Annotated in this window: 113 protein-coding genes and 1 riboswitch (2 of these 114 cut by a window edge); of the genes, 102 read left to right on the plus strand and 11 right to left on the minus strand. The window is 39.3% G+C overall.

Going from position 1 to position 115343, the window contains the following annotated elements:
• The 3 genes in view from FF105_RS03500 to dapB are tightly spaced (at most 2 nt apart) and all read left to right on the plus strand, a layout consistent with a single transcriptional unit that may run on beyond the window.
• Positions 1 to 606 carry the 3' portion of an N-acetyldiaminopimelate deacetylase gene (locus FF105_RS03500; RefSeq protein WP_010279197.1) on the plus strand. The gene continues 549 nt to the left of window position 1, outside the view, so the window shows 606 of its 1155 coding nt (coding positions 550-1155); its start codon lies beyond the left edge, outside the window; it ends in the stop codon at positions 604 to 606.
• A 2-nt stretch (positions 607 to 608) separates the two neighbouring features.
• Positions 609 to 1478 carry a 4-hydroxy-tetrahydrodipicolinate synthase gene (gene dapA / locus FF105_RS03505; RefSeq protein WP_010279201.1) on the plus strand — a complete coding sequence of 290 codons (870 nt, stop codon included), beginning with the start codon at positions 609 to 611 and terminating at the stop codon, positions 1476 to 1478.
• The gene (gene dapB / locus FF105_RS03510) at positions 1475 to 2200 is read left to right on the plus strand and encodes a 4-hydroxy-tetrahydrodipicolinate reductase (RefSeq protein ID WP_010279204.1); all 726 of its coding nucleotides are present in this window, start codon (positions 1475 to 1477) and stop codon (positions 2198 to 2200) included. Before dapA ends, dapB begins: the two co-directional genes overlap by 4 nt.
• Positions 2201 to 2236: 36 nt before the next feature.
• Here dapB and FF105_RS03515 read toward each other — a convergent pair whose 3' ends face one another.
• Entirely contained in the window at positions 2237 to 3196 is a 960-nt protein-coding gene (locus tag FF105_RS03515) for a Dyp-type peroxidase (RefSeq protein WP_010279207.1), read from the minus strand.
• A 228-nt stretch (positions 3197 to 3424) separates the two neighbouring features.
• Here FF105_RS03515 and FF105_RS03520 point away from each other — a divergent pair, with 228 nt between their 5' ends.
• From FF105_RS03520 to ntdP, 6 genes are all read left to right on the plus strand, one after another.
• Positions 3425 to 4786: an FAD-dependent oxidoreductase gene (locus tag FF105_RS03520; RefSeq protein WP_010279210.1), complete on the plus strand. Its 1362-nt coding sequence runs from the start codon at positions 3425 to 3427 to the stop codon at positions 4784 to 4786.
• A gap of 27 nt (positions 4787 to 4813) precedes the next feature.
• Entirely contained in the window at positions 4814 to 5512 is a 699-nt protein-coding gene (locus tag FF105_RS03525) for a hypothetical protein (RefSeq protein ID WP_010279212.1), read from the plus strand.
• Positions 5505 to 6080 carry a hypothetical protein gene (locus FF105_RS03530; RefSeq protein WP_139967490.1) on the plus strand — a complete coding sequence of 192 codons (576 nt, stop codon included), beginning with the start codon at positions 5505 to 5507 and terminating at the stop codon, positions 6078 to 6080. The genes FF105_RS03525 and FF105_RS03530 overlap by 8 nt, the downstream gene beginning before the upstream one ends.
• Positions 6077 to 7363: a glycosyltransferase family 2 protein gene (locus FF105_RS03535; RefSeq protein WP_010279217.1), complete on the plus strand. Its 1287-nt coding sequence runs from the start codon at positions 6077 to 6079 to the stop codon at positions 7361 to 7363. The genes FF105_RS03530 and FF105_RS03535 overlap by 4 nt, the downstream gene beginning before the upstream one ends.
• Before the next feature lie 349 nt (positions 7364 to 7712).
• Positions 7713 to 8513: a recombination regulator RecX gene (gene recX / locus FF105_RS03540; RefSeq protein WP_010279225.1), complete on the plus strand. Its 801-nt coding sequence runs from the start codon at positions 7713 to 7715 to the stop codon at positions 8511 to 8513.
• A gap of 53 nt (positions 8514 to 8566) precedes the next feature.
• Entirely contained in the window at positions 8567 to 9136 is a 570-nt protein-coding gene (gene ntdP / locus FF105_RS03545) for a nucleoside tri-diphosphate phosphatase (protein ID WP_004912026.1), read from the plus strand.
• A gap of 90 nt (positions 9137 to 9226) precedes the next feature.
• On the opposite strand, the gene FF105_RS03550 is transcribed toward ntdP, so the two are convergent.
• Positions 9227 to 9520, minus strand: coding sequence for an AFWIR motif membrane protein (locus FF105_RS03550; RefSeq protein WP_010279232.1), 294 nt, complete (start codon positions 9518 to 9520; stop codon positions 9227 to 9229).
• Positions 9521 to 9638: 118 nt separating this feature from the next.
• Between FF105_RS03550 and FF105_RS03555 the strand changes: the two genes are divergently transcribed.
• The 5 genes from FF105_RS03555 (at position 9639) to nrdG (ending at position 14607) form a co-directional block, all read left to right on the plus strand.
• Positions 9639 to 10322 (plus strand): rhomboid family intramembrane serine protease, encoded by a 684-nt coding sequence (locus FF105_RS03555; protein ID WP_031941019.1) that lies wholly within the window; start codon positions 9639 to 9641, stop codon positions 10320 to 10322.
• A complete protein-coding gene (locus tag FF105_RS03560; RefSeq protein ID WP_004912041.1) occupies positions 10319 to 10525 on the plus strand; it encodes a YqgQ family protein in 207 nt (68 codons plus the stop codon). The genes FF105_RS03555 and FF105_RS03560 overlap by 4 nt, the downstream gene beginning before the upstream one ends.
• A 161-nt stretch (positions 10526 to 10686) precedes the next feature.
• On the plus strand, positions 10687 to 11646 hold the full coding sequence (locus FF105_RS03565) for an ROK family glucokinase (RefSeq protein WP_031941020.1): 960 nt from the start codon (positions 10687 to 10689) through the stop codon (positions 11644 to 11646).
• Positions 11647 to 11879: 233 nt separating this feature from the next.
• Complete coding sequence (gene nrdD, locus FF105_RS03570; RefSeq protein WP_168441466.1) at positions 11880 to 14090, plus strand: anaerobic ribonucleoside-triphosphate reductase; 2211 nt, start codon at positions 11880 to 11882, stop codon at positions 14088 to 14090.
• Positions 14026 to 14607 (plus strand): anaerobic ribonucleoside-triphosphate reductase activating protein, encoded by a 582-nt coding sequence (gene nrdG, locus FF105_RS03575; protein ID WP_031941021.1) that lies wholly within the window; start codon positions 14026 to 14028, stop codon positions 14605 to 14607. Before nrdD ends, nrdG begins: the two co-directional genes overlap by 65 nt.
• 156 nt (positions 14608 to 14763) lie before the next feature.
• Here the strand turns inward: nrdG and FF105_RS03580 are convergent, their stop codons facing one another.
• Complete coding sequence (locus FF105_RS03580; protein ID WP_010279247.1) at positions 14764 to 15378, minus strand: DsbA family protein; 615 nt, start codon at positions 15376 to 15378, stop codon at positions 14764 to 14766.
• 138 nt (positions 15379 to 15516) lie between these two features.
• Here FF105_RS03580 and FF105_RS03585 point away from each other — a divergent pair, with 138 nt between their 5' ends.
• Genes FF105_RS03585 through mgtE form a run of 4 tightly spaced genes read left to right on the plus strand, consistent with a single transcriptional unit; the run spans position 15517 to position 19212 of the window.
• Positions 15517 to 16092, plus strand: coding sequence for a GTP pyrophosphokinase (locus FF105_RS03585; protein WP_010279250.1), 576 nt, complete (start codon positions 15517 to 15519; stop codon positions 16090 to 16092).
• Complete coding sequence (locus FF105_RS03590) at positions 16089 to 16883, plus strand: NAD kinase (protein ID WP_010279253.1); 795 nt, start codon at positions 16089 to 16091, stop codon at positions 16881 to 16883. Before FF105_RS03585 ends, FF105_RS03590 begins: the two co-directional genes overlap by 4 nt.
• Before the next feature lie 59 nt (positions 16884 to 16942).
• Complete coding sequence (locus FF105_RS03595; RefSeq protein ID WP_031941022.1) at positions 16943 to 17845, plus strand: RluA family pseudouridine synthase; 903 nt, start codon at positions 16943 to 16945, stop codon at positions 17843 to 17845.
• A 2-nt stretch (positions 17846 to 17847) separates the two neighbouring features.
• A complete protein-coding gene (gene mgtE / locus FF105_RS03600; RefSeq protein WP_010279260.1) occupies positions 17848 to 19212 on the plus strand; it encodes a magnesium transporter in 1365 nt (454 codons plus the stop codon).
• A 43-nt stretch (positions 19213 to 19255) separates the two neighbouring features.
• On the opposite strand, the gene FF105_RS03605 is transcribed toward mgtE, so the two are convergent.
• Both FF105_RS03605 and ade read right to left on the minus strand, forming a co-directional pair.
• Complete coding sequence (locus tag FF105_RS03605; protein ID WP_147651318.1) at positions 19256 to 19744, minus strand: hypothetical protein; 489 nt, start codon at positions 19742 to 19744, stop codon at positions 19256 to 19258.
• A complete protein-coding gene (gene ade, locus FF105_RS03610; RefSeq protein ID WP_290046347.1) occupies positions 19741 to 21414 on the minus strand; it encodes an adenine deaminase in 1674 nt (557 codons plus the stop codon). Before ade ends, FF105_RS03605 begins: the two co-directional genes overlap by 4 nt.
• Positions 21415 to 21620: 206 nt before the next feature.
• On the opposite strand from ade, the gene glmS reads away from it, so the two are divergent.
• From glmS to FF105_RS03750, 28 genes are all read left to right on the plus strand, one after another.
• Complete coding sequence (gene glmS / locus FF105_RS03615) at positions 21621 to 23426, plus strand: glutamine--fructose-6-phosphate transaminase (isomerizing) (RefSeq protein WP_010279264.1); 1806 nt, start codon at positions 21621 to 21623, stop codon at positions 23424 to 23426.
• 118 nt (positions 23427 to 23544) lie between these two features.
• A complete protein-coding gene (locus FF105_RS03620; protein ID WP_010279270.1) occupies positions 23545 to 24321 on the plus strand; it encodes an isoprenyl transferase in 777 nt (258 codons plus the stop codon).
• A gap of 3 nt (positions 24322 to 24324) precedes the next feature.
• Positions 24325 to 25119, plus strand: a complete 795-nt coding sequence (locus tag FF105_RS03625) for a phosphatidate cytidylyltransferase (RefSeq protein WP_010279274.1) — start codon at positions 24325 to 24327, stop codon at positions 25117 to 25119.
• A 13-nt stretch (positions 25120 to 25132) separates the two neighbouring features.
• The gene (gene rseP, locus FF105_RS03630; RefSeq protein WP_290046348.1) at positions 25133 to 26386 is read left to right on the plus strand and encodes an RIP metalloprotease RseP; all 1254 of its coding nucleotides are present in this window, start codon (positions 25133 to 25135) and stop codon (positions 26384 to 26386) included.
• A gap of 37 nt (positions 26387 to 26423) precedes the next feature.
• Positions 26424 to 28142, plus strand: a complete 1719-nt coding sequence (locus tag FF105_RS03635) for a proline--tRNA ligase (protein WP_010279278.1) — start codon at positions 26424 to 26426, stop codon at positions 28140 to 28142.
• A gap of 61 nt (positions 28143 to 28203) precedes the next feature.
• Positions 28204 to 32517 carry a PolC-type DNA polymerase III gene (locus tag FF105_RS03640; protein ID WP_010279280.1) on the plus strand — a complete coding sequence of 1438 codons (4314 nt, stop codon included), beginning with the start codon at positions 28204 to 28206 and terminating at the stop codon, positions 32515 to 32517.
• 29 nt (positions 32518 to 32546) lie between these two features.
• Positions 32547 to 32954: a phosphate-starvation-inducible protein PsiE gene (locus FF105_RS03645; protein WP_010279282.1), complete on the plus strand. Its 408-nt coding sequence runs from the start codon at positions 32547 to 32549 to the stop codon at positions 32952 to 32954.
• Positions 32955 to 33061: 107 nt separating this feature from the next.
• The gene (locus tag FF105_RS03650; protein ID WP_010279284.1) at positions 33062 to 34063 is read left to right on the plus strand and encodes a VOC family protein; all 1002 of its coding nucleotides are present in this window, start codon (positions 33062 to 33064) and stop codon (positions 34061 to 34063) included.
• A gap of 116 nt (positions 34064 to 34179) precedes the next feature.
• Positions 34180 to 34539 carry a hypothetical protein gene (locus tag FF105_RS03655; protein ID WP_004916044.1) on the plus strand — a complete coding sequence of 120 codons (360 nt, stop codon included), beginning with the start codon at positions 34180 to 34182 and terminating at the stop codon, positions 34537 to 34539.
• A 133-nt stretch (positions 34540 to 34672) separates the two neighbouring features.
• Positions 34673 to 35587, plus strand: coding sequence for a ribokinase (gene rbsK, locus FF105_RS03660; protein ID WP_031941023.1), 915 nt, complete (start codon positions 34673 to 34675; stop codon positions 35585 to 35587).
• Positions 35584 to 37002, plus strand: a complete 1419-nt coding sequence (locus FF105_RS03665; protein ID WP_010279299.1) for an RsmB/NOP family class I SAM-dependent RNA methyltransferase — start codon at positions 35584 to 35586, stop codon at positions 37000 to 37002. The genes rbsK and FF105_RS03665 overlap by 4 nt, the downstream gene beginning before the upstream one ends.
• Positions 37003 to 37207: 205 nt before the next feature.
• Positions 37208 to 38323, plus strand: a complete 1116-nt coding sequence (locus tag FF105_RS03670) for a BMP family lipoprotein (RefSeq protein ID WP_010279303.1) — start codon at positions 37208 to 37210, stop codon at positions 38321 to 38323.
• 72 nt (positions 38324 to 38395) lie between these two features.
• Positions 38396 to 38737: a DUF1831 domain-containing protein gene (locus FF105_RS03675; RefSeq protein WP_010279306.1), complete on the plus strand. Its 342-nt coding sequence runs from the start codon at positions 38396 to 38398 to the stop codon at positions 38735 to 38737.
• 45 nt (positions 38738 to 38782) lie between these two features.
• Positions 38783 to 39436, plus strand: a complete 654-nt coding sequence (locus tag FF105_RS03680; RefSeq protein WP_290046349.1) for a histidine phosphatase family protein — start codon at positions 38783 to 38785, stop codon at positions 39434 to 39436.
• Complete coding sequence (gene recD2, locus FF105_RS03685) at positions 39436 to 41841, plus strand: SF1B family DNA helicase RecD2 (RefSeq protein WP_290046350.1); 2406 nt, start codon at positions 39436 to 39438, stop codon at positions 41839 to 41841. Before FF105_RS03680 ends, recD2 begins: the two co-directional genes overlap by 1 nt.
• Before the next feature lie 51 nt (positions 41842 to 41892).
• On the plus strand, positions 41893 to 42864 hold the full coding sequence (locus FF105_RS03690; RefSeq protein ID WP_010279315.1) for a ribose-phosphate diphosphokinase: 972 nt from the start codon (positions 41893 to 41895) through the stop codon (positions 42862 to 42864).
• Positions 42861 to 43751 carry an SGNH/GDSL hydrolase family protein gene (locus tag FF105_RS03695; protein WP_010279318.1) on the plus strand — a complete coding sequence of 297 codons (891 nt, stop codon included), beginning with the start codon at positions 42861 to 42863 and terminating at the stop codon, positions 43749 to 43751. Before FF105_RS03690 ends, FF105_RS03695 begins: the two co-directional genes overlap by 4 nt.
• Positions 43751 to 44743 (plus strand): aldo/keto reductase, encoded by a 993-nt coding sequence (locus tag FF105_RS03700; protein WP_010279321.1) that lies wholly within the window; start codon positions 43751 to 43753, stop codon positions 44741 to 44743. Before FF105_RS03695 ends, FF105_RS03700 begins: the two co-directional genes overlap by 1 nt.
• A gap of 127 nt (positions 44744 to 44870) precedes the next feature.
• Positions 44871 to 45629: a glucose 1-dehydrogenase gene (locus tag FF105_RS03705; RefSeq protein ID WP_004916020.1), complete on the plus strand. Its 759-nt coding sequence runs from the start codon at positions 44871 to 44873 to the stop codon at positions 45627 to 45629.
• 168 nt (positions 45630 to 45797) lie between these two features.
• Positions 45798 to 47036: a phosphoribosylamine--glycine ligase gene (gene purD / locus FF105_RS03710; protein ID WP_010277678.1), complete on the plus strand. Its 1239-nt coding sequence runs from the start codon at positions 45798 to 45800 to the stop codon at positions 47034 to 47036.
• A gap of 326 nt (positions 47037 to 47362) precedes the next feature.
• Positions 47363 to 47503, plus strand: coding sequence for a hypothetical protein (locus FF105_RS03715; protein WP_010277676.1), 141 nt, complete (start codon positions 47363 to 47365; stop codon positions 47501 to 47503).
• A 231-nt stretch (positions 47504 to 47734) separates the two neighbouring features.
• The gene (locus FF105_RS03720; RefSeq protein ID WP_010277674.1) at positions 47735 to 49399 is read left to right on the plus strand and encodes a formate--tetrahydrofolate ligase; all 1665 of its coding nucleotides are present in this window, start codon (positions 47735 to 47737) and stop codon (positions 49397 to 49399) included.
• A 189-nt stretch (positions 49400 to 49588) separates the two neighbouring features.
• Positions 49589 to 50953: an ATP-binding cassette domain-containing protein gene (locus FF105_RS03725; protein WP_168441467.1), complete on the plus strand. Its 1365-nt coding sequence runs from the start codon at positions 49589 to 49591 to the stop codon at positions 50951 to 50953.
• 36 nt (positions 50954 to 50989) lie between these two features.
• A riboswitch (purine riboswitch) is annotated at positions 50990 to 51086 on the plus strand.
• A 57-nt stretch (positions 51087 to 51143) separates the two neighbouring features.
• Entirely contained in the window at positions 51144 to 52592 is a 1449-nt protein-coding gene (locus FF105_RS03730; RefSeq protein WP_290046351.1) for an NCS2 family permease, read from the plus strand.
• Positions 52593 to 52652: 60 nt separating this feature from the next.
• Positions 52653 to 52877, plus strand: a complete 225-nt coding sequence (locus tag FF105_RS03735; RefSeq protein ID WP_010277663.1) for a cold-shock protein — start codon at positions 52653 to 52655, stop codon at positions 52875 to 52877.
• A complete protein-coding gene (locus FF105_RS03740; RefSeq protein ID WP_010277659.1) occupies positions 52877 to 53428 on the plus strand; it encodes an NUDIX hydrolase in 552 nt (183 codons plus the stop codon). The genes FF105_RS03735 and FF105_RS03740 overlap by 1 nt, the downstream gene beginning before the upstream one ends.
• Before the next feature lie 3 nt (positions 53429 to 53431).
• On the plus strand, positions 53432 to 53725 hold the full coding sequence (locus FF105_RS03745; RefSeq protein WP_010277655.1) for a membrane protein: 294 nt from the start codon (positions 53432 to 53434) through the stop codon (positions 53723 to 53725).
• Between the two features lie 19 nt (positions 53726 to 53744).
• Positions 53745 to 54419, plus strand: coding sequence for a 5'-methylthioadenosine/adenosylhomocysteine nucleosidase (locus FF105_RS03750; RefSeq protein ID WP_010277652.1), 675 nt, complete (start codon positions 53745 to 53747; stop codon positions 54417 to 54419).
• Between the two features lie 4 nt (positions 54420 to 54423).
• Here the strand turns inward: FF105_RS03750 and FF105_RS03755 are convergent, their stop codons facing one another.
• On the minus strand, positions 54424 to 55407 hold the full coding sequence (locus FF105_RS03755) for a DMT family transporter (RefSeq protein ID WP_010277649.1): 984 nt from the start codon (positions 55405 to 55407) through the stop codon (positions 54424 to 54426).
• 136 nt (positions 55408 to 55543) lie between these two features.
• Between FF105_RS03755 and ytpR the strand changes: the two genes are divergently transcribed.
• The 21 genes from ytpR (at position 55544) to FF105_RS03860 (ending at position 79257) form a co-directional block, all read left to right on the plus strand.
• Entirely contained in the window at positions 55544 to 56200 is a 657-nt protein-coding gene (ytpR, locus tag FF105_RS03760; protein ID WP_031940980.1) for a YtpR family tRNA-binding protein, read from the plus strand.
• Positions 56200 to 56343 carry a hypothetical protein gene (locus FF105_RS03765; RefSeq protein WP_010277643.1) on the plus strand — a complete coding sequence of 48 codons (144 nt, stop codon included), beginning with the start codon at positions 56200 to 56202 and terminating at the stop codon, positions 56341 to 56343. Before ytpR ends, FF105_RS03765 begins: the two co-directional genes overlap by 1 nt.
• A complete protein-coding gene (murC, locus tag FF105_RS03770) occupies positions 56336 to 57670 on the plus strand; it encodes a UDP-N-acetylmuramate--L-alanine ligase (RefSeq protein ID WP_010277639.1) in 1335 nt (444 codons plus the stop codon). Before FF105_RS03765 ends, murC begins: the two co-directional genes overlap by 8 nt.
• Positions 57671 to 57755: 85 nt before the next feature.
• Positions 57756 to 58478, plus strand: coding sequence for a Bax inhibitor-1/YccA family protein (locus FF105_RS03775; protein WP_010277636.1), 723 nt, complete (start codon positions 57756 to 57758; stop codon positions 58476 to 58478).
• Between the two features lie 139 nt (positions 58479 to 58617).
• Entirely contained in the window at positions 58618 to 61302 is a 2685-nt protein-coding gene (gene polA, locus FF105_RS03780) for a DNA polymerase I (protein WP_168441468.1), read from the plus strand.
• 20 nt (positions 61303 to 61322) lie between these two features.
• Positions 61323 to 62315, plus strand: coding sequence for a class A sortase (locus FF105_RS03785; RefSeq protein WP_010277630.1), 993 nt, complete (start codon positions 61323 to 61325; stop codon positions 62313 to 62315).
• A 154-nt stretch (positions 62316 to 62469) separates the two neighbouring features.
• The gene (locus FF105_RS03790) at positions 62470 to 62808 is read left to right on the plus strand and encodes a MerR family transcriptional regulator (protein WP_010277626.1); all 339 of its coding nucleotides are present in this window, start codon (positions 62470 to 62472) and stop codon (positions 62806 to 62808) included.
• A 12-nt stretch (positions 62809 to 62820) separates the two neighbouring features.
• Positions 62821 to 64167: a type I glutamate--ammonia ligase gene (gene glnA, locus FF105_RS03795; protein ID WP_010277622.1), complete on the plus strand. Its 1347-nt coding sequence runs from the start codon at positions 62821 to 62823 to the stop codon at positions 64165 to 64167.
• A gap of 243 nt (positions 64168 to 64410) precedes the next feature.
• Entirely contained in the window at positions 64411 to 64896 is a 486-nt protein-coding gene (purE, locus tag FF105_RS03800; protein WP_290046352.1) for a 5-(carboxyamino)imidazole ribonucleotide mutase, read from the plus strand.
• Positions 64893 to 66008: a 5-(carboxyamino)imidazole ribonucleotide synthase gene (purK, locus tag FF105_RS03805; RefSeq protein WP_010277615.1), complete on the plus strand. Its 1116-nt coding sequence runs from the start codon at positions 64893 to 64895 to the stop codon at positions 66006 to 66008. Before purE ends, purK begins: the two co-directional genes overlap by 4 nt.
• A complete protein-coding gene (locus tag FF105_RS03810; protein WP_147651337.1) occupies positions 65986 to 66735 on the plus strand; it encodes a phosphoribosylaminoimidazolesuccinocarboxamide synthase in 750 nt (249 codons plus the stop codon). The genes purK and FF105_RS03810 overlap by 23 nt, the downstream gene beginning before the upstream one ends.
• A gap of 2 nt (positions 66736 to 66737) precedes the next feature.
• Positions 66738 to 67007 carry a phosphoribosylformylglycinamidine synthase subunit PurS gene (purS, locus tag FF105_RS03815; RefSeq protein ID WP_010277607.1) on the plus strand — a complete coding sequence of 90 codons (270 nt, stop codon included), beginning with the start codon at positions 66738 to 66740 and terminating at the stop codon, positions 67005 to 67007.
• Positions 67004 to 67669, plus strand: coding sequence for a phosphoribosylformylglycinamidine synthase subunit PurQ (gene purQ / locus FF105_RS03820; RefSeq protein ID WP_010277604.1), 666 nt, complete (start codon positions 67004 to 67006; stop codon positions 67667 to 67669). Before purS ends, purQ begins: the two co-directional genes overlap by 4 nt.
• Positions 67670 to 67672: 3 nt before the next feature.
• A complete protein-coding gene (purL, locus tag FF105_RS03825; RefSeq protein ID WP_010277601.1) occupies positions 67673 to 69889 on the plus strand; it encodes a phosphoribosylformylglycinamidine synthase subunit PurL in 2217 nt (738 codons plus the stop codon).
• Complete coding sequence (purF, locus tag FF105_RS03830) at positions 69871 to 71496, plus strand: amidophosphoribosyltransferase (protein ID WP_290046353.1); 1626 nt, start codon at positions 69871 to 69873, stop codon at positions 71494 to 71496. Before purL ends, purF begins: the two co-directional genes overlap by 19 nt.
• The gene (purM, locus tag FF105_RS03835; RefSeq protein WP_290046354.1) at positions 71493 to 72530 is read left to right on the plus strand and encodes a phosphoribosylformylglycinamidine cyclo-ligase; all 1038 of its coding nucleotides are present in this window, start codon (positions 71493 to 71495) and stop codon (positions 72528 to 72530) included. The genes purF and purM overlap by 4 nt, the downstream gene beginning before the upstream one ends.
• Entirely contained in the window at positions 72524 to 73114 is a 591-nt protein-coding gene (purN, locus tag FF105_RS03840; protein ID WP_010277594.1) for a phosphoribosylglycinamide formyltransferase, read from the plus strand. Before purM ends, purN begins: the two co-directional genes overlap by 7 nt.
• Positions 73111 to 74637 (plus strand): bifunctional phosphoribosylaminoimidazolecarboxamide formyltransferase/IMP cyclohydrolase, encoded by a 1527-nt coding sequence (gene purH / locus FF105_RS03845; protein ID WP_010277590.1) that lies wholly within the window; start codon positions 73111 to 73113, stop codon positions 74635 to 74637. Before purN ends, purH begins: the two co-directional genes overlap by 4 nt.
• 95 nt (positions 74638 to 74732) lie before the next feature.
• Positions 74733 to 75908 (plus strand): metallophosphoesterase family protein, encoded by a 1176-nt coding sequence (locus tag FF105_RS03850; RefSeq protein ID WP_010277588.1) that lies wholly within the window; start codon positions 74733 to 74735, stop codon positions 75906 to 75908.
• A complete protein-coding gene (locus FF105_RS03855) occupies positions 75898 to 78273 on the plus strand; it encodes an ATP-binding protein (protein ID WP_010277584.1) in 2376 nt (791 codons plus the stop codon). Before FF105_RS03850 ends, FF105_RS03855 begins: the two co-directional genes overlap by 11 nt.
• 21 nt (positions 78274 to 78294) lie before the next feature.
• Positions 78295 to 79257, plus strand: a complete 963-nt coding sequence (locus FF105_RS03860) for a 3'-5' exoribonuclease YhaM family protein (RefSeq protein WP_010277581.1) — start codon at positions 78295 to 78297, stop codon at positions 79255 to 79257.
• A gap of 47 nt (positions 79258 to 79304) precedes the next feature.
• On the opposite strand, the gene FF105_RS03865 is transcribed toward FF105_RS03860, so the two are convergent.
• From FF105_RS03865 to FF105_RS03875, 3 genes are read right to left on the minus strand one after another with little or no spacing between them, the layout of a single operon-like run.
• On the minus strand, positions 79305 to 80255 hold the full coding sequence (locus tag FF105_RS03865; RefSeq protein ID WP_147651341.1) for a peptidyl-prolyl cis-trans isomerase: 951 nt from the start codon (positions 80253 to 80255) through the stop codon (positions 79305 to 79307).
• A 55-nt stretch (positions 80256 to 80310) separates the two neighbouring features.
• Positions 80311 to 80553, minus strand: coding sequence for a hypothetical protein (locus FF105_RS03870; protein WP_010277574.1), 243 nt, complete (start codon positions 80551 to 80553; stop codon positions 80311 to 80313).
• Positions 80554 to 80582: 29 nt separating this feature from the next.
• Entirely contained in the window at positions 80583 to 81005 is a 423-nt protein-coding gene (locus tag FF105_RS03875) for an HIT family protein (RefSeq protein WP_010277570.1), read from the minus strand.
• A 72-nt stretch (positions 81006 to 81077) separates the two neighbouring features.
• Here FF105_RS03875 and FF105_RS03880 point away from each other — a divergent pair, with 72 nt between their 5' ends.
• The 24 genes from FF105_RS03880 to pyrE all read left to right on the plus strand — a co-directional run bounded on the left by FF105_RS03880 (position 81078) and on the right by pyrE (position 103976).
• Positions 81078 to 81818: an ABC transporter ATP-binding protein gene (locus tag FF105_RS03880; protein WP_010277565.1), complete on the plus strand. Its 741-nt coding sequence runs from the start codon at positions 81078 to 81080 to the stop codon at positions 81816 to 81818.
• Positions 81808 to 83091 (plus strand): ABC transporter permease, encoded by a 1284-nt coding sequence (locus tag FF105_RS03885; protein WP_010277562.1) that lies wholly within the window; start codon positions 81808 to 81810, stop codon positions 83089 to 83091. Before FF105_RS03880 ends, FF105_RS03885 begins: the two co-directional genes overlap by 11 nt.
• Before the next feature lie 12 nt (positions 83092 to 83103).
• Positions 83104 to 83763, plus strand: coding sequence for a tRNA (guanosine(46)-N7)-methyltransferase TrmB (gene trmB / locus FF105_RS03890; RefSeq protein WP_010277557.1), 660 nt, complete (start codon positions 83104 to 83106; stop codon positions 83761 to 83763).
• Positions 83764 to 83965: 202 nt separating this feature from the next.
• Positions 83966 to 84124 carry a hypothetical protein gene (locus FF105_RS03895; protein WP_010277555.1) on the plus strand — a complete coding sequence of 53 codons (159 nt, stop codon included), beginning with the start codon at positions 83966 to 83968 and terminating at the stop codon, positions 84122 to 84124.
• A gap of 551 nt (positions 84125 to 84675) precedes the next feature.
• Positions 84676 to 84903: a CsbD family protein gene (locus FF105_RS03900; RefSeq protein ID WP_010277553.1), complete on the plus strand. Its 228-nt coding sequence runs from the start codon at positions 84676 to 84678 to the stop codon at positions 84901 to 84903.
• A 225-nt stretch (positions 84904 to 85128) separates the two neighbouring features.
• Positions 85129 to 85482, plus strand: a complete 354-nt coding sequence (locus tag FF105_RS03905; RefSeq protein WP_010277551.1) for a toxin-antitoxin system HicB family antitoxin — start codon at positions 85129 to 85131, stop codon at positions 85480 to 85482.
• A gap of 105 nt (positions 85483 to 85587) precedes the next feature.
• A complete protein-coding gene (locus tag FF105_RS03910) occupies positions 85588 to 86403 on the plus strand; it encodes an SPFH domain-containing protein (RefSeq protein ID WP_010277549.1) in 816 nt (271 codons plus the stop codon).
• 11 nt (positions 86404 to 86414) lie between these two features.
• The gene (locus FF105_RS03915; RefSeq protein ID WP_228933922.1) at positions 86415 to 86900 is read left to right on the plus strand and encodes an LURP-one-related/scramblase family protein; all 486 of its coding nucleotides are present in this window, start codon (positions 86415 to 86417) and stop codon (positions 86898 to 86900) included.
• A 96-nt stretch (positions 86901 to 86996) separates the two neighbouring features.
• On the plus strand, positions 86997 to 87263 hold the full coding sequence (locus FF105_RS03920) for an autorepressor SdpR family transcription factor (protein ID WP_010277544.1): 267 nt from the start codon (positions 86997 to 86999) through the stop codon (positions 87261 to 87263).
• The gene (locus tag FF105_RS03925) at positions 87253 to 87873 is read left to right on the plus strand and encodes an SdpI family protein (RefSeq protein WP_010277542.1); all 621 of its coding nucleotides are present in this window, start codon (positions 87253 to 87255) and stop codon (positions 87871 to 87873) included. The genes FF105_RS03920 and FF105_RS03925 overlap by 11 nt, the downstream gene beginning before the upstream one ends.
• Positions 87874 to 87920: 47 nt before the next feature.
• Positions 87921 to 89123 (plus strand): bifunctional phosphopantothenoylcysteine decarboxylase/phosphopantothenate--cysteine ligase CoaBC, encoded by a 1203-nt coding sequence (gene coaBC / locus FF105_RS03930; RefSeq protein ID WP_010277538.1) that lies wholly within the window; start codon positions 87921 to 87923, stop codon positions 89121 to 89123.
• Between the two features lie 53 nt (positions 89124 to 89176).
• The gene (locus FF105_RS03935) at positions 89177 to 89443 is read left to right on the plus strand and encodes a hypothetical protein (RefSeq protein WP_004915218.1); all 267 of its coding nucleotides are present in this window, start codon (positions 89177 to 89179) and stop codon (positions 89441 to 89443) included.
• 272 nt (positions 89444 to 89715) lie between these two features.
• Positions 89716 to 91407 carry an arginine--tRNA ligase gene (argS, locus tag FF105_RS03940; RefSeq protein ID WP_147652030.1) on the plus strand — a complete coding sequence of 564 codons (1692 nt, stop codon included), beginning with the start codon at positions 89716 to 89718 and terminating at the stop codon, positions 91405 to 91407.
• 36 nt (positions 91408 to 91443) lie between these two features.
• The gene (locus FF105_RS03945) at positions 91444 to 91914 is read left to right on the plus strand and encodes an arginine repressor (protein ID WP_010277521.1); all 471 of its coding nucleotides are present in this window, start codon (positions 91444 to 91446) and stop codon (positions 91912 to 91914) included.
• Between the two features lie 3 nt (positions 91915 to 91917).
• Positions 91918 to 93993 (plus strand): PBP1A family penicillin-binding protein, encoded by a 2076-nt coding sequence (locus FF105_RS03950; RefSeq protein ID WP_010277518.1) that lies wholly within the window; start codon positions 91918 to 91920, stop codon positions 93991 to 93993.
• A 24-nt stretch (positions 93994 to 94017) separates the two neighbouring features.
• Entirely contained in the window at positions 94018 to 94368 is a 351-nt protein-coding gene (locus FF105_RS03955) for a YlbF family regulator (protein WP_010277515.1), read from the plus strand.
• Positions 94369 to 94428: 60 nt separating this feature from the next.
• A complete protein-coding gene (gene lepB, locus FF105_RS03960; RefSeq protein ID WP_139967549.1) occupies positions 94429 to 95049 on the plus strand; it encodes a signal peptidase I in 621 nt (206 codons plus the stop codon).
• Between the two features lie 176 nt (positions 95050 to 95225).
• Entirely contained in the window at positions 95226 to 96125 is a 900-nt protein-coding gene (locus FF105_RS03965; RefSeq protein ID WP_290046355.1) for an aspartate carbamoyltransferase catalytic subunit, read from the plus strand.
• The gene (locus tag FF105_RS03970) at positions 96125 to 97402 is read left to right on the plus strand and encodes a dihydroorotase (protein WP_010277505.1); all 1278 of its coding nucleotides are present in this window, start codon (positions 96125 to 96127) and stop codon (positions 97400 to 97402) included. Before FF105_RS03965 ends, FF105_RS03970 begins: the two co-directional genes overlap by 1 nt.
• Entirely contained in the window at positions 97399 to 98487 is a 1089-nt protein-coding gene (locus tag FF105_RS03975; protein WP_290046356.1) for a carbamoyl phosphate synthase small subunit, read from the plus strand. Before FF105_RS03970 ends, FF105_RS03975 begins: the two co-directional genes overlap by 4 nt.
• Complete coding sequence (gene carB / locus FF105_RS03980; RefSeq protein ID WP_010277500.1) at positions 98480 to 101659, plus strand: carbamoyl-phosphate synthase large subunit; 3180 nt, start codon at positions 98480 to 98482, stop codon at positions 101657 to 101659. Before FF105_RS03975 ends, carB begins: the two co-directional genes overlap by 8 nt.
• A gap of 49 nt (positions 101660 to 101708) precedes the next feature.
• Complete coding sequence (locus FF105_RS03985) at positions 101709 to 102626, plus strand: dihydroorotate dehydrogenase (protein WP_010277496.1); 918 nt, start codon at positions 101709 to 101711, stop codon at positions 102624 to 102626.
• An 18-nt stretch (positions 102627 to 102644) separates the two neighbouring features.
• Positions 102645 to 103340, plus strand: coding sequence for an orotidine-5'-phosphate decarboxylase (gene pyrF, locus FF105_RS03990; RefSeq protein ID WP_147651344.1), 696 nt, complete (start codon positions 102645 to 102647; stop codon positions 103338 to 103340).
• Positions 103341 to 103976, plus strand: coding sequence for an orotate phosphoribosyltransferase (gene pyrE / locus FF105_RS03995; protein WP_010277490.1), 636 nt, complete (start codon positions 103341 to 103343; stop codon positions 103974 to 103976).
• A 28-nt stretch (positions 103977 to 104004) separates the two neighbouring features.
• On the opposite strand, the gene lexA is transcribed toward pyrE, so the two are convergent.
• Entirely contained in the window at positions 104005 to 104643 is a 639-nt protein-coding gene (lexA, locus tag FF105_RS04000; protein WP_010280560.1) for a transcriptional repressor LexA, read from the minus strand.
• 258 nt (positions 104644 to 104901) lie between these two features.
• Here lexA and FF105_RS04005 point away from each other — a divergent pair, with 258 nt between their 5' ends.
• Entirely contained in the window at positions 104902 to 105135 is a 234-nt protein-coding gene (locus FF105_RS04005) for a YneF family protein (RefSeq protein WP_036067662.1), read from the plus strand.
• A 9-nt stretch (positions 105136 to 105144) separates the two neighbouring features.
• Here FF105_RS04005 and FF105_RS04010 read toward each other — a convergent pair whose 3' ends face one another.
• Complete coding sequence (locus tag FF105_RS04010; RefSeq protein WP_010291259.1) at positions 105145 to 105783, minus strand: lysophospholipid acyltransferase family protein; 639 nt, start codon at positions 105781 to 105783, stop codon at positions 105145 to 105147.
• 61 nt (positions 105784 to 105844) lie between these two features.
• Between FF105_RS04010 and FF105_RS04015 the strand changes: the two genes are divergently transcribed.
• The 10 genes from FF105_RS04015 to FF105_RS04060 form a co-directional block, all read left to right on the plus strand.
• Positions 105845 to 106606: a tRNA1(Val) (adenine(37)-N6)-methyltransferase gene (locus FF105_RS04015; protein WP_010291257.1), complete on the plus strand. Its 762-nt coding sequence runs from the start codon at positions 105845 to 105847 to the stop codon at positions 106604 to 106606.
• Positions 106606 to 106881 carry a GIY-YIG nuclease family protein gene (locus FF105_RS04020; RefSeq protein ID WP_010291256.1) on the plus strand — a complete coding sequence of 92 codons (276 nt, stop codon included), beginning with the start codon at positions 106606 to 106608 and terminating at the stop codon, positions 106879 to 106881. Before FF105_RS04015 ends, FF105_RS04020 begins: the two co-directional genes overlap by 1 nt.
• A gap of 145 nt (positions 106882 to 107026) precedes the next feature.
• A complete protein-coding gene (gene rpsB / locus FF105_RS04025; RefSeq protein WP_004912281.1) occupies positions 107027 to 107803 on the plus strand; it encodes a 30S ribosomal protein S2 in 777 nt (258 codons plus the stop codon).
• Between the two features lie 107 nt (positions 107804 to 107910).
• Positions 107911 to 108786: a translation elongation factor Ts gene (gene tsf / locus FF105_RS04030; protein ID WP_010278352.1), complete on the plus strand. Its 876-nt coding sequence runs from the start codon at positions 107911 to 107913 to the stop codon at positions 108784 to 108786.
• Positions 108787 to 108940: 154 nt separating this feature from the next.
• Positions 108941 to 109666 carry a UMP kinase gene (pyrH, locus tag FF105_RS04035; protein ID WP_004912275.1) on the plus strand — a complete coding sequence of 242 codons (726 nt, stop codon included), beginning with the start codon at positions 108941 to 108943 and terminating at the stop codon, positions 109664 to 109666.
• On the plus strand, positions 109666 to 110211 hold the full coding sequence (gene frr, locus FF105_RS04040; RefSeq protein ID WP_004912273.1) for a ribosome recycling factor: 546 nt from the start codon (positions 109666 to 109668) through the stop codon (positions 110209 to 110211). The genes pyrH and frr overlap by 1 nt, the downstream gene beginning before the upstream one ends.
• A 67-nt stretch (positions 110212 to 110278) precedes the next feature.
• A complete protein-coding gene (locus FF105_RS04045) occupies positions 110279 to 111397 on the plus strand; it encodes a DUF805 domain-containing protein (protein ID WP_168441469.1) in 1119 nt (372 codons plus the stop codon).
• A gap of 326 nt (positions 111398 to 111723) precedes the next feature.
• Positions 111724 to 112665: a glycine--tRNA ligase subunit alpha gene (gene glyQ / locus FF105_RS04050; protein WP_010278345.1), complete on the plus strand. Its 942-nt coding sequence runs from the start codon at positions 111724 to 111726 to the stop codon at positions 112663 to 112665.
• A gap of 87 nt (positions 112666 to 112752) precedes the next feature.
• A complete protein-coding gene (gene glyS / locus FF105_RS04055) occupies positions 112753 to 114810 on the plus strand; it encodes a glycine--tRNA ligase subunit beta (RefSeq protein ID WP_010278342.1) in 2058 nt (685 codons plus the stop codon).
• A gap of 51 nt (positions 114811 to 114861) precedes the next feature.
• A protein-coding gene (locus FF105_RS04060) for a Gfo/Idh/MocA family oxidoreductase (protein ID WP_010278339.1) crosses the window boundary here: on the plus strand, positions 114862 to 115343 show its start. Its footprint extends 568 nt past the window's final position; the window shows 482 of its 1050 coding nt (coding positions 1-482); the start codon lies at positions 114862 to 114864; its stop codon lies beyond the right edge, outside the window.

The raw sequence follows: 115343 nt of genomic DNA on the forward strand, positions 1-115343 counted from the left end.
TTAAAGGTGGATGTCATTGGTCAAGGCGGTCATGCAGCCTATCCTCACTTGGTTCATGATCCAATTGTAGGCGCCGCGGAGTTGATCACAACGTTACAAACAGTTGTTTCGCGTGGTGTTGATCCAATTGAAGGCGGGGTTGTCAGTATTGGCACAATCCAAGGTGGCTTCGCAAATAACGTTATTCCAGATCGTGTTCATTTGGAAGGTACAGTACGTAGCATGACATTAGCTGGATTGAAAACGATGATGGCACGCATTCAAAAAATAGCTGATGGTATTGCGTTAGCCAATGATTTGACTATCGAAGTGTCTTTGGAAAGTGGCAGTTATTTGCCAGTGGAAAATGATCCGAAATTGGCTGAAAACTTGATCAATTACATGACGGAAGATGACAATATCAACTTTGAATTAGCCAAACCGGCTATGACGGGCGAGGATTTTGGGTATTTATTACAGCATATTCCTGGCGTGATGTTGTGGTTAGGCGTAAATGATTCCCATCCACTTCATAGTGCCAAGCTTAACATTGATGAAGCAGCACTGATGTCCGGATTTTTGGCCCTTAAATCCTTTTTAGTTTATCGCATGACGCAAGGAGATTGAAAATGTACGAAAATATTCGTTTAATCACCGCAATTGTAACACCGTTTACAGCCAATGACAGTATTGATTATAACGCGTTGGATGGTTTGATAGAACATCTGCTGCAACATGGTACGCAAGGTTTTGTTGTTGCAGGTACAACAGGCGAATCTCCCACATTAACTCACGAAGAAAAGCTGGCTTTAACCACGCATATTGTCCAACAAGTCAGCGGGAGTGCGTTAGTAATTGCGAATGCTGGCTCTAATAATACTAAAGAGTCTGTTATGGCAGCGCGCGAATTAAGTGCTATTGCAGGCGTTGATGGTATTTTAGCGGTTACACCTTACTATAATAAGCCAAGTCAGGCAGGCATGATTGCTCACTTTGAAGCCATTGCAGACGCTTCGAGCAAGCCAGTCATGCTTTACAATATTCCGGGCCGCACCGTGGTTGGTTTGACAATAGACAGTGTTTTAAAGCTTGCAAAGCATCCAAACATTAACGCTATTAAAGAAACAACTTCGGTTGATTTAATTGCAGCTGAAGTTGCTGGTACGACTGATTTCTCAGTTTATACTGGTGAAGATGCGATGACCTTATCTGCTTACGTTGTGGGTGGGGCGGGAACTATTTCAGTCGCTTCACACATATATGGTGATGAGATGACGGCACTATTTAAAGCGATGGCGACAAATAATTGGCAAGAAGCTGGTCGATTGCAACGCTACCTGACGCCAAGAATGAATGCGCTATTTGCTTATCCATCTCCAGCACCAGTAAAAACAAAACTGGCAGATCTTGGTCTGATAAGAGAAGATGTTCGATTGCCAATTTTAGCCTTGGCTGAAGCTGAAAAAGCACATCTGAATGATTTATTGGAGAACTCATGACAAAAATTATTTTAGCAGGTGGCTTCGGCAAATTAGGTGAGGCGATTCAAAATGGTCTCAAGGCCGATTATGAAATTGTTGGCATTTTAAGTGGGCATCAGCATGATAGTGACATACCAGTTTGGACATCTCTTGAAGATATTGATGTATCAGCAGATATCTGGCTTGATGTGAGCACACCAGCGACCGTATATGAGAACGCCCAGTATGCAATTGCTCATCATATGGCATTAGTCATTGGTGCGACAGGATTAAGCGATGCGCAAGTTGCTCACCTTAAAGCTTCAGCGACAAATGGTATTTTAATTGTCCCAAACTTTAGTTTGTCAGCTGTATTGTTAATGCAATTTTCAAAAACGGCTGCGCAATATTTTCCAGATGTAGAAATTGTTGAAGCGCATAATCCCAAAAAAGTGGACTCACCCTCTGGCACGGCTAAACAAACTGCACGGATGATTGCGAGTTCACGACGTGAGGCACCAACGCAGACAACGCTGGGTGAAGCACGTGGCGAAAGAGTTGATGATGTGCCTGTGCATGCGATGCGTTTACCAGGTTACATTGCGCAACAAACAGTGTACTTTGGCGGTATTGATGAGCAACTTACATTGTCACAAAGCACAACAAGTCGTGCTGCGTTTGTGCCAGGTGTCATTATGGCATTAAATGCTGTTACAAAATTAGATCATCTCGTAATTGGACTTGACCAGTTATTAGACTAAAAAAGTTACTTCAGTGATGAACCGAAGTAACTTTTTTTATTGATTATAAACACCATCGGCGATATCAGCCAAAGTATCACGAGAAGGGATAAAGAAAAGTTGACCTGATAAAATATCTGAAAATGTGAGTAAATAATCAGACTGTTCTACCATATTTGTTAGCATGCCTTTGGTAACTGACCAATAGCGTGAATACCCAATGAAGTAAGTACCGGTGTTGCCTAAAGCTGGATCTGAAAATGGTACATTCATGCGAACAATTTTTTGTTCTTCGCCATTTTTTTCAAATTTAGAAGCAACGTTGTGAGCGTTCTTGAATTTGTCATCATCTTCTAATTCTAGATCGGTAAATTTTTCACGTCCTATTGCTTTTTCTTGGGTTTCATTATTGAGATGTCCCCAAAAATCCATATTGTGATGCCACTTTTGGGCAAAAGCATAAGAACCGTTGATGAATTTAGGATCTTCCTCACCAATGAGGGCATAACCAGCAGCATCTTCAACGGCCGGCGCTTCCGTACCATCAATAAAACCAATGATTGCACGTCCCTCAAAATATCGGAATCCCTTAGTTTCATCAACAACATCAGTGATATTTTTTAGAAAACGCATAAATTGTGTTTGCGCTTCATAGACAACAGCTTCATTACTAGCGCGTATGTGGAAAAAAAGATCGCCAGTTGAAGCAGGCATTTCGTATTCTGGACCCTTAACACCGCTGAATGTTTCTAATTCAGCAGGCTTAGGTTGATTTGGGAAAAGATATTCCCAAGCTGTTTCACTAAATCCAATGGCAACTTTCAAGCTTGATTCTGTTGCTAAATGAGAATCACGAATGCGTAACGAACGAATAATTGCCTGTGAACGGTCAGCAAATTCCTGAATCGCAGCTTGGGTCTTTGAGCGATCTATTCTCTTTAACTTGAGCACAGTGAATTGAACGTGCTCGCCAACATCTTTCCAAACATCTTGTGCTTTTAATGGATTAATTGTCATTTTTTCCCTCCAATTATTAATCTAGTGCTATCATACGCTAAATAATCATTTTAATCAATAATCATTCTAAATAACATTAGTTCTAATGTACCTATAAATCACATAAAATTCACATTTATCATGTAAAATAAACGTAAATAGGTAATAATATTAGTTTTATGATGATTAAGTAAGACTATTTTGCATTATTAACATTATAATAGCCAATATTGAGCAAGGAGAAGCGATATGGAAATTAGAATCATCGGCGCTAGTCATGCCGGCATAGCGTGTGCGTTACGCGCGAGGGAAGAAAATCCAGACAGTAACATTATCATTTATGAAAAGCAAAAAAGTATCGGTTTTGTAGCGCAAAGTATACCGCTCTATTTAGCTGGCGATAGTAATTTTTTGAAGTTATCAAGTTATACCACAATTGCTGAACTAGAAGAAAAGCATATTACGGTTAAAACACAAACTGTGATTGATGCTGTTGATCTCAATCATAAGTCAATTCACTATGTTGACACGGTTTATGATGTAACCAAGGAGGATCATTTTGATAAATTAGTCATTGCGACTGGCTCATATCCCAGTCTGTCCTTAGTCCAAGATGGTTTTTTGGATAAACTATATGTTATCAAAAAATTTGAAGATGCGGTCAAAATTAAACAATTAATGGCTGAAAGTCGGAGTTGTATTGTGATTGGTGGTGGCGCTATTGGCATTGAAATGGCTAAAATTTTGAGTGAATTGAAAATTGATACCACAATCATTCATTCTTCAGATTTCATCTTAAACCGATATTTGGATAAAGAAATTGCGCTTGATATGCAAAATGCATTGGTAGAAAATGGCGTTAAAATTATCACAAATACTTTGATTACGAGCATTGACGAGGAAATTCTACAAGATAACAATCGGAAAATTAGTCGTGTCAGGACGGCTGATGGTCAACATTTTGAGGCTGACGGTATTATTTATGCAACTGGGTTTAGACCCAATTCGTTTTTAGTTGCTGATCAAGTTGCACTGGGTGATCGCGGCGCGATTATTGTAGACGATTACATGCAAACGAGTCATCCGGATGTCTATGCCGTTGGTGATTGTGCGACAACCAAGCTAACCAACGTGAAGGAACCAACTTATGTGCCACACGCGAGTGATGCTATTCGCCAAGGAGACGTTGCAGGCGTTAATTTGGCCGGCAATAGTGTGAAATTGAAAAATTCACAAGGTACGTACAAACTTAATTTTGATCGTGATATTTCGTTGTGTATGTCTGGTTTGACAAACGAAAAGGCGAAGCGAGAAGGTTTTGATAGCGATGTTGTCTCTATCAGAGATCAGTATGTTAGTGGCAATGGTTTCTTTGAAGCTTACTTGGTTTATGAAAAAGAGACGCACAAAATATTAGGTATCCAGTGTAAAGGATCAGCCTTTGAGGTTGGCGCGCAAGCAGAGATTATTTCGCTAGCCATCCAAAATAATTTAACGGTTGAAGACCTTCAATACAGTGATTTTTATTTCAAACATGGCTTCAATAATCCTAGAAGTTTCACGCAAATTCTTGCTGATACGATTCGCCAAAAAGAAAGAGCCGTCAAGTAAAGTTGGCGTTGGAAAGGAGTGCTGACAATGGTAACAAACCAGAAGATTAGCGAGTTAGACTATTGCTATGTGTCATGGGAACTTTTGCAAGAATTAGAAAAAAACGCCTTTTCCAGAAATGAGTGTATCAGAGCATTTAAAAAAGAGTCAAACGACAGACAATCGCTGATTACAAGTGTTGTGGCATTAATTTTACCAATGATTTTATTGGGAAGCATTGTGTTTTCTAATCGCGCAGCAAGTTTAATGTATGGCAGCACTGGCACGACTGAAAATATTTGGACGCGGGTTGTTGGATTATTAATGTTGTCGGCCTTTTTATTCTTAATCGTCTATATGTTGTCAAAAGAATTGTCAAAATATAAGGCTTTTAGGCCAATTAAAAAATTAATTAATCAAGATTTAGAGGCAAACTTACGATTAGAAGTTGATGCAATTGATCAGAAAGCTTCAAAAATTGTCAACGATTCGATACTTAAGGACTCAAAGATTCCAGAAAAATTTCTGTCATCTGAGTTTTTACTGGTCATTATCAAATATATGGAAAGTGGGCAAGCATCATTTATTAAAGAAGCGGTATATGCTTTACAACTCGACCTTAAAAATACAGGCTATTATGCCAATATTTTCCCAAAAGAGACGCTTTTACAATTGGAAAAGAAGTATCTGTTGAACCGTAATGATAACTTGGCACAAAAAATTGAATTGGCTGAAAAAAATGACTGACAAAAATATACAATCCAATACTAAGCAATTTAGTCAAGAAAGTGTTTTTATTGCGGTTGATGATAAGGTCTCAAATACGCAAGATGTGAAAAATTTTGTGCAAGATGATTTTTTTGACAAAGGACACTGGGAACTTAAATTACGACAATTCGGCATCAATTTTGCTTTCTTAATCGTACTCGTGTTGCCAGTCTTGATATTGTTTGATTCACTACAAAATGGTCGCTTTTGGCAATCATTGTATCATTGGCATTATCAAGATGGGTTTGATCTTACTAAATTCTTACAAGCTTCAATCTTAATTGCGATAGTCGTTGTGTTGGTATGCAGTTTGGCATTTTTGGTACGAAATAATTATCGTGAACAGAAAATATATCCGAATCAAATGACGTATAATGACGATAAACTTCAGGCGCGAAAGTCAGTCATGAATGAGCTTTACACGAGTAGATATGGCGATAAAAGCTTTCGTGAATCAACGAAATATTATGCTGTTAATGAAGAACAAAATATTGATGATCACCTAATTAGTGACTTATTTAAGGAAAGTGGGGTAGAAATTAAATGAAGCAAATTCTGACAGTTTTTGTGCAAATTTTGACCCTATATCCGATTATCGGCGCTATTGCTTGGACTATTGGTGGTATTTTTTATCGCACAGTGTACGTTGGTAAAATTTTGGATCGTGATTTTAAAAAAATTCGAGTTGAAAAAGAGCCAATGATTACAATCATGATTCCTTGCCATAATGAAGAAATGGTTATTGAAGATACGATTGATTATTTAATGAACGATTTGGAATATCATAATTATGAAGTGCTGGTTTGTGATGATGGCTCAACTGATACAACCCCTGAAATTTTGTCTAGACTAAGTGTTAAATATGAGAAGTTACGTGTTTTACGTGTCAATAAGAATAAGGGTAAAGCACATGCTTTTAATATCGGGTTATCTTTTTGTCGTGGGGACTATATTTTGAGTAACGATGCGGATACGGTGTGTGCGCCAGATGGGCTTTGGAAGTACATGAATTATTTTTTGCGCCCTGGTGGTCAAAATGTTGCTGCCGTCACAGCAAACATAGATGTCCAAAATCGGTCTTTACTATTGGAAAAATCACAAACCGTTGAGTTTTCCAGCATTGTGGGTATTATTAAAAGATCACAGCTTGGTGTTCTTGGCAGTATGTATGCTTATTCAGGTGCAAATACAATGTATCGCAAGGACGCTGTGCTTGATTGTGGCGGATTACGTCAGGATCGTGCAACCGAAGACATATCGATAGCTTGGGATCAACAATTTAACGGATGGCAAGGCATTTTTGCGCCAGATATACTATGTTACATCAACGTGCCTAGCACGCTGAGCATGTTATATAGTCAAAGGAAAAGATGGGCCAAAGGTGGCACAGAAGCTTGGATTACCAATTTTACTCGTATTTTTAAGCATCCAATTCGACATGTTTCAAAAATTGTTTTGTTAATAGATCAGACAGGCAGTATCATTTGGAGCTTTTATTATTTAATCTTTACCACTTGGTTAGCGTTAAGATTACTGTATTTTCTTTTTACCAACGATACTGAGCAATTAGTTCATACGTTGGATATTGCGTTTGTCTTCTCGGCATTCATCTCGATGGTTGGCATCTGGCAATTAGTGGCATCATTAGCGCTTGATAATCACGGTGCAAAATTAAAATATCTCCTATTTGCACCCATGTATATGGCATGGTATTGGCAAATGAACGCCATTACAATAGTTGTTACTTTTATTCCAGCCCTGAAAAGCGTCTTGGGATTATCTGGGCAAGGGACATGGGTTAGCCCAACTAGAACAAAAATGAAAAAATAAATTTGGAGGTAGTCATGATTTTGCTAGGAGCAGTGCCACAATTGACCCAAAATACACAGATTAATTTTTGGGTGAGCGTTGCTGTACTTGTATTGTGCTTTTTTGGTATGATATTAACCAGTATAGTATGCAATCAAAATCGTCGAGAGTGGTATCAAAAAAGAAATGAAATCACGCAGAAACATTATTATCTGGTAAATAAAGATTTTATTGTTAGCGTCTTTGTAATGGTGCTATCTTTTCTTTTTTTTATTTTGATGTTTGTGACTTTTGCTGCTCACTTGATGAATTGAACTTATATTGTTTTTTAGGCTGATTTTGGTTGACAGAGGAGAAATATCACATCGTTATGAAAATAATAACCAAAATTTCAGTTCAAAAACAAGCTGGTCGATACAACATTGATTTAGATAATCAATTTGCGTTTGGTGTATCTGAGAGTGTTCTGATTAAATACGGATTAGCGAAAGGGCGTGAGCTGGATGATGACTTGATTGCTGATATTAAATTGAGCGACGAAGTTGCGAAAGCAATGCGCGTTGCCCTGAACTATCTTGGTCATTCGCTTCGGACAATAAAACAAGTTCAGCTAAAAATGAACGATAAAGACATACCTGAACAAGTGCAATCACAAGTGATCAGTCAATTAGAGGCGCAACATTACCTTGATGACCTTAATTACGCCATGCATTATGTTGCCACTAAAAAAACAATTAGTCCAAAGGGTCCAATTGTTATTAAAATGGCGCTTAAACAAGCAGGTGTCTCTGATAGCGACATTGAAGAAGCATTGGCAACCTACACCGTTGAGGAACAAATCATCATTGCAACACAAATCGCCCAAAAAGCAGCTGTTACGTATAAACGAGAATCAATGCGCAGTAAGCAACAAAAAATCATTACGGCACTCGCTACAAAAGGTTTTTCTTTTGATATGGCACAAAATGCGGTTAGTCATTTAGAGGAAGAAAATGATGATCAGTCAGAGCTAGAAAATATTCAACGAGAAGCTGATAAATTATGGCGACGCTATCATCGTGACGATAATTCAAAACGCCAATTTAAAACGAAAAAAGGTCTCTACGCAAAAGGATACACTTCTGATTTAATTGATAGCGTATTGGCTAATTTAATGCTGGAAGACGACTAGTAAATTGTGGTATACTGAAATAGAAATTCGGTGTTAGAAGAGTAGGTAGCGTTATGAGCGTTGATAAACCAGGTCGCGGGCCACGCGAAGGTGATTTCATCACGATCAAAAGCTATAAGCACGACGGCTCGTTGCATCGAACTTGGCGCGATACCATGGTTTTAAAGACCAGTGAGAACGCGATTATTGGCCTAAATGATCATACTTTAGTGACTGAAGACGATGGTCGGCGTTGGGTGACACGTGAACCAGCCATTGTTTATTTCCACAAAAAGTATTGGTTTAACATCATTGCGATGATTCGTGATAATGGCGTATCGTATTATTGTAATTTAGCATCTCCTTATGTATTGGATAAAGAGGCGCTTAAATATATTGACTACGATCTTGATGTTAAAGTGTTTCCAGATGGCGAAAAACATTTACTAGACGCTGACGAATACGCAGCTCACAGTAAGAAATGGCATTATCCACCAGAAATCGATAAGATTTTAAAAGCACATGTCAAAATTTTGGTTGATTGGATTAACGCTGGCACGGGTCCGTTTTCGCAGGGTTATGTAGATGTTTGGTACGCAAGGTATCAGTATTTGATGCAACAGCGGTTGAAAGATCGTCGTTGAAATAAAGCATTTGATTATTTGAATGCTTTTTTGTTTGGTCATTTATATGCAAACAAAAAGGCTCAATTTGATTAAATAGAGCCTAAACGATTACTTATCTTTATCCATTTCCTCAAATTCGCCATCAAATGTCGATGGGTCTTGTTGCGTTTGATGATTCATGTGCGGTTGAATAAACCTCTGGCGAATCCAGAAAGCAAATGCAATCAATAAAATAAAACCGACGACCGCCCAGAAGTTTTTCACGATAAAAGCTAGTAATAAGATAATCACGATGGCGAAAATGAGTCGCGAAACAACACCGAATGTATTAACGAACATAAAAGTGATTAAATAAATAAAAGCTATCAAAATAAAGAATGGGACTAATAGAATACCAAGCATTGGTTGTTCTCCTTACATAACTAATTGTTGTCATTTTAACATAGGACTATTAAAAATGATATGTATATAGAACAGTTCATATGAGCAACGAAGGTTATAATCTGTTAAAATGGGTACTATGAAAACGTTAAAAACACATTATTTAATTGCACCAGTAACCACGATATTATTGACAGTAACAATTGTTGTTTTTGTGATTGAGCTGGTCGTCAGTGGTGGGACAACCGACAATAGCTATTTTTTGGTCCAAGTAGGTGCTAAATGGGGACCTTATATCAAGGACGATTCGCAATATTGGCGTTTAATCACGCCTATATTTTTGCACGCTGGTTTTATGCATATTGTCACTAACATGCTGACTTTGTGGTTTATTGGTCCAATAGCAGAAGACGCTTTTGGTAGCCGTAAGTTTTTGGGATTATACTTTTTTTCCGGTATTTCAGGTAATATTTTTTCGTATTTATTTTCGCCAAATACGATTTCAGTTGGTGCCTCGACAGCATTATTCGGCTTATTTGGTGGCTTGATGATATTTGCTTATCAGTTCCGTCATGACCCCAACGTAAGGGCATTAGGATCAATGATGGGATTGTTTATTTTATTGACATTGTTGTCAAGTTTTTCTGCCACAAATATTGACCTTTGGGGGCATTTTGGCGGCTTCATTGGTGGTGTAATGTTTGCCATGATTTTTGGTTTTTATAGTCGTAACGGCAAATTCAGCTGGCATGTTCGGCTAGTGATGGTATTACTGACAGTGCTTTTAATCGGATTAACTGTCTTTATGGGAGTAAGATCATGAAAACTTTTTATGATGTTCTACAATATTTAAAAGAATTCGGTGTGTATATTCATGTTGGTAAGCGGCTGTGGGACATCGAAATGGCTGCTTTAGAAGTCGATAATTTATATAAAGCCGATATTATACAACCAAAAATGTATGCAACAATGAAAGTCATTTTGGCACACGAACATCGATTGGAACTTGAAAGTCCCAGTGATTGACTATCATTGTTTTTTTTAGACTGTGAAACCGCTTGCACTTGGCTAGTCATATCTGTTAGAATGAGTAGGTAATCAATTCATACGGAGGAAATATGTTGTCCTCATTGAGGCTGTCCAGTGAACTTGCAGTCATTAAATCGGGCAACATTATTATAATTATCATGGCAAAAGATAAACTTATCGGTGTCGATCTTGGTGGTACAACTATCAAGTTTGCAATTTTGACAGATCAAGGTGAAATTCAGCAAAAATGGTCAATCAAAACAAATATTCTAGATGATGGTGCTCATATTGTTCCAGATATTGTGGAATCAATTAATCACCACCTTGATTTGTATCAACTGGATCATGATCGTATTATCGGTATTGGCATGGGAACGCCAGGCACTGTTAATCGGGTTACTGGTACGGTAACGGGTGCTTTTAACCTTAATTGGAAGACTGAGCAACCAGTTAAAGCAGATATTGAATCTGGTACTGGATTTACATTGACGATTGATAATGATGCTAACTCAGCAGCGCTTGGCGAAGCTTGGAAAGGTGCTGGAAACAACGATGATGAAGTGTCGTTTGTAACATTAGGCACTGGTGTTGGTGGTGGTTTGGTTGCAAATGGTCAGCTGATTCACGGTACAGTAGGTGCCGGTGGTGAGGTCGGTCATATGGTCGTTGAGCCAAATGGTTATTTGTGCACCTGTGGTAATCGTGGTTGCTTGGAACAATACGCTTCTGCGACAGGTGTCGTTCATTTGGCACAAGATTTGGCGGAAGAATATGTTGGTAACTCAAAGCTGAAAAAGATGATTGATGATGGTGAAGAAGTGACATCAAAAATTGTCTTCGACTTGGCAAAAAACGGAGACTTTTTAGCTAATGAAGTTGTCAACAAAGTGTCATATTATCTCGGATATGCTACGGCAGCAATGTCAAATATTTTGAACCCATCTGCAATTGTTATTGGCGGTGGTGTAGCTGCTGCTGGCGAATTTCTGCGAGCTCGTGTCGAAGAAAATTGGAAGGTGTTTGCATTTCCAACAGTTCGTAATTCAACACGCGTGAAATTAGCCGAATTAGGGAATGATGCTGGTGTAATTGGCGCAGCAAGCCTTGCACGTGCATAAATAAAAAAAGACAAATCAGTATGCAACTGATTTGTCTTTTTTTGCGTATAACAAAATATGTGAGTTGAACGTCGATTATTATAAAATTTTTTAACGCTTAAAATGCGATTATATCAGTATTCTATAGAGAAGATGGCAATAGAGGACACTTTTTGTCCTACTCTTATGCAAAAAATAGTTGTACCATTTTAACTATAACAATTTAGAAAAGCACTGGAGGCAATCGTTTAGTAATGAGCCATATGATAGAACTTGATAGTTTACCCAATCTAACAATCATTAAGAAAAGTGGGGAAGAAACAGAATTTTACGCATACAAAATCAATTTTATTTTAACAAAGCTTAATCTGTCTAATCACATTATTGATGTGATTAAGCATGATTTTTATCAATATTTGGATTCTAAAGTCAGTGTGACAACTTCCGAAATTCGCAATCTATTGTGTTCGTTACTCACAAATTATGAACAATTGGATGCTGTTAACGAATATGAGGCATACTATCAGACTGAGAAACAAGACTTTGCAGATGCCGCTAATGTCCAAAAAAGAATTGAAAAACTATTTTCACGAGATGAAGCAGTTGTGCATGAAAATGCAAATAAAGATAGTCGTGTGTTTAATACCCAACGCGATTTGGAAGCGGGGGCAGCTAGTCGAGCCTTGGGACTACAAATGTTACCGCCACTTGTTGCTAAGGCACATTTACGCGGCGATATTCATTGGCATGATTTAGATTATTCACCTGTGACACCAGCAACAAATTGTTGTTTAATCGATTTTGATAATTTGCTGACGAATGGTTATAAAATAGGCAATGCGTGGGTAGATTCACCACATTCTATTCAAACAGCGACAGCACAGATGGCACAAATTATTGCTAATGTCGCTTCGTCGCAGTACGGTGGTTGTTCAGCAAATCGTATTGATCAATTATTGGCACCATACGCGCAGATGAATTATGACAAACATATTGTTGAAGCCGAACAATGGGTAGTTGCTGACAAAAGTGACGCCTACGCTAAAGAAAAAACACGCAAAGATATTTATGATGCGATGCAGGCTTTGGAGTACGAGATTAATACAATGTACTCATCACAAGGACAAACACCATTTACCACCGTTAATTTTGGATTGGGAACTAGTTGGCTTGAACGTGAAATTCAAAAAGCAATTTTGAATATCAGAATTAAGGGATTAGGAAAAGAAAAGCGAACTGCTATTTTCCCAAAGTTGATTTTCACATTAAAAAAAGGATTAAACTTTGCTCCTACTGATCCAAATTACGACATTAAGCAATTGGCGCTTGAATGTTCAACGAAGCGGATGTACCCAGATTTGTTAATGTATGACAAAATTGTTGAACTAACTGGCAGTTTCAAAACACCAATGGGTTGCCGATCGTTTCTACAAGGCTGGCAAGATGAAAATGGTGTCACAGTTAATTCTGGCCGAATGAATTTAGGGGTTGTTTCGGTGAATTTGCCACGTATTTCTCTATTTGCGAAAGGTGATATGGCACTATTTTGGGAAATTTTTGATGAAAAAATGGCGCTATGCCATGAAGCTTTATCGTATCGGATTGAAAGAACAAAAGAAGCTGTTCCTGAAAATGCACCATTGCTCTACATGTACGGCGCATTTGGGAAAAGACTCAAGGCAACTGATAAAGTTGATGAAGTGTTTAAGAATGGACGTGCTACAATTTCATTGGGCTATGTTGGATTATACGAAACATGCTTAACTTTCTTTGGACCAAATTGGGAAAAAAATCCCGAAGCACATACGTTCGCTGAAGAAATTGTGAAAAAGATGCACAAGTATTGCCAACAGTGGGAAGCGGAAAGTGGGTATCATTATAGCCTATACTCGACACCGGCGGAATCACTAACAGATACATTTTGCCATCTCGACAAGCAGAAATTTGGGGATGTGCCTGATATTACAGATAAAGATTATTATACTAATAGTTTTCATTACGACGTTAGAAAGCATCCAACGCCGTTTGAAAAAATAAGTTTTGAAGAGACGTTCCCAAAATATGCGTCGGGCGGATTTATTCATTATTGTGAATATCCTAACTTGAAACAAAATCCACAAGCGTTAGAATTAGTTTGGAATTGGGCTTATGATCATGTCGGTTATTTGGGCACTAACACTTGTATTGATAAATGTTTTAAATGTGGATTTGCTGGTGAATTTAAAGCCACTGCTCGAGGATTTATGTGCCCTGAATGTGGGAACCATGATCCAGCGCTCTGCGATGTTGTCAAGAGAACTTGTGGTTATCTTGGTAATCCGCAACAACGGCCCATGGTTCATGGGCGACATATTGAAATTATTTCGCGTGAAAAGAATATGACCAAGGAGATGATCGAGCATGCCGCGATCTATGCGAAAACCAAACAATCCGATGCCAAAAGAATGGACGGCGCAGAAGTATAGTCAAAACTATATCGCTGACTACAAGGCTTTTAATTTCGTTGATGGCGAGGGGGTGCGTTGTAGCCTTTACGTGAGTGGCTGCCTGTTTCTGTGCCCTGGTTGTTATAACGTTGCTGCTCAAAATTTCCATTTTGGACAACCTTACACGCAAGCATTAGAAGACCAAATTATTGAAGATTTAAGTCAAGATTATGTTCAAGGTTTAACTTTATTGGGTGGAGAGCCATTTCTCAACACGGATGTGTGTCTAAAACTGTGTCGCCGAGTTCGTCAAGAGTTTGGTCATTCAAAAGATATATGGTCTTGGACAGGCTACACTTGGGATGAATTGCAAAACGAAACCTATGATAAAGCGCGTTTATTGTCGTTAATTGATATTTTGGTTGATGGTCGTTTTTTAGAAGAAGAAAAGGACTTAACATTACAATTCAGAGGTAGTGCCAATCAACGAATCATTGACGTACCCAAGTCATTGGCATCCGAGCGAGTTGTAATTTGGGACAAATTGGTGAAATAATGGCGTCACACAAAAAAGCATAATGATTTATCTGTGTTGATGAATCATTATGCTTTTTTGTGTCAAACTGAAAATGTCGTTGTACAAGTAATATTAAAAGATTTAGTCATCATTTTTAGATTGATAGTGATTTGATTTTATGGCATTATAGCAAAGTTAAGCAAACGTTTTGGCATTTTCAGGAGATATCAAATCTTTTGTCTTAACAACAAACTGTTGGCGTAAATTTTTGAAATGAGTTGTCAGAGATTCTTTTGAAAAATTCGTTAATAGACTTGTTTCAAGTGTACTTGAGTCATCAATCACAATCGCCACACTATATTTATTCAGTAACTGCCAAGCTAATTTTTGGTCTGCCTTTAGCGCATCAATGACCTCTTGACTCATCCGATTTGTCAAAAAGTCGTCGAGATTAAGGCCAACTTGTGTGGCGATGCTTGTAATCAATGAGAGAGAGTATGGCTGTTTTTTGGTAATTAAAGCACTTTGTAAAGACAATAAAAAAGGTCGCGCCTTTTTGTTACCTTCAATTTGTGCTGCTTTAAAATCAAGAATCACACGATAAGTTAAGGATTCCTTGTCATAAGGCATATCCATTATCGGTAGCGCTTGCTCACCTTGGATTAATTTAGCGCTTACTTGTTCATTGATGAGAGGAATAAAGCGTAAGCGCGTTTTTTGAAAAAATGTATGGGTGAGCTTTTCAAGGCATTCTTCGGCTACTAAACAGTTATCTGATAAAGGATTTGCGAAGTGGTAAATGTCGATCATGGTGTTTCTCCTACGTAAAACAATTTAAATATCCAAGATATTAGTATAACCGTCAATATTGGGATTGACAAATGATAGGCTCAAAAATATGTTAAAATGTAATAGTGATGTTTTAAATTGTATAAAAGGGGTAGTAATATGGATTGGAAAATCTTTTTTACACCATACGTTCAAACTGTATCAGAATTAAAAGTTAAATTACGCGGATTACGTGATCAATATGAAAAAAATGGTGAGGATTCACCAATTGAATTTGTGACAGGTCGTGTCAAATCGCAGGCCTCTATTGAAGAAAAAATTGTGCGACGTCATCTAGACGAAAGTCGCTTGTCGCTTGATTTACAAGATATCGCCGGTGTACGAATTATGACCAAGTACGTGGAAGATATCTACACTGTGGTCGATTTGCTAAGACAACGTACGGATTTTCAAATTTTAGAAGAGCGAGATTATGTGACTAATGCCAAGCCGTCAGGCTACCGGTCATATCATATCGTCATTGAATATCCTGTTCAAATGTATAGTGGTGAACTGAAAGTATTAGCAGAAATTCAGGTTCGCACAATGGCTATGAATTTTTGGGCAACAGTTGAACATGATTTACGTTATAAGCATGGCGAATTAAGTGATAATTTGGCCGATCGTCTTACCAAGCTATCAGAATCAACATTTGCTTTAGACCAAGAATTAAGTGAAATAAGAGCAGTAGAATGAAGTATGCTATTTTCAACAATGAAGATGTTAGCAGTCGTGTTGTTGCCAAAAATCTTGCTTTAGAAATGCGCAAACATGGTTTAACTGTTGATAATGAAGAGCCTGATATTGTCGTTTCCGTTGGTGGGGATGGCACGCTTTTGGGCGCTTTTCAGCACTATGTTAATCAAATTGACCATGTTAGGTTTGTTGGCTTACATACCGGACATTTGGGCTTTTATACAGATTGGTTAAGCACGGAATTAGACCAACTAGTAGACAGCTTAAGTCATGATAACGGGCAAAAAGTTAGTTATCCGTTGTTAGAACTGACTGTTATTCAAACAACTGGAGAAAAAAGCCACTATTTGGCACTGAACGAAGCCGTCATTAAGCAACCGCTCGGCACGCTAGTTGCCGATATTTATTTGGGTGGTGAAGTTTTTGAGCGTTTTAGGGGTGATGGTATCGCTGTGGCGACACCGACAGGTTCAACTGCCTACAACAAAGCTAATGGTGGCGCTGTTTTGCACCCTGCTTTGCAGGCAATTCAAATGTCGGAAATTGCCTCCATTAACAATCGTGTTTTTAGAACGTTAGGATCGCCACTGATTGTTCCTCGTGATCAAGAAATTGTAATGAGACCGCAGAGTAACAATTTTTTGGTGATGTATGATCAGGGAGAAATTGCCAGTGATCATATTTTAGAATTGCGATTTAGAGTGTCTGAAAAATGTGTTCATTTTGCTAGATATCGTCACGTTGATTTTTGGCGTCGCGTACAAAATGCCTTCATCAATGACATTGAATAAATATTTTAAATTTTTTAGGAGAAAAATACACGTCGACAAATGATGTGTATGATAAGAATATGCAGTTTACTTGGACTTATACTGGATCAGAAGCGCGCAAAGTGCGTACGTTTCTGCAAAAACATGGCGTTTCCCACCGTATGTTTAGTCAAATGAAACATAATGGTGGGGCGATTTTGGTCAATGAAAAGCCAGTTTATACGTCTGATTATTTAAAAGATGGGGATAAAGTGACGATTGTGATGCCGGTAGAAGAGAGTAATGACCTCGTCGTACCTGATTACAAGCCTCTGAACATTATTTTTGAAAATGAGCATTGGCTGGTAGTTGATAAGCCCTATGGGGTTACGACAGTGCCAGGTCATGCTGATCGGCTACACACATTGGTTAATCAAGTTAAGGGCCATTTAGAACAAATTGAGGCACAAGATTTGGTACCTCACGTAGTGACACGACTGGATCGGGATACATCAGGCATTGTTTTGTTGGCAAAACATCGATTCGCCCATGCTGTTTTAGATCAACAATTGCAAGATCATACCGTGGAAAAATTTTATTTGGCCTATCCGTCTGGCATTATATCAGATGATCACGGAGATATTAACGCCCCAATTGGTCGTGTTGAGGGTGATTTTATTAAGCGTGAAGTTCGTGAAGATGGTAAGCCGTCGCGGACAGAGTACTGGGTTGAACGTTGTTATGATGAGAATGGGCAACACCCAATGACGCGTGTCAAGGTACAATTGCACACTGGTAGAACGCATCAAATACGGGTTCATTTTGCAAATATTGGGCACCCATTAGTAGGTGATGATCTTTATAATGGCCCCCTCTGGTATGGGCTCCAACGTCAGGCGCTACATGCCTATCATATGAAGTTTTATGATCCATTTATCGAAGATTTTCGTGAATTTAACACAAAATTACCCGAGGATCTCAAGACATTAAGGGATATTGACTAAGCTTGGAAGAAACTGCAGAACAATTACAAAAAACTATTGCTCACTTGGCTGATTTGCTTCATTCGGGTCAAGATGAGGATTTTGTTGTCTCATTTAAAGCGTTGCATGATTTTGAAATGGGTCAGGTTTATAGTGGGTTACCTGAACAAATGCGAGCCGTTGCGTGGCGTTTACTAGATGACGAAACTTTGGCAGATGTTTTCGATAATTTGGATGCGGATGATGACGACATTGGAGAATTACTCCAAGAAATGCCGCCGCAAAAAGCGACTGAAATTTTACGCAACATGTACGCCGATAATGAGGCGGATGTCTTGCAAAATCTACCATCTCGTTTGGTTGCAACGTATTTGAGCTTGATGCCTAAAGCGGAAGCAGATGAAATGCGTAAGCTAATTGATTATGACGATCAAACAGCGGGATCTTTGATGTCAACAGAGTATTTAGCTGTGACTGAGGATTTGCGAGTCGTTGAAGTGATGCGGTTGGTTAAACACCAAGCTGCTGAAGCTGAAGCAATTAGTTACGTTTATGTTTTGGATAACCAAAAACACTTGGTCGGCGTTATCTCATTGCGAGATTTGTTAACACACCCTGATGATATGCTGGTGTCAGACATCACTAATGATCGTATTATTAGTGTTAAAGCTGGTGATGATCAGCAAGATGTGGCACAAATTGTGGCTGATTATAATTTTCTTTCCATTCCGGTTACTGATGACAATGACTTGCTACTCGGTGTGATCACGGTTGATGATATTGTTGATGTTATTGACGAAGAAGCGGTTGAAGATTATTCAGGTTTGGCTGCCGTTAACGTTAGCCAGACAGATGATACACCTTGGCATTCAGCGATAAAACGTATTCCATGGTTGATTGCCTTGCTATTACTAGGTATGTCAACGGCGACATTGATTAGCTCGTTTGATGGTTTAGTCAAAAAAGCTTCCATTTTGGCTGTTTTTATTTCGCTAATTACTGGTACAGCGGGTAATGCCGGAACGCAGGCATTGGCGCTAGCGGTCCGTCGATTGGCGGTGGGAACTGATAATACAGCTTGGAAAAATTTTTGGAGCGAAGTACTGGCAGGATTATTAGTTGGTACCGCGACAGGTGCTTCAGTGTTTGCAATCGTGACAATTTGGAAACACAATTTTGAACTTGGATTAGCTGTGGGTATTGCTATGGCGATTGCAATTATGGTTGCTAATTTGGCAGGATATCTTGTTCCCGTGTTAATAGATAAATTAGGATTTGATCCGGCGGTTGCGAGTGGTCCATTTATTACAACGTTGTCAGATTTGACTTCAGTTTTAATCTATTTTAACGTCGCACAATTGTTTATTTCTCATTTTATTGGTAATTAAAAACGTATCGTCCAGAACTTGGATGATACGTTTTTTAGATAAATTAATCAAACATTGGTTTGATTTGAGCTGCAAATGAACCGTCGGGATCATTGACGAATTGTGCATAAGTCTGCCAGTAGCGGTCTGACAAAATGATTGGTTCGGCAATTTCATTAGGAATATAGTTGCGTGGAATTCCACCATTTTTTGCGCGTGGACCATCATAAGTTTTAGCAAAATCACTCATTTTTTTTTCGATCACTAAAGCTTGTGGACCAAACCAATTGACGGGTTCACGCTGAATTAGTTGATTATCAACTTCAAATAATTGCGCTTCCGATTCTATTTTAAAAGGATGAACTAAACTGACTAAGGTGAGCTGATTCTCTTGAATGTTAACAATTGCACCAGCCATTTCCGATGGTAAATGTGGTTGATCATTTTTATTGGCTGCAATCAGTAACTGACCAGTATAGGCAATTGTTAAAGTGGTCTTTTGACCTAAAAATATTGACAATAGGTCTTGTGGGCTTATACTAACGGCTTTCATGACTTAAATTCTCCTGCATCTTGAATATCAATGAAGCTAAATTTATCAAAATCAAACAATCCTTGGTCTGTTATTTTTAAACTCGGGATAACGGGTAAAGCCATAAATGAGAGCGTTAAGAAGGGATCAAATGGCACATCGCTGATTTTTGAAAAAGCTTTATCTAAAGCGCGATTTTGATCAATAGTCGTTTGATAATCTTGATCAGACATGAGGCCACCGATTGGAAGAGGCATTGCGGTCACTTGACCGTCGATCACGACAACTTGTCCACCACCGATTTTCTTTAAGGTTTCAGCAGCTAATAACATATCCTTGTCATCAACACCGGCAATAATGACGTTATGTGAATCATGCGCTACCGTTGAGCCGATTGCGCCGGCTTTCATGTTGAAGCCTTTAATGATCCCTAAACCATGTCCTAAGTCGTGATAACGCTCAGCCACAACAACTTTAGCAAATGTTGTATTCGCCTTAAAATGATGATTAACGACTGGCACGTTTTCAGCGGTATGCTGAGTTGTAATATGGTGAGGCATAATATTGATAACATGTGCAGGCATATCGTCTGCCAGTGGCAAGATTAAATCACTAGCGGATAATGTGAAATTCAGAGACTGGTTTGCTAATGGTGTCACAGTTGAAAACTTATTTTCATACCAATGACCTTCGACCATGATTTCTTGAGCTTTGAATTGTGTTAATGAATCAAAAATAACCAAATCAGCAACGAAACCGTCTGTTAATGCGCCGACGTTCTTTAAGTTATGGGCTTTGGCGGGATTATAACTTGCCATAGTAAAAGCGATTTCCGGCGCAATACCATTTTGAAGTGCGAGGTTAATACTAAAATCAATTGACCCCTCATGTTGAATGTCACTGGCAGTTTTATCATCGGTGGCAAATGAAAAATGTGCGTGATTGGCTGTTGTAATAGCTGGTAAAATGGCTTCCTCATCACGTTCTACCGTGCCTTCACGCACAAAGACAGAAAATCCTGCATCGACACGTTCTAAAGCCTGAGCAGCGTTTTCACTTTCGTGATCGGTATCGATACCAACTTGACGATAAGTTGAAAGTTGTGCGCGGCTTAAACCAGCACCGTGACCATCAACGTGTTTACCTGCTGCTAAAGCGTCGTTGATTTTTTCGAGCATATCTGGGTCACCATTTGCGACGGCAGGATAATCCATCACTTCAGCTAGCCCATTTACTTCAGGAATGCTGTAAAAAGGCTTGAGAGCTTCGGCATGAAGTGTTGCTCCTGCGTGTTCAAAAGGCGTTGCAGGGACTGAGGATGGTAGCATATAGTGAATGTGAAGTGGTGTTTGCCGCGCTTCTTCGAGCATATATTGAATGCCTGAAATACCGGCTACACTAGCGATTTCATGCGGATCAGCAATGATACGAGTGACACCATGAGGTAGCACTAATTTGCCAAATTCACTAGGTGCAAGTAGAGAACTTTCAATATGAAGATGTGCGTCAATCAAACCGGGGACAATATATCGACCCCCGGCATCAAATGTGTGAGTTGCAGCAAGATCATCTCGTGGGCCACGATAAACAATTATATTATTGTCAATCCAAAGCTCAGTATCATCGAATTTAAGATTAAAAACATCCAAAATTTTTGCGTTTCGAATATGCCAGGTTACAATTTGTGTCACAATAGATCTCGCTTTCAAGTTTTATCTATCATACCATAATGGCAGACTTTGTATTTTGACACTACGTTGTTTTTTAATTATACCAATTATAAAAATAGGACTATACCAATTCTTGTTTATTGTTTGACAAATGGTTACAAAGACTGTAAAATAGCTACTGTTAGTTAAAAATAAAAAGTAAACCAGTTTTGGTGAAGAGGCTATATATGTGTGGAATTGTCGGATTTACAGGCGTTAATCAAGTGTTACCTAGTTTGTTAAAAGGGTTAGAAAAATTAGAATATCGCGGTTACGATTCAGCTGGTGTGTATGTTAATGATGGCGAAAAAGGTGACTTTCTTGTTAAAGAAAAAGGTCGCGTAGCTGATTTGGAACGTGCAACAGAAGGTAAGGGTATTGAAGGTACTGCGGGTATCGCTCATACGCGTTGGGCCACTCACGGTGGTGTATCAGTTGAAAATGCGCATCCACACATGTCAGAGGATGGACGCTTTTATTTAGTTCACAATGGTGTCATCGAAAATTATGAAGCATTACGTGATCAATATTTACAAGGCGTTCAACTTCACTCACAAACAGATACTGAAATTGCCGTTCAATTGATTGACAAATTTTCAAAAGAAAATCACTTGTCAACATTTGATGCATTTCGTAGGATGATTAGTTTGTTGGATGGCAACTCAGCCTACGGATTCCTTTTGATGGATCGCCAGACACCTAATTTGATGTATGCGGCCAAGAAAAAGAGTCCTTTATTGATTGGTGTTTCAGAAGTCGGCAACGTTGTGACATCAGATGCAACAGCGATGTTGGATGTTACGCATGATTTTATTGAATTAATGGATGGCGAAATTGCTGTCATTGACAAGCAAAAGATTGATTTGTTTGATCCAAATGGCAAACAAATTACCCGTGAAGCCTTTCATTTAGATATTGATGCCTCAGAAACTGACAAAGGAATTTATCCTTACTACATGTTAAAGGAAGTTGATGAACAGGCCATCGTTGCACGTACTCTGTCACAATACTATTTTGACGATGAAGGGCAAGTACAAAATATTGCCCCTGAAATTATCGAAGCTATGCAGGCAGCAGATCGCATTTATATTGTTGCGGCCGGCACATCATATCACGCGGGACTTGTGGGACAACGGTATTTTGAACAGTGGACGCAAACACCAACAGAAGTTCATATTTCATCAGAATTTGCCTATGAGCAACCTTTGTTGAGTAAAAAACCATTCTTCATTTTCTTAAGCCAATCTGGAGAAACGGCTGATTCACGAGAAGTCTTGGATAATATCACAAAACAAGGTTATCCAACCTTAACCATTGCAAATGTCATGAATTCAACCTTAACCCGCGAAGCGGACTTTGCCTTGCCTTTGCTAGCTGGTCCTGAAATTGCTGTGGCCTCGACAAAAGCCTATACAGCACAAATTATTGTGACAGCTATTTTGGCTGCAGCGGTTGGTCATACACCATTTGATTTAAAAAATGAGTTAGCAAAAGTTGCTGTTGAAATGCAAGTGATTATTGATCAAAAAGACACTTTCAAATCAATTGCTGAAAGTGCCTTAAAGCACCGTCGTTCAGCATTTTATATTGGACGTGGATTAGATGCAGCGGTTGCTGTTGAGGCGGCGTTGAAGTTAAAAGAAATATCATACGTTCAAACTGAAGGTTTTGCAGCTGGGGAGTTAAAACATGGTACAATTTCTTTGATTGAAGAAGGTACACCGATATTTGCTTTGCTGACTCAGGCTAAAACTGCTGGACTTGTCCGAGGTGAAATTGCACAAGTTGCAGCACGAGGCGCCAACACGGTTATTATTGCTGCTAAGACTTTAGCTAAAAAAGATGACTCTTTCGTTCTACCTGGAGTTAATGAGCTCTTAATGCCGTTGTTGACAGTCATCCCGGCACAATTAATCGCTTATTACGCAACTCTTGACCGTGGTCTAGACGTTGATCGACCACGTAATTTGGCAAAGAGTGTTACGGTTCAATAATTTTAATGATTCGATAGGATAATTCTTATCGAATTTTTTTGTACCTTGCGCGCCATTCTGGTAAAATAGGTTAGATACAATATATGCATTTAGTGGTTGCATACGAAGGAGGAGCGTTTTGGCGCTTTTTAAAATTAAAAATGAGGAGACGAAGACCGTCTCCCAGCTCAAAATTCCGCGACATGTTGCCATTATTATGGATGGTAATGGTCGTTGGGCAAAACAACGTTTTATGCCACGTGTTGCGGGCCACAAAGCGGGCATGAAAACTGTCAAAAAAGTTGCGATTGCAGCCAGCGACTTAGGCATTGAAGTATTGACACTATATGCTTTTTCAACTGAAAATTGGTCACGCCCGAATGACGAAGTTAACTTTTTGATGCAATTACCAATTGATTTTTTTAATGATTTTGTACCAGAACTGATTAAAAATAATATTCGTGTTGAAGTTATGGGCGATGTTGCGGGCCTACCTAAAGGTACGCAAGATGCCGTGCAGCGTGCGATTGAACAAACAGCGCAAGGCACGGGCATGATTTTGAACTTTGCTCTTAATTATGGTGGTCAAACTGAAATTGTGGCAGCAGCGAAATTACTAGCGCAACAGGTTGCGTCGGGTGATTTGGCAGCTGAAGAGATTGACGCCAATCGTTTTGCCAGTGCACTTCAAACTTCACCATTAGGTGACTTAGCCACGCCTGACTTAATGATTCGTACTTCCGGTGAATTGCGCTTGAGTAATTTTTTGCCTTATCAGTCTGCATACGCTGAACTATATTTTACGAATGTTCTTTGGCCAGAATATTCGGGCGAAGATTTGATAGAAGCTATTACTTCTTATACTAAAAGAGACCGTCGCTTTGGGGGTCTTAATGACGAAAGCGAGAAACAGTAAGCTATGAAAACACGTGTAATTACGGCAGTAGTTGCTTTGATTATTTTTGTCCCTCTTTTAATCATTGGAGGCGCACCACTTCTGATTCTGACACTGATTATGGGTGTGATTGCAATGAGTGAAATTTTGCGTATGAAACACCGTTTTTTTGTTTCTGCGGAAGCTTGGGTCAGCTTTATTGGTGTTGTAGCGCTGATCTTGCCCAATAGTTTTTGGCAAGACATTCCACTCATTAAAAGTGCGCATATATTCTTTTATATACTAGCCTTTCTTTTGTTACTTCATACAGTATTTAGTCGTAACCATTTTAATTTTGATGATGCTGGGACATTGACTCTAGCCATGCTGTATATTGGTACTGGATTTCATTATTTTTTCCAAGCCGACACAAAAGGATTGGCAACAGTGATGTTTGGTATGTTAATTGTTTGGCTAACTGATTCGGGTGCTTACATGGTTGGGCGAGCTATTGGTAAACATAAACTTGCGCCAAAAATTAGTCCTAACAAAACTTGGGAAGGGTCAATTGGCGGTAGTTTGGTGGCAGTAATTGTTGTGGCATCTCTGTATACTATCTTTAACTGGCTACCAGCCTATAACTTCATTGAACTCTTATTATTTGCAGTTGTTTTGTCTATTGCTGGACAGCTTGGTGATTTAATCGAGTCAGGCTTAAAGCGTCACTTCAATGTCAAAGATTCAGGTAATATTTTACCAGGGCATGGTGGTATTTTAGATCGTTTTGACTCCATGTTGGTCGTTATGCCATTGATGTCAATTTTAGGCATGTTAATTTAAAGTGAGATTTGGAATGAGTTTAACAGCGATAATTGCATTCATATTTGTTTTTGGGGTATTAGTCACAGTCCATGAATTTGGGCATTTTTTTGCTGCCAAAAAATCTGGAGTATTGGTCCGAGAATTTGCGATTGGCATGGGGCCAAAATTGTTGAGCTGGAATCGTAATCACACTGCCTATACAATTCGTATTTTACCTGTTGGTGGATATGTACGGATGGCCGGAATGGATGAAACACCTGACTTAGAAGCGGGTCAACGATTGCGACTACGCTTTGACCAAGAGAGTAAAGTTATCGAAATTGACACACGGATTGATCAGGCAGGTCAAGGTGTACCATTTCAAATTGACACTTTCGACTTAAGTGATGACTTGACGTTGACAGGTTACCAAGCTGATAATTCAGAGATGAAAGTGTTATCTGTTAGTCATGATGCGACAATCATTGAAGAAAATGGTGTGACTGTCCAAATCGCCCCGCGTGACACATGGTTTCAAAGTGCGAAATTATCGCGACGCGCTTTGATTAATGTTGCCGGACCATTTATGAACTTTGTATTAGCTTTAGTTGTTTTTTCAGGACTAGGTTTTACCTTGCCAAGCGTTACACTTAACGAACCGATTGTGGGCACAGTTCAAAACAACATGCCAGCTCAAAAGGCTGGACTGCAAGCAGGTGACCAAATTACCAAAGTGAATGGACAAAAAACCACAACTTGGGAAAATGTAGCAAGCGCTATTAGCGGTGCTGGACACAAGCAACTGACGATTAATATTGTACGTGACGGTAAACAAGAGACTATCAAAGTCACACCTAATTTGGTTACGGTTAACGGTACAAGAACGCCGTTGGTGGGTATCACAGAGAAAACGCACCAGAGCTTTGGTGCACGCATACAGTATGGTGTCAACACAACAGCTTCAACAACCAGTCGAATTTGGTACGCGCTGACACATTTGTTTAGTGGTGGGTTTAGTTTGGATAAACTAGGTGGTCCAGTTTCAATTGCCAAAACAACGTCAACTGTTGCTAAAACAGGATTTTTGAATATTCTATTCTATATGGCATTTTTGTCGATTAACTTAGGTATTATGAATTTAATTCCAATACCAGCTCTAGATGGTGGTAAACTAATCTTGAACTTACTGGAAGCAATTCTAAGGCGTCCATTACCAGCATCGTTTGAAAATGGTGTCACCGTGGTAGGTGCAATTGCAATGGTAATTCTGATGATTGCTGTTACTATTAATGATATTTTGCGATAAAATAAATGAGAGTATATTCAATAAAAGAGGAGTTTATATGAAACAGTCTAAATTACTGATGCCAACTTTACGAGAAGTTCCGGCGGAAGCTGAGGTTAAAAGCCACCAATTATTGTTAAAAGCAGGTTATATCCGCCCCGTTGCAGCTGGTATGTTTTCATATTTACCCTTGGCTAAGCGGGTTTTAAATAAAATCGAAGCTATTATTCGGGAAGAAATGTCAAAAATTGACGCCAATGAGATGTTAGTCCCAGAAATTTTACCAGCAGAATTGTGGCAGCGTTCAGGGCGTTATGAAACATACGGTCCGGCGTTGTACAAGTTCAAAAATCGACAAGATCGTGATTTTATTTTAGGACCAACGCATGAAGAAACCTTTACCCAATTAATTGCTGATGAAATTAAGTCATATAAAAAATTGCCTTTAGTGGTTTACCAAATCCAACCAAAATTCCGAGATGAAAATAGACCACGTTTTGGATTGCTTCGAACACGCGAGTTCATTATGAAGGATGCTTATTCATTTAGTGCTGACCAAGAAGGTCTTGATGACGCCTTTCACAATATGGAAAAAGCGTATGTCAACATTTTTAATCGACTTGGTCTTCATTATCGCGCAATTGTCGGTGACGCCGGTGCTATGGGTGGATCAGATTCGAAGGAGTTTTCTGCTCCTGCGGATGCTGGAGAAGATACTATTGCTTATTCTGATGCGACTGATTATGCGGCAAATTTGGAAATGGCCAAAGATTTCTATGAGAGAAAAACCAGTCATGCAGAATTATTGACATCAGAAAAAGTTGCAACCCCTGATGCAAAAACAATTGCGGAAGTAGCAGAATTTTTGGGTAAATCATCCAATGAACTTGTTAAAACAATGATGTTTATTGCTGACGATCAACTGGTAGCAGTTGTGACAACAGGTGATTATGATGTCAATGAGGTCAAGGTTCAAAATTTCTTGAATGCTGATACATTTGAATTAGCTGATGAAAATCGTGTCCGTGATATTGTTGGTGCAGGATTCGGATCACTAGGACCAGTTGCATTACCTGAAAATGTGCAACTTTTGGTTGATGAACGTGCTGCCGATTTGGCTAATTTTGTCGCTGGTGCCAATGAGGATGGTTATCATTTGACTAATTTGAATTGGGGACGAGACGTCCAAATTGAGGAAACAAATATTGGCGATTTTCGTGTTGCTAGAGAAGGTGACTTGGCAATTGATGGCAAAGGGCACCTTGTATTTACTTCCGGTATTGAAATTGGTCATATTTTTAAACTTGGTACCCGATATTCTAAGTCACTAGGCGCTCAAGTTCTGGATGAAAATGGTCGTCAAACTGATGTTGTGATGGGTTCTTATGGCATCGGTGTTTCACGCTTGTTAAGTGCGATTGCAGAGCAAAAAGCTGATGAGGACGGGCTTGTTTGGCCAGCCAGTGTTGCGCCATTTGATGTTCATATTGTACCGGTTAATACGAAAGATGCTGATCAAGTACGTGTGGCTGAAGAGCTTGAAGCTTTGTTAGAAGCCAAACATTTGGAAGTTTTGGTGGATGACCGCAAAGAACGTGCTGGTGTTAAGTTTGCCGATGCTGATCTAATTGGCTTGCCAATTAGAATTACGGTTGGCAAAAAGGCGAGTGAAGATGTTGTTGAAGTCAAAGTCCGTGCAAGTAATACTAATATTGAAATGCGCGTAAGTGAAGTGGTTGACTCAGTTTCCGTTTTGCTTCAAGGTGACAATGAATAAATAAGTGAGTAAACATTTGGCCGATGAATGATCGGCTTTTTTACTCAAATTAGGGGGACAAATGGCGTTAACCCATGAAGAACAATTAAAACACTTAATTAGTCAGATTCAATTACCAGATGAAATTGTATCTTTTTTTGAAGCTGGTCAGTTAACTCGCGTAGATGTATCTGCCAGACAGAGACAGTGGATATTCTATGTTCAATTATTAAAGCCTTTGCCAGCTAACGTATATATGCAATTTCAGCAATATCTAAAAAAAGCATTTACTAATATAGCTGACGTGTCGATAATGATTTCCACTCAATCACAAGCAATTGATCAAGAAATGATGGCACAATACTGGCATTTGGCTTTAGATCACTCTCAATTAAACCATGCTAAGGCGCAGCAATTAGCAAGCAACACGATACTTAAATTGGTAAACGACAACGAATTCAGTGTTGCGGTTGGTGCGCAACTACTATTTCAATCGTTAGATAACCAAGCAGTTGCTTCCATAGTATCAGTTTACGAGAGTTTTGGATTTCCTAAGATCAAATTAGTGCCACAACTCGACGAACAATTAGCCCAAGAAATTCAAGAAAATGTTGCACAGCATCATGCTAAGGCCCGTGAAGACTTGCAAAAAGCAATTGAAGCTAATAAACAGGCTAAACCAAAAACATCGTCAGAGGGTGTGCCACTAACATTAGGTCGTAAAATTTCAGCAGATGCTGATATTACCAGATTGGAAGATATCGATGGTGAAGAAAACCGTGTGGTAGTTGAGGGCTATATTTTTGCTGATGAAATTAGGGAATTGCGTTCAGGGCGACAGTTACTCACTATCAAAATCACCGATTATTCAAGTTCTATTTCAGCCAAAAAGTTTTCTAATAATGAATCTGATGAGGCGGTGTTTGAAGGTTTAAAGGCCGGTTTGTGGGTTCGACTAAGTGGTAATGTTCAAGAAGATACCTATGCTCGTGAACTGGTCATGAATATTTATGATTTACAAGTCATTGATCACGCCAATCGACAAGAAGATTACCCCGAAAAACAGCAACGGATTGAGCTACATGTTCACACAAACATGTCGACCATGGATGCCGTGACTAACTACTCGGAAGTTGCAAAACTCGCCAAAAGTTGGGGTCAAACAGCTTTGGCTGTTACTGACACGGGAAATGTCCAAGGCTTTCCCGAGGCTGTTGCCGCTGGTAGTAATAATAATCTCAAAATGATCTATGGTATGGAAGCTAATCTAGTCGAAGATGGTGAACCAATTGCCTTCAATTTGCAACCCATTTCACTATTAGACAAAGAAACCACTTTTGTCGCTTTTGATTTGGAAACGACTGGACTATCCGCTGTAACAGATAAAATCATTGAATTATCCGCTGTCAAAATGCAGCTTGGTAACGTTATTGATAAGTTTTCAGAATATATTAATCCCGGTTTTCCATTATCTGAATTCACTACCAATTTGACATCAATTACTGATGCTATGGTAGCAAATGCTGACAGCGAAGAAAACATTATTCGACGTTTTCGAGAGTGGTGCGGTGATGCTATTTTAGTGGGGCATAATGTAACATTTGATATTGGCTTCATGAACGCCGCTTATGCACGTTACCAGCAACCGCAAATTAGTAATCCTATTATTGATACGTTGCCGTTTACTCGTTGGTTATATCCTGACTATAAATCTTATCGTCTTGGTACGATTGCTAAACGATTTAATATCAATTTAGAGCAAGCCCACCGTGCGATTTTTGATTCTGAAACTACGGGACATATCGCATGGCGTTTGATGAAAGAAGCAAAAGAACGTTTTGATTTAAATTATCATAATCAACTCAATGATCACATGACTGAAGGGGATGCGTGGAAGCATGGTCGTCCGGTTCATGCGACATTGTTGGTTCAAAATGCGACTGGATTAAAAAATCTTTATAAACTGGTCTCCCGTTCAAACATTGAATTTTTTGCCAAAGTACCTCGTATTCCGCGTTCAATCCTACAACAATATCGTGAAGGTTTACTAGTAGGAACAGGTGATACAGGCGGGGATGTCATTATTTCTCTCATTGAAAAAGGAAAAAATGAGGCAACGGAGAAAGCTAAATATTACGACTTTATCGAAATTCAACCAACTGCAAACTATCAACCAATGATTGAATCGGCACTTGTTGCTGACAAAACAAAACTGCAAGAAATCTTAGGGGAAATGATTGCCATTGGTGACGAATTAGAAAAACCAGTGGTGGTCACTGGTGATGTTAAATATACCAACCCTGAAGATAAAATTTATCGTAATATTTTAATTGCGACACAACCAGGAAATCCACAAAATAGAACTGCTTTACCTGATAATTATTTCAAAACGACGCAAGAATTGCTTGATGACTTTGCTTTTGTTGGTGAAGAAGTTGCAAAAAAGATTGTAATTGATAATACCCACCTTATTTCTGACATGCTTGACGATATTGAGCCTCTGAAAAGTGGCTCCTATCCACCAAATATTCCTGGGGCGGGTGATGAACTCACTGAAAAAACATACCGGACAGCGAAAGCTTGGTATGGTGATCCAATTCCACCAGAAATACAAGCACGTATAGACCAAGAGTTGAAAGCAATTATTGGTAACGGTTTTGCGCCGCATTACATGATTGCGCAACGATTGGTTGCTAAATCTGTTAAAGATGGCTATTTGGTTGGATCACGTGGATCCGTGGGCTCTTCATTTGTCGCCACAATGTCGGGTATAACTGAAGTTAATCCGTTGCCGCCTCATTATCGATCCGCGCATGGTGATTATTTCGAATTAGTTGATCCAAAACAATATGAGTCTGGCTATGACCTGCCTGAAAAAGGAGACCCCAATCATCCAGGCGAAATGTTGATTGGTGATGGACAAAACATTCCGTTTGAAACTTTTATGGGCTTCACTGGAAATAAAGTGCCAGATATCGATTTGAATTTTTCTGGTGATTATCAGCCAATTGCTCACAATTACATGAAAGTACTATTTGGCGAGCATAATGTGTACCGTGCCGGAACGATAGCGACAGTGGCTGAAAAAACAGCTTTTGGTTACGTGAAAGGCTATGAACGGGACCATGATAAGCATTATCGTGGGGCAGAAATTGAGCGATTGGCCCAAGGAATCACAGGCGTCAAACGGACAACAGGACAGCATCCCGGTGGTATATTGATTGTACCGCGCGAGTACGAAGTCTATGATTTCACACCAATTCAATATCCTGCTGATGATCAAAAATCGCTCTGGCAAACAACACACATGGATTATCATTCCATTCATGATAATTTATTGAAAATGGATATTTTGGGACATGATGATCCAACAATGGTGCGGACATTAAAGGATATGTCTGGCATTGATCCGCAATCAATTCCAGCAAACGATCCCGGTGTTTTAAGTTTGTTTACCTCTACCGAAGCACTTGGTGTAACACCAGAGCAAATCTTTTCAAAAACAGGGACACTAGGATTACCTGAATTTGGGACTAACTTTGTGCGCGGTATGTTGGAAGAAACGCAACCACATACTTATTCTGAGTTATTACAAATTTCTGGCTTATCTCACGGTACAGATGTTTGGTTGGGAAATGCTAATGAGTTGATCGAAAACGGAACGGCTACAATCGGTACAGTTATTGGAACGCGTGATAAAATCATGACAGATTTAATTAACTGGGGTTTTCCAGCTGCCGATGCGTTTAACATTATGGAAAAGGTTCGTAAAGGTAAGGGGATTACCGACGAATACCAAAAACAGTTGCGCGAAGCAAATATTCCAGAATGGTATATCCAATCAATGCTCAAAATTAAATACATGTTCCCACGAGCGCATGCCGCGGCTTATGTTTTAATGGCTTTGCGAATTGCCTACTTCAAAGTTTATTTTCCAACAATATACTATGCAACTTACTTCTCAGTTCGTGCGGATGCTTTTGATGTTGTCGCGATGAGTCGGGGTAAAGAAGCAACCAAATCTGCTTTAAAGAAATTACGTGAACTTGGCAATGACGCGACTGTTGGCGATAAAAACTTAATGACAGTTCTTGAAATGGCTAACGAAGCGCTTGAGCGAGGAATTAGCTTCAAAATGGTTGATTTAAACCGATCGGAAGCACTTGAATGGGTGATTGATGGTGAAACACTAATACCACCATTTATTTCTCTACCGGGATTGGGCGACAACGTGGCCAAACAAATTGTGGCTGCACGGACAGAAAAACCTTTTTTGAGTAAAGAAGACCTTAAAAAAAGAGGCAAAGTGTCACAAACGATTATTGATTTTATGACACAGCATTCCGTTCTAGAGGGATTACCAGACGAAAATCAATTGAGTTTATTTGACTTTTAACCTGAAAAATATTAAAGGGCGGTAAATATATGAAACACGAGTGGCATCAAAAAGTTGCGGGTTACTTCGAGTATGTTTTAAATACGGTCATGATTGTTATTGGGGTCGTGATATTTGGTTTTTTGCTACGAGAATTGTTGAATCTTGCACAAATGTTATGGATGACCGATATCGCTGGTCATTTTACGGAATTGGCTGAGGAAATTTTAGTTGTATTTTTGTTTTTTGAGTTTTTGAGTTTGGTACGTGAATATTTTATAAAGGACGCCCACATTTCAACTGGCAACTTTCTATATATCGGCGTGACTGCCTTAATTAGAGCGATGCTGGTTTACCATGATCAGACCGATAAAACGTTAATGTTAGCTGCAGCAATATTCTTATTGGTAGTTGCACAGGCAATATATCGTTATTTTAGACCAAAAATGGATAATTAGCTTCTAAAAAGTAAGCAAAATGCTTGCTTTTTTATTTAGGGCATATATAATTTAATCAACAATAAAAATAGAAAGGCGCGCCTTTTGACGCGCATGGCGATAAGCATATGAAAACGCATCACGTCTCTCTTTTAACAGGTAATTTTAAACAAAATGCACATTTTTATGTTGATATTTTGGGTTTACGTTTCATAAAAAATTCTATTAATCAGGCTAATCCTCATATGCGCCATGTTTATTATGGTGATTTCATTGGTACACCGGGCACTGTGGTCACTTTTTTCCCAGATGCAAAACTTGATCGTCCTCGTGTCGACGGCAAAATGTTTTTCAATGGGCTACATTTTGGTGTGCCGGCAGGTGCGTTACCATATTGGCAAGAACGATTGCTTTCCTTTAATTTACCAGTAACAGTTGATGGCCGTGGTATTTTACACACGCAAGATTTTGATGCAATTCCAATTGAAATTAAAGCAGTCAATCAGCAACAGTTTGACTGGCATATCAACTTTATGTCAGATGTTCCTGCAGAAAAACAAATCACAGGTATTCTAGGGGCTGAATTACATGTTCCTGATGTTGTGGCGACTGCTAATTTCTTTGAACAACTTTTTAGTAACTATGGTGTCGTTGTTAAGGGCAACGTTGTGAATTTAGCAGATGAACAGGCCATTTACTTGTACGAAACACCAAGCGATGCCCCTGAATCAAAATTTGGAAAAGGGTCAACTGATCATTTTGCTTTAGCCGTTGAATCTTCGCAGGATTTAGATTACTTGTGGGCGCGTGCACGGGAACAAGGTTGGCGTCGTGAAGTCTATATTGATCGTGGTTATTTCAACTCTATCTACTTTATTGAGCCGGGGGGCAATCGTGTTGAGGTAGCAACTACTAATCCAGGGTTTACACTAGATGAGTCTGTTCAAGATTTAGGAACAACATTTGCAATGCCACCAAGATTTGATGCCAATAAAGAAGTTTTAAGAAAATGGTGGGCTGATCAAGGTGTCTTGTTTGATGATTATCAACCATATTCGGGTACCGGACGAGTTAATAATGCCAAAGTTGTAGCAATACATGATCAAACGGGTAATACCCGAAATGATTAGTGTTTAAAATATACCATTTTTAATATTAAATGGGTAATATCGTGAAAACTGTCCATTATCAAATGAAAATATCTCCTTTATAATAATTTATTAAAGTATTAAAAAGGTGGTAAAAAATGGAAACAAGAGCACATTATTCATTAAAAACGCGTAACGAAGTTTGCGACAAAATCATTAACCGCCATCAATCTGGAAAGTCAGTGGCCTCTGAATTTGAAATTCCCTACAACACAGTCATGAGGTGGGTACGTCAAGAACGTGATACCTTTTCAGAATCTGTTTACACAGGTAATAAGCAACCATATCACCAAGTATTTGGCTATCAAGATAATACAACCGACGATTTAGCGGAAATGAAACGCCAGATCAAGGCGATGCGATTCGAATTACAAGTGCTGACCAATCAAAATCAAGAGTTAATGGAAATGCTGCGTATTATGATCGAAAATGGTGGCGATATACAAAGGCACGCTTAAGACGAGCGTGTCTTTTTTGATGACTTTCCAAGTGTGTGATAATAAATGATATAATTAACTTTATGCAAAAATAATGTTTGATAACCAATTGTGTTACCAACTTTATTTGACATTAATGAGATGGATGAAAGTTATGACAAAAAAAATCGTTGTTCTTGGAAGTTTGAATGTTGATAGCATTATGAAAATGCCGCGAATGCCACTAGTCGGAGAGACAATGGCTTTGACTAACGTTACTACTGCACCGGGTGGAAAGGGCGCCAATCAAGCCGTTGCCGCAGCAAGGCAGGGGGCCGACGTGTCTTTTATTGGTGCAATTGGTAATGATGCCAATGGCCAATTCATGCGCGCTACTCTTGTCAATAACGGGGTTAACGTCGATCAACTAAAAACTAATGGTGATGTACCGACTGGTTCTGCTTTTATCATGTTACAAGATGATGGCGCCAATACAATTCTAATTCATGGTGGTGCTAATCAAGCTCTGACAACTGCCGACTTAGATCACGATTTAATTATTGATGCCGATTTGATTATTGCGCAGTTTGAGGTGCCTTATGCTGTTATTTTGGCAGCCTTTGAGCTAGCACATAACCATCATGTTCAAACTGTTTTAAATCCGGCGCCAGCAGTGTACGAATTGACGCCCGAATTAATGGCTGTTACAGACATTATTTTGCCAAATGAGACAGAGGCGCAACTGTTGACAGGAATTGAAGTTGTAAATGACGAAGGTGTTTTAAATCGTGTGACGGATGCGTTGCAAGCAAAAGGCGCAAAGCGAAGTATTATCACGCTTGGCGCCGCAGGATCTTTTGTTGCTGATGGTCAAAGAAGATGGTGGGCACAACCTGAAAAGGTAGTCGCACAAGACACCACAGCGGCGGGAGATACTTTCATTGGCACATTGGCGAGTGTTATAGCATCTGATTTTAGTAATTTAGATGATGCTGTAAAACGTGCTAGCATAGCTAGTGCTATTGCTGTCACAAGACCGGGGGCCATTCCTTCAATTCCAACATTTGATGAGGTTGAAGCATACTCATGAACTTACCTGAAGATTTCAAAAAAAAGTACACACGTTTGTTAGGACAGGAAGCAACGGATTTTTTTAACAGTTTTGAAACTGTCCACCAAAAGGGTTATCGGGTTAACCCTTTGAAAGCAAATCCAGTGCCGCATGAAACACCAAATGATGGGAAAGTGCCGTATGGTCAATGGGGATACTTCGGAGCTGTTGATGGCCACTCAAAGGACCACGTCACGGGGGTTGTTTATTCTCAGGAACCGTCGGCGCAATTTGTGGGCGAGGTTGCGGCCCCAAAGCCAGGTGAAAAAGTATTAGATTTAGCTGCAGCGCCAGGTGGAAAATCAACTCATTTGGCGGCTTTTATGATGCAAAAAGGCTTGCTGTGGTCTAATGAAATTTTTATGTCGCGTGCTAAAATATTAAGCGAAAATATTGAGAGAATGGGTGTGAAAAATGCAATTGTCAGTTCACAGACCCCGGCGGAATTGAGTGCTCGACTCCCACTATTTTTTGACAAAATTCTACTCGATGCGCCATGTTCTGGTGAGGGTATGTTTCGAAAAGATCCGGATGCAATGACTTATTGGCATTCGGATTACCCTGCTGAGAATGCCAAACGGCAGCGCGAAATCTTGCATGAAACGGTTAAAATGTTACGGCCAGGTGGTGAGCTAATTTATTCAACTTGCACGTTTGCCCCTGAAGAGGACGAGCAGATGATAGCGTGGCTACTTGATACCTATCCAGAATTTGAACTGTTGCCAATTGATAAGCCGATTAACAGTGGCATTAGTGACGGGCGTCCTGAGTGGGCTGATTCTGATTTTGTCAGTGGCGTGACAACAACTAGTCAAACTCAAAATCGTTCTGAGCTCCTAAAAACAGCGCGTTTATGGCCACATCGTTTAAATGGTGAAGGACATTTTGTAGCAAAATTGGTCAAAAGGGCTAAAGTAGTAGAACCTATTGAGACTGTGATAAAAAAACTCAAACCAGCCGAACTTAATCGTGACCAACAACAACTAATTGATGACTTTTGGAAATCAACTTTTCAACAATTCGATATTGAAAATCGTCAATTTCTGCTGTTTGGTGATCGGTTATTTCTTGCGCCTGAAGTGACACCTGATTTGAATGGGTTGAAGATTTTGCGCCCAGGATTGGAAATAGGTAGCTTCAAAAAAAATCGTTTTGAACCAGCACATGCTTTGGCGTTAGCTGTGTCACCAAGACAAGTTAAGCAGCAATTTAATTTAGTGGATCAAGATTGGGCTGATTATGCTCATGGCGATGTTATTAGTACTGATGAGCCATTATCTAAGGGGTGGATATTGATGGTAGTTAACGGCAATGGCGCTGGTTGGGGTAAATTTGTGAACGGACAAATCAAAAACTTTTTGCCAAAAGGGTTGCGCTTTGCTGTGCGTGTTTAATAATTTTTTCAATGGCTGTCATCCTTTTTTTAAAAGCAAGGACCACTATGGACCTTGTTTTTTGTTGCCACTAATGTAAAATTAATAGCTGGAACTAATTGAAAAAAGTACAGCTTATATTTAGTTAGTCAAAATAATTGGGTCGGTGCTACGCGTTAGCGTACCCAATTGAAAAAGCGTGAGAGCGTAATAGAGGAGAATCACCATGAATCAATCAACAAAAATTATTGCTGGTGTCGTAGCTGTAGCCATAATTGGTGGCGGTATTTATGCGGCTACTAGTCATAAATCAACATCATCAACTGATAGCAGCAAATCAGCCACACTGGGCCTTGTTCTGGACGTGGGTGGTGTGGATGACCATTCATTCAACCAATCTGCATGGGAAGGCGCACAAGCTTATGCTAAGAAAAATAATTTGAAGTCTGGTCAAAATGCCCCTGTGACTTATTTTAATACAGCTGATCATTCTGACCTTGATCAAAATTTTAATTTGGCAACTAAGAGTAAGAAGTACACGATTGTTTATGGTATTGGCTATTCATTGAACCAATCAATCACAAAATCTGCTAAATTGAACCCTAAGCAAAAATTTGTTTTGGTAGATGACATTGTTAAAAGTCGTAAAAACGTCGCAAGCGTCATGTTCCGTTCTGAACAATCATCATATCTTGCTGGTGTTGCTGCTGCAACAAAAGCCGATGCCAACGGTGAAAAAACAGTTGGCTTCATCGGTGGAATTCACGGTAACATTATTGATGCCTTTGATGCAGGCTTTGAAGCTGGTGTAAAAGCAACTGATTCATCTTTGAAAGTTGAAAAGCAGTATGCTAACTCATTTACTGATTCTGCTAAAGGAAAAACAATTGCAGCGACGATGTATGCTTCTGGGATTCGTACTATTTTTGCGGCAGCTGGATTTGTTGGAAATGGTGCATTTTCTGAAGCAAAGGCAGAAAATGCCAAGTTGAACGCAGATTCAAAAGAACGTCTCTACATCATTGGTGTTGATCGCGATCAAAAGTCTGATGGGGCCTACACTTCAAAAGATGGTAAAAAGACGACGTCAACATTGGCTTCATCAATTACTTCAGTAGGCGATGGTGTCAAAAATGTTGCGGATAATTACAACAAGACCAAAAAATTCCCTGGTGGTAAAACAATTGCTTATGGTTTGAAAGAGCATGGTGTTTATCTCACTGATTCAGAACTAACTTCTGCCGAAAAGAAAGCTGTCAATAAAGCTAAAAAGGCAATCATTAACGGTAAGATAAAAGTGCCTAATCATCCAAAGGGATCTGAATTTAATCAAAAGTTTTAAATCAATCAGCGCCACGATAGTGGTGCTTTTTTGCTATAATGGTACTTAGACTAACTGAGGAGCTATAAAATAATGGCATTTGAGAAAAGTGTAACAATCGCCGGAGACGCGACTTATCAATTGAGTGATCAACTAAAAAAATATACGCTGGGTGATTTAGGATTTGTCACTAACAATGCGGGGATTCATGTTTTACATCGAGCATTAGAGCCAGAAAAAGCGTTAGCTAATTCTATTCAGCTCAAAGTATCCGTTAATCAAGATTTGACAGGTTTCAAAATGAGTACTGTCTCAGCGGGAGATGTTGTTCGCGTTGATATTTTTAAAAATAATAATGCTGAAGAAATTGTCAAGTTGTATCATTTTTTTATCGATGAATTGGTACAACGCGGCATCATTGAAAAGATTAATTAGAACGCATCAACATCATTATCATTTTTTGGAGGTAAATCAATCAATATGACTAAATTTTATTTTGTAAGGCACGGTCAAACGGAGTGGAATCTCGAACGACGCTTTCAAGGTGGCAATGGTGATTCAGAGTTACTGCCATCAAGTTATGCCGACATGAAAAAAGTTGGCGAATTTTTGAACGACGTTAAATTTGCTCACATCTATGCTTCACCGATTAAACGTGCTCGGATTACTGCTACAAAAATTGCGCAATATTTAAAGAACACACCAGCTTTGTCATTGAGATCTAATTTAGCGGAAGTCAGCTTAGGCGAATGGGAAGGTGAGTTAGTTGCAAATGTGCAAGAACGTTACCCAAAGGCCTACGATAATTATCGTCACGACTTAGATCATTTTGAGGGTCAGGAATTTGGCGGTGAAGGTTATACCAAAGCGACCAACCGCTTTGTGCGAGTAATTAAAGATATAGCACAACAATACCCAAACGACAATATTTTGATTGTATCGCATGGTATGGCGCTTTCTTTTGGATTGAATGGCTTATTGCAGCAACCACGAATGAGTATTCGTGAACGTGGTGGTTTAAGTAATACCTCGACAACTGTATTATCAACAGTTGATGGTGAACATTACCAAATTGAAGATTGGAATAATACGAGTTATCTCAATAAAAAGCAAGATGACTCGACAACAATTTAATGGCATTAGTAACGACAGAATTGGATAAAGTTATTGGCACATTACAATCTGTGATTTTTGCGTCAACGGATTCGTACTTTAAAATTTTATCTGTGTCAGTAGAAGAGACGTCACTTGACGACTGGGGCGCGCCTGAAATCATTGTGACGGGCACTTTTGGTGATGTCCAAGAAGGCAGTGTTTATGCTTTTTATGGTCAAACAGTACGCCACCCTAAATATGGTCAACAATTCAAGGCGGAACGATACGAAAATGAATTACCACCCGATGAAAATGGACTAATTAAATATTTTGCCAGTGGTCAGTTTTCAGGTATTGGACCAAAATCTGCACAAAAAATTGTTGACCATCTTGGATTAAATGCTGTGGATTTGATTTTAGCAGATGTTGCTGTTTTAGACGGTATCATTAAGGATTCAACCGCGAAAAAAATGGCGAAAACATTGCAACTCAACCTTGGTTTGGAGCGTTTGTTCCAAATTGGTAATCAATTTGGCATTGGGGCTGACTTGGCTGGCCGTTTATATGATCAATATGGTAATCAAGCACAAGATATTTTAATGCAAGACCCATATCGGCTTGTATTCGAATTTGAAGGCATTAATTTCAAAAAAGCTGACGAAATAGGTCGCCAAATTGGTGTTGAAGCTTCTGATCAGAAACGTTTACAAGCAGCTGTTTATGCGGCAGTTATGCGAGTGAGCTTTCAGCATGGTCACACTTATCTGTATCATGATCAATTACGTTATGCGATTTCTCAAATGATTCATGAGCAGGGTCAAAGTTTTGCAGAACAAATTGAAACAGCAATTTCACGTTTGATTAGTAGTCATCTCTTAGTGAATGATGAGGGTCGTTATTATCCTAATACACTCTTTGACTCAGAAGTTCAAGCATCACATGATATTCAGCGTTTGCAGACAGCCACGCCACCGTTTGAAGTAACGATTGCAGACATTGACCAAGCTTTTGTGACGCCAGGGAATATGACCTTAGATAATACACAAATTTCGGCGGTTAAAGAGGGGTTAAACGCACCTATTTTTTTGCTGACGGGCGGACCAGGAACTGGCAAGACAACGATTATTCGAACGATTGTTGCAACATGGCAAAAAATAGTGCAGCAACGTGCAAGTACCGCTGCAGATGGGCAAAAGCTGTTAAAACAATACCAAGTACGGATGGCATCGCCAACCGGTCGCGCTGCAAAACGTATGACTGAGGTGACCGGACATGAGGCCTCAACAATTCATCGTTTGTTGGGAATTTCTGATTTGGATGAACCAGAATTTAATGCGGATAATCCAATTGCCGGTGGTTTGCTTATTATTGATGAGGCGTCAATGTTAGATATTGAGCTGACCGCTAAGCTGCTTGCGGCTGTACCAAACGGTATGAAGCTGATTGTTGTTGGCGATAGTGATCAATTACCATCCGTTGGGCCAGGTAATGTACTCGCTGATTTAGTCAATTCTAAAAAAATTGCACATGTGGAGCTGGCCACAATTTATCGCCAGGGTAGAGGTAGTAGCATTTCTGATTTGGCGGCTCATGTCAAAAATGGCCGGCTTCCCAGTGATTTTTTAACAAATCAAGCTGACCGATCGGCTTTTATGGTAGGTACAGATCAAGCGTTGACTGCGATTCAACAGATCGTCACTTCTGCTGTTAAAAAAGGGTTCACGCAAGATGACTTACAAATTTTGACACCCATGTATAAAAGTAATGCCGGCGTGAATGCTTTAAATCAGATGGCGCAAGCCTTGTTTAATCCCATTAAACCAACACAAAAAAGTATTCAATTTGGCACTCTAATTTTCCGTAAGGGCGACAAGGTATTGCAGCTAGAAAATGACAGTGAACGTGACGTTTACAATGGCGATATGGGAAAAATTGTCGCTGTCCAGTATAAAAAAGATCCCAGCAATGATGATAATGAAGATCGCCTGATAATTGATTTTGATGGGAAAGAACTAGCTTATCCAAAAAAGAACTTAAATCAATTGACACTAGCGTATGCCACCACAGTTCACAAAGCACAAGGTAATGAGTTCAAATTAGTCATTTTGGCGTTAACCAATCAGTTCGGCTTAATGTTAAATCGAAATCTTTTGTATACTGGCTTGACGCGCGCTAAAGAAGCATTGATTTTGGTGGGGGAGTATTCAGCGTTTCAACGTGCAGCTGACACTTTAGTACCACCACGACAAACATTTTTGCAACAACGGTTGCGTTTCGATAGCGAAAAAACCTTGCAGTTACCTGAAAAAAATGTTTCTATAATACCTTCTCATTTGAAGCAGGCCGCAGTGTCAGTTAATCAACTCACTGTTAATCAGATCATTGATGGTAGTATTGATCCAATGATTGGCATGGCAAATATATCACCCTATGATTTCATGTAATCGTTTTCATATAGTATAATAGAATCAGAACAATAATGAATGGAGAATCACATGACCCCAGCGTATCAATTGTTTAATCTTGGTAGTAATAACCAACTTGCACAGGAAATATCAACTATTTTGGGCAAGCCGCTATCCCCGATTGATGTGAAAACCTTTGCTGACAATGAAATTTATGAACGAATTGAAAACACCGTTCGTGGTCGTGATGTTTATGTTATCCAAGGTATTTCAGATCCCGTTAATGAAAACTTTATGCGTTTGATGATTTTTATTGATGCTGCCAGACGGGCCTCTGCCAACTCAATAAACGTAGTGATTCCATACTTTGGTTACGCACGCGCGGATAGAAAAGCACGCTCACGAGAACCAATTTCGGCACGATTAATTGCTGATATGCTTGAGTCTCAAGGTGTTAAGCGGGTTATGACGATGGATTTACACGCAGATCAGGTACAAGGATTCTTTGATATTCCAGTTGATCATTTGATTGCTATGCCAGCGCTTGGCCACTATTTTTATGAAAATAATTTGCTCGGGGATGATTTGGTAGTGGTTGCGCCGGGGCATTCAAGTGTCGCACGAGCTCGTAAATTCGCCAAATTGTTACATGCCCAATGGGCGATTGTTGACCATCGTTTAGACAAGGACACCAATGAGTTTTCATATCAGATTACAGGGGATGTGAGTGGCAAACGCGCTATTTTGGTTGATGATATTATTGATACTGGGTCGAGCATGGTGCAGTCAAGTAAAGCGTTGAATGATGCAGGGGTTGATGTTATTTATGCTGTTGCAACTCATGCCGTTTTATCTAACAAAGCCAGCCAATTGTTGGATCAGTCTCACATCAAACAGGTCATTGTGACAAATACAATTGAAGTGCCTGCTAAAAAGGAATTCAGCAAGCTGATCAAGTTATCTGTGGCGGCACCGTTTGCTGAGGCACTAAAACGTGTAGATGCCTTTGAAAGTATTCAAGACGTTTTAAAAAGTCAAGATAATTTGGATGTTACATTATGATGATTGATTTAAAGCCACTGTTGTCTCCTGAGTGGGCGCAACAGGAAGATTATTACGTCACAACACAGCTTGGGGCTTCATTAAGTTTTATAACTGATGGTGTCAAAAAAATAAGGTTGGTTTTTGCTAATCAAAACAGCAATATTACGTTAGCATATTCCTCTAATAATATTGATTGGCAAGATATTGTTGTCGATTCAACTGGTCAGGTTAACATATCCGTTCAAGATGGTCGCCATGATCTGGTATTGCGCACTTGGCAAAAAGAACAAGCCTTATTTTGGGCATCTCCGTTAAAACTATTGTCAATGTCGATTGATGATGGTTTGGTTTCGCCCATTACGGAGTCACAGCCATTTCTTACTTTTGTCGGTGATTCGATTACGGTAGGTGAAGACATGGCATCAGATGGTGATCACCCAGAGTTGAGTTATCCCGTGTTGGTTTCTAAAGCACTACAAAAACCATTGGCACGCATTGCTTATGGTGGCTCAGGGCTAACACCTTTTGCACCGTTTCAAGTACCAACTGCAATTGAATCATTATGGCATGTTGCGCGCAATGTGCCACGACCATTGGTTTCAACCGATATAGTAGTCGTTAATTATGGTACCAATGATTTGAACTATGGTGCCAGTCCACAGGACTTTGCATTTGGATTGCGTGTCTATTTATTAGAGATTATCAAACGTTTCCATGATGCAAAAATTTTTATATTATTACCGTTTAATGGCGCATTTGAAACTGTTTTTCGAAATGAGATGTCACGATTTGAATCATTAACGTTTATCAATACAAACAAATGGCAAATTGCCACAGATCGTGTTCATCCAACTGTCGCCGATCATGAACGTATTGCAAAATTAATTTTGGAGGAATTGAAATAATGGTATATGCAGCAGATGAGCAACGTTATGAAAAGTTACCTTATCGTCGGGTGAGCGATTCAGGGTTGATTTTGCCAGCAGTTTCTTTTGGTTTATGGCGAAACTTAGGTGATCAAATGCCATTAGAAAACTCAAAAAAAGTTATTTTGAAGGCTTTTGACAGCGGCATTTTTAGCTTTGATAATGCTTCAAATTATGGCCCAAGTAATGGTACAGCCGAAGAAACATTTGGACAGGTATTTCGACAAGACTTAAAGCCATATCGTGATGAATTGGTGATTACGACTAAAGCTGGCTATCATATGTGGCCTGGGCCACTGGGTGAATTTTCCGGTAAAAAAACGTTGGTGGCAGCGTTAGACCTCAGTTTGCAGCGAATGGGATTAGATTACGTTGACATATTTTATGCTCATCGTTGGGATCCGAACACACGTCTTGAAGAAACTGCCCGAGCGTTAGATTTGATTGTTAAGCAAGGCAAAGCACTATATGTGGGCGTTTCAAATTACAATGCTGAACAAACAGCTGCAATTGCGAAAATTTTTGAGACACTAGGCACGCCATTTATTGGCAACCAAGTTTCGTACAATATGCTTAATCGCACCGCAGAAAGCGACGGTTTATTAGAAGTTTTGGATCAAAATCATGCTGGTCTCGTTGCCTATGGACCATTAGCTGAAGGCTTATTAACATCGAAGTACCTTAATGACATACCAGATGATTATCCAATTCATCGTACAAACGCCGTATTATTTGAAAATGGTAAAGTAGATTTAATTGACAAATTAAATGCTTTAAACGAGATTGCCCAACAAAGAGGCCAATCGCTCTCACAAATGGCTTTAGCTTGGTTATTGAAGGATCGTCGCGTTGCAAGTGTTGTCATTGGGGCAAGTAATGTCGCTCATTTGATTGATAATTTAAAGTTTTCAGATAATTTGACATTTTCTGGTGATGAATTAACAACAATTGAATCAATATTGTCAAAGTAAAGCCAGCGAAAGCTGGTTTTTTTAATGATTAAAATTTGAAATAAATGTGAACGCTTACAAAGATAGTGAACTTTTGAACAAAACTTGTGATATAATAAACAATATAAAAGAAAAAAGGGGAATTTTCATGGTAGATCGTTTAAAGAACAAAGTTGCAATTGTTACAGGTGGTACACTTGGTATCGGATTGGCTATTGCTCAGAAGTTTGTTGAAGAAGGTGCAAAAGTTGTTATCACAGGACGTCGCGCCAATGTTGGTGAGGAAGCAGTAAAGTCAATTGGTGATGAATCAGTGGCACGATTTGTACAGCACGATGCTTCAGATGAACAAGGTTGGATTGATCTCTTTGAAAACACAATTAAGTGGTTTGGACACGTTGATACTGTGGTTAACAATGCGGGTATCGCGATTGCTAAAAACATTGAAGAAACAACTTTTGAAGACTGGAAGTTCTTGCAATCAATTAATTCTGATGGCGTATTTTTGGGTACTAAGTATGGCATTCAATATATGAAGAATCAACCTGGTGGTGCTTCAATTATTAATATGTCATCAATTGAGGGTTTTGTTGGTGACCCTAACTTGGCTGCTTACAACCACTCAAAGGGTGGTGTACGAATTTTGAGTAAGTCAGCAGCATTACACGCTGCATTAAACGATTATAATTTGCGTGTTAACACGATTCATCCAGGGTATATCAAGACACCACTAGTAGAAAATATTCCTGGTGCTGAAGAAGCACAATCACAACGTACACAGACACCAATGGGCCACATTGGTGAGCCAAATGATATTGCCTACATGGCTGTTTATTTGGCTAGTGAAGAGTCGAAGTTTGCAACAGGATCAGAATTTGTTGTAGACGGTGGTTACTTGGCACAGTAAATAATAAAAAACGTCATCATAGTGATGACGTTTTTTATTGTTCGTATTTTATAGTGATTTACCACTTTGAAACGAAATAATTCGTTTAAATAATGTATATAACCGTACAAATGGCTGCTGATTATTGTTAAAATATGTAAGTAAGAAATAAAAATATGGATGGTAATTATGTCAAAAGTACTAATTGTTGGCTCTGGTGCACGTGAACACGCACTTGCGCAGACCTTTTTGCGAAGTCCCCAAGTGGATGAAGTGATTGTTGCACCAGGAAATGATGGTATGGCTAAAAGTGGCATTACTTGTCAAGATATTGCTGTTACGGAATTAACAGCCTTGCGAGATTTTGCTCGAAGCCAACAAATTGATTTGACCTTTGTTGGTAGTGAAGAACCTTTAACGTTAGGAATTGTGGACGTTTTTGAAGCGTCTGGACTGGCTATATTTGGACCATCAAAAAAAGCAGCACAGCTCGAAGGTTCCAAGTCATTCACGAAAAACATTTTAAAAAAGTATCACATTCCCACAGCCAATGCACAAACCGTCACATCGCGTTCCGCGGCTCAAGCTAGTTTAGAGTTATTTGATTTTCCTGTTGTATTCAAGTTAGATGGTCTGGCATTGGGAAAAGGTGTCACAATTATCAATAATAGAAACGACGGGGAAATTTATTTAGATGAACTATATCAACAACAAAGTGATGCTAAACTAGTTATTGAAGAATATTTGGACGGTGTTGAATTTTCAGTTTTCACGTTAGTTGGTCACAATGGTCAGATGACTCACGCACCGTTGGCGCAGGATCATAAACGCCGCTTTGATGGTGATAAAGGACCTAATACGGGTGGAATGGGTGCGTATAGTCCAGTGACTTGGATTTCAGATACGATTCGCCGGCAAACGATTAATATGTTAGTCGAACCTACCATTAAAGCCATGTCGTCTGAAAAAATACCGTTTTCTGGCGTACTTTATACTGGTGTGATGTTGACGTTACAAGGACCAAAAGTGATTGAATTTAATGTCCGATTTGGTGATCCTGAAGCACAAGTTGTGTTACCACAATATACAGGTGATTTTTATGACCTAATTATGCAATTATTACAAGGCAATCAACCTACTACAAAATGGCAAGAAGAAGACATCTATCTTGGTGTGGTACTAGCGTCACCTGGTTATCCTGAAGCACCACAAAATGGTTTAAGAGTTCCAGAAATACCTTATCCGGTTAATTATGCCGGTGTGTCACTGCAAAATGGTCAGTTAGTGACCAAGGGAGGGCGCGTTTTAACGGTTGTCCATCATCAAAAAACTATTGCGGTGGCTCAAAAGCAATTATATGAAGTACTTGATAAGATTGATATGGCATTAGAATTTCGGCATGACATTGGCTATCAAGCTGTCGAATAATCGGAATGGTCAATGTTTTCAAAAGAACTCGCTGCACCAATATTGTTGAAAACTGCTTTCAAAAGTATAGTCATTAAATACATCTTTTTGATGATTCAGTGATGATGGTAAGAAACCTGACAAAAAATCCGATATTATAACTATAATGGTATACACTATTCTTGTGATACTCCCTGTATTACTAGTCCAACAAACGACATATGTTTATCCTGATATAGTCTTCGTTTGTTGGGCTTTTTAGTTGCTTTCAAATATTTGATGGTATACACTGAGGTTATCAAAACAGAAATTAGTGTTATCGTTAAAATGCAAGGAGGCGAATTACGGTGACAAAAAATAAGTTGATGAGCAATGCAGGTAAGTCATCTGCTAATGTTGTTAAAAAGGCAGTAGGTAGTGTAGAGGATGCTGTGCAAGAAGCTGCTAAAGACTTCCGAAAAGACAGTAAAAAAGAAATTGACAAATAGTATGAATAAATGTAACTGAAAAATAAGTTTGATGACAAATGTTTGCAGGCTGATTTTTCAGTTTTTTTCTTTAGAATTTCGCTTTAAAGTTGATTTCAGCGTTTCAACTGATTGATTGGCCATAAGAATTGTCGTAGAGATGAACTTTAGTTATAATGAATTTAACGTAAATATTAACCAACTATCACATTGATTTTTGAAATGTGTACTATGATCAAAGAGGATAAATTCATGCCAACAGATATTGAAATTGCACAAGCTGCTAAAATTACACCTATCTCTGAAATTGCTGCCAGCGCGGGATTACAGCCTCAAGAAATTGAACCCTACGGTTATGATAAAGCGAAAATCAAGTTGGATCCTGAAGTTAATCGATCAACTGATTTGGGTAAACTCATTTTGGTTACTTCAATTAATCCAACACCTGCTGGAGAAGGCAAATCAACCGTGACAGTTGGTTTAGCTGATGCGCTTAAATTAGCTGGTAAAAATACGATGATTGCGCTTCGTGAACCATCATTAGGCCCAGTTATGGGGCTGAAAGGTGGTGCAACGGGTGGTGGTTATGCGCAGGTTGTGCCAATGGCAGACATTAATTTGCATTTTACTGGTGATTTTCATGCGCTTACTTCGGCACATGATACTTTGTCGGCAGTGCTTGACAACAGTTTACATCAGGGAAATCCTCTCAACCTTGATCCACGTCGCATCTTGTGGAAACGTGTAGTGGATATTAATGATCGCGCTTTACGACATGTGACTGTTGGTCTAGGGGGACCGACTTCTGGTGTGCCTCGTGAAGATGGATTTGATATTACTGTTGCATCTGAATTAATGGCTATTTTGACGCTATCAACTGATCTAATGGATCTGAAGGCGCGTATTAATCGTATTGTCGTTGGCTATACTTACGACAAAGAACCAGTTACTGTTGCTGATTTGGGTGTAGCAGGTGCATTAACAGTCTTGCTTAAAGATGCTATTAAACCTAATTTGGTACAAACACTGGCACATACACCGGCAATCATTCATGGTGGCCCATTTGCAAACATCGCGCAAGGAACGAACTCGATTTTGGCAACAAAAACAGCGCTACAATTGGCTGATTACGTGGTTACGGAGGCTGGATTTGGAGCTGACTTAGGTGGTGAAAAATTCCTCGATGTTAAAGTCCCATTATTAGGGAAAACACCGGATGCAATTGTTATTGTAGCGACCATTCGCGCACTGAAGCATCATGGTGGTGTGGCACTGGGCGACTTAAACGATGAAAATATTGAAGCTTTGTCCGCTGGATTAGAAAACTTAGGGCAGCATTTAACGGCGATGAATCGTTATGGTGTACCGGTTGTTGTGGCAATTAACCGTTTCACCGCCGACACACCACAAGAACTAGCAGTCATTAAAGATTATGTTGCACAATTTGGCGCAACCGCCTATACGACAGAGGTTTGGGCTAAGGGTGGCGAAGGGGCAAAAGACTTAGCACAAGCTGTCATTGAAAAAGCAGCACAGGAATCTGATTTTACACCACTTTATCAACCTAATGATTCTGCAACCGATAAACTTAATGCTATTGTCCAAACGATTTATGGTGGCGAAACTGTTGTGTTATCTGACAAAGCTCAAAAGCAACTAAAAGAATTTGAAGCTCGTGGCTGGGATAAACTACCAATTATTATGGCTAAAACGCAATATTCTCTTTCTGATGATGCTAAAAAGTTAGGAGCACCAAAAGACTTTGCTATTCATATTCGTGAATTTGTCCCTAAGTTAGGCGCTGGTTTCTTGGTTGCACTGACAGGTAATATTATGACAATGCCTGGTTTGCCAAAACATCCGGCAGCATTAGACATTGATATTGATGAAAAAGGTCGAATTACTGGCTTGTTCTAACTTGTACAGCATGATATAATCATTTTAAATATTGAAAAGAGGTCGATCCAGTGCGTAACTAAACTATTCATTCAAATTTCACAAACGGAATTGGAAAGAGTAGGATAAGTGCGCAAAAATCGACAATAAGTCGTTATTTTTGCGATGCTTACGAAACCAATTCTGTGAAAAATCAGAGGAGGTTTTTTTATGCATGCAATCACATTAAATAAAGTCAATTACAGTATTGACGGACGCGACATTTTAACACAAGTTACTCAGCAAATAAAAATTGGTGAGCGTATTGGCATTATTGGCGCTAACGGTGTTGGCAAAACAACCTTGGCGCACTTGATGATTGGTGATTTATCAGCTGACAGTGGTGAGATTTTTATCAATGGTCGTTTCATTTATGTGCCACAATTGGTCGTCGACGATAGTAATCGGAGTGGTGGTGAAAAAATGATGCAACGTATCAATGAGTCACTAAACAATCAACCAGATATTTTGGTGTTAGACGAACCAACAGCTAATTTAGATATGACACATCAAAATTGGTTAATCAAACGGCTGTCACATTTTTATGGCACATTGATTGTGATTTCTCATGACAGCTATTTTCTTAATCACACAGTCCAAAAAATATGGGCAATACATGAACAACACGTCACGGTTTATAATGGTAATTATCAGGATTATTTAGCGAAAACTAATCTTGCTAACGAAACTCAGAATCATCTGTATCACGACGCAGTCAACAAGAAAAAGCAACTACAACGAGCGATGGACAAAGTTAGAACACGGGAAAAACAAGTGACAAAACGTCCCAAAAATATTAGTCCATCTGATGCGCGTTTGATCAGTGGAAAAGGTAACGCATTAAAAACCCAAAAAAAGCTTGGTCAAAATGCCAAAACGATGGCTCGTCGCTTTTCAGAACTAGAAAAGATTGATAAACCGCATGTCACAAAGCCTTTGAAACTTCAAACGGTTGCAGGTCAAAACTATAAAACACGGACTATTTTAAAAATAACTGGGGAAACAGTTAAAGCAGGCAATCGGGCACTGTTACAAGACGTGAATTTTAATTTGGAAACAGGGGAGCGATTGGCTATTTTAGGTGATAATGGCAGTGGTAAAACCACCATGATTAAGCAAATTATCCAAAAGTATAATCAGCCAGTTGGTTATTTTACACAAAACTTGTCTGCTTTGAATGAACAAAAGACAGTCCTAGAAAACGTATTATTGAAATCTTCTCAACTGCCACAATTGGCCAGAGATTTTCTTGGTGCGTTTGGCATTAAAAGAGATATGGCTCTTCAAAAAGTTAATTCACTAAGTGGCGGTGAAAAAGTTAAAGTGTTACTGCTACAAGTTTTATTTACCGATACGCAGTTACTTATTTTAGATGAACCCACTAATTTTTTAGATTTACTTGCATTAGATGCGCTGACAAATTTTTTAACGCATTATAATGGTGCCGTTCTAATAGTGTCTCATTATAAGGACTTTATTGACGCGGTCGCTACGAAAAAAATGAGGATTCAATCACAACATTTAATGACTATTTGAAATTCTTGCAACTGCGCCGTGACGGTGTTAAACTGGAATATATTAAAATAAATTGTTGATATAGTGTCGGATATTGGCCGACAGTTTCTACCCAACACCAACATGTTGGACTATCATAAATTGCGTGGTGTTGATCCATTCATCGTTTGTGATGGGTGGATTTTTCTATGTCAAAGGGAGATAGACACACATGCAAAAGTTTTTTCATCTTAAGGAAAATGGGACCAGTGTACGACGGGAGATTGTCGCAGGTATCACGACCTTTGTTTCCATGGCTTACATCTTTTTCTTGAATCCACAGATTCTTGGGCAAGCAGGTATTCCACAACAAGCTGTTTTCTTGGCTGCTATTTTAGTAGCCGTATTTGGCACCCTGTTTATGGGATTATTTGCTAACGTACCCTTTGCTTTAGCGCCAGGAATTGGCATGCAAGCGTACTTTACCTATACGATTGTGTTTGGCTTTGGCTTTAATTGGCAGCAAGCCTTAGCAATTGTGTTCTTGGTCGGTGTGGTTGATATCATCATTACTTTAACACATGGTCGACGCGCTATTGTGAAAGGTATTCCTAGTGAATTGAAAGCTGCCATAGGTGGTGGTATTGGTATGTTTGTCACTTATATTGGATTAAAAAACGCTGGTTTTATCAACTTTATCGTTGATCCAGGCAATATTTTGACGCTAAATGACAAACCATTTACTGGCAAGGCCACAGGTACGATTAATTCTATTTTAGCGAGTGGTGGCGTGACACCTGAACTGTCAAAATTTAATTCTGCATCTGTGCTATTGGCACTAATTGGTTTTATTCTATTAGTAATATTGGTAATGCGTAAAGTACCTGGTGCGTTTTTGATCACGTTAATTGCGACAACAGTCATTGGTATTCCAATGGGTGTTACCAATACGCACATTTCAGCTGGGACTTCGATTGGATCAGCCTTTGGATCCTTGGGACATGTTTTTGGACAAGCATTAGGCGCGAATGGTTGGGGATCATTGTTCACTGATTGGCATCATGCCTCATTGGCAATTATTACCATTTTTGCAATGGGACTTACCGGTCTGTTTGATGCGATTGGCACTTTGATTGGTATTGGTGATCAAACTGGTATTTTCTCAAAAGCAGATACGAAAGCGTTTGAAGAAGATAAAGGGTTTAATTCTAAAATGGATCGCGCGTTGGTTGTCGACACATTTACAACGGCCTTTGCTGGTATCGCAGGTACTAGTAACACGACAACGTTTATTGAATCAGCGGCTGGTGTTGCTGCTGGTGCCCGTACTGGTTTGGCAAATATTGTTACGGCAGTTGGCTTTGCTTTGATGATTATTTTTGCACCGTTTGTTGGTGTTATACCAACTGCGGCAACATCACCATTATTGATTCTGGTAGGTATCATGATGATGGGAGAATTTACTAAAATCTCTTGGGAAAACCTAGAAGTAGCATTACCAGCTTTCTTCACGTCAGTGTTTATGGCATTTTCTTATTCTATTTCGTACGGTATTGCCGCTGGTTTCTTATTTTTCATTATAGTGAAATTAACATTAGGTAAATTCAAAGAAATTTCCCCAGTATTAATTATCGTATCGCTCTTTTTCTTGATAAATTTTGTTGTCCTAGCATTTATTTAAAAATTAATTGAAAACCATGAAAGTTGTCCCTGTGGGCAACTTTTTTGATACAATAAAGATATGAAAACAGGAACAGTAAAAATTTGGCAAAAAGAACGTGGCTATGGCTATATCACACCTGATGATGGTGGTGATGATATTTTCGTCCATTTTAATGGCATTGAAATGGACGGCTTTAAGTCGTTAATTCAAGGCGAAAAGGTTGAGTATGTTTTGGTACAAGGTCACCAAAAATATCAAGCTGCCCGCGTGCAACCCATTAGGGCAAAAGCTGGAGAAGTTTAATGGCTGAAAAAGAGATCGTGACTGACACTAAAATTGTCTATGAAGGACCTATTTTTAGTGTTGAGACACAAAGTGTACAGCTCTACAACAATCAAACATCACAGCGTGATATTGTGAGACACGTGCCAGCCATTTCAGTTTTAGCGATGGTGGATGATGACCATATTATTTTGGAAAAGCAATGGCGTGCCACAATTGGTGATTTTATTCTTGAAATTCCGGCAGGCAAGTTGGATGAAAGAGATTTCGATGCCCCACATCATGCGGTCGTTCGCGAATTAAACGAAGAATTACGAATGACCGCTGGAACGATTGAAAGGGCAATCGGGTTTGTGGAAACAGTCGGTTTTTCTGATGCCTATATGCATCTTTATGTTGCAAAAAGCCTACAGCCAATAGCAAAATCAGATCAATTACCTCGTGATTTAGGGGAGACAATGGATCTGATAACAATTTCGTTTGATGACTTAAAAGAGATGTTTGAGGCTGGCAAATTAAACGATCAAAAAACAGTAACGGCGTTTTTGTATTGGGCCTATCTTAGAGGTTAATGAATGGATAACGAAACAAGAAAAGCTGCGAAAAAAGCCCAAAAGCAACGTGATAAACAACGGGTGAAAGCAGAAAAAGAATATGCTAAAGCACACCCCATAAAGATAGAAGTTGTCACACCAGAAACACGTCAAGAGATGCGATTAACTCGCAAAGGTCGCTATGAGTTGGGATCAGATGGTAAACTGACACCAATCGGCAAATCTAAGCGATTAACGCATCGCTATAATTTAGCCATTATTTTTTTGGCTTTATTAATTATTGCGACCTATGCGTATTTCTTTTTGGTAAATTAGACTTGGAGCGTAAATTATTATGAAAATCGGTATTATCACACCAATGGCAGAAGAAAAGTTGTCATTGATTGCTGCATTAGATAACACAACGACAAAGCAGCATGGTGGTGCCTCAATTACTACAGGTACTTATAAAGGGCATGAAGTAATTTTAACAGAATCTGGTATTGGAAAAGTTGCAGCAGCATCAGCAGCAACAGTTATGATTGACAATTTTGAACCGGATTTAATTGTAAACACTGGTTCGGCTGGCGCCCTTGATCCTGACTTGAAAATTGGTGATGAGGTTGTCGGTACGCGAGTTGCCCATTCTGACGTCGACGTGACTGTATTTGGTTATGCGTTTGGGCAGGTACCTAACAAACCTTTGTATTATTTGGCCGATCCTGAAGTTGTCGCTGATTTTGAAAAATTAGCAGCCGTTAAAGAGGGACTTATTGTTTCCGGCGATCAATTTGTACAAGATGATGCCAAAAAACGTATTTTAGCTCATTTTCCAGACGCTTTGGTTGCTGAGATGGAGGCTGCAGCGGTAGCGCAAGTTGCCACCCAATTTGGGACGCCGTTTATTGTATTACGTGGTGTTTCCGATTTAGCCAATGGTGACTCAGGCGTTGTGTTTGATGACTATGTGGTTGAAGCTGGAAAAGCTTCAGCTAAGCTATTGTTACGATATTTGGATCAAAAAAAATAAGCCGTTAGGCTTTTTTTTGTGTTTCGGTTTCTTGTTGATAGGGCACGGTGTCAGCTTTACTACTATAACGATTGCCGATAAACATGATGGTTGAACCTATCACGATAATGACAACGCCGATTATTGTATTAAGTTTGATGCTTTCATGGAGAATAATCAGTGCCAAGATTGGTGCAAGGGCTGGTTTAATAAAAAAGACAAGCGAGGCAGTTGAGACATCTGAAGCCTCCATTGCTAGTGAATAAAGTACATAACCGGCTGCTGTGACACCCAAGAATATGTATGCCAACAAAATGATATTGTGGATAGTAATGCCTTGAAAGAAAGGAATGTTTGAAAAATCATGCATGACAGGATTTTTTATAAACAAATTAGCTACACCTTGAATATGAGATAAAATCATAATCACCATCAGCTCCAAGGCCCCAGCAATAAACGAAAATGTGTTCATTGTTAAACCATCATAGCCACGCTTCATACCTACTTGACGTTGCATAATTGCGAATAAGCCAAAAGTTAGTGCCGCGATCAGTGCAAGTGAAATGCCAAGTGGATTCGTTAAGTGAGCTGGATTGACAATAACGAGTAGTCCAATAACTGATACAACAACAGCAATCAAGTTAGAACGTGTTAGCGTTTCATGAAGAATGATATAGCCAAAAATGAGGGCAAATATTGGGTTTGAGCTAAACAGGACCGCTACCGTAGAGGCAGCATCGACTTCAACTGCAATTTGGAAGAATGTCATACTGACAACAACACCCACAAATCCAGTTAAGAGAAAAGTACCGATGTCTTGCTTTTGAAAGGTGACGTGACGCTGCTTCATGTTATGGACAGCGAGTGGCACTAGAGCTAAACCACCAATTAAAAAACGTAGAAAATTTAATTGGACGCCATTGAATTGACTGCCGGCTAACTTTAATGAAATTTCCATCGAACTGAAGAGAAATGTTGAAATGAGAACATAGATATAAGCTTTTTTCACGATGATTACTCCATTGTTTTTTCAGTGTACTACTCTGTTTTACTCTTTTCACTAGCGTTCGTCAAATATTGACTTTATTGGTATTAAAAAGTAATGTAAAATAGATAACGTACTGATAAAACAAAGGAATTTAACCATGATAACAACATATAACCCAGAACATCTCGGAGATGTTCTAATGATTATTTTGGCACCAAATGCCAACCAGCAAATTGTGACCACCAATAAAAATGTTACCCGAGTGAGTGATTTATCTTCGGATAAAACAACAGGCTATAACATCTTTGGCATTGGCGAAAAATTACAGATTAGGCACAAATCAGGTCAGCTAACATTGACACAAGAACAAATTGATATCGTTAATCAAGAATTAAAGCAAGCTGGATTTTCTGATGAATTGACGGTCGAACCAACGAAATTAGTTATTGGCTATGTCGAAACGGTTACAACACATCCAGATTCTGATCACCTTCATGTCACCGAAACACGCGTGGCTAATGATAAAACCTTACAAATTGTTTCGGGATCGCCCAATATTAGAGAAAATATCAAAGTGGCAGTTGCGCAGCCAGGCACAATGATGCCAAGTGGCGCTTTGATTTGGGATGGTGAATTGCGCGGTGTGCCTTCAGCTGGAATGATTGTGTCTGGCAGAGAGTTGCGTTTGCCAGGGGCCCCTGATAAGCCAGGTGCACTGATTTTACCAGATGATTTTGGTAATGTTGGCGACAGCTTTAATTTTGAGAAGGCCGCTAATTTGTATCGCGATAATCTCGTGGATTTGAATTACTGATGGCCGATAATTTGAAGAATGCACCACGAGTATATCGCACGTTAAATGATGAAACGGCACAGTATCGTCGCTTAATTTTTGAACTGCGAAAAGGTGAGTTACAATATTTTACATTTGTAACAGAAGGTGAAAATAATGAGTAAACAATATTATTTTATTGGTATTAAAGGCACAGGAATGGGACCCTTGGCGCAAATTTTGCATGATCAAGGCAATGAAGTTTTGGGATCTGATATTGATACTTATACGTATACACAAGCACCTTTAGAAGCAGCGGGTATCAAAATTTTGCCCTTTGAAGCTAAAAATGTTGACGAATACCAGTCAGCTGTTTTTGTTCGGGGAAATGCTTTTGAAGATACGCATGTCGAGGTAGCACGCGCACTTGAACTAGGTGTTAAGATGATTTCGTATCCTGAAGCAGTTCAAGAGCAAATTGCTCAAACGACCTCAATTGCTGTCGCTGGTGCGCACGGTAAAACATCAACGACTGGATTACTAGCCCATGTGCTCAAAAACATTGCGCCAACCTCCTATTTGATTGGGGATGGAACCGGACGTGGGGTACCAAACTCGCAATTCTTTGTTGTGGAAGCCGATGAATATCGTCGCCATTTTAAGGACTATCGTCCAGATTACGCAATCTTGACTAATATTGATTTTGATCACCCCGATTATTACACAGGGATTGAGGATGTCACCAGTGCATTTGCTGACTTTGCCAACAATGTCAAAAAAGGCATTTTTGCATGGGGTGATGATGAACACCTACGGTCATTGGAACCAAATGCCGATGTTTATTACTATGGTGTCAACCCTGATAAAGATGACTTCGTTGCTACTAATATTCGTAAGTCAACTTTAGGCTCTCATTTTGAAGTGGTATTTCGTGGTAAAAGCCTTGGTGATTTTGCCGTTCCCTTGTTCGGGCAACATGGCATTTTAAATGCTTTGGCTGTCATTGGTGTGAGTTACATGGAACAAGTTGATCTCGATTTGATACGTCAGTATTTACTCACATATCAAGGTGTTAAACGACGCTTCAGTGAAAAACAAATCGGTGATATTACGGTGATTGATGATTATGCACATCATCCAACAGAAATTACCGCGACTTTAGATGCTGCCCGTCAGAAATATCCTAATAAGCCAATTATTGCAATTTTTCAGCCACATACATTTTCCCGTGTTATTGCTTACAAGGACGAATTTGCGGAAAGTTTAGAAGCAGCTGATAAAGTTTATTTAGCCAATATTTTTGGTTCAGCTCGAGAACAATCAGGTACGATTTCTTCAGAGGACTTAGGTGCAGAAATTTCAAAGTTTGGTGGCATTGTTCAAGAAGATAATATGCGCCTGCTGATGCCTTATGATAATGCAGTTATGGTATTCATGGGGGCTGGTGATATCGAAAAATATGAATTTGCATACGAAAAACTACTCGGTCAACTTCATACTGATTTGACTTAATGTCTATTTAATCCTCTTTCTGATATAATAGACGTAACTGAAATACAACAGCGTTGTATTTGTTAATTGGAGGAGGTAAGCATTAATGGATAATTTTAATATGAATGCACGTCGCGATGTGACGGGTGTTGATGATGGGTTAAGATCATTTTTTAAACAAACATATAGTTTTATGGGTATCGCTATTGTTGTGACTGCAATCACGGGATTTATTGTTCAGAATTTTTTCTTGGCTCAAGTTTATAGCCTTATTGCTGGGAACATCATTGGTACATTAGCACTGTTTGGGGTACAAATTTTAATCATGACGATGATTGGACGAGCAACGTTCAAAAATCCAGCTAAAGCTTTTGGATTACTCATGGCTTTTGCCGTGATTGAAGGCTTAACGCTTGGTTTGCTGTTAGCAGTTTATACTGGCGCATCAGTACTCATGGCATTTGTATCAGCTGCTGGTGTTTTTGGCGGTATGGCTGTGTATGGTATGGTGACAAAGCGTGATTTGACTGGTTTAGGATCAATTTTGTTTGGTTTGTTGATTGGTTTGGTCATTGCTTCCGTTGTTAACATGTTCTTTTACAGCGGTATGGTATCGTTGTTAATTTCATGGGTCAGTGTCTTTGTCTTCTCATTGTACACAGCCTATGATAATCAAAATCTTAAGGTGATGTACGCTCAATATGCTGGACAAGCTGATACAACGGGCTTGGCAGTTAATGGCGCGCTACGTCTCTACTTAGACTTTGTGAACTTGTTCTTTGCCTTATTGCGGATCTTTGGTGTTGCAGCCGGTGGATCTCGCGACTAATTTATTTAGAATAAAATTCAGCCCGCTAGGGCTTTTTTATTTGGAAAATTATTACATGGTATAATAAATAGGATAAGTATTATTTCAATACGCTTTTTTTTAACGATATGATCACAACGAGAAATAGAATGGATAGCAAATGACCAATAAAAAACTCTTATTAATTGATGGTAATTCACTGGCTTTTAGAGCCTTTTATGCGATGTATAATCAACTAGACCGTATGATTTCGCATGAAGGGTTACATACTAATGCATTAGTTGCGTTTAATAATTTCTTGGACCAAATAGTTGACCCCATGCAACCTGATTTGGCAGTGATGGCTTGGGATGCTGGTTCTGGTAAAACGACGTTTCGTGGTGAACTATTATCAAGTTATAAAGATGGTCGTTCTAAAACACCATCTGAATTTTTAGAACAGTTTCCTTATCTACGTGAAATGGTTGCGCTCCACGGACTGCGCAATTATCAACAAGATGGACTAGAAGCAGATGATATTATCGGGACATATTCACGTTTGGGTGAGGCAGCTGGATATTCAGTTACAATTGTGACAGGTGATCAGGATTTAATACAACTGGCTACCGATAATGTTACTGTAAATGTGACGAAAAAAGGGGTCACTGAAATTGAACGTTATACACCGGATTACATTTTTAAAAAGTTCAACTTGACGCCTGCTCAAATTATTGAAAAAAAGGCCTTGACTGGCGATACGTCTGATAATTATCCTGGTGTAACTAAGGTGGGTGAAAAAACGGCACTTAAGCTCTTGGCAGAGTATCATGATTTGGATAATTTATACAACAATGTTGACGGCATGAAACCATCAAAGATGAAAGAAAATTTGATGAATGACCGTGATCAAGCGTTCCGAGCACGTCAATTAGCCACTATTTTAACGGCGGCTGATCTCGAATTACCATTGGAAGAAATTGAATATCGCGGTGTTGATTATGATGCCCTCATTCCTTTTTATGAAAAATTAGATTTTAAGCAACAGTTAGCTAAGATTAAGGCGCTGAAGCGCTCAGGCCAAATTGCTGGAGACGATACGGTTGATGAGAAGAATGTACAAGTTGTTGAATTAAAAGATAGTAATTTACGTGCTCTGAGTATGTTAGGAGACAAATTTGCGCTCCATATTGAATATGTTGGCGAAGATTACCATGCTGGCGAAATGATTGGCTTTGTGATTGGAAATGCTGCTGTCGGGTATTATGGTAGCCGAGATGTATCATTATTACAGCAGCCTGAACTTAAAGCGTTGATTGAAAACGATAAAATTCAAAAAAATGTTTTCAATGTCAAGGCGCAATTAGTCTTGTTTAAGCGTTTAGGCTTGAAATTAACTGGTGTTAATTTTGACTTTTTGCTTGCGGCTTATTTGCTGGATACTGTTGATAATGACAATGTGTTTGCGACATTAGCGCAACGATTTGATATTTATCTCACTCCTGATGAAGAAGTCTATGGCAAGGGCGCTAAATTTCAGATACCTTCAGATAGTGGTCGCGTTTTGATGCATATTGCTCACAAAGTAAATGCGTTGATGGCATTAGAAGAGCCAACTTTTTCAGCATTAAATGAACATCAGCAGACTCACTTATATACTGACATTGAGTTGCCATTAGCACATGTATTAGCTAATATGGAGTTTCAAGGGATTAAAGTTAACCCAGAATATTTACAGGAAAGAGGACGTGATTTAGCGCAACGAATTGAAGATATTCAGTCAGCTATCTACATTGAGGCAGGAGAAAAAATCAATTTAAACTCACCTAAACAGCTCGGTGTGCTATTATTTGAAAAAATGGGATTACCGGTTATCAAAAAAACGAAAACTGGTTATTCTACAGCAATTGATGTCCTTGAAAAGTTGGCACCACAAGCACCGATTGTGGATCACATCTTGCAGTACCGCCAGTTGGCTAAACTTAAATCTACTTATATTGATGGTTTGTTGTCAGTCATTTATCCAGAAGATAGTAAAATCCACACCCGTTTCTTGCAAACGCTCACTCAAACAGGAAGATTATCGTCTGTGGACCCCAATCTGCAAAATATTCCTATGCGTTCAGAAGAAGGACGTTTAATACGTACAGCGTTTGTTCCAAGTGAACCAAATTGGCAAATATTTGGTGCTGATTATTCCCAAATTGAGCTTCGTGTGTTGGCACATGTGACAGGGGATGCCAATATGCAAAAAGCATTTTTGAATGGTGAAGATATTCATGCGGAAACGGCACGAGCTGTATTTGGTTTGCCAAATGATGCCGTCGTTGATCCACTTATGAGACGAACTGCCAAAGCAGTTAATTTTGGAATCGTTTATGGTATATCTGACTTCGGTCTGGCTAATAATTTGGGTATTTCTAGAGCTGAAGCCAAGCGATTTATTGATACTTATTTTCAAGAGTTTCCTCAAATTCATGATTGGATGAATCAAATCAAACAATTTGCGCACGATCATGGCTATGTCGAAACAATTGCTCATCGTCGACGTTACTTGCCAGATATCAATGCGAAGAACTTTAATTTGCGTTCTTTTGCTGAACGGACTGCCATGAATTCACCAATTCAAGGATCAGCTGCTGATATCATCAAAATTGCTATGATTAAAGTTAATGATGCGTTAAAAGCGCATCACTTCCAAGCACGCATGCTATTACAGGTACACGATGAATTAATTTTTGAAGCACCATCAAGTGAAATTGATGAATTATCAGAAATTATTACAAGCGTGATGGACTCAGCTGTGTCGTTAGATGTGCCTTTAAAAGTGGAAAGTCATTCTGGCGCCACATGGTATGATGCTAAGTAACAGAAAAGTATAGGATTATCATGATAATATTACCAAATAATTTAGCAGCTACGCTAAATGACAGTCAAGTGCCTCATCAGTTAGCACATCAAATTGCGACTTATGTTGCCGTTTTTGTGGTTGCTTTCTTGCTGGTTGCTATTTGTCGCATACTGATAACACGTTTGCGACATCATAAGTTCAAACCACGTCAACTTATCTATGATGGTTTAATAGGTGCCTGCATTATTTTACTGGCATACCTCGGTGGCTCTTATGTTTATCAACAAAATATGCTAGGAGTTAAAACAGCTATATTGAAGCCTGTTCAGCAACATGAAAGACAGGTGGCTGCTAAAAAAGCATCGTCGTCTACTATTTCTCGCGCCACAATTAGAAAAATGGTGATGCGAAATGCGGCTAAGGGATTTGAAAAGCAAGGCTTTGTGTCAATTCCAAGTCGTAATATTTTGTTGCCAATTTATAATGATGCTTATAGTAATGCTGGATTGAATTTGGGGGCTGATTACGCCAACCGCTCTAGTCAAGATCCAGATGGCACTAAAATACCAGTGATGGGGCAGGGAAATTATGGGTTGGCAGCGCATAATTTTAACGATGGTGTAACTGGATTTAGTGGGTTACAGCAAGTGATTAATCAAAACGCGCCATATATCAGTAATGGTCAATTAAAGGGATCATCATGGTTGAATGGCACATCAGTTCTATTAGCAAATAATAAAGGTCTGTACCAATATGAGATTACTGGACAAGATACTGTTAAGAACACAGATGTCTCAGTGTTGGATCCAACAAAAAATGCGCAATTAACAATCATTAGCTGCCTGTTCCCGTCGACTCAGTATCGTATTATTACTCACGCGGATTTGAAGCACACTTATACTTGGAAAAATGCGCCACAAAGTGTAGTTTCAAGATTCAACTTACAAGTTTATAATACTAATGCTCGTGTCAGTTGGTGGAACCCAGGTGTTGAAGAGGGTGCTAATGGTGATCAGGGTGGTACAAAATAATTTTTAAGGTAAGGCTGTATTTAGCCTTATCTTTTTTTCATAATGTGAATAAATTGGTATAACGCAAAATATCATGTTAGGTTTCCTGACACATATTTGCAAACGATGAAAATTTCGTATAAAATAAAAGTATCTTAAGCGAAGGGGTATTGTGATGAGCGAACGTGAGTTAAGACGCAATTTATCAATTTTAACAATTGGTACAGTTCGTGAATTGACGTTACTGACTGACCGTCAGATACGGTATTACGAGCAGCAAAACTTAATCACACCAGGACGTGGCAAAGGTGGTCAGCGTCGATTTTCATTAAATGATGTTGATCAATTATTAGCCATTCGTGATTTTTTGGATTCGGGCGATTCAATCAAAGATATTCAAGAAATATTCGCCAAACAACACCGCAAAGCACAAGAAAAACAAGATTCAGAATCAGCATTACGTCGTTCATTACAAAAAGAATTCGCCCAAATCGGGCGATTTGGGGCTCGTTAAGGAAGGAAAATCATGGCTCGTAAAACATTTACCAAAGAAGAAATTAAACAAATTGTTGTTGATGAAAATGTAGAATTCATTCGTGTAACATTCACTGATGTCTTAGGTGCGATTAAAAACGTTGAAGTACCAACTTCTCAATTAGATAAGGTGCTTGACAACAATTTAATGTTTGACGGTTCATCAATCGAGGGATTTGTTCGTATCAATGAATCAGATATGTATCTTTACCCCGATTTATCAACATTTATGATTTTCCCATGGGCAACGGATGGTCATGGTGGTAAAGTGGCCCGCTTGATTGCCGACATTTATACTGCTGATCGTGAGCCATTTGCTGGAGACCCCCGTCATGCGTTACGTTCGGTACTCGCTGATGCGCGTGAAGCTGGATTTACGGCGTTTAATGTCGGGACAGAACCTGAATTTTTCTTGTTTAAACTTGATGAAAAAGGCAACCCAACCACAGAATTAAACGACAAAGGTGGTTATTTTGACTTAGCACCATTGGATATGGGTGAAAATGTTCGTCGTGAAATTGTTTTGACTTTGGAAAAAATGGGCTTTGAAATTGAAGCTGCTCACCACGAAGTTGCCGAAGGACAGCATGAAGTAGACTTTAAATACGCCTCAGCTCTTGAAGCCGCTGACAACATTCAGACGTTTAAGTTGGTTGTTAAAACCATCGCACGCAAGAATGGTTACTATGCTACCTTTATGCCAAAGCCTGTTGCAGGTATTAACGGATCCGGTATGCACACAAACATGTCATTATTTACAAAAGATGGTAACGCATTTGTTGATACATCGGATGAAATGGGCTTGTCAAAAACAGCATATAACTTCTTGGGTGGTATTTTGGAACATGCGACTGCGTTCACAGCGCTTGCAAACCCGACAGTTAACTCATACAAGCGCTTAACACCTGGATTCGAAGCACCTGTTTATGTTGCATGGTCAGCATCAAATCGTTCACCAATGGTTCGAGTTCCGGCCTCACGTGGTAATTCAACACGTTTGGAACTACGTTCAGTTGACCCAACAGCTAATCCTTATACTGCATTGGCAGCCATTTTGGCTTCAGGACTGGATGGGATCAAGCGTGAATTAGAGCCTTTGGCCTCAGTTGATAAAAATATTTATTTGATGGATGAGGTCGAACGGGAAAAGGCAGGCATTACAGACTTACCAGATACTCTGTTGGCTGCAGTTCGTGAGTTGGCGGCTGATGATGTTGTTCGTTCAGCTATTGGAGAACATATTGCTGATAAGTTTATTGAAGCAAAGAAGATTGAATACACATCATATCGTCAGTTTGTTTCTGAATGGGAAACAGATTCTTATCTTGAAAATTACTAATAGTTACATTAAAAAAGCGCTCAGCGCTTTTTTTTGTGATCAAAATTCTTGTTTTGAAAGCGCTCATAAACCTAACATTCGGTTATTTAAATTAAAATCTGCAAAAATCCGCTTAAAGACGAACTATAAACTATAAAGTGTGAAAATTCTTATTTTAAAACGAACACAACTGCTAAATTTTTTGTTAAATTAGTATCATAAACGAATGATCAGTGATGCGGAACTAAAAGAAATGGAGAAAAAATGACACAAGTAGCTGTTGTGATGGGGTCAACCAGTGATTGGGAAAGCATGAAGCAAACAGTCATGCTTTTAAAAGAGTTAGGTATTAGTTACGAAAAACACGTGATTTCGGCCCACCGTATGCCCGTACATCTACAAAATTTTGCTGAGGAAGCGCGCAATAACCACTTTCAAGTTATTATTGCTGGTGCGGGCGGGGCTGCACATTTACCAGGGATGCTAGCTGCTAACACGACCTTACCTGTTGTTGGTGTTCCTATGAAATCACACGCTTTGAACGGTCTTGATTCATTGCTGTCAATTGTTCAAATGCCGGCAGGTGTTCCCGTGGCAACAGTGGCAATTGGCAATGCTGGCGCGAAAAATGCCGCGATTTTGGCTGCTCAAATAATCGCATTATCAGATAAAGAAGTATTGACCAATTTGGTTAACTTTAGGCAAGCGCAAACGCAACAATCGATTGATAGTGAAAAGGAGCTAAGATGACGCACATTATTTTACCGCCAGCAACCATTGGTATCATTGGTGGTGGGCAACTTGGGCGTATGATGGCGTTAGCTGCTAAACCAATGGGCTATACGGTCATAGTGCTCGATCCAACACCTCAATCGCCAGCTGGTCAGGTAGCAGATGATCAAATTATCGCAAGCTATGACGATGTTAGTGCCCTCAAAAATCTAGCTAGTCGCAGTGACGTGCTAACTTATGAATTTGAAAACGTTGATCGCGATGTTTTGAAAAAGTATGCCTCAAAAATTTTGCCACAAGGGGTAGATTTGTTAAGAATTACCAGTGACCGTATAGCAGAAAAAACGTTTATTCGAGATGAAGCAGGTGTACCAGTCGCCTCATTTCAAATCATTGAGTCGGCTGAACAGTTGAAAACGGGAACAACGCCTTCAATTTTAAAAACGGTTAGTGGTGGTTATGATGGGCATGGTCAATGGCAACTTAATACACCATTTGAAGCATCACAATTAGTTGATAATTTTCCTGGTGGTCGACTAATCTTAGAAACACTTGTCAATTTTAAACAAGAAGTCAGTATCATGGTTGCCCGTTCCAGTGATGGGCACATTACGACATGGCCAATCGCTGAAAATGTCCATCACAATCATATTCTGAAGTACACAACTGTTCCTGCTAAAATTTCTAGTACACTCAGCAAAAAAATTATTGAAATTGCTCATAAAATTGCTGAAAAAATTAATTTGCGAGGTATTTTGGGTATTGAATTATTTGTCAACGATGAGGAAGTTTGGGTAAATGAGTTGGCCCCGCGTCCTCATAATTCAGGACATTTTACCATTGAAGCAGCTAATGTTTCGCAATTCGAAGGTCATATTCGAAGCGTTGTAGGATTGCCACTGCCAGAGATTACGTTAACGCAGTCAGCAACAATGTTGAATTTATTAGGTGATGAATTGACGCAGGCAAAGGCCGATTTTAAAAATCATCCAGAATGGCATTTTCATGATTACGGCAAGGCAACGATCAAAGCAGATCGTAAAATGGGACACATTACGGTGCTAGGTGATGAAAACGGGCAAGCATTAATCGCATGGGGTAAACAACATGAACAACGTAACAGACTATAACAATCAAACGATAACACGTGGTGATTTGAAGTATCAAGGAAAAGCTAAATCTGTTTATTGGACAAATCAAGCAGACATTTTGTGGCTACATGATACAAATCAAGCAACTGCTTTAAATGGTAAAGTACATGAAAATATTTCTGATAAAGGGCGCCTTAATAGTGAAATTTCCTATCTCTTATTCAAGCACCTCCAACAACATGGCATTGCAACGCATTATTTAAAGCACATCTCAGAAACGGATGAATTGGTTGAAAAATTAGATATCATTCCCGTTGAAGTCGTGGTGAGAAATTTTGCTTCAGGTCATTTCGTCAGTCGATTTGGTGTCGCGAGTATGACTGAGTTGACACCAATTGTCCAAGAATTTTACTTTAAATCAGATGCTTTGGATGATCCATTTATCAATGATTCACAACTCATTGCTTTGCACTACGCAACGGCGGAAGAAATTAAGTCGCTTCGCTTGAAGAGCGCTAAAATCAACGACATATTGAGACGTCGATTTGCGGAAATTAACATTGAGTTAATTGATTTCAAACTTGAATTTGGTCGACGAACTGACGGTGATATGATTCTCGCCGATGAACTGTCACCAGATAATATGCGATTGGTTGACAAAACCAGTGGTCAATCTCTTGATAAAGATATATTCCGACAAAACAAAGGTGATTTGACTGTTGGTTATCGCGAAGTGTTGAAGCGTTTAGAAAAATTGGAGAAATAAATATGTACTTAGCCAAAATTTATGTTACCTATAAGCCATCTATTCTTGATCCACAAGGGGAAGTTATCAAATCAGCTCTGACTCGACTGGATTACACTGGTATTTCACAAGTATCACAAGGTAAGTACTTCGAAGTGAAATTAGATGCACGTGATGTTGAAGCAGCCAATGCTGAAGTGAAAAGTTTTACCGATTCACTTTTGATTAATCAAAATACAGAGACTTACCGCTTTGATTTATCTATCGTCAATGAAGATGAGGCAATCCTATGAGAGCAGCAGTGATTAGATTTCCAGGATCAAATTGCGATTTTGATATGTTATATGCTTTGCAAGATTTTGGTATTGATGCCGAAATTATCTCAGCTGACAATAACGACCTTAATGGCTTTGATGCCGTCTTTTTACCAGGTGGATTTGCCTATGGTGACTATTTGAGAACTGGCGCTATTGCAAAGTTTTCGCCAATAATGGCGGCCGTTATTCAGGCTGCTAACGATGGTAAGTTAGTGGTGGGTGTCTGCAACGGGTTCCAAATTTTGACTGAAGCTGGTTTGTTGCCTGGTCAACTGCAAGTCAACAAGGTACCAGGTTTTATTTGTGAAGATGTTGAGCTGTTGATTGAAAATCCAAATACGGCGTTCACAAATGCCTATGAAACAGAATCAATTATGATTCCAATTGCTCACGGTGAAGGTAATTATTATGCTGATGACGCAACATTAGCACAACTGGAAGATAATCATCAAATTGTTTTCCGTTATGCTCAAAATCCTAATGGTTCGGCACATGACATCGCTGGCATTATGAATGAACGGGGCAATGTCTTTGGCATGATGCCACATCCAGAACGCGCAGTAGACCCAGTAACAGGCAATGTTGATGGACAACCATTTTTCAAAAGCATTTTGTCAGAGATAATAGCGGGAGATTAGGACATGCATAGTGATAATGAAATAACACCCGAAATGGTCCGTGATAGTAAAATTTATCAGCAATGGGGTTTGACTGATGCAGAGTATCAACTTATTGTTGACACGCTTGATCGCTTACCCAATTACACTGAAACAGGCATTTTCTCTGGCATGTGGTCAGAACATGTTTCTTACAAAAAATCCAAGCCAATTTTACGACATTTTTGGTCAACAAATGAACGTGTTTTGCAGGGACCGGGTGAAGGCGCCGGCATATTGGATATCGGTGATAATCAAGCAGTAGTATTCAAGGCCGAGAGTCATAATCATCCATCATTTGTTGAGCCTTATGAAGGCGCGGCAACTGGTGTTGGTGGTATTCTACGCGATATTTTTTCAATGGGTGCGCAGCCTATTGCAGTACTAGATTCGCTACGTTTTGGCGAACTTGATAACGCTCATACTCGCCACATTGTTGATGGCGTGATTGCTGGTATTGCTGGTTACGGTAATGCGATTGGGATTCCCACAGTTGGTGGTGAAATTGGTTTTGATCCTGTTTATGCCGGGAATCCATTGGTTAATGTCATGGCCGTTGGACTGATGGATCAAAAAGGTATGCAAGTCGGTCAAGCAAAGGGTGTTGGCAATTCAATTATTTACGTAGGTGCCAAAACAGGACGTGACGGTATCAACGGGGCATCATTTGCATCGGCCGAATTTTCAACCGAACATGAGTCTGATCGTTCTGCTGTTCAGGTTGGCGATCCATTCCTAGAAAAGTTAGTGATGGACGCCACTTTGCAAGCGGTTCGCGACCATTCAGATATTATTGTTGGTATACAGGATATGGGTGCCGCTGGGTTGTTATCTTCGAGTTCAGAAATGGCCTCAAAAGCTGGTATGGGAATTGATTTAGACTTAAATCAAGTGCCACAGCGTGAAACAGCGATGACACCATATGAACTGATGTTGTCTGAATCCCAAGAACGCATGTTATTTGTTGTTAAAAAAGGGGAAGAGCAAGTTATATTGGATTTGTTCAAAAAAGCCAACTTGGATGCCGTTATTATCGGACATGTGACTGATGATGGACGCTATCGTTTGCGATTCAATGATCAAGTAGTGGCTGATGTGCCCGTTGACTTTTTGACGCATGCCCCTAAACAAGATTTGCCAATGGTGGCGCCTAAACGTTTGGCTATTTTGAAAGCAGATCAATTCGTACCAGATGTAACTGATTTAAAGCAAACAGTCCTTGATTTAGTCGGTCAACCGACGATTGCTTCAAAGAGTAATTTGTTCCGTCATTTTGATTCCCAAGTTCGTGCTGATACGGTCATTAAACCTGGTGGTGATGCGGCTTTAGTTAGAATTCGTGGGACTAAGAAGGCATTAGCAATGACGACTGATGTGAATGCACGATATTTGTACTTAAATCCTAAAGTAGGCGCCAAAATGGCTGTGGCCGAGGCAGCTCGTAATATCGTTGCTACTGGGGCAACGCCAATTGGCATCACAGACGGATTGAATTTTGGTTCACCGGATAATCCGGAAGTATATTACGAATTATCTCAAGCAGTTGACGGCATTAATGACCTTGCAAAACAACTCAATACACCAATTATTTCTGGTAACGTATCACTTTATAATGAAACGGATGGTCAAGCCATCTATCCGACACCAATGATTGGTATGGTTGGTCTGCTAACTGATGTGTCAAAAGCGACACGGATTGGATTTCAAAATGTCGGCGACAGCATTTATATCATCGGAGAAACGAACGCCAGTTTCAACGGTACTGAAATTCAAAAAATGCAAGCTGGTGATATTGATGGGCAACTTTTTGACCTTAATGATCATGATGAAATTACCAATCAGAAGCTGATATTAGCAGCAACGGATCAGTCTTTATTAGCTAGCGTGCACGATTTGTCAGAAGGCGGCTTAATTGTCGGTTTGTTGGAGAGCGCTTTTGCGGGTCAATTCAGTTTCAATGTTGTTATTGACATGACTGCAGAGTTTTTATTTGCTGAAACCCCAAGTCGTTTCATTGTATCCGTAGCGCCTCAAAATCGCGAAGCTTTTGAAGCACTTGCCGGTGATTCAGCTAAAAAAATTGGTGAGGTATCTGCTGAGGATCAAATGACGATTCAATCAAGTGACCAATTATTGCAGTTATCACGACAAGAGACCCAAACCATCTATCAGGAGAGCATTTCATGGCGATTAAAAGGATAATGACAGGTATTAATACACAGGCCAATAAGACGCCAGTCGCTGAGCAATCGCGCGTCAATGTTCGAAGCCTCAATGAAGAGTGTGGTATTTTTGGTGTTTGGGGGCGTAGTGATGCTGCACAACTCACGTATTATGGTTTACATGCATTGCAACATCGTGGGCAAGAGGGGGCAGGAATTGTCTCTAATCGAGAGGGCCATTTGTGGCAGGAAAGAGGACTTGGCTTATTAAGTGACGTCTTTCGAGATCCAAGTAGAATAGATGCCCTACAAGGAAACAGTGCAATTGGACACGTTCGTTATGCGACTGCCGGTTCTCACGGTATAGAAAATATACAACCACTCATGGTCAATTTTCATGATATGCAAATTTCACTTGCACACAATGGTAACTTGACTAATGCCTTGACATTGCGCGAAAAGCTCGAAGAGGAAGGTGCTATTTTTCAGTCATCGGCTGATTCAGAAATTTTATTGCATTTGATTCGTCGTTCCAAAGCGTCAACATTTGTTGACAAACTTAAAGCTTCACTCAATGTTCTCCGCGGGGGATTTGCCTATTTGCTGCTAACCCCGCACGGATTATACGCGGCGCTTGACCCCCATGCTTTTCGACCTTTTGTGGTTGGTCAAATGCCGGATGGCCAATACATTGTGACTTCTGAAACTGCAGCATTAGACGTTGTTGGCGCTAAATTTTTGCGAGATGTACAACCTGGCGAACTGCTGATTATTGATGATAGCGGACTCACGATTGACCATTATACTGATAAGACGACGTTAAATATCGATGCGATGGAATATATTTATTTTGCTCGACCTGATTCATCAATATATGGTGTCAATGTTCATCAAGCCCGCAAGCGTATGGGAGCAGCTTTGGCAGCTGAACAGCCTGTGAAGGATGCCGACATTGTGGTCGGTGTTCCCAACTCAAGTTTGAGCGCGGCAGCTGGTTTTGCAGAAGCTACTGGCCTACCAAACGAAATGGGTTTGGTAAAAAATCAATATATTGCTCGAACATTTATTGAGCCAACACAAGATAAACGTGAGCGCGCGGTACGTATGAAATTAAGTGCGGTTCGTGATGTTGTTCGCGGACAAAATGTTGTTTTGGTTGATGATTCAATCGTTCGTGGCACGACATCAATGTTCATCGTTCGCATGCTTAAAGAGGCAGGCGCTAAGTCGGTTCATGTGCGCATTGCGAGCCCAATTTTCAAATTCCCCTCTTTTTATGGTATTGATATGCAAACCACTAAAGAATTAATGGGCGCGAACCATTCATTGGCTGAAATGACCAAGATGATAGAAGCCGATTCTTTAGGATTTTTGTCGGTAGATGGGTTGGTATCAGCGATTAACTTGCCATACTATGGTGAGGGGACAGGGTTGACCACAGCGTATTTTGATGGACATTATCCTAGCCCAATATATGACTATCAAGCTGGATTAGCGGCTTTTGAGGCACGCCATGAGGTTGATTTTGCACCAGAGCCAACCTCAACTTATCATCCACATCAAGTCAGATCTTTGCGTAATCAAGATATTTTGGCAGATGGAACTGTTCACCTTGACGCACAACCAATTATGGGAGGAGAAAGATGACCAACGAAAATGCCTATCAGAAGGCTGGCGTTGATATCAAAGCTGGTGAAGAAGCTGTTAATTTAATGCAAGATGAAGTCGCTAAAACATATAACGATAATGTTTTGGGTGGTATTGGCGGTTTTGGTGCAGCTTATGCACTTGGGACAAACTACAAAGATCCAGTACTCATTTCCGGCGCAGATGGTGTCGGAACAAAGTTATTGTTGGCGATTGCAGCGAATAAGCACGACACCATTGGACAAGATTTAGTTGGTATGGTGGCTAACGATATTTTAGCTCAAGGGGCCAAACCGGCATTCATGTTGGACTATTTAGCAGTTGATAAAATGCGACCGGAAGTGGTCGCTGAAATCGTACAAGGCATAGCACATGCAGCCAAAGAATCTGGTATGGCTCTTATTGGTGGCGAAAGTGCTGAATTGCCCGGATTGTATGCTAAAAATCACTACGATCTAGCTTCATTTGCTGTTGGTATAGCAGAGCGGGATCAGTTATTGAAATCAGAAAATGTTGATGTAGATGATGTTTTAATCGGTTTGCCATCGTCAGGCATTCATTCAAATGGCTACTCATTAGTTCGCCACATTTATCATATTGATAATGAATCAGCCTTTCAACAGCTTGATGAGCAATTGCAAACGACTTTGCTGACGCCAACAGCATTATATGCCAAATCGGTATGGCCGTTAGTTCAAGCAGGTCTTGTACAATCAATGGCGCATATCACAGGTGGTGGGTTAGTTGAAAATTTGCCCCGCGCCTTACCAAAACATCTATCAGCTGAAATTAGTTGGGGATCGTGGCCCATACTGCCAATTTTTGATGATTTACAAAAACGTGGCAATGTTTCTCTATCCGATATGCTATTGACCTTTAACAACGGCTTAGGGTTAGTATTGGTAGTCAGGCCTAGTCAATTAGCGGATGCCATGACGATGTTGACTGAAAATGAACAACCTGCTTATCTATTAGGTAAAATCACTGACCGTCAAAAAGAAGCTGTGGTGTTCACAGGAGTGGCACCATGGTAAAAAAAGTACGATTAGCAGTGTTTGCCTCTGGTACTGGCACAAACTTTCAAGCATTAAATGATGCCATTATACAACGAAATCTGAATGCTGAAATTGTCAGATTAGTGGTGGATCATTCCAAAGCTGGTGTGCTCAACTTAGCAAAAGTATTTGGCGTGCCAGCAACGACAATTATTTACAGTCGCTATCTTGACAAAACAGCTGCTGAACAAGCGATTATTGCGCAGTTGGAATCAGATCGAGTTGATGGTATTTTACTGGCAGGTTACATGCGCATTTTGACACCATTATTAATCAATCGTTATTTGGGTAAAATCATCAATTTGCACCCAGCGATGCTGCCTAGTTTTCCCGGACGGCACAGTATTTTGGACGCGTTTGAAGCAGGTGTCAATAAAACTGGTGTCACAGTGCATTTTGTTGACAATGGCATTGATACTGGCGAAATTATTGCGCAAGAAGCGGTGCCAATTAAAAAAGACGATACACTTGAACAATTGGAAACGCGTATCCATCATGTGGAGCACGTTTTATACCCGAACACACTAGAAAAGTTATTAAAAGAAGGAGTATTTTTAAAATGACCCGTGCATTATTAAGTGTTTCTGATAAAAATGGTTTGGTACCATTTGCTAAAAGTTTAGTAGAATTAGGTTATGAGTTAGTGTCAACGGGTGGGACACATAAAGTGTTGGCGGAAGCTGGCTTGGAAGTATTGGCAATTGACGAAGTCACAGAGTTTCCGGAGATGTTAGATGGACGTGTCAAGACGTTGCATCCACGTGTACACGCTGGTTTACTAGCACGTCGTGATTTGCCAGAACATATGGCTAAATTGGCAGAATACGATATTACGCCAATTGACATTGTGGTTGTGAATTTATATCCATTCAAATCAACAATTCAAAAAGATGGCGTCACAGAAGCAGAAGCTATTGAAAACATTGATATTGGTGGACCATCGATGCTACGTTCAGCTGCAAAAAATTTTGCCGCTGTGTTGCCAATTGTTGATCCAGCAGATTACGATGTTGTTATTGATAAATTAAAGTCCGGCTCGGTTGACAAAACCTTCCGTCGCAACTTAGCTGCCAAGGTATTTCAACATACGGCGTCATACGATGCTTTAATTGCTGATTATTTGACAGAAACAGAATTTCCTGTAAACCTGACACTACCATTTGAAAAATTTGATGATATGCGTTACGGTGAAAATCCCCATCAATCTGCCGCAGCCTATCGGACTGCCTTGCCTGAGGCATATTCAGTGCTCAATGCGGAAATATTGCATGGGAAGCAATTGTCATATAACAACATTCGTGATGCGGACGCTGCATTGCGCATTATTGCAGAGTTTGATGAAACAACTGTGGTGACAGTTAAACATATGAATCCAGCAGGCATTGGTCAGGGTGAAACAGTTGAAGTAGCATGGGATAAGGCTTTTGCTGCCGACGATATTTCAATTTTTGGTGGAATCGTTGCATTAAATCGAGAAGTTAATGCCGCAACTGCTGAAAAAATGCACAAGATATTTTTGGAAATTATCATTGCGCCAAGCTTTACACCAGAGGCTTTTGAAATTTTGTCTGCTAAGAAAAACTTACGTTTGCTGACGTTGCCATTTACTACTGCAATTCCGCAAGCGCTTGAAGTTACCTCTGTACTTGGTGGTGCAGTCGTTCAAGAACGCGATTTGGTGGAAGAGTCAGCGGATTCGTTCAAGGTAGTATCACAAGTTGTACCGACAGAGGAGCAGTTAAAGGCAATGATTTTTGCGCAAAAAGTTGTTAAGCATGTCAAGTCTAACGCAATAGTTGTTGCCAGAGATGGTCAAACTTTGGGTGTTGGCGCAGGACAGCCAAATCGTATTGATTCTGTCGTTTATTCAATTCAAAAGGCTGCTAACAAGTCAGATCTTAGCGATGCCGTATTAGCATCCGATGCCTTTTTCCCGATGAATGATTCGGTGCAATATGCTGCTGAACATGGGATTAAAGCAATTGTTGAACCAGGGGGATCGATCAAAGATCAAGATTCAATCGACAAAGCCAATGAGTTAGGCATTGCCTTAGTCTTTAGTGGAACACGACATTTCAAACATTAAAAATCAAAAGCGCTCAGACGAGCGTTTTTTTATTGAAGTCATTTTGAAATTTCGGTATACTAATCATACGAACAAATATTCGCTTAGGAGTTACAATGAAATTTATTCATGCAGGGGATGTACATTTAGGTAATCCGTTTTCTGGTTTAGAAGGGCAGTTACCTGAAGCGTTAAAACAGATGGTTCATGAGGCAACTATCACTGCTTTTATTAGGTTGATTGATGGTGCAATTACTGAATCTGTAGACTTTGTCTTGTTTCCGGGTGATTTGTACAATGCTGCGGAAAATAGTGCGCATATTCAAAGTATTGTGAATCAACAGTTTAATCGGTTGCTAGCAGCAAAAATACCGGTTTATTTGAGTTTTGGTAATCATGATTTTGAAGCAGATCGACGACAACATTTACCTTGGCCAGCTAATGTCATTGTGTTCTCACAGCAGGTTGAAACCAAATCACTAACAGTAAAAAGCGGTCAACATGTTGCTATTACTGGTTTTAGTTATCAGACACAGCGACAGGCTACTCGTATTATTGATGATTTTCCTCAAAAAAATCATCAATTTGATTATCAAATTGGGATGTATCATGGTTCTGTCGGTGCGGATGGTTCGCCGTATGCACCGTTTTCTGTTGGTGATTTATTATCTAAAAACTATGACTACTGGGCACTGGGTCATATTCATAAGCGACAAACACTGAATCAGCGGCCCTTTGTTGGTTATTCAGGAAATTTGCAAGGATTGAATCTCACTGAAACTGGGTCAAAAGGGTATTATTTGGTTAGTGATGAGACTGGTCGTTTGGTGCCTACATTTGTTGACGTGGCACCTGTCGTTTGGCATGAAGTGACATTTAATGATGTTGTAGATGAATTGGATTTGATTCAGCGTGCCCAAAAATTGTGTGATGATGAAGTCGGATTTTGGACAATCAATGTTTCTCAAAAAAGTCATCCGGAATTTACCTCGCGTATCGCTAGTGGTTTAGCCCTAGAAGGCTTGCGTGCTAATATGGCACCAAACGTGTGGATTGTTCGTCTAAATTTGATTGACGATTATGAATCAGCACAAATTAGTGATACAATTGACCAGCAGTTTTGGGAAGAATCGCTTGTGCAACTGATGTCTTCATTTGAAGTGAATGATTATTTGCCAAATCAAGTGCCTTTTTTTGTGCGTGATTATTTTACGACATCTGCTGGTAAGCAGTTGTTGCGTCAACGAATGACAGAATTAATTAGCGAAAGGCGACGCTCACATGAAAATTAAACAAGTTCATATCAGTGGTTTTGGCAAGTGGTCTCAGGTTGCGTTTGATTTTGATACACAATTTCAGATAATTGTTGGTCAGAATGAGTCCGGTAAATCAACCTTACGTGCATTTATTGTTGGGATTTTATTTGGTTTTCCTAGCAAAAAACAATCCAATAATATTTATGACCCCCGAGATGGCAGCCGATACGGTGGCGATTTAGTGGTCGAGACTGCGGATGGTGATTTTTGTATCGCACGATTTGGTCGAACGCAAAGCACTTTGACTATAACTCGGCTCGCAGACCAGCACGAGCTAACTAATCCAGAGGAGTGGCTAAACAATAATTTATCACCATTAACAAAGCAATCTTTTGATGATATTTTTAATTTTAGTGAGCAGGATTTGGCTCAAATTAAACAAATTAGTGCGTCCGATTTACAAAAATTATTATTAAATCTTGGCGCAGTTGGTAGCACGAAATGGCTGGAGGCCGCAATAAACTTTGATAAGCAAGCGGAAAATTTATTTGCGCAACGATCTACTGGGAAACGGCCACTTAATCAAGCGGTCCGTGCATACGAATCAAGTGAAAGCAAACTGTCAAAGCAATCTGAAGCGTTACAAATATTTTTAGATGATCAACAGACTGTTTCAGAATTGACGAAATCAGTTGCCACTTTAAAAGAAAAAATAGATAAATCGCAAGAAGCCATCAATCATTTAACACAATTGCAACGTCAATATCAGATTTTTACTGAAGCGCAACAAATTGACAAAAAACATGTTCGTTCAGTCTCAGAGGTAGATTTACAACATGCTGAGCAATTACAAGTTGAAATTGATCTTTTGGTGGGCAATATTCGTCGTCAAGAGCAAGAGATGGATCATTTAAAATTACAACCAGAATTTGTAATCGAAATTGAAGACAGCAATAAACGGTTGATGACATTAAAAATGATGGTCAGCCAATTATTGAGTGATCAGCAACAACGCGATGAATTACTGACACAACAAAAAGCGACTCAAGCGCAGTTTGCAAGTAATCAAGTGCCAGAACTATTGTCAATAAATGATGACCATCATCTGTCAAACTATAAAATTCGATTGATCGGTTTGATCAGTGCAACATTTTTGTTGGCCGTAATAACTTATACGATAGTGACACCCATTTGGCTATGGCTCTTGTTTTTAGTAGCAATTGTCATTTTTATTATCAGGTATGCAGCACACGCCAATCATGTGACGAATGAGATTAAAAAGCAGTACTATCCTTTAAATGAGACACAAATACGTTCTGTACAGCCAAGCATTGAACAGTACCTAAAACGTGACCAATCTTTAAAAGCTATTAATCAAAAAATTGAATTACAAATGAATCACGTTAATAAAGCAATACAGTCCTTAGCTAGCGACTTAAATGTGGAGATATTATTGCAGTCGGTTCAAGAGTCAGTGGATCAACTGTCACAAATTACTCAAAATCGTGATTTACTCGAAAGCAACAAAAAGGCTCTTTGGCAGCAACAACAATCACAGCTAAGCAATATGATTGACGCCTCGAGTATCTCATTAAAACAAAAAATGTTTGATTTACAGAGAATTTTCAAGAAATATGAGGTTGAAAAATTAACGGATTTGCAAAATTTGGCTGTTGCTTATCACGAGCAAATGGCAAATAATCACCGTTATCAAGCAATCGTTCAGCAAATATCCGCTTATGATCAGGAACAGCTTTTAACGTTTAAGAATGAGCAAGCGCTGTCAAACACATTGCAAATTGAACAAACTAATCTTGCACATTTAAAACAGCGCTTTGCTGAAGAACTAGCAAAATTAGCGCGTATTCAAGCAAAACAGATGCAGAGAGTTAGTGATGATCAATTCATGATAATGCAACAAACTGTTGCAGACCAAAAAACTGAGCTTCTTGATCAATTTAGTGATTATTTGGCTCAAAAATTAGCAAATCGTTGGATTTATAATGCTTTACATGCTGCTTCACAAAATAGATTTCCAAAAATGATTGAATTTGCGACAGATTATTTTAATCAATTAACTATAGGACGTTACCGTCACATTAATTTTGAAAAAGACGAAATCATTATTACGACTGAAAATAATGAGTCATTCAACGTGATCTCATTATCTACTGGTACTCAGGAACAGCTTTACGTTGCGATGCGTCTTGCATTGGCTCGCGTCGTTGCCGATGTCATTAGTTTTCCTATGTTAATTGATGATGGTTTTGTCAATTTTGACCCGGAGAGGCGTGCTGTTGTACTTAATATTTTAGCCCGAGTGTCAGATAAACAACAAATTATTTATTGGACAACTCGAGTTGAAACCGATGATTTTCAAAATGTGATAGAATTGAAGTAAATTAACCTGTGAGGGCAGAATATGACTAAATTATTAGCAAATTATCAAGATTCAGAGCATGTTGATAGTTTTGCATTGATTAAAAGTGCGGATGTACGGTTGACCAAAAATGGAAAAACATATATTGGGTTAGTGTTTTCTGATAGGTCCGGTGATTTACCAGGAAATTTATGGGATGCTACCGAGGATCAGATAGCTCGCCTTATTCCTGGTAAAATTGTAAAATTGCAGGGTGTGCGTGGTTCATATCATGATCAGCCACAAGTCCAAATTACCAGTGTTCGTCTAACTGACTCTGGTGAACCTGAAAATCCGTCTGACTTCATGGTTCATGCACCAATTAAAGAATCAGACATGAATGATGCCTTAAATGACTATATTCTGTTGATTGTTAATCCGACATGGAATCGTTTAGTACGTCGCTTATTTACACAATATCATGACGCATTTTTACGTTATCCAGCTGCCAAATCAAATCATCATGCATTTGCTGGTGGTTTGGCATTTCACTCATTATCTATTGCAAAGTTAGCTCAAAGTGTCTCGAAACAATATCCTCAGTTAAATCAAGAATTGCTGATTGCGGGGGCTTTGTTGCATGATTTAGGGAAAACGATTGAATTATCTGGGCCAGTTGCGACACAATACACTTTGTCAGGTAATTTAATTGGGCACATTACATTGATTGATGAACAAATTGTGTTGGCAGCGCAAGAATTAAAGTTTGATTTGCAGGATGAGGATTTGATATTATTGCGCCATGTGGTACTATCACACCATGGTATCCTAGAATATGGATCACCAGTTAGACCAGTCGTTATGGAGGCAGAAGTTTTACATCAATTAGACGAGCTTGATGCTGGTATTCAGATGATGACTGGGGTATTGGAAAAGACGGCTGAAGGTTCCTTTTCAGATAGAGTTTTTGGTTTAGATAATCGCAAGTTCTATAAACCCGAAAGCCGTGACCAAACAACTTTGTGACGGTAAACATAAAAAGAGCGATCCCATTGGAATCGCTCTTTTTATGTTTACTTTGAAGAACTTGAAGAACTTGAAGAACTTGAAGAACTTGAAGAACTTGAAGAGATGCCGGCCGTGAGATAACTGCTCAATGAATTCTTCAAATCAGTGTCTTTCACATTGACGTCGTTTTTGCGCAAAATTTTACCAATAATGGATTGAATTTCTGTCGTGTTACTTGAATCACTGATGAAGTCACTGACAATCTTATTTGACAACTTACTACGAACTTTGCTCATTGCAGGTTTTGTGGTTGTTTTGTCTAATTGAATCACGTAGTAGCCACTAGAACTACCTGTTACAGGGTCTGTTGAATAATCGCCAACCTTTGATAATTTGAATGCTGCGGTTTGAACGGCAGAATCCACTGTTGAACTTGTTGAATCAAATGCTGGTAATTGACCATTTGATGAAGCATATGTGGTATCAGTTGAGTATTTTTTATAGACCGTTGCCCACTTGTCACCATTTTTTAAGGCTGCAATAGCTTCTTTAGCAGAAGCTTCATCCTTAGCGGTAATCATCGAAATGGTTGTACTTTGATGATAACTAGCATAAGCTTTTTTCAACTGTTTTTGGGTGACTTTATAGTTAGCTTTGATAGCGGCGTTCATAATCAAATTATTTTTCACATTTGTTTTAAATTGATCTTCGGTCAAATTATTTGATGCCAGAACTGTTTTAAATGACGAGCCGTACTGTGCTTTTTGAGTATCATACGCAGTTTGAACATCGCTTTTTGAAACTTTGTTGCCATATTTGGCTGCCAACACTTTATTGATGACCATATTAGCGAATTCTTGCTGACCAGCTGATGACTTTTTAAAGTCATTGTAGAATTCTTTTTGTGTGATCTTTCCGACGTTAGTTGTGACCAACGTTTTGGATGAATTAAACCCTAGGAAGATAAGCCCGCCGACGAAAATGACAACGAGCAATCCCCAAATAAACTTTCTCATGAGTGATTATTTTCCTTTTCTAAATACAATACTAAATATTCTACCATAAAATGAACTATCGCGCTCTATATTTAGACAACTCATGGTCAATGTGTTGTTGGCTTTTGGCGATACGATCAAGATGTGGCTGATTTTTGAAATTCATTTTTTCAATATCTATTTGAACTTCCTCACCAACATTTTGAACATGCTTCAATTGCTCAGTTAAAGTTGCTTGCTGTTGTTGGAGTTGTTTCAATAAAGCTGAAATCTCTTTGAGATCAGCTATTAACGACTTTAATTGATTAAACAGCTTCATATTGACCTCCATGGTTAGTTACTGCATTTCTAAAATTGGGCAGCGATACTGTCCGCAATTTTTTGATAACGTTCTGGTGAAAATTCTGCGCTGTTGTCAATTGTTGGTGCTAGTTTGCTGTTTAAGTTATCATTATCAAATCTTGGAATGATGTGCCAGTGAGAATGGCGAACGGTTTGACCAGCAGAAACACCGTTATTGGACTGTATATTGATGCCAGTAATGTCAGGATTGCTTGCTTTTACTGCGGCAGCGATAACTGGTAATTTCAACAATACTTTTTTGGCAATGTCATCTGTGTAATCAAAAATATCAACCACATCAGCTTTTGGCACAAGTAATGTATGACCGGGTGTCACTTGAGAGATGTCAAGAAACGCTAAAACGTCTTCATCTTCATAAACTTTGTAACTTGGGATTTCACCTGCTATAATTTTGTCAAAAATATCCATTTATCTTGCTCCATTTCAATTTACTGACTTTATTATATCAAATATTGACTGGTGCCTGTTATAATAGAAGCTATGGGACTTAAAATTAACAATCTATCTGGTGGTTATGCCGGTAATAACGTTTTAAAAAATGTCACCTTTGATGTGCCTGATGGTAACATTGTGGCATTAATTGGTTTAAATGGCGCTGGTAAATCAACGACAATCAACCACATTATCGGCGAGCTTCAACCGCAAATGGGCACAATTGAGTTGAATGGGATTAATTTGGTTCAAGATCCAACTGGCTTTAAATCACAAATTGCTTATATTCCAGAACAACCCATTTTGTATGATGAATTGACATTGGGCGAACATTTACATTTGATGCTGGCTGCTCATAACATTGATGATGAAATTGCTTGGCAGCGTGCGGAACAGTTATTGAAACGCTTCCGATTAGATGATAAGCTACACTGGTTGCCAGTTCATTTTTCAAAAGGGATGCGACAGAAAGTCATGTTGATATCCGCCTTTATGCTAGATGCGCCGCTAATTATTATCGATGAACCTTTTTTAGGTTTAGACACGGTTGCACAAAAAGATGTCGTCAAATTGATTCATGAGCAAGCTAACAAAGGAAACAGTGTTTTGATGACGACGCATTTATTAGCCTCGGCCGCTGAATTTGTAGACCAATTTGTAGTATTGCATGATGGTAAGTCACGATTCATAGGGACACCACAAGCTTTGGCTGAGGAAAACCAGTTGCAGTTGGATCAGTTGGATGATTTTTTTGACCTTGTCCAGCGGGAGCTAGCCGATGAAAGTTGATAGTTTGTTTCAGGAACGATTACGGCGTGCGCAGAAAACAAATGTTAGATATCTACGTTTATTGTTTAATGATCATTTCATTCTCTTTTTGATGATTGCTTTAGGTGCTGGTATACTAGGCTATCGTGATCTGCTTACAGCACATCAGTCTGTGACCTATTGGCATTCAATTTGGTGGCAGGCAATAAGCATTGTATGGTTGCTAGTTGGCTTGCAATTTGGTAACCTTGTTACTTATTTTAAACCTGCCGATCGTCTTTATTTGTTTGCGAATGATCATGATATTATTAAATCTTATTTGGCTATGGCTATGCGATTGAGCGCATTCTATGCATCAGTTTGGCAAATGATATTTATCGCTGTGATTGCGCCGATATTGTGGCGAATGGATGTTGATAATTGGTCACGACTATTTTTTTTGATTATCTTTGTGATTAGTTACAAGATGTTGTTATTGATGTACGAGCGGGATAAGCTTTTTTTGAAATCTCGTCGGTTGACAATCGCTATTTTTGAGCCGGATGCCATTGCTGAAAAAATATTGTTCAGGTTTTTAGTACCGGGCACCTTGTTAGCTTTTATCATTGGTTTGTCGACGGATCAATCGAATGTTATGGTAATTATTTGGTTACTATTTGCAGGAATAGTTGTGCGATATTTTGCAGTGACTGAAAGCAAATCACAATTATTTGCAATTGATTGGTTGAGGGCAACGTCTCAGGCACAAGTTCAGCAGCAGCGAACGTTACATTTTTTTGCGTTATTTGCTGAAGTGCCACATCAGCCAAAGACAATTAAACGTCGTCGTTATTTGGATTCTTTGCTGAAGCGATTGACTAAAGGACAAGGAAGTCTATTTCAACTATTTTTGACACGATTAGCCAGAGACACGGAAATATTGCCCCTAATTATACGGTTATTTTTAGTTGGAGTTGTGCTAGTTATTGCATTGAAGTCGGCACCGTTATGGTTAATTATGATTATTGCTGCTGCAGTATTGTATTTAATCACGTTTCAAATGTTACCACTATATGATGATACGCAAAAAAACTTGTGGACAAGATTGATACCTATTTCAAAAGTAGAAAGATTAAAATCTTTTGCTAGAGTACAAATGATTGTTGCGATACCAGTTATTTTGATGATGTTTGTCATTGTATTATTTATCCGACCACTGAATGAGACACCAGTGATTTTAGTGACTATGTTGATAGTTGAATTCATCATGCTAAAATTTTATATTCCAAAAAATAGTCACAAAAATAAAAAATAATGGAGAGAAAACATGCATTTACGTGCGAAACCTTGGGCTAACGAATGGTTAACTAATCACTCAGATATTGTGATTGATCAAGACAGAGCGACAGATCAAATCGGTCAATGGCAAAAATTGTTTGACCAAGAGCAACCAATTCATGTAGAAATTGGTTCTGGAAAAGGTCAATTTATCTTAGGGATGGCTTTAGCGCATCCAGAAATCAATTATATTGGTATGGAGATACAAGAGACCGCGATTGCAATTGCTGCTCGAAAGAGCTTTGATCAAGTTGGAAAATTGCCAAATTTGCGTTATATATACGGTAATGGGAATGGTGTCGAAACTTATTTTGAAAAGTCTGAAATCGATAAAGTTTATTTGAATTTTTCTGATCCATGGCCCAAAAAGCGTCATGAGGCACGACGTTTGACGTATCGTTCATTTTTACAATCATACGAAGCGGTTTTGCCTGATCAGGGTGAAGTTGAATTCAAAACAGATAATCGTCATTTATTTGAGTATTCATTAGTTAGCTTTATGACCTATGGCATGCGTTGGTCTGCAGAAGATTATACACTTGATTTGCACGCTGACCCTGATAAAGTGATGGGAAATGTTGAAACCGAGTATGAACAGAAGTTCATGGCAAAGGGACAACCAATTTATAAAGTAAAGGCTCACTTTTAGAGCAACAAGGGTTACAGCGTTTTATATCAACAAAAAACAACGTCTAATTTAGACGTTGTTTTTTGCTTTCTGGGGACATTTTGAGGGACTTGCGGATAAAAAGTCCAACGTTATTTCGTCCTCTTTGTGTTCTTTTCTTTCCAAATTTTTAATCGATCTAACGTATTCTTAGTAGTATAATTACTGCTATTGGAGGGTTGAAATGAAACGAAAACATATCATCGGAATTTATGTGGGAATCTTAACAGCAGTCACACTACTTGCGACAGAATGGTTAAGCCTTGATTTAGGTAAATCAATATTTATAGTCTTAATTACTGTGTTAATTGGAAGTACCTTGATGGAAAAACTAATTAAGTAGATAATATTTAGTCGTGTAGGGCTTTTTATAAAAAAATATTAGCTATGGAATGTTGGTTGAAAAATAGAAATCATAGTAGGAAACCTAACATATTTTAATCCTAATATGATGTTGTGTTATATACTAAAAAAGTAATGTTACCAAGCATTGCCAGCCTAACAGGTTTTTTAACGTCCATTATCTTCCCTGTTAGGTTTTTTTATGCTTTCTTTGCAGAATCAAAACAAAATATTGACGTCTTATATACAAAAGGTTGATAGAATGAAAGAGCAATGTGTTAGTATACATTGTTATCGACCAGCAGTATTATATCCTACCGTCCTGTATTATAATCTGCGCTGCTGGTTAAAATGTCAATTTCTCCCTGAAAGAAGACATAATAGGTTCGTTGTAAGCGATTACAACGAACCGTTTTTTTTGTACGATTTGAAAAATATTGATGCATCTCAATATAACGAAAGTAATTTATTCAAGGTGAAATCGTTTACAATTTAGGACACTTACGGTAAAATGTAATTGTAACATCAAATAAACCTCAAGGAGATCATCTTATGTCAGTTGAAGAAAAGTTTGATAATGCTAAGGACAAGGTTGCTGGTAAAGCAAAAGAAGTTGAAGGCAAGGTTACCGGTGACAAAGGTCGCGAAGCAGAAGGAAAAGTACAAAACCTCTTTGGTAAAGCCAAAGATAAGTTTGTTGATGCAGCAGATGCTGTAAAAGACAAAACCGAAGACGCTGTTGACGCAGTAAAAGACGGTATTGATAATCTTAAAAAGTAATGATTCAAAAACGGCTTGTAGCCGTTTTTTTTTTTTGACTTTTAAACGTAAATAATAAATATAAGAAAAAGTATACCAAGACATAGACAAACCCCTGATAACAAAGTTAGCAGGGGTGATGTGACACTATTATCCAAGACCAATATTTAACGAAAATTAAGACTAATTTTGTGATTTTATTCACTGATGCTAGCCATTTTGATTTAAATGTGATATCATAAAGATATGGCAAAAGAAAAAACAACTAAATCAGGAAATATTCCATTGCGTATTGATCCAGAGTTACATCAGGTTTTGGCTGAAAAAGCGAAACTAGAAGGCCGATCACTAAATAATTATTTGACCAAGATTTTAGAAGATGGTGTTAAGCCTAAATCTTTTGAAGATCGGCAGTTTGTAGGGCATGTGATTTCAGGACATGATTTTGATTTGGACAACCGGCTGGTTAAAGTGTCAGGCATTTATTATCGTTATTTGATAGATAATGCTTCGGCGGCGAGATATGATGCTAATTACGTTATTTTAGAGGCTAATGGCAATATTTTGACTTTACGTGAATTAGTTGCTGAGCTTCACTAGCTGTTGCCAGTACTGATGTGAACAACGTTAAAATGGGGGTTGACTGTGCAGTGTGTTTTTTAACACAACGCACGACAGCCAAGAGAGTAGATAGGGAGAAACAAAATGTTATTTTTTAGAATCGTACCGCAAAACAATGCAGGATTAGTTGAAACATTGGGAAAATACAAGTCTCGTAAAGAAGCTGGTTTGCATTTTTACATTCCATTTTTGCAAACAATTCGCAATGTGAGCTTAGCAATGCGACCATTACGTTTACCAGATTATTCGGTTATTACGGCTGATAATGCTGATATTAAGGCGAGTGTGACATTAAACTACCACGTTACCAATGCGGTCAAATACATGTATGAAAACACTGATTCAGTTGAATCGATGGCGCAATTGGTTCGAGGCCATCTGCGTGATATCATTGGTCGTATGGAATTAAATGAAGCGCTGGGCTCAACTACCAAAATCAATGTACAGCTGGCCGATGCAATTGGTGATTTAACTAATACTTATGGCATCAATGTTGATCGTATCAACATTGATGAACTACGACCATCAGTTTCGATTCAAGAGGCCATGGACAAGCAGCTGACTGCTGATCGTGAGCGTGTAGCTACAATTGCAAAAGCTGAAGGTGAGGCACGTTCAATAGAATTGACAACAAAAGCCAAAAATGATGCTTTAATGGCAACAGCGAAGGCTGAAGCTGATGCCACAAAGACGCGTGCTGAAGCCGAGCGATATCGAATTGACACAGTGCAAGCTGGTTTGGCTGGCGCCGATGACAAGTATTTCCAAAACCAATCAATCAATGCCTTTTCAACCTTGGCACAATCATCAGCTAACCTAGTCGTTGTCGATGGCAAAGAAATTGATTCCCTTGGTAAATTACCAGTTGCTGGCAAACTATTAGGCAAAGGTCTAAAATGAAACACTTATTGATGCAACAAAAACTATTTTCGCTCAAAGGTGAATTTTCAATTATGAATGAGCATGATCAGATTGAGTACACTGTGGCCGGTAGCTTTTGGCGAATCCCAAAGTATTTTGAAATTTATGACAAACAAAATCAAATCATTGCGCGGTTAACACATCGTGTTTGGCAGTTGTTGCCCAAATTTTCTCTTGAAATTAATGGATTTCCCGAAAGCATAGAAATTGCTAAACGCTTTAGTATTTTAAAACCCAAATATGATATTGCTGGATTAGGTATTACTGTAACGGGTAATTTTTGGGACATGAATTTTGCTATTCAAAAAGATGGATTTGAGATTGGACGAGTTGATCAACGGTGGTTGGCAATGTCGAGCACATATGACATCAATATTGAAGATGAACAGTATGAAACACTTGTGATTGCTTTGGTTGTTGCAATTGATTATGTGAAAGCACAAGAGCGGGCGAGCTCAGTGAGTTCGGCAAACTAATAAAAATCGTGGTAACACGGTTTTTATTTTAAAACCTATTTCGTTAAAATCCTAAATAGATGATATAATTAAGTTAAAACATTAACAGGAGTTGATATGGCATTACAGGAAACGATGAAAGCTTTATCTAATCCAGTTCGGCGAGAAATTTTAATGATGCTAAAAACTGGTGCCCAGCCAGCAGGCGATATCGCGCAACATTTCGAATTGAGTCAGGCAACAATTTCAGCACATTTATCTTTGCTGAAACATGCGGACCTGATTCGGGAACAAAAGTACAAAAATTATATTTATTATGAATTGAATTTATCGGTATTTGAAGAAGCCACGCTGTGGCTGAAAGGATTTACAAATGAAAAATAGCAAGATATTGTTGCCTAATTTAATTAGTTTATTACCCATTGTCTATGGCGGTCTGTTATGGCAATATTTACCGCAACAATTACCAATCCATTTTGGCATCAATGGACAGCCAGATCAGTATGCACCAAAGCTAATTGCTGTGATTGGATTACCAGTGCTAATAATTGTTGTGAATTACGTTATTATTAGGTCAATGAAGCATAAAGGTAGTGATAATCAAAAGGTATTTACTGTCATTATTTGGAGTTTGCCTTTACTTTTAAATGTCGTTCAAATTGTGACTTTTATGTACGCGCTAAATTATCACATCAATATAGGTTCTGTCATTTTACCAGTAATTGGTCTTTTGTTTATTGTTTTGGGTAATTACTTGCCTAAAACGACGCCAAATTATATGGTCGGAATTCGTTTGCCAGAAACGTTACATAATAGTGAAAATTGGCAGAAAACGAACCGAATAGGTGGGTTTGTAATGGTATTTGCTGGGTGTATATTGATTATTACTGGAATAATCGGCAATACTATTGCAGTAATAGGATTCATTCTGTCAATGGTGCTGATTATCGTAGTGCCAACTATTTATGCTATTTGGTTAGGTCATCATCAATAAAATTGATATTTGTAACGAGAAAGACTGTTCATGATATAATGTAGGGCATGAATGATTATAATCAAAAAAACATATTAGTGGTGGTCTCAGGTAGCGTGGCGGCTTATAAATCTGCTATTTTAGTTCGCGAGTTGATTAAATTTGGTGCACATGTGCGTGTGGCAATGACCAGTTCTGCACAAGAATTTATCACCGCTAAGACACTATCTGTTTTGTCGCAAAATGACGTTTTAACAGATCTTTTTGCTCAACAAGATGCAACAGTATTACACATTGAATGGGCACAATGGGCGGATCAAATTTTTGTTGTGCCTGCGACGGCAAATTTAATTGGTAAAATTGCTAATGGCATTGCTGATGACGCTGTTACCGCGACAATTATGGCGTCTGACGCTGACAAGATTATTGCACCGGCTATGAATGATGTGATGTTAAATAATCCTGCTGTTCAGCGCAATATAAAAGGACTTGAGCAAGATGGTTGGCTTATCATTTCTCCAGAGATTGGCTTTCTAGCAGAAGGTTATGAGGCCAAAGGACGTTTACCAGAACCGATTGAAATACTGTCACAAACAGCGATTCGATTACGAGCACGTAAGGCAAAACTGCTAAATAAAAAGGTCATTATTACGGCTGGTGGGACCAAAGAATCAATTGACCCTGTCCGCTACATTACTAATCGATCCAGTGGTAAAATGGGATTTGCTCTGGCGCAAGCAGCCGTTGAGGCTGGGGCAAAGGTCACTTTAATTTCAACTCAAAAAGCGCCACAAATATATGGTGTGGACGTAGTTTATGTCAGTACAGCTGCAGAGATGTATCAACAAGTGCAATCCTTGTTTGTAACCGCCGATATTTTCATTAGTGCAGCCGCGGTTTCTGATTATCGACCTGCTAATGAAGCGAGCCAAAAAATCAAAAAAGAAGGATCAGAGGGGTTGAATTTATCGTTAGTTCAAAATGTTGATATTTTGTCAGAAATTGGTCATTCAAAAACAAGTAATCAATTCGTAGTAGGTTTTGCTGCGGAAACGAATAATTTAATGGCCTATGCGCAAAAAAAATTAAAGACCAAACAAGCAGATATGCTCATTGCAAATGATGTGAGTCGTAGTGATGTTGGATTTAATTCAGATGACAACGCCATTACAATATTGGTGCCAGACCAAAAACCTGAAACGACAATGCTATTACCAAAAATTGAAATTGCCCGTTTAATCATGAATCGGATAGGACAAACATTCGCATAATAAGGCTGGATGTGCTAAAATAAACTGTTAAATAACGTTTTATGGAGGTCAATATGGTAGAAGAAGTTGCAGAAAATACTTCTGGTTTTAATATTGGGGATGTCTTACTGGCACCAGCTTATGGGAATTTGGAAAAACCATTTACCGGTCAAGTTGAAAAGATTTATGATAACGCATTATTAGTTGAAATCACTGAAAATGATCCTGTTGATCAACCAACTGTTAACGAGATGAACCACCGCGCTGTGGTGCGCATGGATGAAGTCGAAGTAATTAAACACGCTCCAGCACCAGAAAAGAAAGCTGAAGAAGAGGCTTAAAGCGTTGCCGTGACGAATGTCTTGTGTTTTTGCTAGCTTATCAAACATTAGGCAATTCTGATTGAATTTCCATTTCTTGTATATGACTAGAAATGGTTTTTTTATTTTTTCGGCGAAATAATGCTGTGAATACGGTATAATATAAGTACTATACAATGCGCATGTGCGGCCTATCTTGCTGAAAGATTATTAATTCAAGAACAAATATGTGTCATTATGTGCCTATAAGCATGATTGTAGGCAATAAATTATTAATAAATAAGGATAATATGATGTCAAATAATCAACCCGTCATCGCGGCTTTAGCCGCAGTTTTAACTGATCTGTCAACCGAGCAAATTGTAGAAAAACTTGAAGCTCCGAAGTCATCTGAGCTTGGTGACGTCGCCTTTCCAACTTTTACTTTAGCTAAGACATTACACAAGGCACCACAACAAATTGCCAATGATATTGTTGCTAAGATTGATCAAAATGGTTTTGAAAAAGTCGTTGCTACTGGACCATATGTCAATTTCTTTTTGGATAAATATGCAACCTCAAATCAGACAATTAAGACCATTATTGACTTGAAAGGTGCTTATGGTGATAATACAAATGGCAACGGCGCGAATGTTACCATTGATATGTCTAGTCCAAATATTGCAAAACCTATGTCAATGGGACATCTAAGGTCTACTGTGATCGGTAATGCGTTAGCTAATATCACTAAAAAAAATGGTTTTAATCCAGTAAAAATTAATCATCTCGGGGACTGGGGAACACAGTTTGGTAAATTAATTTATGCTTACAAAACATGGGGATCAGAAGCAGAAGTTAAAGCAGATCCTATCGCTACGCTCTTGCGCTATTATGTTGAATTTCATGAAAAGGCAAAAGAAGATGATAGCTTGAATGATCAAGGACGTGCTTGGTTTAAAAAATTAGAAGATGGTGATGAAGAAGCACATCAATTATGGCAATGGTTCAGAGCCGAGTCATTGAAAGAATTTACACAAATCTACGACCGTTTGGATATTGAATTTGACTCATTTAACGGGGAAGCCTTTTATAATGATAAGATGGATAAAGTAGTGGACATCTTGACTGACAAAGAGATTTTGATCAAATCTCAAGGTGCCCAAATTGTTGATTTATCAGCCATTAATCCAAATTTGACCCCTGCTATGATTAAGCGGTCCGACGGGGCAACGCTGTATATGACTCGAGATTTAGCTGCGGCTATCTATCGTAAAGAGACGTACAATTTTGCCAAGTCACTTTATGTTGTTGGTGGCGAGCAACGTGAGCACTTCGTCCAAATGAAAGCCGTTTTGTCGTTAATGGGATTTGATTGGGCAGACGATGTGGAACATATTGCTTTTGGATTGATTACTTTTAACGGTAAAAAAATGTCGACTCGTAAAGGCGACGTTGTGTTGCTGAAAGATGTTTTGGATGATGCGCATGAACTCGCTTTGAAGCAAATTAAAGAGAAAAATCCTGAGTTGCAAAATAAACCCCTTGTTGCGGAACAAGTTGGTGCTGGCGCGGTTGTTTTCCATGATTTGATGAATGACCGTACAAACAATTTTGATTTTAACTTAGAAGAAGTTGTTCGGTTTGAGGGAGATACTGGTCCATATGTTCAATATACGAACGCGCGTGCAAAATCTATTTTGCGTAAAGCAAATACTGAGATTGACCCAACCACTTTAAATCTTAACGATGATAGCACTTGGGATATTGTGACGACGTTAAATAACTTTCCACAAACGGTCGAAAGAGCGTGGCAGCAACGTGAAGCAAGCGTTATTGCTAAATACGCATTAACATTATCAAGAGCGTTTAACAAATATTATGCGAATTCTAAAATTTTAACAGTAGATGATCAACTTAATGCACGCCTAGCATTAGTTCAAGCTGTTTCAATTGTTTTGACAGAAAGTCTGCGCTTGCTGGGTGTTAAAGCACCGGAAGAAATGTAAGTAGTGGATTGACGCGAGTCTTTAAGGGAGAAATCTATGATTTCAAAACAAAAACGTCAAGAAATGATTCTTGATATTATTCAGCATCAAACGATTTCAAATCAAGAAGATTTATTGGCACAATTAAACGGCCGTGGTGTTGAAACGACACAAACTACTATTTCAAGGGACATTCGTGCTTTAAATATTGTTCGTCAAAAAGATAGCGTTGGTCAATTGCGCTATCAGCAATTGCAGGAGACCACAGTTGAAAAAACCGAAAAGGGTTCAACTACAGCAGTTGATGAAGCAATCAAAGAATACGCGTATTTTGCCAAGAGCGTTGCGTTTATGACGATTGTTAAGACAACCGATGGTAGTGGCAATGCCGTTGCCGGTATTATTGACGACGCGAATCTGCCTGAAGTGGTCGCGACACTAGCGGGATTTAATACAATCTATGTGACGAGTACGACTGCCCAGTCCGCTGAACAATTGGCCAATCATTGGGCGGCGTTGATAGGGTGATGCATGACTTGGTTAAAATCTACAATTAAAAAAATTTGGGATAAACTTGGTCCAATCTGGCGCCGTTGGCAATTTGGGCGACTCTTGATTGTGTTATTCATGACTCTGTTCCTTGCAACCAGTGTGTATTTGGTTGTTTTGACCAAAACCGCAAACGTTGAAAACTTAGAAGCTACCCTTTCAGCAACCACTGAGATATATGATGATGAGGGTAAAAAAGCCGGTGAATTGTACTCACAAAAGGGAACTTATGTAAAGTACGATCAAATTTCACAAAACATGCGTGATGCGGTTTTATCAATTGAGGATCGTAATTTTTATCACGAACATGGTTTTTCGGTTAAAGGGATTGCTCGTGCAGCACTGATGTATGTGCGAAATAAGGTAACTGGTTCTAATGCAATTTCCGGTGGTGGCTCAACACTAACCCAGCAATTGGTTAAAAATGCTTATTTAACGCAAGAACAGACTTTTACCCGTAAAGCCAAAGAAATATTTTTGTCAATGCAAGTTGAACAAGATTATTCTAAAAATAAAATTTTCACCATGTATTTAAATAATGCATGGTTTGGTAACGGCGTTTGGGGTGTCGAAGATGCGGCTCAGAAATATTTTGGTGTTCATGCTAGTCAATTGACGACAGCACAGGCAGCAACATTAGCAGGCATGTTGACAAGCCCGGCCCAATTCAACCCGATTGATCATCCAAAAGCATCAGATGCGCGGCGAAATGTTGTACTTGCGACAATGGTGGCAAATAAAAAGCTGACCAAAGCTCAGGCAAGTGTGGCCCAGTCCACAACGACAGTTCTGCATGATACGTATAATGCCTCGGGTGAGTATAAATATCCATGGTTTTTTGATTCAGTTATCAGCGAAGCTATCAAAACATACGGTTTGACCGAAAGCGATGTGATGAATCGCGGCTACAAAATTTATACGACGCTCAATCAAGAAGATCAAACTAATTTACAAAACGACTTTGACAACGATGCTATGTTCAATTATGTGAACAATGCCCAAGCTGCTTCAATTGTTCTAAATGCAAAAAATGGTGGCGTCAGGGCCATCGTCGGTGGTCGTGAAGAGACGCACACTTTCCGTGGCTACAATCGTGCTAACCAAGCGCTTCTATCACCTGGCTCTACGATTAAGCCAATTGTTGTATATGCTCCTGCTTTGCAACGTGGCTATTCCATTGATTCTGAACTGCCAAACAAAGTCATGTCATTTGGTGTCAACGGCAATTTTACGCCAAACAATGCTGGCAATGTCGAAACAGCTGATGTACCAATGTATTCAGCACTTGAGCATTCTTACAATATTCCCGCAGTTTATTTATTAAACAAGATGGGCGTGTCGGTAGGATATAATAGTGCTATCAAATTTGGTTTGCCATTGACTTCCAGTGATAAAACATTGTCGTTAGCCTTAGGTGGTTTGTCAAGTGGTGTTTCACCGCAGCAAATGGCTCAGGCTTATACTGCATTTGCTAATGACGGTGTTATGAGTCAGGCACACTATATTACAAAGATCGTTGATGCCACAGGTAAAGTTATTGTCAATACACCCAAGACAAAACAAACAAGGGTCATTAGTAGCACAGTTGCTGATAATATGACTAGAATGATGTTGGGCACGTATACGAACGGTACAGGTGTTGGGTCGGCACCAAGTGGCTATACGATTGCTGGTAAAACAGGGACAACCGAAAATTCACTCGATCAAAATAATGCTAACTCGTCAAAAGATTCTTGGGCAATGGCTTACACCAAAGACATTGTTGAAGCGACTTGGATGGGACTTGAAGGTAAAAATGCACAATCAAATTCTTTGCCACTTGGCCTAACCTCAACGATGGGGCCATTAGTTAAAACGTCCCTTGAACAGATATTGCCAAATACGAGTCAATCAACATTTACAGTAACTAATCCTAATACAAGTACGAACAGCAGTAATAGTTCTTCATCTAGTGATATCTGGGGTACTATTCAAAAAGATTTCAATACTGGCGTGAAGAAAGCTGTTGATGGTGCTGGCAAACTATGGGATACTGTAACAGGACTTTTTGGACAGTAAATACAAAATAAAAAGGATAGAAAAATGACTGTAAATATTTATGATAATGCCAATGAGATGGCTAAAGTACTAACTGAAACACAACAATACATTGCTTGGCAAAATGCTTTCAGTGATGTACAAGAAGATGCAACATCTAAAGAATTGTTTGGTGAATTTCAACAGATTCAACATGCGGTTCAACAAATGATGCAAACACAGCAACAACCTGATCCAGAAAAAGAAAAGGAATGGGATGCAGTGGCAGCTAAGGTTCAAAATGATGATAAAATCAAGGCGCTAATGAACGCTGAACAGGCGCTCAACACACTTTTGACTGAAATCAACGATATTGTGACAAAGCCAGTTGCTGAGGCATATGCTAAGCTAAATTAAGCAAAATATTTTCACCGGCAGTCATCTGCTGGTGTGTTTTGTATAGGGGACAATAACAAAATGATGAAGTTTATTAAAGAGTGGGTTTTTCCAATAGGATTTGCTGTTTTATTTGTGGTATTGATTCGAACATTTTTGTTTACTGGCGTTAGCGTGAGTGGACCATCGATGCAACCTAATTTGCAGAATAAGGAATTTGTTTTTTTGAATAAAATTGCATCCTACAAGCGTGGGGATGTGATTGTGTTTGATGCCCGTCAAGAAGACCCAAGAATTGCAGATGGCGAGAAAGATTATGTTAAGCGAATTATTGGCATACCTGGCGACACAGTAGCATATCGAAATGGTAATCTATACGTCAATGGCAAACAGGTAAACCAAGACTTCATCAGTGCCAGTGAACGAAAGGAAGGAACAGAAATGTCCTTTGGTACTACTTGGTCTCTCAAAACGTTATCAAGTGGCAATACTTGGCAAGCTAAAGATCGTAATCATACAACTGTGCCCAAGGGAGAGTATTTCGTAATGGGAGATCACCGTTCGGTATCTAATGATGGTCGTTATTTTGGCTTCGTAGATAAGAAGCATATCACTGGTAAGGTGATTGTACCCTTCTGGAACAGCAATAAAGTAGCCAAATCAAATGTAAATCAAGGGGATAAAAATTTCTTTGCAAAGTAGTTTGCACTCCGAGTAGAAAAATGTTAATATATTAACAACAAATGAAACCTTTAACCAGGTCCAGAGAGGCCTGCAAGGATGATAGATACGATTGGTGAAGTGTAGGCTTTTACCCAAATTTTCTAGAACCAAGCAGGTGACTAACTTGCTTGGTTTTTTGTATAAAGAGGGGAAATATGCGTAACTTTTTGAATATAAATACACTAAGCGAACAAAATGTGTTTCAATTAGTTAAACGAGCGATTACATTGAAGTCTGGGGATACACCCAAGCGGTTGCCAATAACGGCTGTGAATTTATTTTTTGAAAATTCAACACGAACGTATAGTAGTTTTCAAATGGCTGAGAATCGGCTTAATTGGCAAAAAATCATCATTAATCCTCAGACAAGTTCAATGACTAAAGGTGAAAGTCTCATTGATACATTGAAAACGCTAAAAGCTATTGGTGTTGATGTAGCAGTCATTAGACATTCTCAGAATGCTTGGTATAAAAATCTATTGACCGCCACTGGACATGATTTGCCACAGCTCGTTAATGCTGGTGACGGTAGCGGGCAGCATCCTTCCCAAAGTTTGTTGGATTTAGTCACAATTTATGAAGAATTTGGTCGATTTAAAGGATTGAATATTCGAATTGTTGGTGACTTGGCCCACTCAAGAGTTGCACGCTCAAATGCTGAAATTTTGAATAATTTGGGCGCAACGCTGACCTTTAGTGGACCAGATAGTTGGCGACCTGACGATTTTACAACATTTGGGTCTTATACAGACATTGATAATGATTGGTCAAATCAAGATGTCGTCATGTTCTTGCGTGTACAGCATGAAAGAATTACGCAAACAGAAAATCAATCATTTTCTAGTAGACAATATCACGAGCAGTTTGGGTTGACACAAGATAGATATGAACGACTAAAAAACACGGCGATTATCATGCATCCAGCACCAGTTAATCGTGATGTAGAAATTGCTGATGAACTGGTTGAAGCACCACAATCTAGAATATTTGAACAAATGACAAATGGTGTGTTCGCCAGAATGGCTATTTTAGAATATGTAACGGAGAACGATTAATGACAGTTATCAAAAATGCTAAGGTTTTGCTAAATGATGAATTGGTACAACGTGATGTCCAGTATAAAGATGGTAAAATTGTTGCTATTTCAAAAGTGATCGATGATACCAACGATCGGTATTTTGACGCGAAACAAGCGTTTTTAACCGCAGGATTAATCGATGTTCATGTCCATTTTCGGGAACCAGGGTTTGAGTATAAGGAAACCATTGCCACTGGTTCTAAGGCTGCTGCGCGTGGTGGCTTTACGACAGTCATTGCGATGCCTAATCTTAATCCAGTGCCAGATAATCCGAAACTATTGGCGGATCAAATTCAACGAAATACCGACAACGGTTTGATTCATATTGCGCAGTATGGCGCTATTTCTGCTAATTTGACGGCAACTAAAATTTCTGATATTAAAGGGATGGCTGAGGCGGGTGCAGCCGCGTTTACTAATGATGGTAAAGGTGTTCAGACGGCTGATACCATGTTACAAGCGATGCAAGCAGCAGCATCGGTCAATAAACCGTTAGCAGCTCATCTTGAAGATGATAGTTTATTACACGGTGGCGTTATGAATGCTGGTGCAACGGCACAAAAATTAGAACTGCCAGGCATTACAGGATTGGCTGAAAGTACACAATTAGCGCGTGATTTGGTTCTGGCAAAAGCAACGGGTGTACATTATCATGTTGCCCATATCTCGACGAAAGAATCAGTGGCCTTGGTTCGTATGGCAAAATCAGCAGGAGTTAACGTGACAGCTGAAGTATCGCCACATCATCTGTTGTTAGCAGATGATGATATTAAAAGTGACAATGCTTTGTTTAAAATGAATCCGCCACTGCGTGCCCAAGCAGATAGAGAGGCGTTAATCTCTGGATTACTGGATGGCACCATTGATATGGTCGCCACTGATCATGCACCGCATGGGAGCGAGGAAAAATCAAAATCATTCCGTGAATCCCCATTTGGGATTACCGGAATCGAAACAAGTTTTCAATTGCTTTATACGCATCTTGTTAAAAGTGGTGTGATGACTTTAGCCACACTAATGAAACGCATGGTAGCTTCACCAGCAGAAACTTTTCAACTGAAAGCGCCAACTAATATTGCAGTTGGCGAAGTAGCGGATTTGGCTTTATTTGATTTAGAGCATGAAAGTGACATTACCGTTGATGATTTTCAATCATTGGGTAAAAATTCACCTTTCGTTGGTTGGCGAGTATTTGGTAAAACGTTGGCAACTTGGGTTGATGGTGAAATAGTTTACGAGGATCAAACAAAATGAAAAAAAGATATTTAGTTTTAGAGAACGGATCAATTTATGAAGGTGAAGCGTTTGGCGCAGATACTGACGTGATGGCTGAGTTAGTTTTTAACACAGGTATGTCTGGTTATCAGGAATCAATTACTGACTTATCATATCGTGGTGAAATAATTGTTTTCACTTATCCTTTGATTGGCAACTATGGTGTTAATCGTGATGATTTTGAAAGTTTACGTCCAGCCGCCTCAGCAATTGTTGTGCATGAAATTGCTCGGCGACCAAGTAATTGGCGTCAAATGATGAGCTTACCTGAATGGGCAGAAAAAAGTGGTATGCCAGGTATTAGTGGTGTTGATACCCGAGCTTTAACTAAAGAATTACGCGATTTTGGTGTCATGAAGGCTGCTTTAGTAGATGAAGTCACTGAAGAAACATTAAGTACTTTGAAAAATTTTCAATCATCAAATACCATGGTGGCTGATGCCACAACTAAAACACAATATCAAAATCCAACTGATGGCGTATCAATTGCATTGATTGATTTTGGTTTAAAAAATTCAATTTTACGTTCTTTAGCGAAGCGTGGTGCGAATGTGATGGTTTTTCCAGCTGATGTGGCCGCTGAAACAGTTTTAGCAGCTAATCCGGATGGCATTTTGTTGTCAAATGGGCCTGGAGACCCGCGGGATGCTGCCTATGCTATTCCAACGATTCAAGCGCTAGAAGAGAAGGTACCGTTGATGGGAATTTGCTTAGGTCATCAGCTATTTGCCCTTGCCAACGGTGCAGAAACGTATAAATTAAAATTTGGTCATCGGGGATTTAACCATGCTGTTCGTCATTTATCAAAAGAACGTCTGGACTTCACTTCGCAAAATCATGGCTACGCTGTTGACCGTGATAGCCTCGCTAATACAGATTTAGTGGTGACGCATGAAGAAATCAACGACCACACGATTGAAGGTTTGCGTTTGAAAAAGCATCACGCTTTCTCGGTTCAGTTCCATCCTGATGCTGCACCTGGTCCACATGACGCAGAATACTTGTTTGACGATTTTCTAACAATGATTGCAGATGCAAAAAAGGAGACAACTCAAAATGCCTAAACGTAACGACATCAAAAAAGTGTTGGTCATTGGTTCAGGTCCCATTGTGATTGGGCAAGCAGCTGAATTTGACTATTCGGGTACACAAGCTGCTTTGAGTTTGAAAGAGGAAGGTTATGATGTTATTCTGGTTAATTCTAATCCAGCAACAATCATGACTGACTCAGAAATTGCTGATAAAGTGTATATCGAACCATTGTCACTCGATTTTATCGAACGTATTTTGCGCAAAGAACGACCAGACGCAATTTTACCAACATTAGGCGGTCAAACAGGCTTAAATATGGCTAAGGACTTGTCTGAAGCGGGCATTTTAGATGATTTAAATATTGAACTATTAGGCACTAAACTTTCGGCTATTGAAGAAGCTGAAGATCGTGAAGAATTTAAAGATTTAATGGAACGACTTCATGAACCAATTCCAGAATCAACAATTGCTACGACGGTTGACGAAGCTATCGCATTTGCTGATGAACATGGTTATCCTGTTATTGTGCGTCCTGCTTATACTTTAGGCGGAACTGGTGGCGGAATTGCAGAAAACCATTCAGAGTTACTAGCGATTGCGGCCAATGGCTTGGAGTTGTCTCCAGTGACACAAGTTTTGATTGAGCGCTCAATTGCTGGTTACAAGGAAATTGAATTTGAAGTGATGCGCGATGCACATGACAATGCGTTGGTAGTGGCTTCAATGGAAAATTTTGATCCGGTCGGTATTCATACGGGCGATTCAATTGTGACAGCGCCAGTTCAAACGTTATCAGACCGTGAAGTTCAAATGATGCGTGACGCAGCTTTGAAAATTATTCGTGCTCTAAAAATTGAGGGCGGCGTTAATATTCAGATGGCGTTAGATCCGAAGTCTTACAAATATTACATCATTGAGGTTAACCCACGTGTTTCAAGATCATCTGCTTTGGCTTCAAAAGCAACCGGTTATCCTATTGCTAAGATGGCTGCCAAAATTGCAGTTGGTTTAACACTAGATGAAATTATCAATCCTGTTACTGGTACAACCAAAGCAGAATTTGAACCAGCATTAGATTATGTCGTTGTGAAAATTCCGCGTTGGCCGTTTGATAAATTTAGTTCAGCTGATCGTCGACTTGGCACTCAAATGAAGGCGACAGGAGAAGTTATGGCTATTGGTCGTAACATGGAAGAAGCTTTGTTAAAGGCTGTTCGTTCTTTGGAAATTGGTGCTGTTGGACTTGATGATGTGACATTTGATAATTTGTCAGATGAAGCGTTGATGCAAGCACTCATGCCAGCGCGAGATGATCGTTTATTTATGATTGCCGAACTATTACGTCGCGGTATTTCGCTTGAAGCCATTCATGATAAAACGCTGATTGATGAGTTTTTCTTAGATAAAGTATTGCATATTATTGAAATTGAGCAAGAATTAGCAGAGCACGTCAATGATGTTGATTACTTGCAGTATGCTAAAAAGAATGGCTTTGCTGATGCTACAATTGCAAAAATTTGGCACCAGTCAATGTCAGAAGTACGTCAACTTCGCCACTCAAAACACTTGTTACCTGTGTATAAAATGGTTGACACTGTAGCGGCTGAATTCGAATCAAAAACACCGTATTACTATGCTACCTATGAAAAAGAAAATGAATCGGTTGTTTCTGATAAAAAAAGCGTGATTGTTTTAGGATCAGGTCCAATTCGAATTGGTCAAGGTGTGGAATTTGATTACGCAACTGTGCATGCAGTGAAAGCAATTCAGCGCGCAGGATATGAAGCAATAATCATGAATTCTAATCCTGAAACGGTTTCAACGGATTTTTCTGTGTCTGATAAATTGTATTTTGAACCTTTAACATTAGAAGATGTTTTGAATGTGATAGATTTAGAACAGCCTATTGGTGTCGTTGTGCAATTTGGTGGTCAAACAGCTATTAATTTGGCGCAACCGCTCACTGATAATGGTGTTCAGATTTTGGGAACAACGGTTGAAGATTTAAATCGTGCTGAAGATCGTGAAGCATTTGATCAAGTGATTAAACAACTCGCATTACCACAACCAGTGGGTAAAACAGCTACAACTGTTGCTGATGCTTTGAGTGCAGCTCAAGAAATTGGTTATCCAGTTCTCATCCGACCATCTTATGTTTTGGGTGGTCGAGCTATGGAAATTGTGTCATCTGACGAAGAACTAAAAGACTATATGCAGCGCGCAGTCAAAGTTTCTAATGATCATCCAGTATTGATTGACTCATACCTCGTTGGTCAGGAAGCCGAAGTGGATGTCCTATCAGATGGTGAAACTGCTGTAATTCCTGGTATTATGGAGCATATTGAACGTGCCGGTGTACATTCTGGTGATTCAATGTCAGTATATCCGCCACAATATTTGTCACAAAAAGTGCAACATGAAATGGTTAACGCGGCCATTAACTTAGCTAAATCATTGAACACAGTTGGCTTAATGAATGTGCAATTTGTCATTCATGAAAATACAGCCTATGTAATTGAAGTGAACCCCCGTGCCTCGCGTACAGTGCCATTTATTTCAAAAGTGACCCATCTGCCATTGGCACAATTAGCTACTCGTGTGATGCTAGGTGAAAAATTGGCTGATATGGGATTTGAAACAGGTCTTGTTCCAGCCGATGACATGGTTCATGTCAAAGCGCCAATCTTTTCATTTACTAAATTGCCAGATGTCGATTCACTACTTGGACCTGAAATGAAGTCAACTGGGGAAGTCATGGGGTCGGATACAACTTTGCCAAAAGCATTGTATAAAGCCTTTGTTGCTTCAAATATTAAGGTACCGCAATATGGTAACGTGCTTTTCACAGTCGCAGATGCTGACAAGGAAGAGGCGCTGACCTTAGCGCAACGATTTAATGATCTCGGATTTGCAATCTTTGCTACCGCCGGTACAGGTAGTTACCTTGCAGCTAATGCGTTACCAGTCGAAATCTTAGATAAAATTTCAGAATCTGATAACAATTCAGTTGTTGCATTGCGTGAACAAAAATTGCAAATTGTCATCAATACTACCCAGGCTGATGAACGTGCAGAGAGCGATGGCCGGTTGATTCGAAATGCAGCCATCGAAAATGCCGTGCCATTGTTTACGGCACTGGACACAGTTAAAGCGTTTTTGGAAGTTCTAGAGTCACGTAGCTTTACAGTTAAAGAGATGCAATAATAATAAAGGACTAATAAAAGCAGCCTGAGAGCTGCTATTAGGAGACAAAATGAATAATCAGTTAGCAGTCAACTTGCCTGGCTTAAGTCTTAAAAATCCCATTATGCCATCATCTGGTTCAGTGTATTATGGACTTGATGATGTCTACGAAGTCGAGCGTTTGGGCGCTTTAGTTACTAAAACAACCACTTTGGATGAACGAACAGGCAATCCTCAACCTTGGATTGTAAACACGTCAGCTGGTATTTTGAATTCAGTCGGCTTGGCAAATCCTGGTGTTAATAAAGTCATTAAAGAATTTTTACCAAAAATAGCGAAAAAATACAGCAATTTACCGGTGATGACTTCAATTGCCGGCGAAACAGTGCAAGATTATGTTAGATTAACAGAATATTTTGATGCCATTGATACTGTTTCAGCGATTGAAGTTAACTTATCTTGTCCAAACGTCGATCGTGGTGGTATGGAATTTGGTGTTAGTGCCGAGTCTGCTTCTGAAGTAATTACTGCCATGCGCCAAGCTACTAAGAAACCCATTTATGCCAAAATGTCGCCTAATGTTACTGATATTAAACCAATCGTCAAAGCAGTTGAACTGGCTGGTGCGGATGGATTGGTCTTAATCAACACATTAGTCGGGATGAATCTAGATTTGGCTAAGCGTGCGCCGAGTTTGGTAAGAGGAATTGGCGGTCTATCAGGTACAGCTATCCATCCGATTGCTGTACGATTTGTTTATGAAGCAGCTCAGACTGTTGATATTCCAATTATTGGCGTAGGTGGCGTTACGCAGGTTGACGATGCTTTAGAACTTATGATGGCAGGCGCGTCAGCCGTGCAAGTCGGGTCTGCAATTGCGACAAATCCAACAGTTATGACAGACATCATTGCAGCATTACCAAAAGCGCTTGATAAATATGGATTTACGGACGTGACAGAAGTAACGCGAACGTTCAAAAAAAGTTGACTACTAAGGGGAAAAAACATGATAAATCGACCAGTTTTTATTGCACTGGACTTTCCAGATGGTAACACGGCACTAAATTTTTTAGAACCTTTTAAAAAAATAGACAAAAAGCCGGCAATCAAGGTTGGTATGGAATTATTTTATGCAGAAGGACTGGATTTTGTCAGAGATTTACGCCAAAAAGGATTTGATATCTTTTTAGATTTAAAACTTTATGACATTCCCAACACTGTGGGCCATGCAGTTGCCAATATTGCAAAATTAGATGTTCAGTATTTAACGTTACATGCGGCCGGCGGGACTAAGATGATGACTGCTGCAGTTGCTAATAAAGGTCAAAACTTAAAAATACTAGCAGTGACGCAATTAACATCTTTTTCTGAAGCTGATGTTCAAGAAATTTCCCAATCGACAGTAACGTTGGTAGAAAATGTGTTGCACTTAGCAAAAATGGCTGACAACGCAGGTGTGGATGGCACGATTAGTTCGCCTTTAGAAGCTGGTATGATACAAGCTAACACGCAATCAGATTTCTTAACCATTACGCCTGGTATCCGTTTAGCTGGGGATAACGCAAACGATCAAAAACGTGTCACAACACCAGCCAAAGCAAAACAATTAGGTGCAACGGGACTGGTTGTTGGCCGTTCGATTACTAAAGCTAGTGATCCAGTTGCCGCATACCAACAAGTATTGAATGAATGGAGTCGTTAAATGACAGATTATGCAAATGAAGTTGCTAATGATTTACTAGAAATTGGTGCGGTTAAATTTTCACCGGAGGCACCATTCACATGGGCGTCAGGTATTAAAAGTCCGATTTATACTGATAATCGCATGACGATTGGTTTTCCAAAGGTTCGAAAAAACATTTATAGTGGTTTAACAGAATTAATCAAAACTGAATACCCTGATGTTGAAATTATTGGCGGTGTTGCTACAGCAGGGATTCCGCACGCAGCCTGGGTGGCGGAACAATTAGAAAAACCAATGATTTATGTCCGGTCAAAACCAAAAGATCATGGAGCGGGTCGCCAGACAGAGGGTGCAAACGTAGCGAATCACAAAGTAGTGCTAATTGATGATTTGATTTCAACGGGTGGTTCAGTCCTGGCTGCAGCAAAAGCAGTTGAAAAAGAGGGTGGTAATGTTTTGGGCATTGTGTCAATTTTTTCATACGAACTGTTAGCTGGCGTAAAAAATTTTGAGAGTGCTAATTTAACTTTTAAATCATTGACAACCTATTCACAGCTGATGACATTGGCTATTAGTCGAGGAGACTTGGCTGAAGATCAGATTGAAACATTAAATGAATGGAAAAAGCAACCTGAAAAATGGCAAGTAAACTAAAAAAAATCGACAATATTGTCGATTTTTTTTAATAGATTGCGTCTCGATAAAGACCAATAACTTTACCGAGAATGGTAACTTGCTTTAAAATAATTGGCGCCATTGCATCATTTTCAGGTTGCAATCGATAATGATCTGCTTCACGGAAAAAGCGTTTTACAGTTGCCTCATCATTGTCATTCATTGCGACAACGACGTCACCATTATCAGCATTTTCTTGACGACGAACAATGACTTTGTCACCATCCAAAATACCAATATTGATCATTGATTCGCCATGAACATTAAGCATGAACAAATCACCATCAAATTGCATTAGATTGTCAGGAATGGGGAAAAATTCTGTTGCCTCTTCTTCAACGGCCAAAATTGGTGTTCCTGCTGTCACAACACCGAGAACAGGAATCTTACCAGGCGTAATTGAAACACCTAGCATTTCTAACCCAGCGTCTGTGATTTCAATGGCGCGTGCTCTTGGTTTTGAAGCATCTTTTAAGAGATATCCTTTTTTAACCAAACGCTCAATATGGCCATGAATGGTAGATGACGAAGATAATCCAACGGCCTCACCAATTTCCCTGACTGTGGGAGGAAAACCGTTAGTTGATTGGGCCTCATGTATAAATCTTAAGACTTGTATTTGTTTGCTTTCTTGAATAATTGCCATGATGGGGTTCCTACTTAATAATTAGTAACTCAATTATACCCAAAAAACACGAACAAATCAAACACGTGTTCGTGATTTTATAAAATGCCAAATAAGTATCCAAGAATATTTATAAATTCTTTAGAAACCACGTGATTTCTGTTCGTTTTCTGTGTATAAAGGACTGGAATTTTGAACTTATTAACTTCACTTTTTTGATGGCATGCACTAACCGGCTGTGATATAATTGTTATCAGACATTCGATGAGGAGAAATAAGATGAGTACAGGACTTGTAATCTTGATTGCGGTTTTGGCCTTGGCGATTGGTTTGGCTGGTGGTTTCTTCTTGGCACGTAGTTCAATGAAAAACTATTTGGCTAAGAATCCACCAATTTCTGAAGAAATGATGAAGTCAATGATGATGTCAATGGGTCAAAAGCCATCACAAAAAAAGTTGAATCAAATGATGGCTCAAATGAAACAACAAAGTGCAAATGCGCAAAAAAAATAAGCTTAGCGCTTATTTTTTTTGTATTCTTTTAGGATCAATGTAGTGCCAATCAGGATTAATTTCATCATCTAATTTATCGAATGCTGATTGCATGATGTCTGTATATTTGGCGATGTTTTCAGCATTCAATTTATCGGCGCGATCAATGTAGATTGGCTCTCCAAAATTAATTGTGGTATTATGGCGTTTAAAGAGGTGGCTAAACTTCACTGGGCCTTGGTATACCGCCGGTACAATTGGTTTTCCGGCCATACGCGCAATTAGCAATGATCCGGACTTCAAATCATCGCTGTGGCGCGAACCAGACGGGAACATGATCAATGATCTTTGACCACTTTTCAACTCACGAACTGGATATTTGATGACACTAGGACCAACGTTTTCACGATCAACAGGGAAAGCACCTGCTGATTTAATAAGCCATGCCAGTGGTTTAAATTTAAAAAGTTCAATCTTGGCCATAAAAATAAAATGTTTAGGATAGGCAGCCACAGCGTACCATACAGGGTCCCACCAAGTGCGATGTGGGCCAACTAAGACATAATTATCATCTTTAGGTAGTTTGTCACGGTTCATATATGTAATGCGACCGTTGATTGTCCAAATAATAGCCACGGCAACACCGCGCAGAAACTCGTAAAATTTCATATTTATTCACCTCATAAACGAAATCAAATTCAATTTTACCGAGAAAAGGGAAGAAACGCAAATGACAGAGCTAAGTTTAGCATCCGGTGAACGGATTGATGGCTTACCATCTCAAAATATTAAAATTATTCAAAATCCAGATATGTTTTCCTATTCACTTGACGCTATTTTATTAGCACATTTTGCAGATGTTAAAGGTAAAGGACGGGGACATGCTGTTGATTTGGGTGCCGGCACTGGGGCGGTGGGGTTATTTTATGCGCCAAAAGTGAGTGGCCGCGTCACATTAGTCGAAATCCAGCCTGAATTGGCAGCCATGGCACAGCGCAGTATTGATTTGAATGGAATGTCTGATCGTGTTAGTGTACTGCAAAAGGATATGAAAAATATTTTTGAGGACATCAAACCGGGATCGGTCGAGACCGTGTTGAGTAACCCACCTTATTTTCCTTTAAATGACACCACTAAAACTAATCATGATCATCACTATGAATTAGCGCGCCACGAATTAACAATCAACTTACCAAATTTAGCTCAAATTGCTAATAAACTGTTGAAAAATAACGGTAAATTCTATATGGTCCATCGACCAGACCGTTTGGCAGATATTTTTGCAGCTTTTGCTAACCGCAAACTTATGATTAAGCGGATTCAATTCGTCTATGGTAAGGCAGATCGTGAGGCAAATATTGTTTTGGTCGAAGCGATTAAATCAGGACGTCCGGGTGGCGTACGAATTTTACCAGCTTTAATTGCTTATGATGACAAAAATGATTACACACCCGAAATGAATAACATTTTGTATGGCAAGGCTTGGTCATAATGAAAGCATATTTTTTTTACGTTTTATATACTGCTGACGGCTATTTTTATGGTGGTTTTACAGATGATGTCTTGCGTCGTTTAGCGACACACGAATCAGGAAAGGGAGCTAAATTTACACGTGTTAAATCGCGTCATCCACTTCAATTGATTTATCAGGAATCATTTGAAACTAAAAGTGATGCATTAAAGGCAGAGGCAGCTTTTAAAAAGCTGACGCGATCCCAAAAAGAAATGTTTCTACTAGCACACAAAGTAGATAAGGTGTGGCAATAAAGTCCTTGCTAAACATATAAAAATACCGTATAATTTATCTTGTTGTGGAAAACAACAAATACACACGACAAACGAGAACACGTAGGTGCAGTGATGTCAGCGTGAACCACGAATTTGTCGGCGGAAAAACCTAGGAGGCCATATCATGGCAGTTATTTCAATGAAAGAACTCCTCGAAGCAGGAGTACACTTCGGTCACCAAACACGTCGTTGGGACCCAAAGATGGACGAATACATCTTTACAGAACGTAATGGTATTCACATCATCGATTTGCAAAAGACAGTTAAGTTGGTTGATGAAGCCTATAACTTCATCCGTAACGCTTCAACTGACGGCGCAAATGTTTTGTTTGTTGGTACAAAGAAGCAAGCTTCTGATGCTATTGCTGAAGAAGCAACACGTGCCGGTCAATATTACATCAACCACCGTTGGTTGGGTGGTACTTTGACTAACTGGAACACGATTAAGACACGTATCCAACGTTTGAAGGATTTGCAAGCAATGGCCGAAGATGGTACATTCGAGCAATTACCTAAAAAAGAAGTTGTTTTGTTAAACAAACAACGTGAAAAGTTGGAAAAGTTCTTGGGTGGTATTCAAGACATGCCTGGATTGCCAGATGTTTTGTTTGTAGTTGACCCTAAGAAGGAAGAAATTGCTGTTAAGGAAGCCAACATGTTGAACATTCCTGTCGTAGCAATGATTGACACAAACGCTAATCCTGATGTTGTTGATGTTAAAATCCCAGCCAATGATGATGCTATTCGTGCCGTTCGCTTGATTACTGCGAAGATGGCTGATGCTGTTATCGAAGGTCGTCAAGGTCAAGATTCAGCACCAGAAGACGCCTTTGTCGAAGGTGATGAAAATACAGAATCAATCGAAGAAATTGCTAACATTGTTGAAGAAGGCAATAACTAATTATTTGATTTAAAAATACCGTTCCTTGCGGACCTGTTTGGGGCGCGGAATGGTATTTTAGTATGTTATAATTAAAATACATTAAATTATTTTAGAGGAGCACTATAATGGCAATTACTGCTGCACAAGTAAAGGAACTACGTGATAAGACATCTGTTGGTATGATGGATGCTAAGAAAGCATTGGTCGAAGCTGATGGCGACCTAGATAAGGCAATTGATTTGTTGCGCGAAAAAGGGATGGCTAAAGCTGCTAAAAAGGGCGATCGTGTCGCTGCAGAGGGTATGACAGCTGTTGCCGTTAAGGGTAATCGTGCTGCAATTATTGAATTGAACTCAGAAACAGATTTCGTTGCTGGTAACGCAGAATTTAACGAATTGTTGCGTGCTGTTGCTAATGCAATTGTTGAATTTGCACCAGCTGATGTCGAAGCTGCTTTGGCACTTGAAGTTGAAGCTGGTCAAACTTTGAACGACAAAATTGTTGGTACGACACAAATTACTGGTGAAAAAATTACTTTGCGTCGTTTTACAGTTGTGGAAAAGTCTGACTCTGAAAACTTTGGCTCATATTCACACTTGGCTGGTTCAATTTCTGCATTAGTTGTCGTTGACGGTGCTTCGGAAGCAGCTGCTAAAGACATTGCGATGCATGTTGCTGCTATTGCACCACAGTATGTTTCAGATGATCAAGTACCTGCAGAGGTTGTGGCTAAGGAAAAAGAAGTGCAATTGGCTTCTGAAGATTTGGCAGGCAAGCCAGACAACATCAAAGAAAAGATGGTTGATGGTCGTATCAAAAAGTTCTTGGCAGAAATTTCATTGTTGGATCAACCATTTGTTAAAAATGGCGATCAAACAGTTGCACAATTTATTGATTCACAAAATGGTTCAGTCAAGTCATTTGTCCGTTACCAAGTCGGTGATGGTCTTGAGAAAAAAGTGACAGATTTGGCTGAAGAAGTTGCTAAGCAACTAGGATAATTGTTTTTTCAGTATGGAATGATTGTAATCTAGTATTGATTAATCTGTACCATTATTTTTATGAAAAGCGCGTTGTTGTTGATAACGCACTTTTTTTTCGGAATTTTTGCCTGATTTTTGATATAATTGTATAAGCAAATAAAAGAGGTTAGACATGACTGATATTAAGTACAAACGTGTTTTGATTAAGTTGTCAGGTGAGGCTTTGGCTGGTGAAAAGGGACAGGGCATTGATCTTGCCGTTGTGTCAGCTATTGCCGAAGAGCTGAAAGAAGTTCATGATTTGGGAACTCAAATAGCAATTGTTGTTGGTGGTGGTAACTTGTGGCGCGGCGAACCAGCTTCTAAGGTTGGTATGGAACGCTCACGGGCTGATTACACGGGTATGCTGGGCACTACGATGAACGCCCTAGTATTGCAAGATGCCTTAGAACGTTCTGGTGTTCAAACACGCGTTCAGACAGCAATTACAATGCAACAAATCGCAGAACCATATATTCGTGGGCGTGCAATACGTCACTTAGAAAAGGGACGTATTGTTATTTTTGCCGCTGGTACTGGATCACCATACTTCTCCACCGACACCACCGCAGCATTGCGCGCTAACGAAATCAATGCTGATGCTATTTTGATGGGTAAAAATGGCGTTGACGGTATCTACGATTCCGACCCTAATAAAAACGCTGATGCCGTGAAATTTACAGAATTAACACACTTGGAAATTTTGCAAAAAGGATTGAAAGTAATGGATTCAACGGCAAGTTCTCTTTCAATGGATAATAACATGCCATTGGTCGTGTTTAATCTTAATACACCTGGAAATCTCAAGCGTGTTGTGCTTGGTGAACCAATTGGAACCACAGTAACAGGAGAAAAATAATGACTTTTGATTTAACAAACGCTAAAGAGCGGATGCAAGGGGCACAGGAAGCTTTACAACGTGAATTGGCGAATATCCGTACAGGTCGAGCTAATCCAAATATTTTAAATCGTATTGAAGTTGAGTATTATGGTGCCATGACACCCCTAAATCAAGTGGCGTCAATTTCGGTGCCAGAAGCGCGCATTTTGCTGATTACACCTTTCGATAAAAGTGCTTTGGAAGCAATTGTTCATGCAATTAACGTGTCAGATCTGGGGTTGAATCCTGCTTCCGATGGTAACATTGTGCGTTTGGCGATTCCGCAAATGACAGAAGAACGCCGTAAAGAATTAGCTAAAGAAGTTAAAGCTGAAGCAGAAAAGGCCAAGGTTTCAGTCCGCAATGTTCGCCGTGACATCATGGATGACATTAAAAAGGATAAAGAAATGCCTGAGGACGATGCTCGCAAGGCAGAAGATCAAACGCAAAAGCTGACTGACGAAAATATCAAAGCAATTGATGGCATTGCAGCTGAAAAAGAAAAAGAATTATTAACAATTTAATTCTTATGTTATACTAAAATAACTTTTAAACTTGGTATCTTACCAAGTTTTTTTGTTTGGAGGGAAAATGTTTAGGCGTTATTTTAAATTTTGGCGAGAGGCACTTGATTTTCATAGTGGTGCCTATCGATTAGATTTTTTTTGGATTCATGTCGTTAACGATTTAATATTAGCGATTATCGGTTTCGCAACACTAACAGTCAGCAACTCTTTTTGGTTTGTGCTGAAAGTTGATGCAGCCGTCTTTATTGTGCTGTTTGTCCCAAGCCTTTCGTTGTTCATTAGACGTTTACGCGATACAGGGTTTTCAATTAATCAGGTTATGTTTGTTCTGCTAAGTCCATCGTTACTTTGGATTGCCATTGATATTTCAGCTGAATTACGTAGCATAGTATTAGCTTTACTTGTCATCTTGATATATTTTGGATGGCTCTTATTTCTGGTTTCTAGGCGTTCAGCTTATTGGACACCATGGTTATCGAGAAAAGAAAAAATAGGTTATGGTATTGGGTTTGCTGTTATGGTTAGTTTGTCCTTTGGTTTGCAATTGGCTGCTGGCTCTGTAATTAGGCAGGATGTTAAAAAAGTATTAGTGCATGCTGTGTTTAAACAGCAGAAAATCGAAAAAGATACAGTGCAAACCACAGAATCTGACACTAGTAGTAGCTCGGAATTATCCTCATCTGCAGAGCGCATACCGTCATCGTCGTCATCAGTTTCATCTGAAATTCCTGATAAATCAATAGTGGATGTGCCGGATGATGCTGTTACTAAGGCCTATCGACAATTGTCTGTTGATGTCATAGGAGATTCGGATTTTGGACATTTTCAGGTCAAGGGTAATTGGCAACAAGACACGTCATCCTTACAATGGCTACAGCTAACCCAACAAATTATGATTTTAACCAGCACTCAGGGTCAAGGATGGGGTGTTGACTTTTCAAGCTTTTCATTTCAAAAAATCATAGGGCAATCACAGCTAACATTGTCTAATTTTCCGACTATCAGTGCTTTGCGTATTGATGGGACCTATAAGTCGCCTAATAGTGATACGGTCAAGAATATGGCATACCTTGAATGGCATATGTCTGATGGACATATTCGCGTCGTATACGTGATTGCGCCAAGTCAGGCATTGCTTAATCTGATTGTTAAAACAATTGGTGAAACATATCAATCACAATAATGTTTTGAAATTCACTTGACGAATACTCTCGCGACGTGTCATAATAACAGTATTAAGTTTGAGTCGTGAGGAAACCAAGTGGCGTTGGTGGAGCGACAATAACTATCGAGGGTCGAGTTGTAACTCGGAAATCAGGTGGAACCGCGCGTAAGCGTCCTGATGTCAATTAATTTTGGCATTAGGACGCTTTTTGTGTCCTGATCAGAAAGGGGTTCACAGGAAGAATTAATTTAGCTGGTTCTTCAAAATATAAAAGTAAAACACCGATTTGACTCGTATAATGTGTTAGACAGCATTTCATATTGAAAATTACAAAGGATTAAGACATGACAGATACAAAGTTATCATTACAAGATATTATTTTGACATTGCAACAATATTGGGCAAAACAGGGTGCAAATTTAATGCAGGCCTATGATAATGAGGTGGGTGCAGGAACACAGTCGCCTTATACTTTTTTGCGCGCAAATGGTCCAGAGCCATGGCATGCTGCTTATGTACAACCATCACGGCGACCGGCTGATGGACGTTATGGTGACAATCCAAATCGTCTTTTTCAACATCATCAATTTCAAGTTGTGATGAAGCCTTCACCTGCAAACATTCAAGAGCTTTATTTGGGATCATTGGAGGCACTTGGCATTAAACCATTGGAACATGACATTCGTTTCGTTGAAGATAACTGGGAAAATCCGTCAATGGGTGCTGCTGGAATTGGCTGGGAAGTTTGGTTAGACGGCATGGAAGTGACCCAATTTACTTATTTCCAACAAGTTGGTGGTATTGAAGTTGATTCTGTTACTGCTGAAGTCACTTATGGGTTGGAACGGTTAGCATCGTACATTCAAGATGTGCCAACAGTTTATGATTTAGAATGGGGAAATGGCGTTTTGTACGGGGATATTTTTAAAGAACCCGAATATGAACACTCAAAGTACGCTTTTGAGGAATCTGATCAAGCTATGTTACTCAGGCATTTCGATGAATTTGAAGCGGAAGCCACTCGTTTACTTGCGTTAGGACTTGTTCATCCAGCCTACGATTATATCTTAAAATCATCGCATACGTTTAATTTGTTAGATGCGCGAGGTACGGTATCCGTTACTGAACGTGCTGGTTATTTACACAGAATTAGGACTATGGCTCGTAAGGTTTCAAAAGTATTTATTGAAGAGCGTGCAAAATTGGGCTTTCCATTGCTTAAAGATGAGCAGCTGCGTGACAAGTACTTAGGTGAAAATGGTAAGTATGCAATCAAAAAAGCTTAACGAAAGTTAGTGTTGAAAACCATGTACTCCCATCCTAAAACTTTTATCAAAGATGGTTGTCGTACAATTTAAATTGGAGAATAATTAATGTCAACATTTTTATTAGAAATTGGACTTGAAGAAATACCAGCTCATTTGGTAACCAGTTCAGAGAATCAGTTAATTGAAAGAACTAAAAAGTTCTTATCAGAGCATCGTTTAACAGTAGGTGATATTAAACCATATTCAACACCGCGACGTCTGGCTGTCGTTTTGACAGATGTTGCTGAAACATCAGAAAGTTTAAGCGAAGAAAAGCGTGGACCATCTGTTGACCGTGCACAAGACGAAAACGGTAATTGGACAAAGGCAGCATTAGGTTTTGCACGTGGTCAAGGCGCTAATCCTGAAGCATTTGAAATTAAAGATGGATATGTTTGGCTAACAAAACGTACTGCTGGTGTAGCCGCGAATGAAATTTTAGCTAAAATTGGTGATGAAGTTGTCGCCCAAATGAAATTTTCAACTTATATGAAGTGGGCTAATCACAGCTTTTTGTATGTTCGACCTATTCGTTGGCTCGTAGCACTTCTTGATAGTGAAGTCATTTCTTTCAATGTGTTAGATATTACCACAGATCGTTTCACACGTGGTCATCGTTTTTTGTCTTCAGAACATGTTGAAATATCTTCTGCAGATAATTATGTAACGACTTTGCAGGGTGCTAACGTGGTTGTTGATGCTACAGTGCGCAAAAATGAAATTCGATCGCAGTTGAATGCAATTGCTGAAGCTAATGGTTGGGTTCTGCAACTTGAGACCGATGCGGCGCAAGATTTGTTGGAAGAAGTTAATAACATTGTTGAGTGGCCAACAGCGTTTGCTGGCAGTTTCGATGAGAAATATTTAGAAATACCAGATGAAGTTTTGATTACATCAATGCGCGAACATCAGCGTTTCTTCTTTGTGACGAATGAAAAAGGACAATTATTGCCACACTTTTTGTCAATAAGAAATGGTAACCGTGAGCATCTAAACAACGTTATTGCTGGAAATGAAAAAGTATTGGTGGCAAGGTTAGAAGATGCCGAATTCTTCTATCATGAAGACCAAACCAAATCAATTTCTGATTACATGACTAAAGTTAAAAAGTTAGTCTTTCATGAAAAAATCGGTACGGTGTATGAACACATGCAACGCACTGGTGCTTTGGCATCAGCAATGGCGGCTGCCTTGAAGTTTGATGAAGCACAACAGGCTGATTTGACCCGTGCATCAGAAATTTATAAATTTGATTTGATGACTGGTATGGTTGGTGAGTTTGATGAACTTCAAGGCATTATGGGTGAGCATTATGCCAAGCTTTTTGGCGAAGATGATGCGGTTGCAACAGCCATTCGAGAGCATTATATGCCAACTTCAGCTAATGGTGAGGTTGCGCAATCTGAAATTGGTGCTTTGTTGGCCGTTGCGGATAAACTTGATAGCATTGTGACGTTTTTTGCTGCTGGATTAATACCAAGTGGTTCTAATGATCCTTATGGCTTACGACGTGCAGCTACTGGCATCGTGCGTACATTGGTGGATAAAAAATGGCATATTGATTTGCGGCCTTTGCTAGCTGATTTTGTGCAACAGCAAGGTAAGGTAACTGACACCGATTTAACGACAGTTGTTGATTTCATGTTGGATCGTGTTCGTAAATTATCGTTGGATGCTGGAATACGTCAAGATATTGTCATTGCTGGATTAGGCAACGTTGATAGAGCTGATATCGTATATATTAGTCAGCGAGTCGAAGCTTTGTCCCAACATAGTGGTGATGGCAATTTCCGAGATGTAATTGAGGCGCTGACTCGTGTGGATCGCTTAGCCGTAAAGCAAGTAACTAATGCAACAGTTGATCCTACTAAGTTTGAAAATCAATCTGAAAAGGACCTATATCAAGCAACGTTAACGCTTGATTTAAATACTTTGATGCATGACGGTGCAGAAAATCTCTACATGGCCTTGGCAAATTTGCAACAACCAATTGCGGCTTATTTTGATGAAACCATGGTTAACGCTGAAGATGAATCTGTTAAAGATAATCGATATGCGCAGCTGAACGTCATACAACGACTAACCAACGGATTAGGAGATTTGACGCAAATCGTCATTAAGTAAATGTGTTTTGTTATGTGTTATAGTGAGTTATAAAATGACTGGAGGCACATAATGATAAATATTGCTTTTGTAGGTTTTGGGAAAAGTACTAACCGCTACCATTTACCTTATTTAAAATTACGGCAAGACAAATTTAGGGTTACACGTGTCGTAACACCAACGCTTGGAAAAAGACCAACTGAACAAGCTGAGCTTCAAGAAACTGGTACAATTTTTTCTACTGACATTGGTGACATTGTGACTGATGATAGTTTGGATTTAGTGGTTGTTGTGACACCATCACAAAGTCATTATCAAGTTACAAAACAGTTATTACAAGCAGGCAAAAACGTGTTAGTTGATAAGCCGATGGCTGCCAGTGTTGAGGAGGCAGAAGAGCTTGTTAAACTGGCGACAGAAAATAATTTATTTTTAATGCCTTTTCAAAGTCGAAGATTTGACAGCGACTTTTTGACGGTAAAGCAAGTAATTGCTAACGGTTACTTGGGGCGATTAACGGACCTAGAAGTTCACATGGATCACTACCGTCCTCT

It is taken from the genome of Leuconostoc sp. UCMA20149, from assembly GCF_030400235.1.
GTDB lineage: Bacteria > Bacillota > Bacilli > Lactobacillales > Lactobacillaceae > Leuconostoc > Leuconostoc pseudomesenteroides.

What these genes read in the sequence shown, in the direction of transcription:
- dapA (WP_010279201.1), top strand. Translation starts at nt 609, where the DNA reads ATGTACGAAAATATTCGTTTAATCACCGCAATTGTAACACCGTTTACA.
- dapB (WP_010279204.1), top strand. Translation starts at nt 1,475, where the DNA reads ATGACAAAAATTATTTTAGCAGGTGGCTTCGGCAAATTAGGTGAGGCG.
- FF105_RS03515 (WP_010279207.1), bottom strand. Translation starts at nt 3,196, where the DNA reads ATGACAATTAATCCATTAAAAGCACAAGATGTTTGGAAAGATGTTGGC.
- FF105_RS03520 (WP_010279210.1), top strand. Translation starts at nt 3,425, where the DNA reads ATGGAAATTAGAATCATCGGCGCTAGTCATGCCGGCATAGCGTGTGCG.
- FF105_RS03525 (WP_010279212.1), top strand. Translation starts at nt 4,814, where the DNA reads ATGGTAACAAACCAGAAGATTAGCGAGTTAGACTATTGCTATGTGTCA.
- FF105_RS03530 (WP_139967490.1), top strand. Translation starts at nt 5,505, where the DNA reads ATGACTGACAAAAATATACAATCCAATACTAAGCAATTTAGTCAAGAA.
- FF105_RS03535 (WP_010279217.1), top strand. Translation starts at nt 6,077, where the DNA reads ATGAAGCAAATTCTGACAGTTTTTGTGCAAATTTTGACCCTATATCCG.
- recX (WP_010279225.1), top strand. Translation starts at nt 7,713, where the DNA reads ATGAAAATAATAACCAAAATTTCAGTTCAAAAACAAGCTGGTCGATAC.
- ntdP (WP_004912026.1), top strand. Translation starts at nt 8,567, where the DNA reads ATGAGCGTTGATAAACCAGGTCGCGGGCCACGCGAAGGTGATTTCATC.
- FF105_RS03550 (WP_010279232.1), bottom strand. Translation starts at nt 9,520, where the DNA reads ATGCTTGGTATTCTATTAGTCCCATTCTTTATTTTGATAGCTTTTATT.
- FF105_RS03555 (WP_031941019.1), top strand. Translation starts at nt 9,639, where the DNA reads ATGAAAACGTTAAAAACACATTATTTAATTGCACCAGTAACCACGATA.
- FF105_RS03560 (WP_004912041.1), top strand. Translation starts at nt 10,319, where the DNA reads ATGAAAACTTTTTATGATGTTCTACAATATTTAAAAGAATTCGGTGTG.
- FF105_RS03565 (WP_031941020.1), top strand. Translation starts at nt 10,687, where the DNA reads ATGGCAAAAGATAAACTTATCGGTGTCGATCTTGGTGGTACAACTATC.
- nrdD (WP_168441466.1), top strand. Translation starts at nt 11,880, where the DNA reads ATGAGCCATATGATAGAACTTGATAGTTTACCCAATCTAACAATCATT.
- nrdG (WP_031941021.1), top strand. Translation starts at nt 14,026, where the DNA reads ATGCCGCGATCTATGCGAAAACCAAACAATCCGATGCCAAAAGAATGG.
- FF105_RS03580 (WP_010279247.1), bottom strand. Translation starts at nt 15,378, where the DNA reads ATGATCGACATTTACCACTTCGCAAATCCTTTATCAGATAACTGTTTA.
- FF105_RS03585 (WP_010279250.1), top strand. Translation starts at nt 15,517, where the DNA reads ATGGATTGGAAAATCTTTTTTACACCATACGTTCAAACTGTATCAGAA.
- FF105_RS03590 (WP_010279253.1), top strand. Translation starts at nt 16,089, where the DNA reads ATGAAGTATGCTATTTTCAACAATGAAGATGTTAGCAGTCGTGTTGTT.
- FF105_RS03595 (WP_031941022.1), top strand. Translation starts at nt 16,943, where the DNA reads ATGCAGTTTACTTGGACTTATACTGGATCAGAAGCGCGCAAAGTGCGT.
- FF105_RS03605 (WP_147651318.1), bottom strand. Translation starts at nt 19,744, where the DNA reads ATGAAAGCCGTTAGTATAAGCCCACAAGACCTATTGTCAATATTTTTA.
- glmS (WP_010279264.1), top strand. Translation starts at nt 21,621, where the DNA reads ATGTGTGGAATTGTCGGATTTACAGGCGTTAATCAAGTGTTACCTAGT.
- FF105_RS03625 (WP_010279274.1), top strand. Translation starts at nt 24,325, where the DNA reads ATGAAAACACGTGTAATTACGGCAGTAGTTGCTTTGATTATTTTTGTC.
- rseP (WP_290046348.1), top strand. Translation starts at nt 25,133, where the DNA reads ATGAGTTTAACAGCGATAATTGCATTCATATTTGTTTTTGGGGTATTA.
- FF105_RS03635 (WP_010279278.1), top strand. Translation starts at nt 26,424, where the DNA reads ATGAAACAGTCTAAATTACTGATGCCAACTTTACGAGAAGTTCCGGCG.
- FF105_RS03640 (WP_010279280.1), top strand. Translation starts at nt 28,204, where the DNA reads ATGGCGTTAACCCATGAAGAACAATTAAAACACTTAATTAGTCAGATT.
- FF105_RS03645 (WP_010279282.1), top strand. Translation starts at nt 32,547, where the DNA reads ATGAAACACGAGTGGCATCAAAAAGTTGCGGGTTACTTCGAGTATGTT.
- FF105_RS03650 (WP_010279284.1), top strand. Translation starts at nt 33,062, where the DNA reads ATGAAAACGCATCACGTCTCTCTTTTAACAGGTAATTTTAAACAAAAT.
- FF105_RS03655 (WP_004916044.1), top strand. Translation starts at nt 34,180, where the DNA reads ATGGAAACAAGAGCACATTATTCATTAAAAACGCGTAACGAAGTTTGC.
- rbsK (WP_031941023.1), top strand. Translation starts at nt 34,673, where the DNA reads ATGACAAAAAAAATCGTTGTTCTTGGAAGTTTGAATGTTGATAGCATT.
- FF105_RS03665 (WP_010279299.1), top strand. Translation starts at nt 35,584, where the DNA reads ATGAACTTACCTGAAGATTTCAAAAAAAAGTACACACGTTTGTTAGGA.
- FF105_RS03670 (WP_010279303.1), top strand. Translation starts at nt 37,208, where the DNA reads ATGAATCAATCAACAAAAATTATTGCTGGTGTCGTAGCTGTAGCCATA.
- FF105_RS03675 (WP_010279306.1), top strand. Translation starts at nt 38,396, where the DNA reads ATGGCATTTGAGAAAAGTGTAACAATCGCCGGAGACGCGACTTATCAA.
- FF105_RS03680 (WP_290046349.1), top strand. Translation starts at nt 38,783, where the DNA reads ATGACTAAATTTTATTTTGTAAGGCACGGTCAAACGGAGTGGAATCTC.
- recD2 (WP_290046350.1), top strand. Translation starts at nt 39,436, where the DNA reads ATGGCATTAGTAACGACAGAATTGGATAAAGTTATTGGCACATTACAA.
- FF105_RS03690 (WP_010279315.1), top strand. Translation starts at nt 41,893, where the DNA reads ATGACCCCAGCGTATCAATTGTTTAATCTTGGTAGTAATAACCAACTT.
- FF105_RS03695 (WP_010279318.1), top strand. Translation starts at nt 42,861, where the DNA reads ATGATGATTGATTTAAAGCCACTGTTGTCTCCTGAGTGGGCGCAACAG.
- FF105_RS03700 (WP_010279321.1), top strand. Translation starts at nt 43,751, where the DNA reads ATGGTATATGCAGCAGATGAGCAACGTTATGAAAAGTTACCTTATCGT.
- FF105_RS03705 (WP_004916020.1), top strand. Translation starts at nt 44,871, where the DNA reads ATGGTAGATCGTTTAAAGAACAAAGTTGCAATTGTTACAGGTGGTACA.
- purD (WP_010277678.1), top strand. Translation starts at nt 45,798, where the DNA reads ATGTCAAAAGTACTAATTGTTGGCTCTGGTGCACGTGAACACGCACTT.
- FF105_RS03720 (WP_010277674.1), top strand. Translation starts at nt 47,735, where the DNA reads ATGCCAACAGATATTGAAATTGCACAAGCTGCTAAAATTACACCTATC.
- FF105_RS03725 (WP_168441467.1), top strand. Translation starts at nt 49,589, where the DNA reads ATGCATGCAATCACATTAAATAAAGTCAATTACAGTATTGACGGACGC.
- FF105_RS03730 (WP_290046351.1), top strand. Translation starts at nt 51,144, where the DNA reads ATGCAAAAGTTTTTTCATCTTAAGGAAAATGGGACCAGTGTACGACGG.
- FF105_RS03735 (WP_010277663.1), top strand. Translation starts at nt 52,653, where the DNA reads ATGAAAACAGGAACAGTAAAAATTTGGCAAAAAGAACGTGGCTATGGC.
- FF105_RS03740 (WP_010277659.1), top strand. Translation starts at nt 52,877, where the DNA reads ATGGCTGAAAAAGAGATCGTGACTGACACTAAAATTGTCTATGAAGGA.
- FF105_RS03745 (WP_010277655.1), top strand. Translation starts at nt 53,432, where the DNA reads ATGGATAACGAAACAAGAAAAGCTGCGAAAAAAGCCCAAAAGCAACGT.
- FF105_RS03750 (WP_010277652.1), top strand. Translation starts at nt 53,745, where the DNA reads ATGAAAATCGGTATTATCACACCAATGGCAGAAGAAAAGTTGTCATTG.
- ytpR (WP_031940980.1), top strand. Translation starts at nt 55,544, where the DNA reads ATGATAACAACATATAACCCAGAACATCTCGGAGATGTTCTAATGATT.
- FF105_RS03765 (WP_010277643.1), top strand. Translation starts at nt 56,200, where the DNA reads ATGGCCGATAATTTGAAGAATGCACCACGAGTATATCGCACGTTAAAT.
- murC (WP_010277639.1), top strand. Translation starts at nt 56,336, where the DNA reads ATGAGTAAACAATATTATTTTATTGGTATTAAAGGCACAGGAATGGGA.
- FF105_RS03775 (WP_010277636.1), top strand. Translation starts at nt 57,756, where the DNA reads ATGGATAATTTTAATATGAATGCACGTCGCGATGTGACGGGTGTTGAT.
- polA (WP_168441468.1), top strand. Translation starts at nt 58,618, where the DNA reads ATGACCAATAAAAAACTCTTATTAATTGATGGTAATTCACTGGCTTTT.
- FF105_RS03785 (WP_010277630.1), top strand. Translation starts at nt 61,323, where the DNA reads ATGATAATATTACCAAATAATTTAGCAGCTACGCTAAATGACAGTCAA.
- FF105_RS03790 (WP_010277626.1), top strand. Translation starts at nt 62,470, where the DNA reads ATGAGCGAACGTGAGTTAAGACGCAATTTATCAATTTTAACAATTGGT.
- glnA (WP_010277622.1), top strand. Translation starts at nt 62,821, where the DNA reads ATGGCTCGTAAAACATTTACCAAAGAAGAAATTAAACAAATTGTTGTT.
- purE (WP_290046352.1), top strand. Translation starts at nt 64,411, where the DNA reads ATGACACAAGTAGCTGTTGTGATGGGGTCAACCAGTGATTGGGAAAGC.
- purK (WP_010277615.1), top strand. Translation starts at nt 64,893, where the DNA reads ATGACGCACATTATTTTACCGCCAGCAACCATTGGTATCATTGGTGGT.
- FF105_RS03810 (WP_147651337.1), top strand. Translation starts at nt 65,986, where the DNA reads ATGAACAACGTAACAGACTATAACAATCAAACGATAACACGTGGTGAT.
- purS (WP_010277607.1), top strand. Translation starts at nt 66,738, where the DNA reads ATGTACTTAGCCAAAATTTATGTTACCTATAAGCCATCTATTCTTGAT.
- purQ (WP_010277604.1), top strand. Translation starts at nt 67,004, where the DNA reads ATGAGAGCAGCAGTGATTAGATTTCCAGGATCAAATTGCGATTTTGAT.
- purL (WP_010277601.1), top strand. Translation starts at nt 67,673, where the DNA reads ATGCATAGTGATAATGAAATAACACCCGAAATGGTCCGTGATAGTAAA.
- purF (WP_290046353.1), top strand. Translation starts at nt 69,871, where the DNA reads ATGGCGATTAAAAGGATAATGACAGGTATTAATACACAGGCCAATAAG.
- purM (WP_290046354.1), top strand. Translation starts at nt 71,493, where the DNA reads ATGACCAACGAAAATGCCTATCAGAAGGCTGGCGTTGATATCAAAGCT.
- purN (WP_010277594.1), top strand. Translation starts at nt 72,524, where the DNA reads ATGGTAAAAAAAGTACGATTAGCAGTGTTTGCCTCTGGTACTGGCACA.
- purH (WP_010277590.1), top strand. Translation starts at nt 73,111, where the DNA reads ATGACCCGTGCATTATTAAGTGTTTCTGATAAAAATGGTTTGGTACCA.
- FF105_RS03850 (WP_010277588.1), top strand. Translation starts at nt 74,733, where the DNA reads ATGAAATTTATTCATGCAGGGGATGTACATTTAGGTAATCCGTTTTCT.
- FF105_RS03855 (WP_010277584.1), top strand. Translation starts at nt 75,898, where the DNA reads ATGAAAATTAAACAAGTTCATATCAGTGGTTTTGGCAAGTGGTCTCAG.
- FF105_RS03860 (WP_010277581.1), top strand. Translation starts at nt 78,295, where the DNA reads ATGACTAAATTATTAGCAAATTATCAAGATTCAGAGCATGTTGATAGT.
- FF105_RS03865 (WP_147651341.1), bottom strand. Translation starts at nt 80,255, where the DNA reads ATGAGAAAGTTTATTTGGGGATTGCTCGTTGTCATTTTCGTCGGCGGG.
- FF105_RS03870 (WP_010277574.1), bottom strand. Translation starts at nt 80,553, where the DNA reads ATGAAGCTGTTTAATCAATTAAAGTCGTTAATAGCTGATCTCAAAGAG.
- FF105_RS03875 (WP_010277570.1), bottom strand. Translation starts at nt 81,005, where the DNA reads ATGGATATTTTTGACAAAATTATAGCAGGTGAAATCCCAAGTTACAAA.
- FF105_RS03880 (WP_010277565.1), top strand. Translation starts at nt 81,078, where the DNA reads ATGGGACTTAAAATTAACAATCTATCTGGTGGTTATGCCGGTAATAAC.
- FF105_RS03885 (WP_010277562.1), top strand. Translation starts at nt 81,808, where the DNA reads ATGAAAGTTGATAGTTTGTTTCAGGAACGATTACGGCGTGCGCAGAAA.
- trmB (WP_010277557.1), top strand. Translation starts at nt 83,104, where the DNA reads ATGCATTTACGTGCGAAACCTTGGGCTAACGAATGGTTAACTAATCAC.
- FF105_RS03895 (WP_010277555.1), top strand. Translation starts at nt 83,966, where the DNA reads ATGAAACGAAAACATATCATCGGAATTTATGTGGGAATCTTAACAGCA.
- FF105_RS03900 (WP_010277553.1), top strand. Translation starts at nt 84,676, where the DNA reads ATGTCAGTTGAAGAAAAGTTTGATAATGCTAAGGACAAGGTTGCTGGT.
- FF105_RS03905 (WP_010277551.1), top strand. Translation starts at nt 85,129, where the DNA reads ATGGCAAAAGAAAAAACAACTAAATCAGGAAATATTCCATTGCGTATT.
- FF105_RS03910 (WP_010277549.1), top strand. Translation starts at nt 85,588, where the DNA reads ATGTTATTTTTTAGAATCGTACCGCAAAACAATGCAGGATTAGTTGAA.
- FF105_RS03915 (WP_228933922.1), top strand. Translation starts at nt 86,415, where the DNA reads ATGCAACAAAAACTATTTTCGCTCAAAGGTGAATTTTCAATTATGAAT.
- FF105_RS03920 (WP_010277544.1), top strand. Translation starts at nt 86,997, where the DNA reads ATGGCATTACAGGAAACGATGAAAGCTTTATCTAATCCAGTTCGGCGA.
- FF105_RS03925 (WP_010277542.1), top strand. Translation starts at nt 87,253, where the DNA reads ATGAAAAATAGCAAGATATTGTTGCCTAATTTAATTAGTTTATTACCC.
- coaBC (WP_010277538.1), top strand. Translation starts at nt 87,921, where the DNA reads ATGAATGATTATAATCAAAAAAACATATTAGTGGTGGTCTCAGGTAGC.
- FF105_RS03935 (WP_004915218.1), top strand. Translation starts at nt 89,177, where the DNA reads ATGGTAGAAGAAGTTGCAGAAAATACTTCTGGTTTTAATATTGGGGAT.
- argS (WP_147652030.1), top strand. Translation starts at nt 89,716, where the DNA reads ATGTCAAATAATCAACCCGTCATCGCGGCTTTAGCCGCAGTTTTAACT.
- FF105_RS03945 (WP_010277521.1), top strand. Translation starts at nt 91,444, where the DNA reads ATGATTTCAAAACAAAAACGTCAAGAAATGATTCTTGATATTATTCAG.
- FF105_RS03950 (WP_010277518.1), top strand. Translation starts at nt 91,918, where the DNA reads ATGACTTGGTTAAAATCTACAATTAAAAAAATTTGGGATAAACTTGGT.
- FF105_RS03955 (WP_010277515.1), top strand. Translation starts at nt 94,018, where the DNA reads ATGACTGTAAATATTTATGATAATGCCAATGAGATGGCTAAAGTACTA.
- lepB (WP_139967549.1), top strand. Translation starts at nt 94,429, where the DNA reads ATGATGAAGTTTATTAAAGAGTGGGTTTTTCCAATAGGATTTGCTGTT.
- FF105_RS03965 (WP_290046355.1), top strand. Translation starts at nt 95,226, where the DNA reads ATGCGTAACTTTTTGAATATAAATACACTAAGCGAACAAAATGTGTTT.
- FF105_RS03970 (WP_010277505.1), top strand. Translation starts at nt 96,125, where the DNA reads ATGACAGTTATCAAAAATGCTAAGGTTTTGCTAAATGATGAATTGGTA.
- FF105_RS03975 (WP_290046356.1), top strand. Translation starts at nt 97,399, where the DNA reads ATGAAAAAAAGATATTTAGTTTTAGAGAACGGATCAATTTATGAAGGT.
- carB (WP_010277500.1), top strand. Translation starts at nt 98,480, where the DNA reads ATGCCTAAACGTAACGACATCAAAAAAGTGTTGGTCATTGGTTCAGGT.
- FF105_RS03985 (WP_010277496.1), top strand. Translation starts at nt 101,709, where the DNA reads ATGAATAATCAGTTAGCAGTCAACTTGCCTGGCTTAAGTCTTAAAAAT.
- pyrF (WP_147651344.1), top strand. Translation starts at nt 102,645, where the DNA reads ATGATAAATCGACCAGTTTTTATTGCACTGGACTTTCCAGATGGTAAC.
- pyrE (WP_010277490.1), top strand. Translation starts at nt 103,341, where the DNA reads ATGACAGATTATGCAAATGAAGTTGCTAATGATTTACTAGAAATTGGT.
- lexA (WP_010280560.1), bottom strand. Translation starts at nt 104,643, where the DNA reads ATGGCAATTATTCAAGAAAGCAAACAAATACAAGTCTTAAGATTTATA.
- FF105_RS04005 (WP_036067662.1), top strand. Translation starts at nt 104,902, where the DNA reads ATGAGTACAGGACTTGTAATCTTGATTGCGGTTTTGGCCTTGGCGATT.
- FF105_RS04010 (WP_010291259.1), bottom strand. Translation starts at nt 105,783, where the DNA reads ATGAAATTTTACGAGTTTCTGCGCGGTGTTGCCGTGGCTATTATTTGG.
- FF105_RS04015 (WP_010291257.1), top strand. Translation starts at nt 105,845, where the DNA reads ATGACAGAGCTAAGTTTAGCATCCGGTGAACGGATTGATGGCTTACCA.
- FF105_RS04020 (WP_010291256.1), top strand. Translation starts at nt 106,606, where the DNA reads ATGAAAGCATATTTTTTTTACGTTTTATATACTGCTGACGGCTATTTT.
- rpsB (WP_004912281.1), top strand. Translation starts at nt 107,027, where the DNA reads ATGGCAGTTATTTCAATGAAAGAACTCCTCGAAGCAGGAGTACACTTC.
- tsf (WP_010278352.1), top strand. Translation starts at nt 107,911, where the DNA reads ATGGCAATTACTGCTGCACAAGTAAAGGAACTACGTGATAAGACATCT.
- pyrH (WP_004912275.1), top strand. Translation starts at nt 108,941, where the DNA reads ATGACTGATATTAAGTACAAACGTGTTTTGATTAAGTTGTCAGGTGAG.
- frr (WP_004912273.1), top strand. Translation starts at nt 109,666, where the DNA reads ATGACTTTTGATTTAACAAACGCTAAAGAGCGGATGCAAGGGGCACAG.
- FF105_RS04045 (WP_168441469.1), top strand. Translation starts at nt 110,279, where the DNA reads ATGTTTAGGCGTTATTTTAAATTTTGGCGAGAGGCACTTGATTTTCAT.
- glyQ (WP_010278345.1), top strand. Translation starts at nt 111,724, where the DNA reads ATGACAGATACAAAGTTATCATTACAAGATATTATTTTGACATTGCAA.
- glyS (WP_010278342.1), top strand. Translation starts at nt 112,753, where the DNA reads ATGTCAACATTTTTATTAGAAATTGGACTTGAAGAAATACCAGCTCAT.